Raw genomic sequence first — 113,569 nt, forward strand, 5'->3', positions numbered from 1 at the left:
GGCCCTCGCCAGTGAACCCGGCTGGCTCCGCCGCCCCCTCCGCTCTCGCGACACCCTCCTGATGCTCGGCGCCCTGCGCGCCATGGGCATCGAGATCGAGGAGGGCGTCGGCCCGGACGGCTCCGGCGAGGCCTGGCGCATCCTCCCCACGGGCCTGCGGGGACCCGCCACCGTGGACGTCGGCAACGCCGGCACCGTGATGCGCTTCCTGCCCCCGGTGGCCGCCCTCGCCGACGGCCCCATCCGCTTCGACGGCGACCCGAGGTCGTACGAGCGCCCCCTCGACGGCGTCATCGACGCCCTGCGCGTCCTCGGCGCCCGGATCGACGACGACGGGCGTGGCGCGCTGCCGCTGACCGTGCACGGCGGCGGCGCCCTGGACGGCGGCCCGGTCGAGATCGACGCCTCCTCCTCGTCGCAGTTCGTCTCGGCGCTGCTGCTCTCGGGCCCGCGCTTCAACCAGGGCGTCGAGGTCCGCCACACCGGCTCCACGCTGCCCTCGATGCCGCACATCCGGATGACGGTGGACATGCTGCGCGCGGTCGGCGCCCAGGTGGACACCCCCGAGTCGGGCGGCGAGCCGAACGTCTGGCGGGTCACCCCGGGCGCCCTGCTCGGCCGGGACCTGACCATCGAGCCGGACCTCTCCAACGCCCAGCCGTTCCTGGCGGCCGCCCTGGTCACCGGCGGCAAGGTGCTGATCCCCGACTGGCCGTCCCGCACCACCCAGCCCGGCGACCGGCTGCGCGAGATCTTCACCGAGATGGGTGGTTCCTGCGAACTGACCGAGTACGGCCTGGAGTTCACCGGATCGGGTGCCGTGCACGGCATCGACGTGGACCTGAGCGACGTCGGCGAGCTGACCCCCGGCATCGCGGCGGTCGCCGCCCTCGCGGACTCCCCCTCGACCCTGCGCGGGGTCGCGCATCTGCGGCTGCACGAGACGGACCGGCTGGCCGCGCTCACCAAGGAGATCAACGAACTCGGCGGTGACGTCACCGAGACCGCCGACGGACTGCACATCCGCCCGCGCCGGCTGCACGGCGGCATCTTCCACACCTACGAGGACCACCGCATGGCCACCGCCGGCACGATCATCGGCCTGGCCGTGGAGGGCGTGCAGATCGAGAACGTGGCGACGACGGCCAAGACGCTGCCGGACTTCCCCGAACTGTGGGCCGGAATGCTCGGGAACTGACGGGCGGACCGGGATCATGCGCCGCTACGGCAAGCACACCGACGAGGACGACATCCGCAGCCGCCCCAATCGCAAGGGCAACCGGCCGCGTACGAACATCCGGCCCAAGCACGAGGACGCGGCCGAGGGGCTGGTGCTCACCGTGGACCGGGGCCGGCTGACCTGCCTGGTCGAGGACCGGGTGGTGCTGGCGATGAAGGCCCGCGAACTGGGCCGCAAAGCCGCGGTGGTCGGCGACCGGGTGGCCCTCGTCGGTGACATGTCCGGCAAGAAGGACACCCTCGCGCGGATCGTCCGCATCGAGGAGCGCACCTCGGTGCTGCGGCGCACGGCGGACGACGATGACCCGTACGAGCGGGTGGTCGTCGCCAACGCCGACCAACTGGCCATCGTCACGGCCCTCGCCGACCCCGAACCGCGCCCCCGGCTGATCGACCGCTGCCTGGTGGCGGCGTACGACGGCGGTCTCGAACCGCTGCTGGTGCTGACCAAGTCGGACCTCGCCCCGCCCGACAAGATCCTGGAGCTGTACGGCGATCTGGACATCCCGTACGTCGTCACGAGCCGCGCGGAACTGGAGACCGGAAACGCGGCGGAGCGGGTGCGGGCCGAACTGGACGGCCGGGTAACGGCGTTCGTCGGCCACTCGGGAGTCGGCAAGACGACCTTGGTGAACGCGCTGGTGCCCGTGGAGCGCCGGCGGCTGACCGGCCATGTGAACGCGGTGACGGGCCGCGGCCGGCACACCACCACCTCCGCCCTGGCCCTTCCGCTCGACGGAGCCGGGGGCTGGGTCGTGGACACCCCGGGCGTACGGTCCTTCGGCCTCGCCCACATCGATCCGTCCCGGGTGATCCACGCTTTCCCGGACCTGGAAGCGGGAACCGAGGGCTGCCCGCGCGCGTGCAGTCATGATGAGCCGGACTGCGCTCTCGACGAGTGGGTGGCCGAGGGTCACGCGGACCCGGCGCGGCTGTACTCACTGCGACGGTTGCTGGCCACGCGGGAGCGCAAGGAAGGCGACTGACCTCCGCGTTGTTTGTCTCCGCCCGAGTCCGGTAAGGGCATAATCGCACCGAGCCGGAACCAAGCCTGACCAAAGCCTGACGAAGCGGTCACAGTACGTGGGGATACGGGAGGACAGCACATGGCGTGGCTGCTGGTCATCGTGGCGGGGTTCCTGGAAACCGGCTTCGCGGTGTGCCTGAAACTGTCGCACGGCTTCACCAGACTCTGGCCGACGGTCGCGTTCTGCATCTTCGCGCTCGGCAGCTTCGGACTGCTGACCCTGTCGCTGAAGAAGCTCGACGTCGGCCCGGCGTACGCGGTGTGGACCGGCATCGGCGCCGCGGGCACCGCGATCTACGGAATGATCTTCCTGGGCGACATCGTCTCGACGCTGAAGATCGTGTCGATCAGCCTGGTGATCGTGGGGGTCGTCGGACTTCAGCTGTCGGGGTCGGCGCACTAGACCGACCGGGCCTGACGGTCAGCCGACCGGTAACTGCCGGTACAGCGCCCCGCGTACGAGATCGGCGACGCCTCCCTCGCCGGGCGGGGCGGCCACGCAGGACAGGGCGATGCGGACGACCAACTCGCAGGACCGGGCCAGTTCTCCGCCGTCCTTGCCGGCGCCCGGTCCCGTCAGCGCGGCCACGGCACGGTCGCGGACGATGGCCACGAAGTCGCCGGGCGAGGGCAGCGGGCCGTCCGCGCGGCGCTGGGCCGGTACGGCGGAGGAGGACGGGACGGCCGACAGCGTGGGTGAGGGCAGCCGCTCGCTCCAGCAGCCGGTGAGCAGGGCGCGGACGAGGGCGTTGTCGCGCGCGGCTGCGGTGGTCCACTCTGCGGTGGCGGTGAGCCGGTCCCGGGCGTCGGACTGGGTGTTCAACGCCCGCTCCACTCCGGCGAGATAGGAATCGGCCTCCCGCCGCACCAGCGCCCTGGCGAGTCCTTCCTTGCTCCCGAACTCGTTGTAGAGGGTCTGCCGCGAGACCCCGGCCGCCGCGGCCACGTCCACCATCCGCACGGCAGACCAAGACCGACGCGCGAGCGCCGTATAAGCGGCGTCCAGCAGAGATTCCCGTGCTGCAGGCATCCTCGCCTCCCAGGGCCCCGGCTCTGCGCCCAGATTTGACGCGCATGACGGCACTGTCAAGGGTCCGCGAGCGCACTGCCGGCGCCCGGCCCGCTCCGGAGCGCCCCCCTTCCCGCCCGCAGTCCACACTCCGGCCCCGGTAGCCCCGCGCGACCACCGGCGGATACCGTTCGTCACATGCCGGACTACCTTGACGACCTCCGCCTCGCCCACGTCCTCGCGGACGCCGCCGACGCGGCCACCATGGACCGCTTCAAGGCGCTCGACCTCAAGGTCGAGACCAAGCCGGACATGACGCCGGTCAGCGAAGCGGACAAGGCGGCCGAGGAACTCATCCGCGGCCAGCTCCAGCGCGCCCGCCCCCGTGACGCGATCCTGGGCGAGGAGTACGGCGTCGAGGGCACCGGACCCCGCCGCTGGGTCGTCGATCCCATCGACGGCACCAAGAACTACGTGCGGGGCGTCCCCGTCTGGGCCACCCTCATCGCGCTGATGGAGGCGGCCGAGGGCGGCTACCAGCCGGTCGTCGGCGTGGTCTCCGCCCCCGCCCTCGGCCGGCGCTGGTGGGCCGCCAAGGGCCACGGCGCCTTCACCGGCCGCAGCCTGTCCTCCGCCACCCGGCTGAAGGTCTCCGGCGTCTCGAAGCTGAGCGACGCCTCCTTCGCGTACTCCTCGCTGAGCGGCTGGGAGGAGCAGGGGCGCCTGAACGGCTTCCTCGATCTCACCCGCGAGGTCTGGCGCACGCGCGCGTACGGCGATTTCTGGCCGTACATGATGGTCGCCGAGGGCTCCGTGGACCTCTGCGCCGAACCGGAACTCTCCCTGTGGGACATGGCCGCCACCGCCATCGTCGTCACCGAGGCCGGCGGCACCTTCACCGGCCTCGACGGCCGCCCGGGCCCGCACAGCGGCAACGCGGCCGCCTCGAACGGAATCCTCCACGACGAGCTCCTGGGCTACCTGAACGCGCGCTACTGAGCCTCACGCGCCCTCTTGTTGACCCTCTCTTTGCCTGCCACTCTGAGAGTCCCCACCCCTTGTGAATTTGTGAAACGGTGAACAAGGGGCCCGGGAACCCCCCTCAGGAGGTGGCTGCATCCATGCTCGTCCGCGACGCCATGAGCACCGTGGTCCTCACCATCGGCCCCACCCACACCCTTCGCCAGGCCGCCGCGCTGATGTCCACCCGCAGGGTGGGCGCGGCCGTCGTCCTCGACCCCGACGCCGGCGGTATCGGCATCATCACCGAACGCGACATCCTCGTCTCCGTCGGCCTGGGCCAGAGCCCGGACACGGAGTGCGCCCATGCCCACACGACCACCGACGTGGTGTTCGCGGCCCCGTCCTGGACGCTGGAGGAGGCGGCCCACGCGATGGCGCACGGCGGCTTCCGCCATCTGATCGTCCTCGACCGCGACGAACCCGCCGGTATCGTCTCGGTCCGCGACATCATCCGCTGCTGGGCACCACTGCGGCAGCAGGTTCCGGCGTAACGCGAACGGGCCGGACCCCCGTGTTCCGGGGTCCGGCCCGCTTCGACAAGCGATCCAGTGCTGGTGGGATTCTCAGCCGCGCAGGGCCTGGACCGCGGCCTCCAGCCGCTTGCCGAAGTCCTCGTCCGCGTTGCGGAAGTTGCCGATCGCCCGCTCGACGATGTCCTCGCGGGAGACCTTGGCGATAAAGCCCGACAGGTTCTCGATCAGACGCCCCTTCTCGTCCTCGGACATCAGCCGGTACAGGTTGCCGGCCTGCACGAAGTCGTTGTCCTCGGCGTGCACCGGCGCCGGGTGGTTGCCCGTGCCGCCGCCGAAGCCGTCGTACGACTGCCACAGCGGACGGCCGGTCTGCGCCGGGCCGCCGAAGCTGTTCGGCTCGTAGTTCTTGGCCCCGCCGTGGCGGCCGTCGTAGAGGAAGCCGTCGCGGGAGTGGGTGCGCGCCTCGGTGGCGTGCGGGCGGTTCACCGGGAGGTGGTCGGCGTTGATGCCGACGCGGTAGCGGTGGGCGTCGCCGTAGGCGAAGAGGCGGCCCTGGAGCATCTTGTCCGGGGAGGGGCCGATGCCGGGGACGAAGTGCGCCGGGCTGAAGATCGCCTGCTCGACCTCGGCGAAGACGTTCTGCGGGTTGCGGTTGAGCTCCAGCTTGCCGATCTCGATGCGCGGGTAGTCCGCGTGCGGCCACACCTTGGTGAGGTCGAAGGGGTTGAAGCGGTAGTTCGCCGCCTCGGCCGCCGGCATGATCTGGACGTACACGGTCCAGGACGGGAACTCGCCGCGCTCGATGGCCTCGCGCAGGTCGCGCTGGTGCGAGTCGGGGTCCTCACCGGCGAGGCGGTTGGCCTCCTCCTGGGTGAGGTTCTTGATGCCCTGGTCGGTCTTGAAGTGGTACTTGACCCAGAAGACCTCGCCGGCCTCGTTGTTCCACTGGAACGTGTGCGAGCCGAAGCCGTCCATGTGGCGGTAGGACGCCGGGATGCCGCGGTCACCGAACAGCCAGGTCACCTGGTGCGTGGACTCGGGGCTCAGGCTCCAGAAGTCCCAGACGTTGTCCGCCTCGGTCGAGCCCGTGTACGGGTCGCGCTTCTGGGTGTGGATGAAGTCCGGGAACTTGATGGCGTCCTTGATGAAGAACACCGGGGTGTTGTTGCCGACGAGGTCGTAGTTGCCCTCCTCGGTGTAGAACTTCAGCGCCCAGCCGCGCGGGTCGCGCACCGCGTCGGCCGCACCGAGGTTGCCCGCGACCGTGGAGAAGCGCAGAAAGGTCTCGGTCTGCTTGCCCACCTCGGAGAGGAAGGCGGCACGCGTGTACGGCGTGACATCGGCGGTCACCGTGAAGGTGCCGTAGGCACCGGCACCGCGGGCGTGCACGACACGCTCCGGGATGCGCTCACGGTTGAAGTGGGCCAGCTTCTCCAGAAGGAGCTGGTCCTGCACGAGCACGGGGCCATCGACGCCCGCGGTCTCGCTGTTCTGGTTGTCGGCCACCGGTGCACCGGCTTCCGTAGTGAGCGGTCCCTGCGTCACGTACGCCTCCTGCGCTTGCTGTTCCACGGCTGAAGCCGTTCCTGTCCCTTGGCTAAAGCCGTTCCCGATCCTACAATGGACAATGTCTAAGTCAAATAAAGTTCCAAAGTCACACCCATTCGGGACCTGGTCCCCCTGCTGTTAGGCTGTAGCGCATGAGTGACCTTCTGGAACGGCTGCGCGGACGTGGATGGCGGATGACCGCGCAGCGGCGCGTCGTGGCCGAGGTCCTCGACGGCGAACACGTCCACCTGACGGCCGACGAGGTCCACGCCAGGGCTGTCGCCAAGCTGCCCGAGATCTCCCGGGCGACCGTCTACAACACGCTGGGCGAGCTGGTCTCCCTCGGCGAGGTGCTCGAGGTCGCCACCGACAAGCGCGCCAAGCGGTACGACCCGAACGCGCACCGGCCGCACCACCACCTGGTCTGCGCCCAGTGCGGCGCGATCCGGGACGTCCACCCGACCGGGAACCCGCTCGCCGACCTGCCCTCCTCCGAGCGCTTCGGCTTCACGGTCTCGGACGTCGAGGTGACCTACCGGGGCATCTGCCCGAACTGCTCGGCGGCCGCGTAACGGCCCCCACGGACGCCCGCGAGGAACCCCGGCACCGATTCGATCGGTGCCGGGGTTTTTAGCTGCGCGCGCGGAAGCGCCACGGCAGACAGGAGGGGGAAACACCAAGGGCCGGAACCCTTTCGGATTCCGGCCCTCGGCCTTCAGTAGCGGGGACAGGATTTGAACCTGCGACCTCTGGGTTATGAGCCCAGCGAGCTACCGAGCTGCTCCACCCCGCGTCGGTGAATGCAACGTTACGTCAAGGACGCGCACGGAGGCAAATCGCTTTACGACGGCCCCCTCACCGCTAGGCCGACAGCTCCTCCCGCAGCGCGTCCCGCAGGCGTGCCGCGCGCTCGGTGACCTCCCCGGGTCCCAGGGCCACCGCACGGTCCGCCCATCTCTGGCCCTCCGCCAGCTCGCCGCGACGCGCGTAGACCAGGGCCAGCCGCAACGCCGCCCGACCGTGACCGGCGTCGGCGGCCCGGGTCCACCACACGGCCGCCTCCGGCTCGCTGCCCTCCCGGGCGAGCAGCAGCCCCAGGTTGAAGGCGCCGTTGCGGGAGCCGGCCTCCGCCGCCTCCCGGTACCACCGGGCCGCCTCCACGACATCGCCCCGCGCGGCGGCGAGCATCCCCACCCGCACCTGCGCCCGACGGTGGCCCTGCCCGGCCGCCCGCTCGTACCACTCCTCGCACTCGCTCTTCGGGGAGTGCACCGGCTCTCCCAGCTCGTGCGCGGGCTCCGCGGGGCGCCGGGCGTCGAGCACGGTGGCCAGCCGGTACGCCGCCTCCGCGCTGCCGCCTCCCGCCGCGCACCGCAGATGCCGCTCGGCCTCGGCGTCGTCGCCGTCCCGCAGCCGGGCGATACCGACCTGGAGCGCGGCCTCGGTGTGCCCGGCCGCCGCCGCCCGCTCGTACCAGCGCAGCGCGACCGCGCCCTCGCCCCGCCCGGCGAACAGGATCCCGAGGTTGAAGGCGGCGTCCACGCTCCCCGCCTCCGCGGCCTTGGAGAACCAGGGCTCCGCGCCGCCCGCGTCGCCTCCCTGCAGCAGCAGGATCGCCAGCGCGTTCGCCGCCTCCCGGTGCCCGGCGTACGCGGCCCGGCGGTACCACTGCTCCGCCTGCGCGGTCCGCCCCTGCTCGGCGCAGAGCAGCCCGAGGTTGTACGCGCCGTTCACGTCACCGGCGTCCATCGCGGCCCGGTACCACCGCTCGGCGGTCTGGGTCTGGCCCCGCTCGGCGTGCAGCGCGCCCAGCGCGTTCGCGGCGTTCCCGTCGCCCTCCTGCGCGGCCCGCAGCCACCACACGGCGGCGCTCTCCTCGTCCCCGGCGTCCCGCAGCAGGAACCCCAGGGCGCAGGCCGCTCGCGCCTCGCCGTCCTTGGCCGACGTCAGGTACCAGCGGCCGGCCTCCTTGAGCTCCCCGCGCCGCTCCAGGATCGCGCCGAGATGCAGCGCGGCCCGCCGGTGTCCGCGCGCGGCGGCCTGCCGGTACCACTGCTCGGCCTCCGCCACGGACTCGTCCGTGTCCTCGACACCGTTGTCACCGTCGGCCTCCCCCGCGGCCCGCCGGTCCAGCGCTCGCGCCAGCCGGTACGCGGCCTCCCGGTGCCCCCGCTCGGCCGCCGCCCGCATCCACTGCTCGGCTCCGGCGTCGCCGCGGTGCTCCAGCAGATCGGCGAGGGCGTACGCGCCGAGCGCGTGTCCCTGCTCGGCGGACTGGCGCAGCCAGTACTCGGCGGCCGGCTCGTCGCCGCGCTCACGGTGATGCCGGCCCAGCGCGTGCGCGGCCGCGGCCGATCCCGCGACGGCGGCGATCCGCCACCAGCCGGCGGCCTCGTCGGCGTAGCCACGCTGATGGAGGAGGACTCCCAGGTTGTTGGCGGCGGCCCGGTCGCCCGCGGCGGTGGCGGCACGCAGCTGGGGCTCGGCTCCGTCGAGATCACCGCGGCGCAGCAGCATCGCGCCGAGGACGCTCATCGCCTCGACGTCGCCGGCCTCGGCGGCGAGTCGCAGGCGCAGCTCCTCGGCGGCCTCACCGGCCTCGTCCCGGTCGGAAGACTGCACAAAACGCCCTGTCTCCAACAGAGTTGCCTTGTCCCCCATAACGTCCATCGTCGCACCACCTGCAACCTGGGTACACCTGGTATACCGCAGCCAGTGAGGTCACTTCAGCGTTTTGTCGACATGCCCACAGAGAGACAAGTCAAACACAGTTCCCCCAACTCCCCACAGGGGCGCGGCGGTCTCACCCCCCGGCACATGCGTTCGCACATCACGAAGGCCCGGATCCTTGGACAGGATCCGGGCCTTCGCGTTCAGTAGCGGGGACAGGATTTGAACCTGCGACCTCTGGGTTATGAGCCCAGCGAGCTACCGAGCTGCTCCACCCCGCGCCGTTGTTCGGCAACCGTATCACGGCACGGGGTGGGCTTGATCAGCCGCTGTCCGGGCTGGAGGTGGGGCTGGGACTCGCGCCGCCGTCCCCGCCGCCGTCCCCGCCGTCACCGGACTGCGCGTCCTCGGCCCGGCGCAGGGCCTCCTCCAGTTCCTCCTGGGCCTTGCCGTACGCCTCCCAGTCGCCGTCCTGCAGCGCCTGCTGACCGTCCTCGAAGGCCTTCTGGGCGTCGTTCAACGCCTCCTGGACCGTCGGGTCGTCGGTCGTGGGCGGTGGCGTGGGCTCGTCGGTGCCGTCGTCGCCTTCGTCCGGTGGCTCGGGAGTCGTTCCCTCGACCCCGAACACCTTGTTGAGGGCCTGGTCGAGGGTGTCCTCGAAGGCGGTACTGCCGCCGTACGTCACCAACACCTTGCGCAGCAGCGGGTACTTGAGCCCGCCACCGCGGACGTAGACGGGTTCGACGTAGAGGAGCCCGCCGTCCAGTGGCACCGCGAGCAGGTTGCCGTACTCGACATTCGAGTCGCCTCTGCTGAGGAGGCTGATCGTCTCGGCGATGTCCTGTTCGGAGTTGAACTGGCTCTGGACCTGTTTGGGTCCGTTGACCGTGGTGTTCGTCGGCAGTTTCAGGATTCTGATCTTGCCGTAGTCATCGGTGCCCGCTTCCGCGTCCACGGCCATGAACGCGCTCAGGTTGTCCCGGCCGTTCGGCGTGAACGTCGTCGTCAGCGAGAACACCTGGGACTGCTGGTCGGGCATCTTCATGCTCAGGTAGTACGGAGGCACCGCGTCGCCCGCCTTGTTGGTCGGGTCGTCCGGCACCTGCCACACCTCGCTGCCGCTGAGGAAGGTGTTCGCGTCGTCCACGTGGTAGCGGGTGAGCAGCTCGCGCTGGACCTTGAACAGGTCCTGCGGGTACCGCAGATGGGCCATCAGCGACTCGGAGATGTCGCTCTTGGGCTCCACCGTGTTCGGGAAGGCCTTCATCCAGGTCTTCAGGACCGGGTCCTGGGTGTCCCACTGGTAGAGCTTGACCTCGCCGCTGTACGCGTCGACGGTCGCCTTCACCGAGTTGCGGATGTAGTTGACCTGGTTCTGCTGGGCCACCACCGCGCGGGAGTCGTTCGTCGCGGTCAGCGAGTCGGCCGTCGTGTCCCCGAGGGTGGTCCGCGAGGCGTACGGATAGCCGTTGGTGGTCGTGTAGGCGTCGACGATCCACTGGATCTTGCCGTCCACGACCGCCGGGTAGGCGTCGCCGTCGATGGTCAGCCACGGCGCGACCGCCTCGACCCGCTCCTTGGGCGTGCGGTTGTAGAGGATCCGCGAACCCTCCCCGATCGCCCCGGAGTAGAGGATCTGCGGCTCGCTGAACGACACCGCGTAGGCGGCGCGGTTCACCGGGTTGGAGAGGTTGACCCCGCTCTTGCCCTCGTAGCTGTAGGTCTTCTCACCGCTGTCGTCGGAGTAGTCGATCTCCTTCTGGGGACCGCCGACGATCGAGTACTCGGTGGTCTTCTCGCCGTAGTAGACCCGCTGCTGGTACTTGCCGAGGTCGCCCTTGGAGGGCAGGTCGGACTCGGTGAAGACCGGGCGGCCCTGGGAGTCGGCGCTGGTTCCCTCGGCGGCGACCACGCCGTAGCCGTGCGTGTAGCGGAAGTGGTCGTTGATCCAGTTGTTCTTCGGGATGCCGTTGAGGTTCAGCTCACGCAGACCGATGACGGTGTCCTGGTCCTTGCCGTCCTTGCTGTACCGGTCGACGTCCAGGTTGGTCGGGAAGCCGTAGTAGTTCCGGATCTGCTGGAGCTGCTGGAAGGTCGGCGAGACGACGTTCGGGTCCATGATGCGGATGGACGCCGCCTTGTCGACGTCGTCGCGCAGCTTGGTCTTGTCGTCGGTGTTGCTCTGCCCCGAGTACTCGGTGACCTTGGCGTCGTCGATGCCGTACGCCTTGCGGGTCGCCTCGAGGTTCTTCTTGACGTACGGCGCTTCCTTGGCCTGCTCGTTCGGCTGGACCTGGAACTTCTGGACGATCGCCGGGTACAGACCGCCGATGAGGATCGCCGAGAGCACCATCAGGCCGAAGCCGATGACGGGCAGCTGCCAGGTCCGCCGCCACAGGGTGGCGAAGAACAGCAGGGCGCAGATGACCGCGATGCAGAACAGGATCGTCTTGGCCGGCAGATAGGCGTTGGCGTCGACGTACCTCAGGCCCGTCCAGTTGTCCGTCGCCTTGAAGTCGCTCGACTTCACGGCCAGGCCGTACCGGTCGAGCCAGTAGGCGACCGCCTTCAGCGCGACGAAGATGCCGAGCAGCACCGACAGATGCCCGGTGGCCGCCGCGGTGGCGCGGGCTCCGGGGCTGGTGATGCGCAGCCCGCCGTACAGGTAGTGGGTGAGCGCGGCGGCGATCAGGGACAGGATCGCGGCGGCGAAGCCGAACCCGAGCAGGAAGCGGTACCACGGCAGGTCGAAGGCGTAGAAGGAGACGTCCAGATGGAACTGGGGGTCCTTCTGCCCGAACGAGACGCCGTTGACCCACATCAGCCAGGTCCGCCACTGCCCCGACGCGGAGGCACCGGCGATCAGCCCGACCAGCGCGGTGATCCCGAGCAGCAGCCACTTCTTGTACGGCGCGATGCCCATGCGGTACCGGTCGAGGCTCTGCTGCTCCATCGACATGGCGCTCAGCGGCGGGCGCAGCCGGTGGGCCAGCCAGATGTTGAAGCCGACCGAGAGGGCCATCAGCAGGCCGAAGACGAAGAAGAGACCGATCTTCGTCCACAGGGTCGTGGTGAAGACGGACGAGTAGTTCACCGACCGGTACCAGAGCCAGTCCGTCCAGAAGCCCGCGAACATGGTGAACGCCATGCCGAGTACGGCAAGGACGCCCAGCGTCATGAGCAGGGTCCGGACACGCCGGGACGGGCGGCCCACTCTGATCCGTGGCCCCGTCGGGCCTCCGCCGCGGTCCGGCATCTGGAAAGCCAAGGTGAGCACCTCGAAGTTCGCTGTCGATCCGTCAGGCCCTTGCCTTTTCGGGCCCTCCGGGGGGCCTCGTGATCGTAGGCCCACACCTATGCAACTTACTCACGCTTTACTCGGTTCCCGATTCCGGGTGGGAACGAGGCAGGATTGTGACCATGTCCAACACTCCCATGGCGGCGAGCCCGCTCACCCGGGCCGTGCTCGAGATCGACGAGTACGCCTCCGGCCTCGGCTGGGACCAGCCCGCCCGTCTGTTCGCCCTCGTAGACACCGCACGGCTGCGGGCCCAGGAACCCGGCCTCGCCGCCCAGCTCGGCCTGGAGGGCGAGCAGGAGAACCCCGGCCTGACCCCCATCGAGCAGGATGAGATTCCAACGGGCAAGCCGCTCGACGAGTTCCTCGGCACCATCGCCTGGCCCGACGCGGTCGTCGGCTGCGCGCTCACGGTGGAGCGCCTGATGCTGCCGCCGTCGGCGGAGGCCCAGGTGCCGAAGGACCTGGACGAGGCCGCGCTGACGAAGTGGGTGGCGCGGCACCCGGAGCGTCAGGAGGTCCGGATGACCGTCGCCGTCCTGCGGGACGGCACCCGCGAGTCGGCCCTGCGGCTGCGTGAGAAGGACTCGCCGACGGAGGTCCTCACCGGCAAGGACCTGGTGCCGGGGCTGGCCGAGGCGCTGGCCGCGACGTTCGAGGAGTAGCCGGGCGCCGGCCGCTTCCGTGGATCAGCCGGCCGAGCACTTCGGCAGGTCGGCGGTGTCGCCGGAGCGGATGTCCTCCAGGGCGCCGAGCGCGTCGTCGATGGTGCCGACCTTGACGAGGGTGAGCCCGTCGGGGGTGTCCTTGGCGGCGGCCGCGCAGTTGTCGGCCGGCGTGAGGAAGTACTGGGCGCCCTTGTCCCGGGCGCCGACGGTCTTCATCTCGACGCCGCCGATGGGACCGACCTTGCCGTCGTCGTCGATGGTGCCGGTGCCGGCCACGAAGGAGCCGCCGGTCAGGCTACCCGGGGTGAGCTTGTCGTAGATGCCGAGCGCGAACATCAGACCCGCGCTCGGCCCGCCCACGTCGGCGAGCTTGATGTCGATGGTGAACGGGAAGGTGTGGTCGGTCCCGGCGGAGATCCCGACGATGGCCCGCTTCTCGCCGGCGTCGTCGGAGGCCGCGGTGGTGATCGTGACCTTCTCCGTCTTCGTCGGGGCGCGCTGCTCCTTCTCGGCCGCGGCCTGCTCCTTGGCGGGCACGATCGTGAACCGCACGTCCTCGCCCGGCTTGTGCTTCGTGACCAGTTCGGCCACGTCCGCGGGCTCCTTCACGGCGGTGCCGTCGACCGCCTTGATCACATCGCCGGCGTGCAGCTTGCCGTCGGCCGGGGAGTCCTTGACGACGGTGGAGACGATCACCCAGGACTGCACGGGGATGTCCAGCGCCTCCAGGGCCGCCACCTTCGCGCTCTCCTGGGACTGGCTGAACTCCTCGGCGTTCTCCTGGGTGGACTGCTCCTCGGTCTTGCCGTCCGGGTAGAGCGTCTCGTGCGGGACGACCTTGTTGTCGTGCGCGAGCCAGCCGTAGACGGCCTCGACGAGGTTCATCTTGTAGTCGGCGCTGGTCACCCGCACTGTGGTCATGTTCAGGTGCCCGCTGGTGGCGTACGTCTTGCGGCCCGAGATCTGCAGCACCGGCTCGCCGTCGTGGTCCCCGAGCGTGTTCACCGTCGGCCCCGGGGACATCTCCGAATACGGCACGGGGATGAACACTCCCGCGCACAGAAGCGCGATCAGCATCAGGGTGGAGGCGAGCATCGTCGCGGTGCGGCGTGGCATGCCACGACAGTACGGGACGGTCCTGTCAGCGTCCCGTCAGGGCCGCGTCTTCTCCATGGCAGCGCGGAAGCGGGCGTATCCGTCCAGCTCGGGACCGTCACCGCGGACCTTTCGGGTCCGGTTGGCCCAACTGCCCCACAGACCGGCGCCGACCGCAGCGACAAGCGGAATCAGCAACCAGGCGAGCGCCGCCATGCCGTCCTCCCAACCCCATTGAGCGACCGCAACTGACTGATCAGCAGATTAACCATCCGCACTGACAACGCTCGGGCCAGGGGTGCGGTTACGCAACCGGAGGGGGGTGGGGGTACCCGGTGGGGTCCGGTCAGCAGGCGCCGACCCACTCCTCGGTGCCGTCGGAGAACTTCTGGTGCTTCCAGATCGGCACCTCGTGCTTGAGATCGTCGATCAGCTTCCGGCAGGCCTCGAAGGCCTCGCCCCGGTGCGGACACGACACGGCGACGACGACGGCGAGGTCCCCCACGCGGAGGTCCCCGACGCGGTGCACGGCGGCGAGGGCACGCACCGGGAACTCCGCGACGACCTTCTCGGCGATTCGCCGCATCTCGCTCTCGGCACTGGGGTGGCACGAATACCCGAGCTCGTCGACATCGGCACCCCCGTCGTGGTTCCGCACGGTCCCGACGAACAGGGCGGTCCCCCCGGCGGCATCGTCCCCCACGGCACGGAAGACCTCGTCGAGCGAGAGCGCGGTCTCCCTGATGGAGAGCAGCTTGATGGGATCCTGCGCGGCCTGCTCACCGGGGTGATCGTTCATGGGTGCCATGCCTCCATCGTGCCGCACGCGCGCGACACCGGGGAATACCGAAATCACCCGGCACACGCGCGTGCGGCTTGGAGCCTTGTACGAGGAAGCTCGTCGGCCGATCCCAGCCCGCCCGGAGTTCGCGCCGGGGCGCCGGGTGACCTCAGATCCGCCGCCGTGCCTTCCGCGCCCGCCGCACCACCGCGGCCGCGCCGAGCAGCGCCACCGTCGCCCCCGCGGCCCCCGCCGCCGTCGCGTCCTTCCGGCCCAGCCGCCGCCCGGCCACCGTGTGCCGCCCGGCCACCTCCTCCAGCAGCTCGGCCAGCACCTCCTCGTTCGTCCACTGCGGCCGCCACCCCGCGTCGTGCAGCCGGCTCCCGCTCACCACCCAGGGGTACATCGTGTACGCGAGATCCCCGGCCGGAGACGGAGTGAGCCCGATCCGGTGCAGCCGGGCCGCCGCCCCCAGCGCGACCGCGGACGGCAGTTCCATCCGCCGGATCCCGCTCAGCTCCTCGACCTCCTCCTGCTCCAGCCACCCGTCGCACCCGACGGCGAGTTCCCCCTCGACCTTCTCCAGGACGGCGAACTCCAGAGCGCTCACCAGGTCCTCGACATGGCAGAACTGCCAGGCGGGCCGCGAACCGGCCACGACCAGCAGCCGGGGAGACTCGAAGTACCTGGTCAGCGCGGTGTCCGTGCCGCCCACCAGCACCGCGGGCCGGACCACGGTCACATTCAGCCCGGGATGCGCCCGCGGAGCCCGCCGGGCGAGCCGCTCGACCTCCAGCAGGTCACCCACCCCGGTCGCCTCGGCCGTCGCCCGCAGCTCCGCGTCCTCCGACAGCGGCAGCTCGTTGTCGGGCAGGGCGCCATAGACCATCGAGGACGTGCACAGCACCACCCGGTGCACGCCGGCGGCCGCCGCGGCCGTCAGCACGGTCTGCGTCCCCCGGACGTTGTAGGCCGTCCGGGCGGCACCGTCGGTCTCCAGATCGAGGTCGAGCGCCAGATGGACCACCACATCGGCCCCCCGCAGCTTCTCCGCGATGGCCGGATCCCGAACGTCCAGGATGTGCCACTGCGCACCCGCGCACTCGCCCCGGCGCTCGTCGATGGCGATGACCTGCTTGATCTCCTCCGACGCGGCCAGCCGCTCGGTGAGCAGGGCTCCTACGCCGGACGCGGCACCGGTGACCGCCACGACGGGCCCGCGGGGGGCGGGACTGGTTGACTGGTTTCGCGCTGCGCGAACCTGCGGATCAGGGGAACTCACCGGGCGTCTCCAGCGGTTGTCTTCAGTACGGACGCGAGTGACGCGTACGTACCAGGTGGCATCCATCCTGCCGCAGGCCGAGAGTCGGCGAAGCACCGAGGCCCCGAGCGCCCTTGGTGTCTACGCTGGGTGGTGTTATCGGGCAGTCGCGCCGCCGGAGTGAAACCGGCGGCCTTACCAGCCGAGGAATCCCGTGAGTGACACCCCATTCGGATTCGGCCTTCCGCCGGAGGAGCCGGACGACGGCGACGAGGGCAAGAAGAAGGACCAGCAGAGCGGTGGTGGTCAGGGCCCGGCCAACCCGTTCGGTTTCGGCGGGCTGCCCGGAGCCGGTGGCTTCGGCGGCCCGGGCGGTCCGGGCGCGGACAACCCGTTCGCCGCCATGTTCGGTTCCCTGAACCCCACCGACCTGGGCGCCGCGTTCCAGCAGCTGGGCCAGATGCTCTCCTACGAGGGCGGCCCGGTGAACTGGGACATGGCCAAGCAGATCGCCCGCCAGACGGTCTCCCAGGGCACGTCGGACGGCACCAAGGACGCGAGCGTCGGCCCCGCCGAGCGCACCGCCGTCGAGGAGGCCGTCCGCCTGGCCGACCTGTGGCTCGACGACGCCACGTCGCTGCCGTCCGGCGCAGGCTCCGCGGTGGCCTGGTCCCGCGCGGAGTGGGTCGAGGCGACCCTGCCGGCCTGGAAGGAGCTCGTGGACCCGGTCGCCGAGCGCGTGGGCACCGCCATGGGTGACGTCCTGCCGGAGGAGATGCAGGCCATGGCCGGCCCGCTGATCGGCATGATGCGCTCCATGGGCGGCGCCATGTTCGGCACGCAGATCGGGCAGGCCGTCGGCGTGCTCGCGGGCGAGGTCGTCGGCTCCACCGACATCGGCCTGCCGCTCGGCCCGGCCGGGAAGGCCGCGCTGCTGCCGGTCAACGTCGAGGCGTTCGGCAAGGACCTGGGCGTGCCGAAGGAGGAGGTGCGGCTGTATCTCGCCCTGCGCGAGGCCGCCCACCAGCGCCTGTTCGCGCACGTGCCGTGGCTGCGCTCGCACCTGTTCGGCGCGGTCGACGGCTACGCGCGCGGGATCAAGGTCGACACCGCCAAGCTGGAGGACGTGGTCGGCCAGTTCGACCCGCAGAACCCCGAGCAGCTGCAGGACGCCCTTCAGCAGGGCATGTTCCAGCCGGAGGACACGCCCGAGCAGAAGGCCGCCCTGGCCCGTCTGGAGACGGCGCTGGCGCTGGTCGAGGGCTGGGTCGACGCGGTGGTGCACGCGGCCGCGAAGCCGCGTCTGTCGTCCGCCGACGCGCTGCGCGAGACCCTGCGCCGCCGTCGTGCCTCGGGCGGTCCGGCCGAGCAGACGTTCGCCACGCTGATCGGTCTGGAGCTGCGCCCGCGCCGCCTGCGCGACGCCTCGCGCCTGTGGGCCTCGCTCACGGACGCGCGCGGGGTCGACGGCCGGGACGCCCTGTGGGCCCACCCCGACATGCTGCCTACGGCGACTGACCTGGACGACCCGGACGGCTTCGTCCACCGCGAGCAGCTGGACTTCTCCGAGCTGGACAAGATGCTCGGCGAGGCGGCGGGCAAGCCCGACCTGAAGAAGCCCGGCCTGAAGAAGAAAGACGACTCCGAGGACGACGAGACCGAGTGAGCCTGCACGACGACGCGGTCCTCGTGCTGAAGGGCTACGAGGACCAGGCCGACCTGCGTCAGGCCTACCTGGACCATCTCTCCGCCCATCCGGACGGCATGTGGAAGGCCTGCGGGGCCGGGCACATCACGGCGAGCGCCCTGGTGATCGACCCGTCGCGCGGGCGGGTGCTGCTGACCCTCCACAAGAAGCTGCGGATGTGGCTGCAGATGGGCGGTCACTGCGAGCCCGTCGACGAGACGCTGGCGGCGGCCGCCCTGCGCGAGGGCACCGAGGAGTCGGGCATCGCGGGCCTGACCCTGCTGGCCGGCGGCCCGGTGCGCCTGGACCGCCATCTGACGCCGTGCGCCTGGCACCTGGACGTGCAGTACGCCGCCGTGGCCCGTCCCGACGCGCTGGAAGCGATCAGCGACGAGTCCCTGGACCTGCGCTGGTTCGCCTACGACGAGGTGGCGGAGGTCGCCGACGAGTCCGTCGTACGACTGCTCGACGCGACCCGCGCGCGGCTGTGAACGCGTAAGGGGCGATCACCCATGGTGGTCGCCCCTTACCGGTCCGGTCCGTCAGCTCCAGACGTTGCCCTGGTTCTGGGCACGCGCGCCCTGCTGGCCCATGCCGTACTGGGCGGCGAGGCCCGAGCCGATCTGGGCGTTCTGCGGCGGCAGCAGCTCGCTGGGCTGCACGAGCGCGTAGCCGCTGCCCATGAAGCTGAGCTCCCAGCCCTCGCCGGTGTTGCCCCGGCGGCGCCACACCCCGGAGGAGTGCGTCTGGGCCTGCATCTGCACGCGCAGGCTGGTGGACCAGGCGACGATCGCGTCGGCGTCGCAGTTGACGTACTTGTCGGGCGTGACCTGCATCATCAGCGGCATGCCAGAGGTCATCAGGGCGACCTTGCCGCGGCCGGTGATGTTGAGCTGGTACTTCCCGGAGCCGGAGATGCCGTACAGGCTGTCCACGGCGATGACTTCGTGGTGCAGCGAGGAGTCCATCGCCAGCACATAGCTGCTGTCGACGGTCAGCCCGTCCTGGTCGACGTCCATCAAGTGGATGTGCTGCTTGAGGTTGGCGAGGTAGACCGTGCCCTGCCCGTGGCAGCGCATGAGGTCCAGGCCCTCACCGGTGTGGGCACGCGAGCGTCCCTGGCTGTTGCTCTGGTACTCGGCGTCGAACTCGACCAGGCCCTGGTAGGCGACCATCGTGCCCTTGCGGGCGAGGATGTCGTCGTGGCCCTCCAGGGTGAGCCGGAGCATCTGCTTGTTCTGCAGGCTCCAGCGGTCCTGGGTCTGCTGGTCGTTGTAGGCGAAAAGCGGACTCTGCATGGCGTTCTGGCTCCCCCTCAGCCCCGGACCCGGAGGCGGTCAGTGCTGTCCTCGCTGGGCTGGACGACGACGATGCCCTGTCCGGAGAAGGCCATCTGGTAGGCCTCCCCGCTGCCCCGGCCGATGAGCGACTGCGCCTTGAAGCTGCGCTTGCCCTTCACCTTGAGGTTCGGGGACCAGGCGACGAGCGCGTCGGGGTCGACGTACGTCTCGTTCTCGCCGCCGCCGCAGTCGACGACGATCGGCTTGCCCCGGGAGGTCAGCGCGACCCAGCCCTGCCCGGAGATCTTGGTGTTCCACAGCCCCTGTCCGGCGAACTTCGCCAGGCCCTTCACCCGCTCGACGCCCCACGTGAGGTGGGCGTCGAAGGCGAGCAGGTTGGTGGCGTTGACGGAGATGCCGTCGCCGTTGAGGTTGATCACCACGACGTTGGCGCCGTAGTCGGCGAGGTAGAGCAGTCCGTCCCCCGAGCACTTCATCAGGGGCGCGCCCTCGCCGGTCATCCAGTCCTTGGCGATCTGGCGGACGGCCGGCGGGTTGGGCTCGTACTGCACGAACCCCTCGTAGGCGACCATCGACCCCACGCGCGCGAGGAGGTCGTTCCCGGTCTGCATGGCGACCTTCAGCATGTGGTTGCCGTGGTTCTCCATGCGGGCCGTGACGGGAGCGGGAGCGTAGCCCGCGAGCGGCTGGTTCATGACGGGCTCTCCCTCAGATCTCGTACGGCTGGACGACGATGAAGTTGCCGGGAGCGCCACGGAACTGGAGGTTGACGCTCTCTCCGGTGTCGCCGGGGTAGGCGTTGCGGCGCATCCGGACCTGGCTGGAGACGACCACCTGGGAGGCGGCCGACCAGGCGACGACGGCGTTGCAGTCGGCGAACGTGGTCGGCGTGACCGGCAGGACGACGGGCGTGCCGTGCGTCTTGACGACGATCGTGCCGGTGCCGGTGAACTGCATCGTGAACAGCGCGCCGCCGGGGATGCCGTGGCCCTCGATGCGGCGGACCTCGTGCTGGAGGCCCTCGTCGAAGGCGAGGACGTTCTCGGCGGAGACGCACACCCCGTCGCCCTGGAGCTCGATGGGGTGCAGCATCGTGGAGTTCTCGGCGAGGAACACCTGGCCCTGGCCGGTGCAGCGCATCAGCTGCATCTCCTGGCCGGTGGCGTTGCCCACGACCCGTCCGGCGAACCCGGCGCCCTTGTAGCTGAAGTCGACCTTGCCCTGGTAGAGCACCATGCTGCCCTGCCGGGCGAGCACGGGCTGACCGCCGATGCCGAGGTCGACACGGACCATCTTCTTGTTCTGCTGCGTCCAGCGCTGACCGGTCGGCGTCTCCCGGAACTGCTCCAGCGCGGCCGCCACACCGGGGGCCTGGGACGCGCCCTGGGGTGCGCCGTAGGGCGCCGGCTGGCCCGGGACCTGCCCGTACGCGGGCTGCTGGCCGTAGCCGGGGGGCGGCGTCTGACCGTAGCCGGGGGGCGGGGTCGGCTGGCCGTATCCCGGTGGCGCGGTGGGCGCCTGCGGGGCGTGCGGTGCCTGGCCGTAGCCCGGGGGCATCGGCGCGCCGGGGGCGGGGGGCTGGCCGTAGGGCTGCTGCGGCTGGGGCGGCTGGCCGTAGGGCGCGGGGGCCGGGGCCGGCGGGGGCACCGAGGTGCCGCCCGGCGGTGTCATCGGGGCGATGATCGTCGGCTGGGCGTGCACCGAGGGCGCCGGAGCCGGGGCCGGCGGGGGCGTGGACCCCGGCGGGGGCGCGAAGCCCTGGGCGGGCTGCGGGGCGGGGGCCGGTGCGGGCGCGGGGGCCGGAGCGGGCGCCGGGGCTGCCGGGGCGCCGAAGGCGGGCGGCGCGGCGGCCTGCGCCGGGGGCGCGAAACCGGGGCCGGCGGCCTGGGGCTGCTGCGGAGCCGCGGCGGGCGCTTCTTCCTCGGCGACCTCGCCGCCGAAGTTCTTCAGCAGCGCCTCGAGGCCGCCGTCGAAACCCTGTCCGACCGCGGCGAACCGCCAGACGTCCTTCAGATAGAAGTCGCCCAGCATGACGGCCCGTTCGGTGGTGAACTCCGAGCCGTTGAACGCGTAGCGGGCGACTTCCTCGCCACCGGCGACGATACGGATGTATCCGGGGCTGACCTGCGACATCTGCCCGGCGCCGTCGATCGTCGCGGTGAACGACAGCTTCTGGATCTGCGGCGGGATCCGGTCCAGCGTGATCCGGAAGGACTCCGTGTCTCCGGCCTGGGCGCCCAGGAGCTGGATGGACTCCTCAGGGGACTTCGGCTGGTTGAAGAAGACGAAGTAGCGGTCGTCCGAGAGCCGTTCGTCGGCGTCGAGGCCGAAGCAGCTGATGTCGAACGTCAGTCCGGGGGCGGCGATCTGCACACCTACGTACAGATCCGTGCCCGCGGTGAGGTCACTGATCTTGGCCTTGTGGCCGCGTTGGAATTCCCTGGCCATGCGTAACGACCGTCCCCCATCCCGAATACGAGTGCGTCGCGCCAGGCTAACGGCAAACCCTGACAGCGAACGAAGTCGGTACAGAGCCGGTACAGAACCAGTGCTCCGCGGTACCGCAAGGTCGGGAGGCGGTCACTCTCCGCGTGCGCCGGGCAGATGCGGCAGCCGGTCGGCGGCGACCACTCCTTCGAGGTAGCCCCGGGCCCGCTCGGTGCGCGGGAACGCCTCCAGCAGCCGCCAGAAGCGGGGACCGTGGCCGGGCACGAGCAGATGCGCGAGCTCGTGCAGCAGGACGTAGTCGACGACGTACTCCGGCATGCCCTGGAGGCGGTGCGACAGACGGATGCTGCCCTCGGAAGGGGTGCACGAGCCCCAGCGGGTGTTCTGGTTGGTGACCCAGCGGACCGAGCTGGGCCGGGCACGGCCCTGGAAATACTGGGCCGAGAGGCGTTCGGCGCGCTCCGCCAGCTCGGTGTCGCCGAGGACCCGCTTGCTCTCCTGGGCGGCCAGCTTGTCCAGCATGACGCTCACCCAGCGCCGCTCCTCCGCCTCGGACATCCGAGCGGGGATGAGGACGACGGTCCGGTCCCCCTCGCGGTAGGCGGAGACCGTCCTGCGGCGACGGGCACTTCGGCGCACCTCGATCGCGCTCGCCCCCGAACCGCTCGGCGGCGGGCTCGTCGTACTGCGCTGTGGCATTCCGGCGCGGTGCAGTGGGTCGACGGACACGCCCCGACGTTACCCGCTGCACACGGGGGAAGTCCCGACTCCGGTACGGTTCGGCGCCCAGACCCCACCATGCGTTTGATTTGTACGAATAATTCGTGGGCCTGTGGACAACTTTCGGCGCCGGACCGCGCATCCGGGCATGCTGACTCTCGCCGGGGCGGCCGCGACCGACGCCACGAGGTCACGACCGACCACTCCGGCGAACGGGGACGAACCATGACTTATTCACGGGGGTCTGTCATGCATCTTCACGGGGGTCTGTCATGCATCCGATGGTGAAGCCGGCGCTCAGGCGCGGCTGGCGCGACCTCAACACCGTGCAGTTCGGGATGACTCCCGCGCACGCGATGACGCTCGGCCCGATGGACACGGCGACGGGCAGCTTCCTCGACGCGCTCAACGGCACCCGGGGCCTTGATCTGTTGCGCGCCGAGGGGCGCCGGATGCGGCTGCCCGACGGCCATGTCGACGCGCTGTTGACCCGGCTGTCCCGGGCGGGACTGCTCGACGACGCGCGCGGGGGCGGCCCGCGCGGTGCCGAACTGCGGGGCCGGAAAGAGGCCCTGGACCGGCTTCGCCCGGACCTGGCCTCGCTCTCCCTGACCACGTCCGAGCCGGGCGAGGCCATGCACCGGCTGTCCGCTCGCAGCTCCCTGCGGGTGCAGGTGCGCGGGGCGGGCCGGGTGGGCGCCGTGCTTGCCTCGCTGCTGGCGGGCGCGGGCGTCGGCGAGATCGACGTGCGCGACGGCGGCCGGGTCGAGCCGTGGGACGTGGCGCCCGGCGGACTGCCCGCGGAGGCGGTCGGCGAGCGCCGCGACGAGGCCGCCCGCAAGGCCGCACGGCGTGCCGCCCCGGCCCGCCCGCCCCGCCGCGGCCACCGGTCAGCGTCCGACGACGCCGACCCGGGTCACTCCCTGGTGATCCTCGCTCCACGGGACGACGTGTCGGTCCACGCACCTGTCCCGTCCGCCGCCGATGACCTCATCGCCTCCGGCACCCCCCATCTTTACGCCGGGGTGGTCGAGGGAACCGGGGTCGTGGGCCCACTCGTCCTGCCGGGCGAGACGAGCTGCGCCGGCTGTCTTCAGGAGGGCCGGGCCGACCGGGATCCGGTCTGGCCGCGCCTGGTCGCCCAGTGGCGTTCGGGCGCGGGCAGGGCGCGGCCGGTGCCGGCCTGCGATCTGGCGCTGGCCACGACGGTCGCCGGACTGACGGCGGCCCACGCGCTGGCCTTCCTCGACGGCCGGACCCCGTCCAGCGCGGGCGCCCGCTGGGAGGTGTCGCTGCCCGGTCTGACCTGGCACGCGCGCCCGGTCTGGGCGCATCCCGCATGTCCGTGCGGGGCCGCGGAGAAAGGTAAGGAAGGACACACCTCCAAGGACGGGGAGGGGCACGAGACAATGGCGGAACAACGGCCGTCGAGAACGTCACGCCGTCAGGCGGACGCTCGTCCCGTTGGGACCTGGAGGGCGCATGTCTGATCTTCCCCGGAAGGCGGTCACCCGGACCGCCAAGCTCGCCGCGCTCCCGCTCGGCTTCGCCGGACGGGCCACCTGGGGACTGGGCAAGCGAATCGTGGGCGAGTCCGCTGAGCTCGTCGGCAGAGAGCTGCAGCAGCGCACCGCCGAGCAGATGTTCAAGGTGCTCGGTGAGCTCAAGGGCGGCGCGATGAAGTTCGGGCAGGCCCTGTCCGTCTTCGAGTCGGCGCTGCCCGAGGAGGTCGCGGGCCCCTACCGCGCGGCACTGACCAAGCTCCAGGAGGCGGCGCCGCCGATGCCGACCCGCACGGTGCACGCCGTGCTGGCCGAGCGGCTGGGGGAGGACTGGCGCGAGCTGTTCGTCGAGTTCGACGACAAGCCCTCCGCGGCGGCCTCCATCGGCCAGGTGCACCGGGCGGTGTGGCAGGACGGCCGTGCGGTGGCGGTCAAGGTCCAGTACCCGGGCGCCGGCGAGGCCCTGCTCTCCGACCTCAACCAACTGAGCAGGTTCGCCCGGCTCTTGGGCCCGCTGGTCCCCGGCATGGACATCAAGCCGCTGATCACGGAGCTGAAGGACCGGGTCTCCGAGGAGCTCGACTACGCCCTGGAGGCGCAGGCCCAGCAGGTCCACGCGGAGGAGTTCGCGGACGACCCGGACTTCGTGGTGCCCGACGTCGTCCACCAGTGCGACCAGGTCCTGGTGACCGAGTGGATCGACGGCATCCCCCTGTCGGAGATCATCGCCGACGGCACCGAGGAGCAGCGCGACCGCGCCGGCCAGCTGCTGGCCCGGTTCCTCTTCTCGGGCCCGGCCCGCACCGGCCTGCTGCACGCCGACCCGCACCCCGGCAACTTCCGGCTGCTGCCCGGCGGCCCGGACGACCAGGAGGAATGGCGCCTCGGCGTCCTGGACTTCGGCACGGTCGACCGCCTCCCCGGCGGTCTGCCCACCCCGATCGGCGAGTCGCTGCGCATGACCCTCGACGGCGACGCCGAGGCGGTCTACGAACTGCTGTGCCGGGAGGGGTTCGTCAAGGAGTCCATCGAGCTGGACCCGGACGCCGTTCTGGACTACCTCCTGCCGATCATCGAACCGGCCCAGGTCGACGCGTTCACCTTCACCCGGGGCTGGATGCGCAGTCAGGCGGCCCGCGTCGCCGACCCCCGCTCCCCCGCCTATCAGCTCGGCAAGCAGCTCAACCTGCCGCCCGCCTATCTGCTGATACACCGGGTGACGCTGAGCACCATCGGTGTCCTGTGCCAGCTGGGAGCGACGGTCGGGCTGCGGGAGGAGCTGGAGGAGTGGTTGCCCGGGTTCGTCCCGGAGGAGGAGGGCCCGGAGGAGTCCGTCGCGGAGGCCTGAGAAGCGGAGGTCTGAGAGGCGGAGGTCTGGGAGACGGTGGGGTGACGGTGGGGTGACGGGCGCCGGGGCTACCACCAGGACGAGTCGAGCCGGCCCTCGATCGCCCTGAGGTTCTCCCGGGAGCAGGTGTCGCAGAAGTAGCGGCGCTCGCCGTTCTCCACGGAACAGGCCCAGGTGGGCCGCGGGCCCTCGGCCTTGGCGCCGCAGCCGGCGCACACCAGGACCTGCGGCTCCGTGGCGGAGTCGGCGTCGTCACTGCCTCCGGGAAGACTCGTCACATCGTGACGATAACGCCGTCGTCCGCGTCCTCGCGCGCACAACGCACCGCGGGGGCCGGTCCGTTCGGCCGGACCGGCCCCCGCGGGAAGCTGTTTCCTCCCTCGGCGGGAGGCCCTCGCTTCAGTCGGGTGGATTACTGCATGACCGCCATGGCGATGGCGCGGCGGGCGCGGAGCGAGGCGCGCTCGGCGCGGCGCTGCATCCGGCGCGCGGTCACCAGGCGCAGCGCCCGGCGTTCCCGCTCGGCCTCATGCAGGCGCTCGTGCATATGCGCACGGGCCAGGGCTTCTGGGATGAGTTGCATTTCGCGGGTCCTGTTCTGGCGCGAGTCGATCACGCCGGTGGTGGTGAAGTCTTCAGGCGTGGTGCCTGCGAGCTCGTGGGTGGACGGCTTCATCGGGGCCTGCTTCTTGGGGTCGTGCGTGAGGGGGCGGTCGATCGTTCCTGGGGTGTTCATGCCGTGACCGGGTTCTTGCGCGGGCGGCCACGCGGCCGCTTCCGGGCGACGACAACGCCCTGGACGAACAGCTCGCCACCCCAGACGCCCCAGGGCTCACGCCGCTCCTTGGCGCCGGCGAGGCAGGCCTCGATCAGCGGGCAGGTACGGCAGAGGGACTTGGCGTACTCGACGTCGGCCGGCGACTCGGCGAAGAAGACCTCCGGGTCGTAGGAACGGCAGGGGACGGGTACGCCGAGGTTCTCGATGGCGTCGTCGAGCGCGGTGAGCGCGGTGAGCGGGGTCAAGGTGGAGTCCTCCGTGAGGCCGGGCGGGGGGATCGTTTCGGAAGGCGGTACGGACGGGGCGTGCGCTTCGAGTTGCACGGTTGGTCTTCCTCGTCTGGTCGTTCCGGTCCGGTTGGACCGGGTGGCGGTGGTACCGGGTTCTTTTCTTGTCCCGAGGCCCCTTCGCCCGTCCGTCCCCGGTTCAGGGACAAACAGAAGGGCCGCGGATCCCGGATGGGGTTCCGCGGCCCTGAAGGCGCCGGCCTGATCGAATCAGGCTGGATCACTCCAGGGTTCTGGCCCACGGAAGGCCCACATCTGGTGGTGCTGCGTCGTCTGCTTCCGGAATCCGGCACCGGTCGCCGTAAAGGCATAGGCCTTCGCCTGTGCCACTACTGCCGCTTCCAGTGCCTTGGTCGGTCGCTCATTGCGCTCGTCGCGCTCACGGATGGGAAGACCCGCGAGGGACAGGGAGGCAGCCGGACGGACGGCACGGATGCCGGACAGACCGGTGCCCTGGTCAGAGGCGCCGAGCATGCACAGGGAGGCGACGACCGAGGGATCGGTCATTTTCACGGTGCTGACGATGGAGCTGGTGTAGATGCTGATCACTGGACTCGCCTCCTCTCGGCGTCTAAGGGGACTGGGGTGAGCCAGTCCGACGGGTATGCAAGTACAACACGGAATCGGGGCCTCAGGAAGGCCTCCGTTTCCGTGCTTAAGAACCTATGGGGATTGCTGGGGCATGCGCAAACTATTTTTTCGACGAGTTCGTATCAGTCCCCGTCTTCTTCTCCCCCGGGCTCCCGGCCTGCGCAGATGGCCAGGACGTCGGCTCCGTAGCGGTTGAGCTTGCGCACGCCGACCCCGGGGATCCGCGCGAGGTCGCCCTCCTTGTCGGGGCTCGATTCGGCGATCGCCATCAGCGTCTTGTCGGTGAAGACGCAGAAGGCGGGCTGCCCGCTGCGCCGCGCCTGCTCCGCGCGCCAGTCCCGGAGCCGCTCGTACAGTCCCTCGTCCATGTCGGAGGGGCAGTCGTCGCAGCGCATCAGCTTCATCTCACCGGCGTCGGTGAGGGTGCGTCCGCAGACCCGGCAGCGCGCGACGGTGCGCTGGGTGCGGCGGGGGGCGGCGTCGGGTCTGCTGGTGAAGCCGCGCTCGACGCCTCCGGAGCGCCCGGCGGCGGCTCGGCCCGCGGTGGCGGCGGAGCCGGGGCGCAGCCCGTCGAGGAAGCGGCTGGGGCGCCGGTTCGCGCGGCCGCCGGGCGAACGGGAGAGGGACCAGGAGATATGGAGGTGCTCCCGGGCGCGCGTGACGCCCACGTAGAGGAGGCGGCGCTCCTCCTCGATCTGCTCGTCGGTCTTTGCGTAGGTGATCGGCATCATGCCCTCGGCGACTCCGACGAGGAAGACGACGTCCCACTCCAGGCCCTTGGCCGAGTGCAGGGAGGCGAGGGTGACGCCCTGGACGGTCGGGGCGTGCTGGGCGCCGGCCCGCTCGTCGAGTTCGGCGACCAGGTCGCCGAGCGTGGCGCCGGGCCGGGCGGCGGCGAAGTCCTGGGCGAGGTTGACCAGGGCGGCCAGTGACTCCCAGCGCTCGCGGACCGCGCCGGAGCCGGCCGGCGGCTCGGACGTCCAGCCCTCTCCGGAGAGCACGGCACGGACCTGGGAGGGCAGGTCGACGGCGTCGTCGAGGAGGGAGTCGTTGCCCCCGAACCTGGCCGCTCCGCGCAGGGCGATACCGGCCTTGCGCACCTCGGGCCGGTCGAAGAAGCGCTCCGCTCCGCGCAGCTGATAGGGGATCCCGGCGTCGGCGAGGGCCTGCTCGTAGGTCTCGGACTGGGAGTTCGTGCGGAACAGGACGGCGATCTCGCTGGCCGGCACGCCGGAGTCGAGGAGCTCGCGGATGCGCCGGGCTGCGCCCTCGGCCTCGGCCGGCTCGTCGGTGTATTCGGTGTAGACGGGATCGGGGCCCGCCTCCCGCTGGGAGATCAGCTCGAGGCGGTGGTCGGCGGCGCGGCCCCGGGCGTGGGCGAGCAGACCGTTGGCGAGGTGGACGACCTGGGGGGTGGAGCGGTAGTCGCGGACCAGTTTGACGACGGTGGCACCGGGGTGGCGGGTGCGGAAATCGAGCAGATGGTCGGGGGTTGCTCCCGTGAACGAGTAGATCGTCTGGCTGGCGTCGCCGACCACGCACAGGTTGTCGCGCTCGCCGAGCCACAGTTCCAGCAGCCGCTGCTGGAGGGGGCTGACGTCCTGGTACTCGTCGACCACGAAGTGCTGGTACTGGGCGCGGACCTGCTCGGCGATGTCGTGGCGGTCCTGGAGGATCGCCACGGTCAGCAGCAGGACGTCCTCGAAGTCGATGACGCCGCGCTGCCGCTTGAGGTCTTCGTAGGCGGAGTAGAGCTGGGCGATCTCGGCGGGGTCGCGGGAGGCCTCACGGCCTGCCTTGACGGCGGCGAGGGCGTAGTCGGCGGGGACGGTCTGGGTGACCTTGGACCATTCGATCTCTGCGGTGGTGTCCCGCAGCTCGCCCCGGTCCAGGCGGATCCGGCAGGCGGCGGCCGCGTCCGCGACGAGCTGGATCTTGCGGTCGACGAGCCGGGGCATGGAGCCACCGACGGCTTTCGGCCAGAAGTACTGGAGCTGGCGCAGGGCCGCCGAGTGGAAGGTCCGGGCCTGGACGCCCGCGGCGCCGAGCTGGCGCAGCCGGCCGCGCATCTCGCCGGCCGCGCGGTTGGTGAAGGTGACGGCCAGCACGCTGGAGGGCTGGAGGATGCCGGCGCGCACTCCGTAGGCGATGCGGTGGGTGATCGCCCGCGTCTTGCCCGTACCGGCTCCGGCCAGCACGCACACCGGGCCGTGCAGGGCGGTGGCCACCTCGCGCTGCTCGGGGTCGAGCCCGTCGAGCACCGCGTCGGCCGAGTCCGGTGCCTGCGGGAAGAGCGGGGAGTGCGTTGCTGCTGTCACACCGCCATGCTGCCAGGTCGCCGGAGACGGGTGAGCCGGTTGTCCACAGGCAGGGCCTCGCAGTCGTACTAATGCGGCAGGCGTCACGTTGCGATGCGGCAGGCATCACGTCCCGATGCGGCAGGCGTCACGTCTCCCGGCATACCCCCGGCGGGAATGGCCGCCCGCTCGCGTACGTTCCCCCTCTGGACGACGCGCAAGACCCCCGTCCCCGAGCCATCGAAGGAGCGCGCGAGACATGCAGGGCACTGTGACGATGTACAGCACCACCTGGTGCGGCTACTGCCAGCGGCTGAAGAAGCAGCTGGACCGCGAGGGCATCGCGTACACCGAGATCAACATCGAGCAGGACCCGCAGTCCGCGGCGTTCGTCGAGAAGGCCAATGGCGGAAACCAGACGGTCCCGACCGTGCTGTTCGCGGACGGCTCGACCCTCACCAACCCGTCGCTGGCTCAGGTCAAGCAGAAGATCGCTGTCTGACCCCTGAGCGTTCGAAGGCCCCCGGCCGATCGGTCGGGGGCCTTCGTATGTCTGACGGTCACAGTGTTCCGCGGATCGCCGCCTCGAAGTGCTCGTCCGTCAGCGCCTCGTACCCGTGCTCGGCGACGAAGGCCCGAATGCGGCCGAGCGGGGTGTCGGGGGCCGGTGGTTCGGTGGCCAGCTCGAAGCCGGTGACCTGGAGGGCGAACTCGAGGTCGTAGTCGCGCGCCGTGTCGTCGTCCGCCATGTCAGACGAACGTCCTCGTGGGCAGCGGCTTGCCGTACCAGAGCTCGATCAGGCGCGCCGCGATCGAGATGCCGTAGGGCGGCAGCACCTCGCCCGACTCGAAGGCGGCGCCCAGCTCGTCGCGGGAGAACCAGCGGGCCTCGTGGATCTCGTCGCCGTCGACATTCACCTCGGTGGAGGTGGCGCGGGCCATGAAGCCCAGCATCAGGCTGGACGGGAAGGGCCACGGCTGGCTGGCGACGTACTCGACCTGGCCGACGGTGATGCCGGCCTCCTCGAAGACCTCGCGGCGCACCGTCTGCTCGATGGACTCACCGGGCTCGACGAATCCGGCGAGCGTGGAGAAGCGGCCCTCCGGCCAGTGGACCTGGCGGCCCAGCAGGATGCGGTCGTCCTCGTCGGTGACGGCCATGATCACGGCCGGGTCGGTGCGCGGGTAGTGCTCGGCCCCGCACGCCGGGCAGCGGCGGATGTGACCGGCCGCGGCGATCACGGTCCGCTCGCCGCACCGGGAGCAGAAGCGGTGGGTGCGCTGCCAGTTCTCCAGGCCGACCGCGTGCACCATCAGCCCGATGTCGCGCGCGGAGAGCAGCAGGCCGGCCTCGCGCAGCCCGGCCGGGCGCGCCGACTGGTCGATACGGCCGGGCAGGGCGTCCTTCTGGAGGGCGAAGTAGCTGACGCCGTCCTCGTCGTTGCCGAGGAAGTAGCGGTGCGCCTCGGTGAGCGGGGCCTCGAAGGAAGGGGTCATGACGAGTTCGGTACGGCCGTCCGCCGTCTCGTCGATCAGGACCTGGCCGCCGGAGACCACGAAACAGCGGGTCGTGGGGTGGCTCCATGCCGCCGCCAGCCAGGCCTCGTCGAGGCGGTGGTGGGCGGCGCGGTCGATGCCGCTCGGGGCGGTGAGCGAGATGGGGCGATCGGCGGTGTGGTCGGTCCAGGTGGTCACGGGTGCTTCCAACTCCCCCGGTGGAACGGTTGGTTTCGGCGGGCGGTTCAGCGGGACGTGGGACGGGAGGGGACCGGGTCCGGTGGGGCGGCGCGGTGCGGGGCGGCCCTACCAGTGTGCCCCGCGCGGGGTACCGCTCCGGACGGTACGCGGTGCTCAGGGCGCATGGCGCCAGTTCTCCGCCAGGTCACCCCAGAGGTACGCGGTGGCCTCGACTCCCTTGAGCAGGAGATCGAGCTCGACCTTCTCGTTCGGCGCGTGCCAGCCGTCGGAGGGCACCGAGATGCCCAGGAAGAGCACGGGGGCGCCGAGGACTTCCTGGAGGGTGGCGGCAGGCCCCGAGCCGCCCTCGCGGGTGAAGCCGACCGGCTGCTCGAAGGCACGGCCCATCGCGCGGGCCACGGACTGGAGGGCCGGGTGGTCCAGCGGCGTCAGGCAGGGGCGCGTGGCCGGGCCGAAGACGACCTCGCAGCGGATTCCGGCGGGCACCTGCTCGGCGGCCCACGCGCGGACGACCTTCTCGATGTGCTCGGGCTCCTGGCCCGCCACCATGCGGAAGGACAGCTTCATCATGGCGCTCGACGGGATGATCGTCTTGCTCCCGGGGCCCTGGTAGCCGCCGCCGATGCCGTTGACCTCGGAGGTGGGGCGGGCCCAGATGCGCTCCAGGGTGGTGTAACCGGCCTCCCCGCTCGCGGCCTGCGACTTCGCGGTGCGCAGCCATCGCTGCTCGTCGAAGGGCAGCGCGGCGAAGAGCTCCCGCTCCCGGTCGGTCAGCTCGACCACGCCGTCGTAGAAGCCGGGGATCGCCACGCGCCCGTGCTCGTCGTGCAGGGCCGCGGCCAGGCGGGCGGCGGCGGTGGCCGGGTTGGGCACGGCGCCGCCGAAGGAGCCGGAGTGGATATCCTGGGCGGGGCCGTACAGCCGGATCTCGCACTCGGTGAGGCCACGCATGCCGGTGCACACGGTGGGGGTGTCCTCGGACCACATACCGGTGTCGGAGACGATCACGGCGTCGGCGGCGAGCCGGTCCGCGCGCTCGACGACGAGGGCGTCGAAGTGCGGCGAGCCGGACTCCTCCTCGCCCTCGACGAGCAGCTTCAGGTTGACGGCCGGAGTGGTGCGGCCGGTCGCGGCGAGGTGGGCGCGGACGCCGAGTGTGTGGAAGAACACCTGGCCCTTGTCGTCGGCCGCCCCGCGCGCGTAGAGGCGATTGTCCCGGACGACGGGCTCGAAGGGGTCGCTGTCCCAGCCGTCCTCGCGGGCGGCGGGCTGCACGTCGTGGTGGCCGTAGACCAGGACCGTCGGGGCCTCGGGGTCCTCGGAGGGCCACTCGGCGAAGACGGCCGGGGCGCCGGGCGTGGGCCAGACCTCGACGGTCGGGAAGCCGGTCCCGGTGAGCTTGGCGGCGAGCCAGTCGGCGCTGCGCCGTACGTCCGGCGCGTGGTCGGGCTGGGCCGACACGGACGGGATGCGCAGCCACTCGGCGAGGTCGTCGAGGAAGGCGACGCGGTGCTGCTGGACGTACGTACGGACGTCGCTGACGACGCTGTCAACGGGATGGCTCATGGTCACGAGCCTATCGGCCCGCACCGACATCCTTGTTGGGCGGTTCGTCACACGACGGCTCCCCGGCCAGCAGTCGCTCCAGCGCGGCCCGGTCCGGGAGATCCTCGGGGCGGACGACCTCGCCGCCCCGGACGTACAGGAACGCGGCCGACACCGACTCCAACGGCACCCGCTGCTGCTCCGCCCAGGCGAGCCGGTACACCGCGAGCTGGAGCGGGTCGGCGTCGTGGGCGCGGTTGGTCTTCCAGTCGACGATCTCGTACGTCGTCCGCTCGCCGTCGTCCTCCTTGTAGACGGCGTCGATCCGGCCCCTGACGACGCGGCCCGCCAGCGTGAGCTGGAAGGGCGCCTCGACGCGGTACGGCGTGCGGCGGGCGTACTCGGTGCGTTCGAAGGCCTCCTTGAGCCCTTCCAGGTCGCGTTCGTCGGCGATCTCGGCCTCGCTGCCGGGCAGCTCGTCCGGCTCCAGCATGGGCAGGGTCAGCGGCTCGAACCGGGCCTCCACCCACGCGTGGAAGCGGGTGCCACGGCGGGCCGCGGGCTGCGGCGGGCGGGGCATGGGGCGGGCCAGCTCCTGTGCCAGGCCGTCCGGGTCGGCGGCCAGGCGCAGCACCTGGGAGGCGGTCAGGGAGGCCGGCAGCGGGACCTCGGTGACGCTGTCCCGCGCGCGGAGGAGCTCTCCGGTGAGGGCGTCGAGGTCCCGGTCCCAGGAGGCGACGGTGCGGGCCTCCTCCGGGGTGAGGCGGGTGTGCGCGGGCTCCGGGCCGACGCGGGTGTGCGCCGGTTCCGGCTCGGTCGGCGGCGCCTGGTGGGGGACGGTGGGGCGGTCTTCGGTCCAGGAGTCCCAGTCGGAGTCCCAGTCGGCCGGGTCGTCCTCGAACAGGTCCCCGTCACCTTCGTGCGCGAAATCAACTTCGTCCGCGAAGGGGTCCTCGTCGGGGATGTCGTACGGCGCTTCCAGATCCTCGTCGTCCGGCGGTGCGGGATAGTCCGGGTCCTGCGCGGCGGCGGGGTGGGCGTCCGCGTGCGAGGAGAGGTTCTCCAGGTGGGCGAGGACCGTCTCGGCGGCCGCCCTGCGGCGGGCCAGCGCCGCGTCGTCCAGGGGAAGCGGCCACACCTGGTCGGCGGCGGTCGCGTGGAGCGCGGGGTTCTCCTCGTCCTCCGCCGGCTCGTCCGCCCAGGCCTCGATCTCGCCGTACCCGGCCGCGCAGTGCTCGTAGAGGGCCTGGAGGAAGTCGGAGGGGCCGCGGGGCTTCTTCTGGCTGGGACCCCACCAGTGGCCGGAGCCGAGCAGCAGGGAGCGGGGGCGGGTGAAGGTGACGTAGCCGAGGCGGAGTTCCTCGGTGTGCTGGTGCTCCTTCATGGCCTCGTGGAAGGCCTTCAGACCGCGCGAGTCCCAGCTCGCGACGTCGGGCAGGGTGTCGGCGTCACCGCGCAGGGCGTGCGGCAGCACCTTGCCCTGGGAGGTCCACTTCTCGCGCCCCTGAGCGCTCGGGAAGGTGCCGGTGACCAGGCCCGGGACGGCGACGACGTCCCATTCGAGGCCCTTGGACTTGTGCGCGGTGAGCACCTTGACGGTGTTCTCGCCGCCCGGGAGGGCGTTGTCGAGGCCCTTCTCGTACTGCGCGGCGGTGCGCAGGAAGCCGAGGAAGGCCAGCAGGCTCGCCTCGCCGTCGCCGGCGGCGAAGGAGGCCGCGATGTCCAGGAAGTTCGACAGGGTCTCGCGGCGGCGGGCGGCCAGGGCGTGCGGGGACGCCGACAGCTCGACCTCCAGGCCGGTGACGGCGAGGACGCGGTGCAGGACGTCCATCAGCGGGTCTGCCAGCGAGCGGCGCAGCTCGCGCAGTTCGGTGGCCAGCCGGGCGAAGCGCACGCGCGCGTCCGGCGAGAAGGGCAGCCCGTCGTCGTCCCCCGCGCCGTCGAAGGGGGTCTCCAGGAACGTGTCGAGGGCGTCCGCGAGGGAGATCACCTCGGCGGGGTCGACACCCTCGACGGCCTCGGCGAGCCGGCGGTCCGGGTCGTCGTCGCCGTCCACGCGTGCGTGGAACACCAGACGCCGGGCGCGGCGGCCCAGGAGGGCGAGGTCGCGCGGGCCGATGCGCCAGCGCGGGCCGGTCAGCAGGCGCACCAGGGAGGCGTTGGCGCCGGGGTCCTGGAGGACCTCGCAGACGGCGACCAGGTCGGCGATCTCGGGCAGGTGCAGCAGCCCGGACAGGCCCACCACCTCGACGGGGACGTCCCGGGCGACCAGCGCGGCCTGGATCTCGGAGAAGTCGGTGGCCGTACGGCACAGGACGGCGATCTCGCCGGGCGCCTTGCCGGTGTTCACGAGGTGGGCCACGGAGTCGGCGATCCAGTCGATCTCCTCGGCGTGGGTGCGCAGCAGCGCGCAGCGGACCGTGCCGTCGCGTTCGGCGCCCGGGGCCGGGCGGAGGGCCTCCACGCCCGCGTGGAGGGCGCGCAGGGGCTCGGCCAGGCCGTTGGCGAGGTCGAGGAGGCGGCCGCCGCTGCGCCGGTTCTCGCTGAGGGCCTGGCGGGTGGCGGGGCGGCCGTCGGCGCGGGCGAAGTGCTCGGGGAAGTCGTCCAGGTTGGCGACGGACGCGCCGCGCCAGCCGTAGATCGCCTGGCAAGGGTCGCCGACAGCGGTCACCGGGTGGCCGGTACCGGCACCGAACAGCCCCGCGAGCAGCACTCGTTGGGCGACCGAGGTGTCCTGGTACTCGTCGAGGAGGACCACCCGGAACTCCTCGCGCAGGACGCGCCCCACCTCGGGGATCCCCGCGAGCCGGGCCGACAGGGCGATCTGGTCGCCGAAGTCGAGCAGGTCGCGCTCGCGCTTGGCGGCGCGGTATCGGACCACGAGGTCGGCCAGTTCGCGGCGCGCGGCGGCCGTCTCGGGGATCTTGCGCAGATCGGCGTTGCTGAGCTTGACGCCGTGCAGCGTCAGCAACAGCTCGGCGTCGTGGGCGCGCAGGGCCTCGGGGCGCACGAGGTGTTCGGCGAGTTCGGCGTCGAGCGCGAGCAGATCGCTGACCAGGTCGGCGAAGGAGCGGGTGAGCGACGGGTACGGGCCCGGGGCCTCGCGCAGCACCCGCGCGGCGAGTTGGTAGCGGCTGGCGTCGGCGAGCAGCCGGGAGGTCGGTTCGAGGCCGATGCGCAGGCCGTGGTCGGTCAGCAGGCGGCCCGCGAAGGCGTGGTACGTGGAGATCACGGGCTCGCCCGGCGGGTTGTCCGGGTCGATGACGTCGGGGTCGGTGACGCCCGCCTTGATCAGCGCCTTGCGGACCCGCTCGGCGAGCTCTCCCGCGGCCTTGTTGGTGAAGGTCAGGCCGAGGACCTGTTCGGGGGCGACCTGGCCGGTGCCGACCAGCCACACCACGCGTGCGGCCATCACCGTGGTCTTGCCCGAACCGGCTCCGGCCACGATCACCTGCGGGGCGGGCGGCGCGATGATGCAGGCCGTCTGCTCCGGGGTGAACGGGATGCCGAGGAGCTCCTTGAGCTGCTCGGGATCGGTGATACGTGGTGGCACCTCAGAGAGGCTAGCGGCGGCCACTGACAGTGGTGGCCGAATCGGCTGCCGGGACAGCGGAAGCGCAGGTCAGCACCTGTGGTGCCGTCCGTCACTCCACCACGTGCCGCCCCTCGGGACGTGCGCTGCACGAGGCGCGGAACGCGCAGTGGGCGCAGTGCTGCCCCGCCGTCGGCGTGAACCGTTCGTCGAGCACCTTGCCGGCGGCGGTGGCCAGCAGATCGCCGACCCACTCGCCTTCGAGCGGCTCCTGGGCCTGCACCTTCGGCAGGGTCTCCCCGCCGTCCCGCCGGGCCGCGCCCTGGCGCAGGTGGACGAGTTCGGCGCCGCCCGGCTCGGGCCGCTCGCCGTCGAAGGCCTCGTCGACGGCGCCCTCGCGGACGGCGAGCTGGTAGACGGCGAGCTGCGGATGGCGGGCCACCTCGGCGGCCGTCGGTGCCTGCTTGCCGGTCTTGAAGTCGACGACGTAGGCGCGGCCTTCGCCGTCGGCCTCGACGCGGTCCATCTGACCGCGGATGCGGACCTCGTAGTCGCCCGCTTCGAGGGTGACGTCGAAGTCGTGCTCGCTCGTGACGGGGGTACGGCCGGTGCGATCCGTGACATGCCACGTCAGGAAGCGTTCGAGCGCCACGCGCGCGTGCTCCTTCTCCTGCGCCGACTTCCACGGCGCGTCGAAGGCGAGCGCGTTCCACACCGAGTCCAGGCGCTCCATGAGGACGGCGAGATCGGCCGGGGTGTGCCCGGAGGCGACCTCGTCGGCGAGGACGTGCACGACGTTGCCGAAGCCCTGGGCGACGGTCGCGGGCGCGTCGGCCTTCACCTCGCGGCCCAGGAACCACTGCAGGGCGCAGGTGTTGGCGAGCTGGTCGAGGGCGCTGCCGGAGAGGACGACGGGCTGGTCGCGGTCGCGCAGCGGCACCTTGCTCTCGGTCGGTTCGAACATGCCCCACCAGCGGTAGGGGTGGGCCGAGGGGACCAGAGGGCGGCCGTCGTCGTCGGTGAGCGCGGCGAGCCGGGCCAGGCGGCGGGCGGCGGCCTCCCTGAGGGCGTCGGACACCCGCGGGTCGACGGTAGTGGCCCGCAGTTCGGCGACCAGCGCCGCGACCGACAGGGGGCGCCGGGGCCGGCCCGTGACGTCCTTGGGTTCGACGCCGAGTTCGGTCAGGAAGCGGGAGGGCTGGTCGCCGTCGTCCGCGGGGGCCTTCACCGCGGTGACGACGAGGCGTTCCCGCGCGCGGGTGGCGGCCACGTAGAACAGCCGGCGCTCCTCGGCGAGCAGCGCTCCGGGGGTGAGGGGTTCGGCCAGTCCGTCGCGGCCGATCCGGTCGGCCTCCAGCAGGGAGCCGCGGCGGCGCAGGTCCGGCCACAGGCCCTCCTGGACCCCGGCGACGACGACCAGACGCCATTCCAGGCCCTTGGAGCGGTGCGCGGTCATCAGGCGGACGGCGTCGGGGCGCAGGGCGCGCCGGGTGAGGGTGTCGGCGGCGATGTCCTCGGCCTCGATCTCCGCCAGGAAGTTCAGGGCGCCCGTGCCGCCGGTGCGCTCCTCGGAGCGGGCCGCGGTCGCGAACAGCGCGCACACGGCGTCCAGGTCTCGGTCGGCGTTGCGTCCCGCCGCGCCGCCGCGCCGGGCGGCACGCTCCAGGCGCGCGGGCCACGGCGTGCCCTCCCACAGGTCCCAGAGCGCCTCCTCGGCCGTACCGCCGCCGGCGAGGCGCTCGCGGGCCTTGCGCAGCAGCGCGCCGAGCCGCTGCGCGCCACGCGCGTACGCCGGGTCGTGCGCGACCAGCCGCTCCGGTTCGGCCAGCGCCCGCGCGAGCAGGTCGTCCGAGGGCGGCGGCAGGGCGACTCCGGCGGCCCGCTCCTCATCACGCAGGGCACGTCCGAGACGGCGCAGGTCGGCCGCGTCCATGCCGGCGAGGGGGGAGGAAAGGAGGGTCAGGGCGGTCTCGGTGTCGAGCCAACAGCCGGCCGCGTCCTCACCGCCGTCGGCCTCCTGCGCGTCCAGGGGCTCCGGGGGGTCCTGAGCATCCAGGAGGGACTCCTGGGACTCCTGGGACTCCTGGGCTTCCAGAGTCTCCGGAGACTCCTGGGCAGCCAGGGCATCCTGTACGGCCGTACGCCCGCCCTCGCTCCCCCGCGCCTCCGCCTCCGCGACCGCCCGCAGGGCCGTCAGCAGGGGTGCCACCGCCGGTTCGTGGCGCAGGGCCAGGTCGTCGCCGTCGATGTCCAGGGGGACGCCGGCGGCCGTGAGCGCGCGGCGGACCGTCGGGATGGTGCGCGAGCCCGCGCGGACCAGGACGGCCATCTCGCGCCAGGGGACGCCGTCCTCCAGGTGGGCCCGGCGCAGGATGTCGGCGATGTTGTCCATCTCGGTGCCGGGCGTCGGGTACGTGTACACCTCGACCCGGCCGCCGTCCCGGACCGGAGCGAGTTCACGGTGGGCGCGGACCTTGTCGGCCGGGAGCCGGGTCAGCGGCATCCGCTGGGTCAGCAGCCGGGTTGCGGCCAGCAGCGCGCCGCCGGAGCGGCGGGAGGTGCGCAGGACCGCGACGGGCGCCGGGCGGCCGTCCGCGCGCGGGAAGTCCCGCGGGAACTCCAGGATGCCGCCCACGTCGGCGCCCCGGAACGCGTAGATCGACTGGTCCGGGTCGCCGAAGGCGACCAGGGTGCGACCGCCGCCCGCGAGCGCGTGCAGGAGCCGCACCTGGGCGGGGTCGGTGTCCTGGTACTCGTCGACGAAGACGGCGTCGTACCGGTCGGCGAGCTGCCGGGCGACCTCGGGGCGGTGGGCGAGGAGCACCGCGCGGTGGACGAGTTCGGCGTAGTCGAGCACGCCCTGGAGGTCGAGGACGTCGAGGTACTCCGCGAGGAAGGCGGCCGCGGCCCGCCAGTCGGGGCGGCCGATGCGGCGGGCGAAGGCGTCCAGGGCCTCGGGGCCGAGGCCCAGTTCACGGCTGCGCGCGAGGACCGCGCGGACCTCGTCGGCGAAGCCCCGCGTGGTCAGACAGGCGCGCAGTTCGTCGGGCCAGCGCACATGGGCGAGGCCGAGCCGCTCCAGGTCCGGCTGGCCCGCCAGCAGTTCGCGTACGGCGACGTCCTGCTCGGGGCCCGACAGCAGCCGCAGCGGCTCGACGAACAGCTCGCTGTCCTGGTGGGCGCGGACGAGGGCATAGCAGAACGAGTGGAAGGTGGTCGCCTGCGGAGCGCGCGCGGCGCCCGTGCGCAGGGCCATGCGATCGCGCAGCTCGACGGCCGCCTTCCGGCTGAACGTCAGCACCAGGATGCGCGCGGGGTCCCCGCCACGGGCGATCCGGCGGGCCACGGACTCCACCAGCGTGGTGGTCTTCCCGGTTCCCGGACCTGCGAGAACGAGCAGGGGGCCGGTGCCGTGGTCAACCACGGAGCGCTGAGCGGCGTCCAGACGAGGGGGGGCCACCCTGGCCGGCGGGGTACGGACCAGTCGGTAAGCGCCACGACTCCCCTGCCGCACCTGGGGGTGCGGCAGGCGCCTGGTGGAGGAAGAGGAGCTCACGTGGTTCGCCGGTCCTGGTGGGTGTGCTGGTTGACTGGCCACCGCGTGTGGAAGGCGGTGGCGGCGGGATGAAGGGGACGCGTTCAGCCGACGCTACGCCGACGGATCCGGCGGAAGCAGGGCTTCCGATTCATCCCTCGGGGCGCTCACGTCACCTGCGTCCCTCGACTCACGAACGTACGTCATGCCACGGACGTGCCCTTCTTCCCCCGTACGGATCACAGGTCACACAGCGGTCCGTCGGATGGCGGAAGCTGTCAGGTGTGACCTTCCGCGCGTTCGTCGCCGTCCCATCGCGCCCGTTTCATGTCGAGGCGAGGCAGGTGCCCCTCGGTGGTCCGGCCGGCCTGCTTCAGGGGCGTGCCCTCCGTGCGGTAGTGCCCGAGCGCCCGCAGCTCGTGGCCCGGGAGCAGCGCACCGTCCGCTCGGACGACCCGCCACCACGGCACGGCCCCGCCGTACAGGGCCATCACGCGGCCGACCTGTCTGGGGCCGCCCTCCTGAAGCCACTCGGCGACGTCGCCGTAGGTCATGACGCGTCCGGGCGGGATCAGTTCGGCGACCTCGAGGACCCGCTCGGCGTATTCGGGCAGCGCGTCCGCGTACTCCGCGCGGGCATCCGCGTACTCCGGGCGGGCGTCCTCCGGAAGGCTCTCCTCGCTCATCCGCCCCATCCTGCCCCACCCCACCGACAATGTGACGGGCCCGCGACGGTGCGTGGCCCTCGCCCCCGGGCGGCGCTTCCGGCAGACTGTGCGCCCCCGCATCTGCACCCTGACGCCCCCGCGTGTCGGTGGGGCATGCCACCATCATGCGGGCGGTGACCGTTGATACGAGATCAAGAAGAGACGATGAAGCAGCAGGGTGTGCACCCCGAGGATGCGGAGAGCACCTCTGAGGCTTCGTCGCGCCCGAACACCGCCGGCGCCGCCGACACCGCCAACACCGCGCCGGCCGCCTCGAAGGGCGCGCCAGGTGCCTCCGAGGCCGCGCAGGGCGCTTCCGAGGCCGCCGCGCAGGGCGCCGCCACCGACCGGGAGGGCGGGGACACGAACGACGCGGACAAGCCCGTCGGGTCCGTTCCCGAACCGGACCCCGACGAGGTGTACACCGAGGAGGTGGAGGGCGACGAACCGCTGCTGCCCGCGCGCGTGCACCGCCCCTCCGACCTCATGCGCCTGCTGGTGGGCGTCCTCGCGGTGGCCGTGCTGCTCGCCGTCGCCGCGTTCGCGCACGGCACCACCTCGGGCCTCGAACAGGACATCAACAAGGGCACCGGACAGGCGCCCGATCTGCTCATCAAGATCGCGGGGCTGGCCTCCAGCATCGCGATCCTGCTCGTCCCGGTCGCGTTCGCGATCGAACGGCTGATCAAGCGCGACGGGCTGCGCATCGCCGACGGCGTGCTCGCGGCGGTCCTCGCGCACGGTGTGACTCTCGCCACCGACCTCTGGGTCGCCGAGGCCGCGCCCGACTCCATCCAGGAGGCGCTCACCCAGCCCTCCCCCGGCGACATCGCCGCGCTCACCGACCCGGTGCACGGCTATCTGGCCCCGGTGATCGCGTACATGACCGCCGTCGGCATGTCCCGCCGGCCGAGATGGCGCGCGGTGCTGTGGATCGTGCTGCTGCTCGACGCCTTCTCGATGCTCGTCACCGGGTACACCACCCCGTTCTCGATCATCCTGACGGTGCTGATCGGCTGGACGGTGGCCTACGGCACCCTCTACGCGGTCGGCTCGCCCAACGTCCGGCCCACCGGCCGGACGCTGATGGCGGGCCTGCGGACCGTCGGATTCCGCCCGGTGAGCGCGGCCCGGGACGAGACCGGGGACCACGGCGACAGCGGCGACCGCGGCCGGCGCTACTTCGTCACCCTGGAGGACGGCCCACCGCTGGACGTCACGGTGGTCGACCGCGAGCAACAGGCGCAGGGATTCTTCTACCGCGTCTGGCGCAATCTGACCCTGCGCGGCATCGCCACCCGCCGCAGCCTGCAGTCGCTGCGCCAGGCCCTGGAGCAGGAGGCACTGCTCGCCTACGCGGCCATCGCGGCCGGCGCCAACGCCCCCAAGCTGATCGCGACCTCCGAGCTCGGCCCCGACGCGGTGATGCTGGTCTACGAGCACACCGGCGGACGCACGCTGGACTCACTCGCGGACGAGGAGATCACCGACGAACTGCTGCACCACACGTGGCACCAGGTGCGGGCGCTGCAGTCCCGCCGGATCGCGCACCGCAGGCTCGCGGGTGACGCGATTCTGGTGGATCGTTCCGGCACGGTGATCCTCACCGATCTGCGCGGCGGCGAGATCGCGGCCGGCGAACTGCTGCTGCGCATGGACATCGCCCAGCTCGTGACGACGCTCGGGCTCCGGGTCGGCGCCGAGCGCGCCGTCGCCTCGGCGGTCGCCGTCCTCGGCCCCGACACGGTGGCCGACTGCCTGCCGATGCTCCAGCCCATCGCGCTGACGCGCTCCACGCGCGCGACGCTGCGCCGGCTGGCCCGGGAGCGGGCGGAACGCGAGCGCGAGGCGGTCCTGGAGGCCTCCCGGCAGGCCAAGCACGCGCGCGCGGAGGCCGCTTCCGAGAAGGCGGAGGAGGCTTCCGGGAAGCCCGTCCTGGAGAAGGCCGCCAAGAAGGCCGTACGCGCGCAGGCACGGGCCGAGAAGCGGGCCATCGACGAAGCCATCGAGGAATCACGCGAAGAGGATCTGCTCACCCAGATCCGGCACGAAGTGCTGCTGATCAGGCCGCAGGCGCCGGTCGAGCCGGCCCGCCTGGAGCGGGTGCGGCCGCGCACACTGATCAGCTTCATCGCCGGCGCGATCGGCGCCTACTTCCTGCTGACCCAGCTCACCCACATCGAGTTCGGCCCGCTCGTCGCCAACGCCGAGTGGGGCTGGGTCGCCGCGGCCGTGCTGTTCTCCGCGGCCAGCTACTTCGCGGCGGCGATGGCACTGCTCGGGTTCGTGCCGGAGCGGGTGCCGTTCATGCGGACCGTGGGGGCGCAGGTCGCCGGATCCTTCGTGAAGATCGTCGCGCCGGCCGCGGTGGGCGGCGTGGCCCTCAACACGCGCTTCCTGCAGCGCTCGGGCGTACGGCCGGGGCTCGCGGTGGCGAGTGTGGGCGCGTCCCAGTTGTTCGGGCTCGGCTGCCACATCCTGATGCTGCTGTCCTTCGGTTACCTGACCGGTACGGAGAAGACTCCGTCGCTGTCGCCGTCCCGTACGGTCATCGCGGGTCTGCTGACGGTCGCGGTGCTGGTGCTCGTGGTGACCTCGGTGCCGTTCCTGCGGAAATTCGTCGTCACGCGCGTGCGGTCACTTTTCGCGGGCGTGGTGCCGCGCATGCTCGACGTGCTCCAGCGGCCCCAGAAGCTGATCACGGGCATCGGCGGCATGCTGCTGCTGACGGCGTGCTTCGTGATGTGCCTGGACGCGTCGATCCGCGCGTTCGGCGACGAGCAGACGTCGATCAGCATCGCCAGCGTCGCCGTCGTCTTCCTCGCGGGCAACGCGCTCGGCTCGGCCGCCCCGACACCGGGCGGTGTGGGCGCCGTCGAGGCCACGCTGACGGTCGGTCTGATCGCCGTCGGCCTGCCCAGCGAGGTCGCCGCTCCCTCGGTCCTGCTGTTCCGCCTGCTGACCCTGTGGCTGCCCGTCCTGCCGGGCTGGCTGGCCTTCAACCAGCTCACCCGCAAGGGCGCCCTGTAGCGACGGGCACGGCCCGTACCTCGTACGGCCCGTGCCCCGAGCGTCCCGTCGTGCGCGACCCCAGGATGGGATCATGCCGAACCCCTCCCGCCTGCGCACCGCTGTCCTCGCCGCCACCGCCCTGCTGCTGTCCTCGCTGCTGGCGGGGTGCTCCGACGACTCCCAGGACGAGGATCTGACGGCCCAGAAGCTGAGCTGGAAGGACTGCCCGGCCCCCTCCCAGGCGGAGGGCGGCGGCCCCGCGCCCTCCCCGCTGCCGAACGGCGACGAGTGGCAGTGCGCCACCATGAAGGCGCCCTTGGACTGGGACGAGCCCAAAGGGGACACGATCGGCCTCGCGCTGATCCGCGCGGAGGCCAGCGGCGACGACAGCCGGCGCATCGGCTCGCTCCTGTTCAACTTCGGCGGCCCCGGCGGCTCGGGCGTCACCACGCTGCCCGCCTTCGGCGAGGACTACGCCAAACTGCGCACCCGCTACGACCTGGTCAGCTTCGACCCGCGCGGGGTCGGCCGCAGCGCGCCCGTCGAGTGCGAGAACGACCAGCAGCTCGACGCCTACTTCCAGCAGGACTCGACCCCCGACGACGCCGCCGAGCGCACCGAGCTGCTGGACAACACCAAGGAGTTCAACGCGGCCTGCGAGAAGAACTCCGAGAAAATGCTGCCGCGGGTGCGGACCACCGACGCCGCCCGCGACATGGACCTGATGCGCCAGGTCCTCGGCGACGACAAGCTGCACTACTTCGGCATCTCCTACGGCACCGAACTCGGCGGCGTGTACGCGCACCTGTTCCCCCAGCGCGTCGGCCGAGCCGTCTTCGACGCGGTCGTCGACCCGACGCAGAACCCCGAACAGGGCTCGCTCGGTCAGGCCAAGGGCTTCCAGCTGGCGCTCGACAACTTCGCCGAGGACTGCACCTCGCAGGTCGAGGACTGTCCGATCGGCGACAGCGCGCAGGACGTGAAGGACCGTATCGCCGCGCTGCTGACGGAGCTCGACCGCACACCGCTGCCGGGCATCTTCCCGCGCGACCTCACCCAGACCGCGGCCACCAACGGCATCGCCCAGGCCCTGTACTCCCAGGACTTCTGGCCGTATCTCACCGAGGGCCTGCAGCAGGCGTACGACGGCGACGGCAGGATCCTGATGCTGCTGTCCGACTCGATGAACGGCCGCAGCGAGAACGGCGAGTACAGCAACATCACCGCGGCCAACGTGTCCATCAACTGCGCCGACGACAAACCGCGCTACACCCCCGAGTTCGTCGAGTCGAGGCTGCCGGAGTTCCGGCGGGCCTCGCCCCTCTTCGGCGACTTCCTCGCCTGGGGAATGATCAGCTGCACCGACTGGGCCGTGACCGGCGCCGCCGACCACCCCGACGTGAGCGCCCCAGGTGCGGCGCCGATCCTGGTCGTGGGCAACACCGGCGACCCGGCCACGCCGTACGAGGGCGCCCGGAAGATGGTGCAGGCGCTGGGCGAGGGGGTGGGTGTCGAGCTGACGTACAAGGGGCAGGGGCACGGGGCCTACGACAGCAAGAACAAGTGCGTGCAGAACGCGGTGGACGGCTATCTACTGGACGGGAAGGTGCCGGCGGCCGGGACCGTCTGCTCCTGAGGCCTGCGCAAGCCCCACATAATCGCAGGTCAGAAGGTTATCCACAGGCCGGAGCAAGGCTCGTGGACTCCGCCTACTATGGCCTGACCGCCATCCGCTGCACGGCGTGGACGGCATACGAGGGGGTAGGCACATGGCGCGTTTCGTACGGTGGGCGGCTCTGACGGCCGCCACCGCTCTCCTGGTGACGGGGTGCAGTTCGGGAGACGGTGAGGGCGGTGACGGCAAGGGCGGTGAGAAGAGCGGCAGCAAGAGCCCGTCGGCCGCTTCCTCCGACGCGGCGCCCCTGCCCGCCCACCTGACCTCACAGAAGCTCGACTGGGGTGAGTGCGAGGCCACCGAGGACTCCGCGGCCCCCGGCGGTGACTGGCGGTGCGCGACGCTCGAAGTGCCGCTGGACTGGTCGCGACCGGCGGGCGAGACGCTCGGGATCGCCCTGATCCGCGCCGAGGCGACCGGCGACGACCGCATCGGCTCGCTGCTGTTCAACTTCGGCGGTCCGGGCGGCTCGGGGGTGTCGATGATGCCGTACTACTCCTCCGTCGCCTCCGCCCTGCACGAGCGATACGACCTGGTGAGCTTCGACCCGCGCGGGGTCGCCGCCAGCGAGGGGGTGCGCTGCCGCAGCGACAAGGAGATCCAGGCCGCCGAGGCCGTGGACGCCACTCCGGACACCGCGGCCGAGGAGAAGGCGTACCTCGCGGACGCCGCCGCGTTCGGCAAGGGCTGCGAGGAGATGGCGGGGCCGCTGATGGCCCACGTCTCGACCACCGACACGGCCCGCGACATGGACCTGATGCGCCAGGTCCTCGGCGACGACAGGCTGCACTACTTCGGCATCTCCTACGGCACCGAACTCGGCGGCGTGTACGCCCACTTGTTCCCCGAGAAGGTGGGCCGGCTGGTCCTCGACGCGGTCGTCGACCCGAGCGCCGACACCGTGGACCACGCCAAAAACCAGGCCCGGGGATTCCAGCGCGCGCTGAACAACTACCTGAAGTCCACCGGGCAGGACCCGCGGGAGGGCACACGGAAGATCGCGGACCTGCTGAAGCGGATCGACGCGAACCCGCTGCCGACGTCCTCGGAGCGCGAGCTCACGCAGACGCTGGCCGTCACCGGCATCGTGCTGCCGCTGTACAGCGAGTCCAGCTGGCCGACGCTGACCAGCGCGCTGGAGGCGGCGGAGTCGGGGGACGGATCGGAGCTGCTGACGCTGGCCGACGGCTACAACGAGCGTGACGCGTCCGGGCGTTACGGCACGACGACCCACTCGCAGCGGGTCATATCGTGCCTGGACGCCAAGCAGCGGCCGACCGCCGAGGAGACGAAGAAGCTGCTGCCCGAGTTCGAGAAGATCTCGCCGGTGTTCGGCACCTTCCTGGGCTGGGACACGGCCGGCTGGTGCCACGACTGGCCGGTGCCCGGTCAGCACGACACCGCGGAGGTGAGCGCGCCGGGAGCGGCGCCGGTCCTGGTGGTCGGCAACACCGGCGACCCGGCGACCCCCTACGAGGGCGCCCGGAAGATGGCGGACGAGCTGGGCAAGGACGTCGGTGTGGTCCTGACCTGGAAGGGCGAGGGCCACGGCGCCTACGGCAGCGGCAGCGACTGCGTCGACTCCACGGTGGACGACTACCTGCTGTCGGGCACGGTCCCGAAGGACGGCAAGGTCTGCTCCTGACGCCGTCGGGGGCCGCGCGCACCCCTGGTGCACACGGCCCCCGACGGGGAGACCTGAGGTCAGTAGACCGGCTTGTGCGGTTCGATCTGGTTGACCCAGCCGATCACGCCGCCGCCGACGTGGACGGCGTCGGAGAAGCCCGCGGACTTCAGGACCGCGAGGACCTCGGCGCTGCGGACACCCGTCTTGCAGTGCAGGACGATCTTCTTGTCCTGCGGGAGGCCCTCCAGGGCGGTGCCCATGAGGAACTCGTTCTTGGGGATCAGCTTGGCGCCGGGGATCGAGACGATCTCGTACTCGTTGATCTCACGGACGTCGATGATCTCGAGGTTCTCGCCGTCGTCGATCCACTCCTTGAGCTGCTTGGGAGTGATCGTCGAGCCGGCCGCCGCCTCCTGGGCCTCCTCGGAGACGACGCCGCAGAAGGCCTCGTAGTCGATGAGCTCGGTGACGGTCGGGTTCTCGCCGCAGACCGCGCAGTTCGGGTCCTTGCGGACCTTGACCTGGCGGTACTGCATCTCCAGGGCGTCGTAGATCATCAGGCGGCCGACCAGGGGCTCACCCGTGCCGGTGAGGACCTTGATGGCCTCGGTGACCTGGATGGAACCGATCGAGGCGCACAGGACGCCGAGGACACCGCCCTCGGCGCAGGAGGGGACCATGCCCGGCGGCGGGGGCTCCGGGTAGAGGCAGCGGTAGCAGGGACCGTGCTCGGACCAGAAGACCGAGGCCTGACCGTCGAAGCGGTAGATCGAACCCCAGACGTACGGCTTGTTCAGCAGCACACAGGCGTCGTTCACCAGGTAGCGCGTGGCGAAGTTGTCCGTGCCGTCGACGATCAGGTCGTACTGGCTGAAGATGTCCATCACGTTGTCGGCCTCGAGCCGCTCCTCGTGAAGGATCACGTTCACATACGGGTTGATGCCGAGGACGGAGTCACGGGCGGACTCGGCCTTGGACCGGCCGATGTCGGCCTGGCTGTGGATGATCTGGCGCTGCAGGTTCGACTCGTCGACCTCGTCGAACTCCACGATGCCGAGGGTGCCGACGCCCGCGGCGGCCAGGTACATCAGCGCGGGCGAGCCGAGGCCGCCGGCGCCGACACAGAGCACCTTGGCGTTCTTCAGCCGCTTCTGCCCGTCCATCCCCACGTCGGGGATGATCAGGTGGCGGGAGTACCTGCGGACCTCGTCTACGGTGAGCTCAGAGGCTGGCTCGACCAGGGGTGGCAGCGACACGGGGGCTCCGTTGGTCGGTTCATCACTACGGTTGTTCTCTCCGTAACAGTGCCATGGCCTTTTTCATTCCGAGACACCTGTTCCGATCCGCGAGACGATTTCGTCCCAGTAGCCGGGCATGGTCTCCCAGGGATCGGTCCGGCCGCCGTTGTCCGTACGGTCCGTGAACCAGATCGTGGCGGCACCCTGCCAGCGGGCGACCCGCAGCGCCTCCTCCAGGTGGCCGCGGGGCACGCCGTGGACGAGGTGGCAGAAGCGGTCGGGCGGGTAGTCGGCCGTCCACTCCGCCACCTGCGACCAGCGGTAGTCGCTCCACGGGCCGGAGAAGGTGACCAACTGGTCGGCGTGCTCGGCATAACCCGGGTAGGGGTGGGTGCCGTGGCCGAGGACGATGTGGGCGTCGTCACGCAGCGCGCGCAGCGTGGTGATCGTGCGCCGCACCTCGGCGAGCGCTGTCCGCTCCGTGGGACAGCGGTCCACCAGGAAGCCGTCGATCTGGTACCAGTCGAGATAGCGGTGGGCCTCGGAGATCACCTCCCCGAAGGCGCAGGCGCCGTAGGTGGTGTCCAGCCGGCCGAGGACCCGGACCCCGGCGGTGCGCAACCGGGCCGCCGCCTGGAGGCAGTGCGGGTCGGGGCGGCTGCCGGGACCGTCGGCGACGTCGAGGGCGGCCCAGTGGACCGGGGTGCCGGGGCGGGTGAGTTCGGCCCACTCGGCCGGGGCGACGAGCGGGTGCGCGAAACCGGGCACACCGAGACCGGTCCGCACGTCGGTGTGGGCGGTGCCGGGTTTGACGCTGGTCAGGCGCGACATGCCGCCTCCGTCCTCGTGTCGATATGAGTGCTGGTCAGATGCGGCATGCCGCCTCCATCCAGATGTCGGCGAGGGATTCCTCGAGGTTGATCCGGGGGCGCCAGCCGAGCCGGTCGCGTGCGGTGCGCACGTCGGCCTGCTGCCAGCTGCCGCAGCCGTCCGGGTACGGGTACGCGACGGGGGCCGCGTGGTCGGATTCGGAGCGGGGGTGGCCGATGGATGCCCGCAGCGGTCCTGGAGGGCCGTCGAGTTCGTGGAGGGCACCGCCGTACCCGGCCACGCGGGCGAGGATCGCGGCGGCGTCGCGCAGCCGGACGGCGCGGCCCGAGCCGATGTTGATGACGCCCTGCGCCGCGGAGAGGGAGGCCGCGTGGACGGCGCGGGCGACATCGCGCACGTCGACGAAGTCGCGCTGGGCGCCGAGCCCGCCGAGCTTGAGCTCACCGTCGCCGGACTGCATGGCGCGGCGCATCGCCTCGGCGAGCCGGCCGAGCGGCGATCCGGCGGGGGTGCCGGGGCCCGCCGGGGAGAAGACGCGCAGCACCACGGCGTCCAGGCCGGAGCCGAGGACGAGTTCGGTGGCGGCGAGTTTGCTGACGCCGTACGGGCCGCCGGGGCGCGGGACGGCGTCCTCGGCCGTGGAGGAGCCGGGCTGGCTGGGACCGTACTCGGCGCCGCAGCCGATCTGCACCAGCCGCGCTCCGCAGCCGCTGCGGCGCAGGGCCTCGCACACGGTGGCGACGGCGACGGTGTTGTGGCGGGTGAGCTCGCGGGCGCCGCCGCGGGTGGCACCGGCGCAGTTGACGACCACGCCCGGGTGGACCGCGTCGAGGAAGCGGGTGAGGGCGCCGGGGCTGCCGGACGCGAGGTCGAAGCGGACGTCGGCGTCGTCCCCGCGGCCGAGGGCGGTGAGCTGGACGGCGGGGTCGGCGAGCAGGCGGTCGGCGACGAAGCGGCCGAGGTAGCCGTTGGCTCCGATCAGCAGGACTCTCATCGCGCGGCTCCCGGGGCCGAGGTCTCGGGTCGGGAGGTGATCATGTGCGGTTCTCCTTCGAAGGGGTGGTCGGGAAGCTCGGCGCGGGGAGGAAGCCCGCGCTCGCGCGCCGGGTCAGCACGTCGCGTCCGGCGTGGCGTGGGCCGAGGCCCGGGTGAGGGTGCGGGAGGAATGGACGATCAGGGTCAGTGCGCCCGTCCCGCAGACGAGCGCGGGGACGGCGCCCGGGCCCCACGCGGTGACGAGGGACTCCACGGGGACGGCCAGGAAGCCGCACCCGGGCAGGCGGGCGGCGAACACCGAGGCGAGGGCGCCGGCCTCGGCGGCGGCGGCGACGGCGAGCACGGCCGCCGGGGCGTGGGTGAAGCCGTGGGCGGCCAGGAGGCGGGCGAGCAGCAGGAGTGCGCCCAGCGAGAGGACCTGGGCGGGGGCGGCGGGTTCGTCCAGGGCGACGGCCGACAGGGTCAGCAGGGCCGTGAGGGAGCCCAGGAACAGGGCGAACACGCCGAGCAGCAGGGGCTGTACGGAGGTGGCGTACTCCTCCAGACCCCGGCTGGCCGCGAGTCTGCGGCGGGCGCGGACGGCGAAGAGGTGGGCACACCAGGCCGCGGGGGCGCAGGCAAGAGCGAGGGCCAGGACGCCGGCGGCGGCCAGGGGCCAGGCGTCGTCCGGGGACCCGGTGGGCAGGGTGTCGGGGCCGCCGGACAGGACCGAACGGAGCAGTCCGTCGCCGAGGGCCGCGTAGGCGATCAGCCAGCAGACCCAGACGGCGGTGGGGCGCCGGGCGCGGTCCGCGCCGCGCAGGGGGCCGCGCGACAGGGCCGCGCGCACCGCCACCGCCACGGCCACGGCGCCCACGACGGCGACGGCGAGCCGCGCCCGCCCGTCGGTGAGCCGCAGCACGGTGACGGCGGCGGCGCACAAGACGCCGGGGAGCAGGGTGAGTACGGCCCAGTCGGCCCGCGCGCGGGGAGGCGCCGGGGTCGTGGCGGGCGCCGCGGTGTCGCCGTCGCGGGGCACGCGCGCGTACATCTCCTCCGCGAGGGAGAAGACGTCCCGGTGCCGGAAACGGGCCGCGGTCCGGTCAGTGACACCGTGCGCCTCCAGTCCGGCGGCGATCTCCAGGGGGTCCACGGCCCGTTCGCACAGCTCGCGATGACGGTGCATCAGCGCCTTCACGGGGTCTACGGCGGTTCGGCGCGCGGGCGCGGAGGCCTGGCGCGTCCGCTCCACCGGGGGCGCACAACCCGGCGCGCCCGCCCCGGGCACGGGCTCGTCCGAATCCAGTGCATCCGAATCCAGTGCATCCGAATCCAGTGCATCCGAATCCGGTACGACGGAATCCGGTACGAGGGAATCCGGTACGACGGAGTCCGGTACGGCCGACTCCGGCACCGTCTCCGCCCCCAGCCACCCTTGCGACCGCGCGTCCCAGCCCCCTGGGCTGGTCGGTGTCCCGGGGTGGTCCAGTTCGCCGAGTCCGCTCATCGCGCTCCCTCCGCGGCCACGTGGGGCGTGGCCCGTACAGGCGGACCCGCCGCCCAGCCGGATCCGCCCAATCCGCCAGGTCCGCCCCATCCGCCGCGTCCGCCCAATCCGCCCAGCCCGCCAGGTCCACCGCCGCCGATCAGCCGCGCCGCAGGGCCCGTCCAGCGGCCGGGGACATGGGCCTCGGCGGGGACGGCGAACGGCAGGGGCTCGCCGGCCTCGTCGAGGACGACCCGGCGCACCGGGCAGCGCGCGACGATCTCCAGGTAAATGCCGTGAAATGCCGTGATGTTCTGCTCGACGGTGAACAGTTCGAGGGCACGCGCGCGTGCCGCCGCGCCCAGGCGCGCACGGCGCTCGGGGTCGCGCAGTAACGCCACGCACGCCTCCGCGAGCGCCCGCGGATTGCGCGGGGGCACGACGAGCCCGGTGCCGCCGATGACCTCGACCACCGCCCCGACGTCGGTGGACACCGTGGCACGGCCGCAGAACATGGCCTCGACGAGGCTGATCGGGAACCCCTCGACGACGCTGGACAGGACGGTCACGGCGCCCGCGGCGTACGCCTCGGCGAGCGTCGGCAGCTCCGGGCCGCCGATCTCCTCGAAGGAGACCGGGTTGTCGCCGACGGTGTGCAGCCCGTCCGCCTCGTCGGGGAAGAGCTGCGCGGCCAGCGCCTTGCAGTGGCCGAGATAGGCCTCGCCCTCGGCACCGGCGGGGGCGCCGACGACGCGCAGCCGTGTCTTCGGCTCCTCCTTGCGGATCTCGGCGAAGGCGTGGAGCAGGGACACCAGGTCCTTGGCCGGTTCCACCCGGCCGACCCAGACAACGGTGTCGGGGTCCGTGCCCTGTGGCGCCTCGCCGACCTCCGCGAACCGGGAGGCGTCCATCCCGGGGTAGACGGTGCGCAGTTTGGCGCGGTCGGCGCCGCAATGCTCCTGCCAGCGGCGGGCGTGGGCGTTGCCGGGGGTGACGATCTCGGCGCGGCCGTAGATCTCGGCGGCGAGCCGGCCGTGGAAGGCGGCGAGCAGCGCCCGTACGGCGGGCGGCGCGTCGGAGGCCGCCAGGTAGTGCGAACGCAGCCGCACGCCGTACTCCGTCACCAGCAGGGGTACGCCGGAGAAGTGGCGGGCGAGCAGCCCGGGCAGGGCCGCCGTGCCGCCGGAGGCGGCGTGACAGAGGTCGACGGCACCCAGGCTGTCGTCCTCGTACCAGTCGAGCGAGAGGGGGCGCAGCGCGCGCTCCAGGTGCGCGGCGACGGTGAGCAGATCCGGAACGCGCGCCTCGCGCGCCGTACGAAGGGCGCCCGGCGCACGACAGGCGCGCTCCAGCGCCCGTACTGCGGTCTCGGAGCGGAGTGCGTCCCCCAGGCCGCCCTCGTCGCGGGCGAGTTCGGCGAGCCCGTACAGCGCACTGCCGAAACGGTCCGCCACATCATCGGACGCGCCCTCGGACGACGTGCCCGCGGACGACGCACCCCCGGACGACGCCCCCGCGTGAGCCGCCACAGCATCCGTACGCCCGTCATCGGCTCCGGCGCACAACACCCCCACCAGCGCGCCGTAGTGCTCCAGGAAGCGCCGGCGCGCACGCCGTCCGAACACCACCCCGTCGTCGGGGGCACTCCACAGCGGAGCCGTCCGCACCCGTCTGACCTGCGACGGCAACGGAACCCAGCCCTCGTCCTCCTGGCGCTCGCTGAGGCTGAGCGCGTAGACGTCGAACTCGTGCTGCCCGAGCCCGCGCACGAGCCGGTCGCACCAGAGCCTGGCGTCACCGCTCACATACGGATAGCCACCCTCCGTAAGCAGTCCGATCCGCACGAGTGCACCCCCGATCTCCCGTAAGGGGAGCCGCCGTTGGGCCGGCGGCTCGCAGCGGGACGAACGTATGCGGACAAGGCGGTGGCGCGACGGACGGTTGTCCATCGCGCCACCAAAAGGGGTGAACGGTCGTAACTTTCCCGCACGGGTAGCGTTCGGTCGCGCTACGGGATCAAGCGATTACGCGTCGTCAGGACGCGCCTGGCTCCCCGGGTACGCCCAGGGATTGGGGCGGCAGCTGATCCCGTCGTGGTCCAGGAACTTGGTCTGCTGCTGCATGACCGGCGCGAGGTCGCCGTCCTTGTCGCAGGTGACGTGGCTGAAGCCGAGCCGGTGGCCGACCTCGTGGTTGATCAGCATCTGCCGGTAGGCGTGGATCTCGTCGCCGTACGTCTCCGCGCCCTGCGCCCACCGATAGGCGTTGATCATCACGCGCTCGGTGGCGGCCGAGTCGCAGGACACGTTGTCCACGGTGGTGTCCAGGCCCGATTTGGCGCACCAGTCGGCGGTCGTCCCCGGACTGGCCAGAGTGATCACGAAATCGGGCTTGCCGGAGTAGACGCGCTCGAAGGTACGGGCGCCGTTGTGCGCCCAGCTCCGGTCGTCGTTCAGGGTCTTCTGCACGGCCTGCGCGAACAGCTCACCGTCCAGGCCGAGCCCCCGCTCCACGTCCACGCGGTAGGTGAACTTCTGCCCCTTGCCGGGCGCCTTGTCGACGCCCTTCACCGCGTCGAACTCCCCCGACCCGTCGAGCGTGGCGCTGAGCTCGTACCTCTGGCTGATCTTCTGCTCGTACGTCAGCGGCACCACCGCCGGCTCGGACGGCGTCGGCCGCCCGTCGCTCCGCGAGGCGGGGTCCCGCGCGTCCCGCGCCTGGTCGGTGGCGGTCTGCGACTGTACGGCGGCGGCGTCGCCCCGGGACGTGACCTGCCCGGCGACCACGACCGCCAGCACGGTGGTGACGGCGGCGGCCGCGATTCCGGCGAAGGCGCGCCCCTTGGAGCCCTTGCCGGAAGCGGGTTCACCCGTGGGCGGCTCACCGCCGTCCTCCGTCCGACCGGGAACACCGGCACCATCGGCGGACCAGTCGGTGACGGAGGTGTACGGATCGGCGGAGGTACGGGGCGTGAAGACGTCGGCGTCCTCACCGAAGGCGTCGAGATACTCCTGCCGGGGTCCGCCCCGGAGCCCCGCGGGCCGCGGTCGCGGTATCCCGACCCCCGCCGGCCCGGCACCCGCCGGCCCGGCACCCGTCGGCCCGCCACCCGGCACCAAACGCCCGCGCCTCAACTCCCCCCAGCCACCACCGTGTTCACGCTGCTCGGGATGCCCCCCACGCACCTGCGGAAAGCCGTGCGCGGGAGTCCCGTCGGGAAAGCGGGGACTGCCATGAGCGGGGGTCCCGTCCGGCAGCCGGGGAAACCCGTGCGCCGGAGTCCCGTCCGGCAACCGAGGAACCCCGCCCGCGGGCGTCCCGTCGGAAAGCCGGGGAAAACCATGTGCCGGAGTGCCGTCCGGCAACCGGGGAAACCCGTGCGCCGGAGTCCCGTCCGGCAGCCGAGGAACCCCGCCCGCGGGCGTCCCCTCCGGAAGCGTGGGAAACCCGTGCGCGGGTGTTCCGTCCGGCGGTCGCGGTACCGGCTGCGCAGCCGAAGCGCCGCGTCGGGCGGCGGCGTCGCCCTTGGGGGCCTTGGGGGCCTTGGGCGCGGGCCCGCGCCGGCTGTGGCGTCCCACGCGCGCCTCAGCTCCCCGAGGTCTCGGTCAGGGTCCCTCTGTCCTCGGGAGCGGCATCGGCACCGCCCTCGCTCTCCGCGAGCAGTTCGCGGAAGGCCCGGGCCACCACGTCCGGGTACTCCATCATCGCCACGTGCCCCGCGTCCGGCAGGCTCAGCAGCCGGGAGTCGCGGAACGCGCGGGCCGCCCGCCGGGCCATGCGATAGCCGACGAGCTGGTCCCGGCCGCCGTAGACGAGGAGCGTCGGGGCGAGGACGCGCTCGGCCTGGCGCCAGAGCGCGTGCTGGCCGCCGAGCGTGTAGGCGTTGACGATCCCGCGCGCGGAGCGCGCCATCGCGTCCCAGAAGTACGGCAGTTGCAGCCGCCGCTCCATCTCCTCGACGGCGTTGCGGAACCCCTCGTCGGTCACCCGCCCGGGATCGCCGTAACACAGCGCCATCACCCCGCGGACCCGCTGCTCCGCCGACCACTCCTTGGTGATCCGGGTGAAGAGCGAGGCCACTCCGGGCAGCGCCAGCAGCGCGGTCGGCATGGCGGTGCGCTGGACGAGAATCTCCGGAAGGGCGGGGGACACGAGCGTGAGCGTACGGACGAGATCGGGTCGTACGGCGGCGACGCGCGTGGCGACCGCGCCACCGAGCGAGTTGCCGAAGAGATGGACGGAGCCGCGCCCGGAGGCGTCGAGATAGCGGATCACCGCCCGCGCGTGGGCGGTGATCGAGTAGTCGCCGTCGTCCGGCGGCGGGGAGTCGCCGAAGCCGGGCAGGTCCACCGCCTCGCCGTCGACGACGGCCTCCAGCTGGAGCATCAGCTCCGACCAGTTCTGCGAGGAACCGCCGAGTCCATGGACGTACAGCGCGGGCGGCAGCCCTTCGCGGGCCGGCGGCCTGGACCGTACCGTCAGGGTGATCCCCGGCAGCCCGACCGAGCGCAGCCGCTCGCCCTCCGCGACCCTGACGGTCGTTACCTTCGGCAGGACGTTGGCCGCCGGTGCGGCGGACGGCAGCTCGGTCGAAGACATGCGGCAATGTTACGAGACGATCACGCAGTGGTTCATGTGTTCGCCGTCACAAGAGGGCCGTGTGTCCCCCTGGTTGCCGCTACGGCGGCGGATGCGCGGGGAGTGACGCCACGGACGCGGATCGCATAGCGTCCGGATCGGGTGTCTCCTAGGCTCGTACAGAGGGCACCCGGATGTGGCCCCTGCTTTCCCCAGGGACGTTCGAAGGAAGGGAGCCCATCATGGCCGTAGACCCCACCGACCCCGAGACGTTCGAGGCCGAGGAGACCGAGGAAGCCGAGGAGTTCGACGTCGAGGCGCCCCCGGCGGACGCCGCCGAGCAGCACGCCGACATCGCGCCGAACCACGACGACCCGCTGACCGACCTCGACCAGGACCGCGCCAACGTCGCCGACCTGGCGGAACAGGCCCGGGTCGTCTCGCACGACGAGGACGACTATCGGTGACCGGTGATGCCGAAGGGCACCACTGAGCAGGAGGGAGGCGGGTTTTTGCCCGGCTCACCCGGCTTTGAAACCTTCCGCACGGCTTTCGTCACCGTCCGGTCCGTGAAATTCTGCGCTCGCACCGCGCACACCAGGGTTACCGAAAAGTACGATGGCGGCGCGGCGCACACCGCATGTGGACGACTTTGGGAGGCGGCGTGACAGCCATCGAGCAGACAGAGGCGGCACGCCCGCGAGGGACGCGCCTGCCGCGCCGTGCCCGACGCAATCAGCTGCTGGGCGCCGCGCAGGAGGTCTTCGTGGCGCAGGGCTACCACGCGGCCGCGATGGACGACATCGCCGAGCGGGCCGGCGTCAGCAAGCCCGTGCTCTACCAGCACTTCCCGGGCAAGCTCGACCTCTATCTCGCCCTGTTGGACCAGCACTGCGAGTCCCTGATCCAGTCGGTGCGCAACGCCCTCGCGTCGACGACCGACAACAAGCAGCGCGTCCGCGCGACCATGGACGCCTACTTCGCCTACGTCGAGGACGACGGCGGCGCCTTCCGGCTGGTCTTCGAGTCGGACCTGACCAACGAGCCCGCCGTGCGCGAGCGCGTGGACAAGGTCACGAACGAGTGCGCCGAGGCGATCTGCGACGTCATCGCCGAGGACACGGGCCTGTCCCGCGCGGAGTCGATGCTGCTGGCCTCCGGGCTCGGCGGCCTCGCCCAGGTCGTGGCCCGTTCGTGGCTGCACAGCGACCGCAGCGTCCCGCGCGACCAGGCGGTGCAGCTGCTGACCTCGCTCGCCTGGCGGGGCATCGCGGGCTTCCCGCTGCACGGGACCGACCAGCACCACTGAGAAGCGGCTCTCCGATGCTCTGTTCCCGTCCGGTGTTCGCTCCTGGCGTTCCCGGGCGGAGCGTGTACGTCCCCTCACCGGGCTAATGTGTGCTGGGTACGGCGCGGACTGTCGCGCACTTCACTGACCGTCGGAGGGACATAGCCGTGGAGGTCAAGATCGGCGTGCAGCACGCGCCCCGCGAGATCGTTCTGGAGAGCGGTCAGAGCGCCGAGGAGGTCGAGCGGGCCGTGTCGGAGGCGCTGGCCGGCAAGTCGGCGCTGCTGAGCCTCGTGGACGAGCACGGCCGCAAGGTCCTCGTCCCGGCCGACCGTCTCGCGTACGTCGAGCTCGGCGAGGCGGCCCCGCGCAAGGTGGGCTTCGGCGCGCTGTAAGCGGCAGCTGCACTGAAGGGCCCGGCGGTTTCCGAACCGCCGGGCCCTTCGTCGTCGCTCGACCCCGCCCCGACCCGCTCTCCTTCACGGATGGAGCACAACTCCGACACAGGGGAGGATTGGATTCCGCAGGTCAGGGGTATGACGGACGACGACCGTACCGAGCTGGCCGGCCATGTGGGAGGGACCCCAACATGCTCTTGGAAGCGCTGAGTGCCGCGATCCTCGGCCTGGCCCTGTCATGGGCGGCGGCGGCCCGGCTGCCGCACCGTCTGCCCGCCCGCTCCCTCGTCTTCGCGACGGGAGTCGCCGGGGCCCTCTTCGGCGCCTTCGTCACCCACACGGCGCTGGATCTGGGCAACCTGTTGCTGATCCTCGCGGGCGCCGCGGCGGTCTCGGCGGCGTCCCTCTCGCTCCTGCTCCGCCCTTCGGGGGGCAGACTGGGCCGCAGGGCGACGGCGTGAGACGGAACTGACCAACAGGCGGCGCAGTTCCGGCGGAAGGGGCGCGGGGCCGCGTGGACATGCGGCTCCACCGCGTGGGCGCGACCAGCCCCCGCACACCCGCGGCCGCGCCGCCACAGAAGCAGCAACAGAAGCAGCGACAGAAGCAGCAAGACCCCGCCCCCGCAGAGGGCTACGCGGCCAAGCCCAGCGCAGCCATCCGCTTCGTGTGTGCCTCGGTGATCCGGGAGAACATCCGCCCGACCTCGGCGAGATCGAACCCGTCGGCGACCCCGCCGACCAGCATCGTCGACAGCGCGTCCCGGTCGGCGACCACCCGCTGGGACTGCGACAGCGCCTCGCCCATCAGCCGCCGGGCCCACAGCGCGAGCCGTCCGCCCACCCGCGGATCGGCGTCGATCGCGGCCCGTACCTTCTCGACCGCGAACCCGGCGTGACCGGTGTCGTCCAGCACCGCCAGAACCAGCTCGCGCGTGTCCGAGTCGAGGCGGGCCGCGACCTCCCGGTAGAAGTCGCTGGCGATCGAGTCGCCGACGTACGCCTTGACGAGGCCCTCGAGCCAGTCCGACGGCGCCGTCTGCTTGTGGAAGCCGTCCAGCGCGGCCACGAACGGCTCCATCGCGGTCGTCGGCTCCTCGCCGATCGAGGTCAGCCGGTCGCGCAGCTGCTCGAAGTGGTGGAACTCGGCCGACGCCATCTTCGCCAGCTCCGCCTTGTCCGCGAGCGTCGGCGCCAGCTTCGCGTCCTCCGCGAGCCGCTCGAACGCCGCGAGCTCGCCGTACGCGAGCGCGCCGAGGAGATCGACGACCGCGGCCCGGTACTGCGGGTCGGCGGAGGCCTGGGCCCAGTCCTGGGCGGCCACTCCGGTGTGCTCGGCGGGTGCGTCAGAGGTGTTGTCAGGCGTCGTCATGAAGCGCACAATAGTCCGCTTGCCGTGCCACGGAAGTCCCTGGTCAATCAGTGTGACGACGACTACGTGACCAAATCGGCCATCACGTGTGCGTGATTCCGGGGTATGGTGGTAATGCGCCTGCCGAGTATTCGACGGGCCGCACGTATGAGGATGCCCGGTCGGTGGCCCGATCGGCTCCGACCCGACAGCCCCTCGTCCGTACGGCACAGTGCGTGCGGATTCCCGGGGGGACACCCTCAGCGGTACGAGCGCTAGAGCGTCGACAGTGGTCCCGTGCCCTACGGCTTCGCCCGTAAGGCAGCCGACGTCCCCGGCACGGTCCGTCAAGACCCCCGCGCTCGCCTCGCACCGCGCACACAGAAGAGGCAGCACCCTGACTACGACTTTCCGAGAGCTCGGAATCCTTCCCGAGACCGCCGAGGCGCTTGAGGCCGTCGGCATCATCAACCCCTTCCCCATCCAGGAGATGACGCTCCCCGTCGCCCTCTCGGGCACCGACGTCATCGGCCAGGCCAAGACCGGTACCGGCAAGACGCTGGGCTTCGGTCTCCCGCTCCTGGAGCGCGTCACCGTCCCTGCCGACGTCGAGGCCGGCCGCGCCGCGCCCGAGGCGCTCACCGACGCCCCGCAGGCGCTCGTCGTCGTCCCCACGCGCGAGCTGTGCACGCAGGTCACCAACGACCTGCTGACCGCCGGCAAGGTGCGCAACGTCCGCGTTCTCGCGATCTACGGCGGCCGTGCCTACGAGCCCCAGGTCGAGGCCCTCAAGAAGGGCGTCGACGTGATCGTCGGCACCCCGGGCCGACTGCTGGACCTCGCGGGCCAGAAGAAGCTCAACCTCAAGCACGTCAAGGCGCTCGTCCTCGACGAGGCCGACGAGATGCTCGACCTGGGCTTCCTGCCCGACGTCGAGAAGATCATCAACATGCTGCCGGCCCGCCGCCAGACCATGCTGTTCTCGGCGACCATGCCGGGCGCGGTCATCGGTCTCGCGCGCCGCTACATGTCGCAGCCCACCCACATCCGCGCCACCGCGCCGGACGACGAGGGCGTGACGGTCGCGAACATCGCGCAGCACGTCTACCGCGCGCACAACATGGACAAGCCGGAGATGGTCGCGCGCATACTGCAGGCCGACGGCCGGGGACTGGCCATGGTCTTCTGCCGTACGAAGCGCACCGCGGCCGATCTCGCCGACCAGCTCAAGCAGCGTGGTTTCGCCTCCGGCGCGGTCCACGGCGACCTGGGCCAGGGCGCCCGTGAGCAGGCGCTGCGCGCCTTCCGCAACGGCAAGGTGGACGTCCTCGTCTGCACCGACGTCGCCGCGCGCGGTATCGACGTCGAGGGCGTGACGCACGTCATCAACTACCAGTCTCCGGAAGAGGAGAAGACGTACCTGCACCGCATCGGCCGTACCGGCCGCGCGGGCAACACGGGTACGGCGATCACGCTCGTCGACTGGGACGACATCCCGCGCTGGCAGCTGATCAACAAGGCGCTGGAGCTGAACTTCAACGACCCGCCGGAGACGTACTCCACGTCCCCGCACCTCTTCGAGGAGCTGAGCATCCCCGCGGGCACCAAGGGTGTCCTGCCGCGCTCGGAGCGTACGCGCGCCGGTCTGGACGCGGAGGAGCTCGAGGACCTCGGCGAGACCGGTGGCCGCGGTGCGCGCGGTCGCGGTGGCCGGGGCGGTCGTGGCGACGTCCGCGACGAGTCCCGTACGGCCGAGCGCGAGCGCCCGGCGCGCACGCCGCGCCGTCGCCGCCGTACCCGTGGCGGTGCCGCGCTGGACGCGACCGCGGCGCCGACCGCCGCGCCGACGGCGGAGACCACCGAGTCGGCCACGGACGAGTCCACCGCGACCCGCACCCCGCGCCGCCGCCGTCGCACCCGCTCCGGTGCGGCGCCCGAGTCGGTCACGACGACCGCGACGGCGTCGGCGGAAGCCGCCGTCGACACGGCCGAGGGCACGGCTCCTACGGCGGAGGCGACCCCGCAGGCCCCGCAGTCCCTGGAGACCCCGGCCAAGCCGCGCCGCCGCCGCACCCGCAGGTCCGCGGAGCCGACGGAGGTCGCGGCCGAGCAGGTTGTCGCGGAGACGCCCGCGCCGCTCGCTGAGCCCACGGAGGCCGAGACCAAGCCCCGCCGCCGTACGCGCAAGGTGGCCGAGCCGACGGAGATCGCGGCCGAGCAGGCCGTAGCGACGCCGACCGAGCCCACCGAGGCCGAGACCAAGCCGCGCCGCCGTACCCGCAAGGTGGCCGAGCCGACGGAGATCGCGGCCGAGCAGGCCGTAGCGACGCCGACCGAGCCCACCGAGGCCGAGACCAAGCCGCGCCGCCGTACCCGCAAGGTGGCCGAGCCGACGGAGATCGCGGCCGCGGTGGACACCGCGGAGGCGACCGAGGCCAAGCCCCGGCGCACCCGCAAGGCCACGGCAGCCGCCGAGACGGCGGTCGACACGGCCGAGGCCGTCGAGGCCAAGCCGAAGACGCGCCGCACCCGCAAGGCCGCCGAGGCGACGCCGGAGTCGACGGAGGTGGCCCCCGAGGCCGCGCCGCGTCGCCGGACCCGCAAGACGGCCGAGCCGGCCGCCGAGGCCGCGCTCGACACCGCGGAGGCGACCGAGGCCAAGCCCCGGCGCACCCGCAAGGCGACGACGGCAGCGGAGGCCGCCGTCGACACCGCCGAGGCCGAGCCGCGCCGTACCCGCAAGGCCACGGCCACCGCCGCGACCGCCGAGATCCCGGCCCAGGCGGCCCAGGAGCCGGAGACCGCCGAGGCCAAGCCCCGGCGCACCCGTAAGGCGACGACGGCTGCCGAGGCCGCGGTCGACACGGCCGAGGCCGTCGAGGCCAAGCCGAAGGTCCGCCGGACGCGCAAGGCGACGGCAGCCACCGAGGAAGCGGCGGAGCCCAAGCCGCGCCGCACCCGTAAGGCGACGGCAGCGGCCGAGACCGCGGTCGACACGGCCGAGGCCACCGAGGCCAAGCCGAAGACGCGCCGCACCCGCAAGACGGCCGAGGCGACGCCGGAAGCGACGCCGGAGTCGGCGGAGACCGCCGCCGTGGCCAAGCCGCGCCGGACCCGCAAGGCCACGGCCACCGCCGCGACCGCCGAGATCCCGGCCCAGGCCGCGGACGAGCCGACGGCCCCGCGCCGCCGGACCCGCAAGGCGACGGCAGCCACCGAGGAGGCGGCGGAGCCCAAGCCCCGCCGCACCCGCAAGGCCACGGTCGCCGCAGAGCCCACGGAGAGCTGATCTCCCCACCGAACGGCCCGGTACCCCGCACGTGGGACCGGGCCGTTCGCCATTTCAGGGCCCGCCCAACCCCAGCCCGGCCCCGAAACCCCCCGCCCCCGACGCCCCGGAGCACCACCGCCCGTCAGCCCTCCCCGGCCCCCTGCCCGCGCCCACTTCCGCCCCCGACGCCTTGAACACAACAGCCCCGCCCAACCCCCTGCCCGGCCCCGGAACCTCCCGCCCCCGCGGGCCAAACCACCCTTCAGGCCCGCCCGGCAACCCGCACAACCCGCCCACCCCCGGACCGCTCACCCTCCGCCAACCGTCCGTTCCCCGTCCCCCGCTACCCTCACCCCCGTGACCACCCCCGCCCCCGCCCCGCTCACCCCGCCCCCGGGCGCCCGCGCCTACCCTCTGCGCACCGCGCGCGGGGAGTTCGCCGTCGTCGACTGTCCCGTGCCGGACGGCGTCGCTCAGCGGGGTGTCGCCCTGCTGCTTCCCGGGTTCACCGGCAGCAAGGAGGACTTCGGCCTCCTGCATGTGCCGCTCGCCGCGCGCGGGTACCGCACGGTCGCCGTGGACGGGCGGGGGCAGTACGAGTCGGACGGGCCCGCCGACGACGAATCGGCCTACGCTCAGAGCGAGTTGGCGAAGGATGTGCTCGCGCAGACGGAAGCCCTCGGCGCCCCGGTCCACCTCGTCGGGCACTCCCTCGGCGGCCAGATCGCCCGCGCCGCCGTCCTGCTCGACCACTCCCCCTTCCGGTCCCTCACCCTCATCGCGTCCGGCCCCGCCGAGATCTCCGTCCCCCAGCAGCAGCGCGTCAAGCTGCTGAGCGACGCGCTCGCCGTGATGACGATGCCGGAGGTGTGGGACGCGATCCTGGCCATGGGCCCGCCCGAGGAGGTCGGCGGCCCGGCACGCGGACTTGGCGGGCTCGACCACCTGCGCCGCCGTTGGCTGGGCAACAAACCCGCCCAACTCAGGTCGACCGGACGCCAGTTGTGCACCGAGCCGGACCGCGTGGCCGAACTGGCCACCGTACCCCTGCCGTTCCATGTCCTGTCGGGCGAGAGGGACGACACCTGGCCGGTGCGCATCCTGGACGATATGGCCGTACGGCTGCACGCGCGCCGCACGGTCGTCCCCGGCGCCGAGCACTCCCCCAACACCGACCGCCCCGGCCCCACAGCCGAAGCCCTCGCCGACTTCTGGGATCAGGGCTAGTACGAATCAGGGCCAGTACGGACCACGGTCAGTACGGACCACGGTCAGTACGGATCACGGTCAGTACTGCGCCTGCAAGTGCTCCCAAAACCCGTCCCGCAGCGCCCGCCGCAGATCCGCCTGGCCGCGCAGCGAGTACTGCAGCAGACCCTCCGCCTCCACCAGCAGGTCCTGGTCGACGGAGCCCGGCAGATAAGGATGCCCGGGCAGCAGTTCCACCAGTGACTCCCGGCCCCGCGCCGCGAGCCACTTCGCCGCGATCTGGGCGCCGACGAACCGCACGTCCTCGCGGGTGGGCCGGGCCCCCGGCACCTCGTAGGCGGCGGCGGTGCGCCGGGAGACGTACGGCTTGAAGAAGTCGAGGTCGAGGGTGCGCTGGCTGTCGACCTCCCAGAGCAGCGGCTCGGCCTGGTTGCGCCCCTCCGGTGCCTCGATGCCCCACAGATGGACCCGGGCGCCGTACCCCTGGGCCGCCTCCACCGCGGAGACCAGGTCCTCGTCGCCGCCGAGGAGTGCCGCGTCGCTGATGGCGCGGTGCCGGGCGAGCGACTCGAGGTCGGTGCGGATCAGCGAGTCGACGCCCTTCTGCTGGTTGTTGGAGTTGAGGTTGCCGAGCCGCACCTTCACGTCCGGCAGCTCGGCGATCGACTGCTGCTCGGCGGTGTGGATACGGCGCCGGGCGCCGTCGTACCAGTAGACGCGCAGCAGCCTGCTGTCCGCGAAGATCGTGCGGGCGCGGTCGATCAGCGCCTCGATCAGCCCCTCGGCGTCCAGGTCGAAGGCGCGCCGGTCCTCGGTTCCGGCGACGAGCCGGCCCGCGGCCGCGTACAGATACCCCGCGTCGACGAAGATCGCATGGGTCGAGGGTGTCTTCGCCACCTCGGCGAGCATGCGCTGGAGCAACTCGTTGGTGCGGTCGATACGGGCGCCGAGCGCCGCGAGGTCGTCGTTCATCACCTCTATTGTCCCGGCGGTCACGCAGCGAACACAACCGGTCCCGCTCGGTCTCACGGCCACCGCTTACCGGTCAGTATTTAGCCGTTCGAAAAATTTCTTTAGCGTAGGGAATGTTTGTAACGCGCAAGCCGTTGACTCGTACGTACCAAGGAACCAGACGAAGGGAGAAGCATGCGCTTCGAGATCATGCGACTGGACGAGGTCAACGGCACGACCGTGGACAGCACCGTCGTGGACGCCGCCTCCGTCAACCGGATCGTTCAGCAGGCCGCGGCGATCGGACAGCGGCTGTGGATCCGCCCGGCCGAGGTTTCCGCCTCGTAACCCGGATCCCACCCACCAAGCTTCAGGGCCCCGTACGGAAACGCCGTACGGGGCCCTGCGCATGTCCGCGGCGACGGGTCAGCTCGCCTGGATCACCTGTGTGACGCCGTTGATGATCTGCTGCACGGCGATCGCGGAGAGCATCATGCCCGCGAGCCGGGTCACCAGCACCACGCCGCCGTCCTTGATGACCCGGATGATCAGCAGCGAGTACCGCATGACCAGCCACAGCACGACATGGATCGCGAGGATCGCCGTCCACACCGAGACCTGCGTGGTCACACTGTCGGCCTTCTGCACGGCCAGGATGACGGACACGATCGCACCCGGTCCGGCGAGCAGCGGCATGCCCAGCGGTACGAGGGCGACGTTGACGTCCTTGGTCTGCTTCGGCTCGTCCGTCTTGCCGGTGAGCAGATCGAGCGCGATGAGCAGGAGCAGCAGTCCGCCCGCGATCATCAGCGCGGGCACGGACACGTGCAGGTAGTTCAGGATCTGGTGCCCGAGCAGCCCGAAGACGGTGATCACACCGCCGGCCACGCAGACGGCCTGGAACGCCATCCGCTTCTGCACCTTGGCGGGCCTGCCGGAGGTCAGCGCCAGGAAGATCGGGGTGATCCCAGGGGGATCCATGATGACAAAAAGGGTCAGAAAGAGAGAGCCGAAGACGGCGACGTCGAACATCAGTGAAGGGCCTTGCTGAGAAACGTACGGGTGAGCGCGAGGGTGGGGCCTCAGGCTCCGCCGGTCCCCGGGACGGGGAAGGCGCCGGTCGCGCGGCGCGTGATCTCGCCGTACACCTCGGGGTCGGTGGTGTACTCGCCGAGGACGCAGGTCTTGCGGCTGCCGTGGTAGTCGCTGGAGCCGGTGGTCAGCAGCCCGAGTTCCTTGCCGAGGCCGCGCAGCCGGGCCCGGGTGTCCGGGTCGTGGTCCATGTGGTCGACCTCGATGCCGTCGAGGCCGGCCGCGGCCAGCTCGGCGATGGCCGACTCGGGCACGGTACGGCCCCGCTTGGCGGCCGCCGGATGCGCGAAGACGGCGACTCCGCCGGCGCCCTTGATCAGCCGGATCGCCTCGAAGGGATCCGTCTCGTGCTTCTCCATGAAGGCCCGGCCGCCGTCGGCCAGCCAGTCCTGCGTGAAGGCGTCACCCACGGTCGGCGCGACCCCGAGCTCGACCAGCGCGGAGGCGACGTGCGGGCGCCCGACGGAGCCGTCACCGGCGATCCGCGCGACCTGCTCCCAGGTCACCGGCACGCCCAGCGCGTTCAGCTTGGCGATCATGCCCTTGGCCCGCGGCACCCGGTCGTCCCGCACCAGCTCGCGCTCGGCGAGCAGCGCCGGCTCCTCGGGGTCGAAGAGGTAGGCCAGCATGTGCATGCTGATCCCGTCGATACGACAGGACAGCTCCGCCCCGGTGACCAGCGTCAGCCCCTCGGGCAGCGCGGCGACGGCCTCGGCGTACCCACGGGTGGTGTCGTGATCGGTGAGCGCCACGACGTCCAGCCCGGCAGCGGCGGCATTGCGCACCAGCTCGGCGGGCGTGTCCGTGCCGTCGGACGCGGTGGAGTGGGTGTGCAGATCGATACGCACGCGCGGACTCCAACGGGACGGACGGCAAGGGGACACGCCAAGGATAGCGGCAAAAAGAAGCGGTCCTGTCACACCCGAAACGGGGGTTCACTTCTTACGAACGAGCTGTGAACCGCCCGTGCTCACGGCTCCAGCAACCGGGGTGACAAGGCGCCGCAAGGGACCAGGTCCACTTCCGCCCCCGCGTCCCGCAGATCCGTCAGCACCAGTTCGTCGTACATCAGCAGGCCCGTCTGCTCGGGCCACACCACGGCCCACAGCCACAGCCCCCGCGCCTCGCCCGCGAACACGGCCCGGTCGTCGGGCGAGCCCGTGACGTGCCAGAGCGGAGTCGGCCGGCCCGCAGCCAGCACCTTGGCCTGGGGCGGCTTCTCGACGTTCATGTACGGCCCCGGATCCGGCCCGTCGATCCCCGCGTACCGCGCGCCGAGCCCGACGCCCAGCTCCTCGGCCACCAGGATCAGCTCGCCCATCCCGCCGAGCGGACCGGGACCGGTGCAGGCGACCGCCGTCGCGCGGCCTCCGCTGCGGTCGTCCCCCGCACACGCCACCCCCGTGAACAGCCAGCCGACCGGCAGCGGCCACGGCATCCACACCGGAACCTGCGTGCGATGCACGACGACGCTGAGGGCCTCGACGCTGGGCGGGATCACGGGCTGCAGCGGATGCACCGTGCCGTGCACATCGCACTGCCAGGAATCGGCGAAGAGTCCGGGAGCCCTGACCCGGCCACCACACTTCGGGCAACTGGGTTCGCCCCTCATAGGGCTCCACGGTCCTACCCCTTCTGCGCCACGTCAAGGACGATCACCCGTCCGGACGGAACCGCTCGACCCCGCGCACCCGCCTCCGAAACTAGATGTAGCTTGCATTAATTAGTCGAGCTAACTTATCATGTGTAAATACCAACGATCTCGACCGGGAACCTCTCCGGGAATGGAGCTCACCATGGACCCCTTCGACGCGGGAGCCGGCGGTCTCCTCCGACAGCCCAGGGCCGTGTGGGCGACGGCCGGGGCGTCCGTCGTCGCCTTCATGGGCATCGGCCTCGTCGACCCGATCCTGCCGTCGATCGCCCAGGGCCTGGACGCCTCGGCGAGCCAGGTCTCCCTGCTGTTCACCTCGTACTTCCTGATCACGGCCGTGGCGATGCTGGTCACCGGCTTCGTCTCCAGCCGGATCGGCGGCCGCAGGACCCTGCTGCTCGGCCTCGCCCTCGTCGTGGTCTTCGCGGGCCTGGCGGGCACGTCGGGCTCGGTCGCCGAGCTGGTCGGCTTCCGTGCGGGCTGGGGCCTCGGCAACGCCCTCTTCGTCTCGACCGCCCTCGCCGTCATCGTCGGCGCGGCGGCCGGCGGCAGCGCGGCGGCGATCCTGCTCTACGAGTCCGCGCTCGGCCTCGGCATGGCCTGCGGCCCGCTGCTGGGCGCCCTGCTCGGCGACGCCAGCTGGCGCTACCCGTTCTTCGGCACGGCCTTCCTGATGGCGGTCGGTTTCCTGTGCATCACGGCGTTCCTGAAGGAGCAGCCCAAGCCGGCCCGGAAGACCTCGCTGCTCGACCCGGTCAAGGCGCTCGGCCACGGCGGCCTGGCCTCCGCCGCGGTCTCGTCGTTCTTCTACAACTACACGTTCTTCACCGTGCTGGCCTTCACCCCGTTCGTGCTGAACATGACCCCGTACAAGTCGGGCGCGGTGTTCTTCGCCTGGGGTGTGCTGCTCGCCGTCTTCTCGGTGCTCGTGGCACCACGGCTGCAGAAGCGGTTCGGTTTGCTGAAGGTGCTCGGCGGCTCGCTGGTGCTGCTCGCGGCCGACGTCCTCGTCCTGGGCTACGGCGACCACACCACCGCCGTCGTCTGCACGATCCTGTCTGGTGCCTTCATCGGGGTGAACAACACCGTCTACACCGAGCTGGCGCTCGGCGTCTCGGACGCCCCCCGCCCGGTGGCGAGCGCGGGCTACAACTTCGTGCGCTGGTTCGCGGCCGCCGCGGCGCCCTACTTCGCGCCGAAGATCGAGGAGTGGACCGACGTCCACATGCCGTTCGTGGTGGCGGCGGTCACCGCCGTCCTGGGCGCGGCCGTGGTCGTCGTACGGCGGAAGGCGCTCACGGCCGAGGCGGAGGAGCTGGAGCCGAAGCACGCCACGGAGGACAGTGTCACCGTCTTTGCCAACTGACCTGTGGCAGTGGCTGATTGGTGACCTTGCTCACGCCAGTGAGACCGACGCGCGGGACGGATCCCTGAGGTCCGTCCCGCTGGTCAGCCAGCGCTCCTGGAGCGCCTGGGCGCCGTGCACACGCTTCCAGGCGGCCTCGTTCGGCGTCATGGGGAGCAGCGGCAGGAAGTGGACGGGGTCCATGGGGTCGTCCAGTTCCAGATCCTCGACCAGACCGCCGGGCTCGGCGACCAGGACCGAGGTGAACGGCGCCCCGGGCCACAGGGGTTCACCCACGTCGAGCGAGGCGCCGGGGGCCACGACCACGCCCTCGACCTGCGGGGACGCGGCCAGTACGGCCAGGGCGCGGAGCACCTTGTCGGTGTCGGCGAGGCCCGCCCGGACCGAGAGGACCAGCTCGGCGCGGGGGCCCTTGACGGGATCGGCGACCATGGCGGTGGGGTCGGTCATGGGGTGCGCGGACATGCCGAGGGTGGCGTAGCGGACGATGTCGTCCTCGTGGAAACGCAGTACCTCGACCTGGTCCGTGCCGAGGAAGGTGACCGCGGCGCGGGCGTCCGGTTCGCCCAGCGCGGAGCGCAACCGAGCCTCGACCAGAGGAAGAACATCAGCCATGCGGCGAGCATAGAACTCGTCAGTACCGGGCAAAGCAGCGCCTTGACACTTCAGTCGGCTGATACTCTTGCCCGGTGGTTCGGGGCAGCACGCAGAAGCGTCGCGGTCAGGCCCCGACGCCGACGACACTCCCCTACGGGGGACCGGCCGGAGGAGGTGGGGCTGCAATGGATCGAAGTCGCCCGTGCAGTAGCACCCGCTCTTCCCGCCGCTGACGTAGCTGCTCTGCTTCTAGCCGGCTGCCACCTCTCGCCTGCCTTTCACCGCGGAAGAGCCTTCGTTTCGTTTCGCCTGATCTGTCAGTCAGCAGCAGTAGCTGAACCAGCAGCGAAGCTCGCCACCGCGACGGTGCGGTGCTCCCCGCTTTGTGGACGTGCCAAACATCAGAGGCCAGGACGTCCCCATTCCGGGTAGTTCCACCCGTCGCAGCGGCCTTTCGTTGCCTGCACGCGAAGGAGCCTGCCATGTCGATGATCCGTGACCTGCGTGACGCGGTCCGTCCGACCCGCCCCTCCCTGCGCAAGGGAATTCACCTGGACAGCAGCGGTCCGTACGACACCACCCGTGACCCCGCGACGCCCTCCGCCGTCGTCGACTGCGCCGTCTACCGCGACGGCGCGCGCGTCGAGAGCGGACGGCAGCTCAGCCCGCACGAGGCGATGCGCCATGTGCGGCGCGACGGAGGGTTCGTGTGGATCGGTCTGCACGAGCCGACCGAGGCCGAATTCGCCGGTATCGCCGCCGAGTTCGGGCTTCACCCGCTGGCCGTGGAGGACGCCGTCCAGGCCCATCAGCGGCCCAAGCTGGAGCGCTACGACGACTCGCTGTTCACCGTGTTCAAGACGGTCCACTACGTCGAGCACGACGAACTCACCGCCACCAGCGAGGTGGTGGAGACCGGCGAGGTCATGTGCTTCACCGGCCGGGACTTCTTCATCACCGTCCGGCACGGTGGGCAGGGGTCGTTGCGGGCGCTCAGGCACCGGCTGCAGGACGACCCGGAGTTGCTCGCCAAGGGCCCCTCGGCGGTGCTGCACGCCATCGCCGACCATGTCGTGGACGGCTACATCGCCGTCGCCGACGCGCTCCAGGACGACATCGACGACGTGGAGACGGACGTCTTCTCGCCGGGCCGCAAGGGCAGCCCGCGCGGTACGGACGCCGGCCGGATCTACCAACTCAAGCGCGAGATCCTGGAGTTCAAGCGGGCGGTGTCGCCGCTGCTGCGGCCGATGCAGCTGCTGAGCGAGCGGCCGATGCGGCTGATCGACCCGGACATCCAGAAGTACTTCCGGGACGTCGCCGACCACCTCGCCCGCGTCCAGGAGCAGGTCGTCGGCTTCGACGAGCTCCTCAACTCGATCCTCCAGGCCAACCTCGCGCAGGCGTCCGTGGCGCAGAACGAGGACATGCGGAAGATCACCTCGTGGGCCGCGATCATCGCCGTACCGACGATGGTCTGTGGTGTGTACGGCATGAACTTCGACCACATGCCCGAGACGCACTGGAAGTACGGCTACCCGCTGGTGCTCGGGGTGACGGTGGCCATCTGTCTCGGCATCCACCGCACGCTCAAGCGCAACGGCTGGCTCTAGGGGCGGCTCTAGCGGCGCTGGCTAGGCTTGGCTCATGACAAGTGAGCTGCTCGATCAGGCCCTCGTCGAGGAGGCCACGAAGAAGTCCGGGCTGATCTGGGTCAAGGGGCCGTCGGTCCCGGCCCGGGCGCTGTGGCACGTGTGGCACGACGGCGCGGCCTGTGTCGTCGGCGACGGGCCCGGCGAACAGCCGCTGCCGGGGCTCTCCGACGGCGGCGCGGCCGAGGTCACCGTCCGCAGCAAGGACAAGGGGGGCCGACTGGTCTCCTGGTCGGCGAAGGTCGTGGAGCTGACGTCGGGATCCGAGCAGTGGGAGGCGACGGTCGCCGAGCTCAAGGGCAAGCGGCTCAACGCGCCCGACGGCGAGGCCATGCCGGAGCGCTGGGGCCGGGAGTGCCGGGTGCTGCGCCTGGAGCCCACGGGGTCCACCGCGCCGCTGCCGGACGCCGACCTCTCCGCGGCGCCGCTGCCGTCCCCGGCGACCACCCGCCGCCCGATCCCCGCGGGGCTGCCGAAGCTGCTGTTCAAGGGGCGCAGGCGGAAGAAGGACGCCTAGGACTCGTCTAGGACCGCCTAGGACGTCGGCAGCTGCTGGCCGTAGTCCACCGTCTCGTCCTCCTTCGGCTCCTCCAGGCTGAAGTTCTCGCCCCAGGAGGAGAAGGTCAGCGTGCCCGCGCCGCCGCCGCGGACCAGGCGCAGGGGGTACGGCGTGCCCTCCAGGGAGACGTCGAGCGAGCCGCCGGAGCCCTGGTCGCCGGTGATGCGGACCGTGCGGACACCGGACTGCTCATGACGGCCGTCGGTCTCGACCTTGCCGTGCAGGGTCAGCAGCCCGTCGAGCAGCACGTCCATGTCCGTGAAGCCGCTGAACTTCTTGTACGAGGGGTCCCCCTCGGGCACCTTGACGTACTTGCCGTTGAGTTTGGCGGCCGCCGCCGCGTCCGCGTCCCCGCCGCTCCAGAAGTCCGCGTCCGCCATCAGGAACAGCTGCTCGTCGATCCGCAGCAGCCGGAAGGTCGCCCCCTCGGCGGTGACCGAGCCCATGCCGCCGTCGGCCTTCAGCCGCATGTCGAGTTTGTAGGTGCGGCCGCTGGTGACCACGTTCCCCGAGAGGTGCACCGCGTCGGCGGACCCGGCGGCGGTGAGCGTCTTGCGCTGGATCTGGGCGGCGGACAGCTTGCCGACCCCGTTCGTCCCCGCGTCGGGGTCCTCGCTGCTGCATCCCGTCAGGCCCGTCACGACCAGGGCGCACAGCGCGCTCATCAGCACAGCCCTGCGGGTGCTCGCAGTCACAGGTGGCGCTGCCTTTCTGACGGGGTCCTGACCGGCGTACGGCAGCGTACCGGGGTCGGGAGAGCGCGGCGGAGCCAGTCCGTCCGGACCGCTCACCAGGGCGTACCGGATCCGGACGGGCTAGCCTGAAGCCCATCCGAGCTGGACAGATCAGGTGAAGGCGGACAGGGAGGTGCGGTCATGGCAGGGGGCACTCCCCGGGTTTTCGTCTCGCACCTGTCCGGCGTCGCCGCCTTCGACCCGAACGGCGACCAGGTGGGGCGGGTCCGCGACCTGGTCGTGATGCTGCGGGTGGGCCGCCGTCCCCCACGGCTGCTCGGTCTGGTCGTCGAACTGTCCACCCGGCGCCGCATCTTCCTGCCCATGACCCGGGTGACCAGCATCGAGTCGGGCCAGGTCATCACCACCGGCGTGCTCAACGTCCGCCGCTTCGAGCAACGGCCCACCGAGCGGCTGGTCTTCGGTGAGCTGCTGGACCGCCGGGTCACGCTCGTCGAGAGCGGCGAGGAGGTCACCGTCCTGGATCTGTCGGTGCAGCAGCTGCCGGCCCGGCGGGACTGGGAGATCGACCGGGTGTTCGTCCGCAAGGGCGGCAAGAGCGGGCCGCTCCGGCGCGCCCGGGGTGAGTCGCTGACCGTCGAGTGGTCCGCCGTCACCGGGTTCTCGCTGGAGGAGAAGGGCCAGGGCGCCGAGAGCCTGCTCGCCACCTTCGAGCAGTTGCGCCCCGCCGACCTCGCCAACGTGCTGCACCACCTCTCCCCCAAGCGGCGCGCCGAGGTCGCCGCCGCCCTCGACGACGACCGCCTGGCCGACGTGCTCGAGGAACTGCCCGAGGACGACCAGATCGAGATCCTCGGCAAGCTGAAGGAGGAACGGGCCGCCGACGTCCTGGAGGCCATGGACCCCGACGACGCGGCCGACCTGCTCTCCGAGCTGCCCGAGGACGACCAGGAGCGGCTGCTGAGCCTGATGGAGCCCGACGACGCGGCCGACATGCGGCGGCTGATGGCGTACGAGGAGCACACGGCCGGCGGTCTGATGACGACCGAGCCGATCGTGCTGCGGCCCGACGCCACCGTCGCCGACGCCCTGGCCCGGGTCCGCAACCCCGACCTCTCCCCCGCGCTCGCCGCCCAGGTCTACGTCTGCCGCCCGCCCGACGAGACACCCACCGGCAAGTACCTCGGCACGGTCCACTTCCAGCGCCTGCTGCGCGATCCGCCGTACACGCTGGTCAGCGCGATCATCGACGACGACCTCCAGGCGCTCGACCCGGACGCCGCGCTGCCGGTGGTCGCCGGGTTCTTCGCCACCTACGACATGGTCGCGGCGCCCGTCGTCGACGAGTCCGGCTCGCTGCTGGGCGCGGTCACCGTGGACGACGTACTCGACCACATGCTGCCCGAGGACTGGCGGGAGACGGAGTTCCACCTCGACGAGGACGAGACCGCGGGCGAGGGGGCGGCGGCGCATGGCACCTGAGCGCGAGGGCGGCCGCGAGCGCGCGGTGTCCGGGGCGACGGCCGCGACCCGGCCGCGCGCCCGGCTGGACCAGCCGCGGCCGCCGCGCCGGCGGATCCTGCCCGAGTGGGACCCGGAGGCCTTCGGACGGCTCTCGGAGCGCATCGCGCGCTTCCTCGGCACCGGGCGGTTCATCGTCTGGATGACGGTCGCCATCATCGTCTGGGTGCTGTGGAACGTGTTCGCGCCGAAGGACCTGAAGTTCGACGAGTACCCGTTCATCTTCCTGACCCTGATGCTCTCGCTCCAGGCCTCCTACGCGGCCCCGCTGATCCTGCTCGCGCAGAACCGGCAGGACGACCGCGACCGCGTCAACCTGGAGCAGGACCGCAAGCAGAACGAGCGGTCGATCGCGGACACCGAGTACCTGACCCGGGAGATCGCCGCGCTGCGGATCGGCCTCGGCGAGGTCGCCACCCGCGACTGGATCCGCTCCGAACTCCAGGACGTGCTCAAGGAGCTCGACGGCCACCGCGCGGACGGCCATGTCGTATTCCCGGCAGAACGGTCCACCGGACGTGACGCAGACGACCGCTGAAGAGCATCCCGAAGGCCCCCGGGGTCGCCGTACCATCGTCTTTATGGCTACGGAAGACGCGGTGCGCGAAGCACTGTCGACGGTGAACGACCCCGAGATCAACCGCCCCATCACCGAACTCGGGATGGTCAAGTCGGTGGAGATCGGCGCGGACGGAACGGTCGCGGTCACCGTGTACCTGACCGTGTCCGGCTGCCCGATGCGGGACACGATCACGCAGCGCGTCACGGAGGCGGTCTCCCGCGTGGAGGGCGTCACCGGCGTCGACGTCACGCTGGACGTCATGAGCGACGAGCAGCGCAAGGAGCTGGCGACCGCGCTGCGCGGCGGCCAGACCGAGCGCGAGGTCCCCTTCGCCAAGCCGGGCTCGCTGACCCGTGTGTACGCGGTCGCCTCCGGCAAGGGCGGCGTCGGCAAGTCCTCGGTGACGGTGAACCTGGCGGCGGCGATGGCCGCGGACGGTCTGAAGGTCGGTGTCGTGGACGCCGACATCTACGGCCACTCCGTGCCCCGCATGCTGGGCGCAGACGGCCGCCCGACCCAGGTCGAGAACATGATCATGCCGCCGTCCGCGAACGGCGTGAAGGTGATCTCCATCGGCATGTTCACGCCGGGCAACGCGCCCGTGGTGTGGCGCGGCCCGATGCTGCACCGCGCGCTCCAGCAGTTCCTGGCGGACGTGTACTGGGGCGACCTGGACGTCCTGCTGCTGGACCTGCCGCCCGGCACCGGTGACATCGCGATCTCGGTCGCCCAGCTGGTGCCGAACGCCGAGATCCTGGTCGTGACGACCCCGCAGCAGGCGGCCGCCGAGGTGGCCGAGCGGGCCGGATCCATCGCCGTGCAGACCCATCAGAAGATCGTCGGCGTGGTCGAGAACATGTCCGGGCTGCCCTGCCCGCACTGCGGCGAGATGGTCGACGTCTTCGGCACGGGCGGCGGCCAGACGGTCGCCGACGGCCTGACCCGCACCACCGGCGCGACGGTCCCGGTCCTCGGCAACATCCCGATCGACGTCCGCCTCCGCGAGGGCGGCGACGAGGGCAAGCCGGTGGTCCTGACGGACCCGGACAGCCCGGCGGGCAGCGCGCTGCGCGCGATCGCCGGCAAGCTGGGCGGTCGGCAGCGGGGCCTTTCGGGACTGTCCCTGGGGATCACGCCGAAGAACAAGTTCTAGGCCTACGCCGAAGAACGGGACCAAGGCCTGGGGCGCCGCTTCCGTGCGGCGCCCTTCGTCATGCGTACTCGGCGATCACGCGTACTCGGCGATGTCCTTGATCATGGCGAAACCGAGCCCGTAGGCGCTCATCCCTCTGCCGTACGCCCCCACGTGGACGCCTTCCTGCGTGGACCCGGCGAGCACCCAGCCGAACTCGGACTCCCGGTAGTGGAAGGGCGTGGGCACCCCGTCGACGGGCAGGGAAAGCGTCGACCACTCGGACCCTTCCAGGTCGTCGGCCAGCGCCCACGCGGTCTCCGTCTGCTGCTCCAGCCAGTCGTCCCGCAGCGAGTGGTCCATCTGCCCGGGCCAGGTGAAGGACAGCAGCCCCACCCCCGCCAGCCAGGCCGCCGAGGAGACGGACGTGGCCTCCAACAGCCCCGTGCCGTCGGCGCTGCGGCGGGACGGATGGGCCGCGACGGTCACCACGACCGCGAACTTCTCCCGGTCCTCCGTGGCTTCGTTGCGCACCGAAGGCTCGTCGCCGTGTCCGATCGACCCGTGCTCGACGGCCCCGTCGGCCGCCGTTCCGACCTGCATCAGCCAGCGCGGTCCCGTGAACGCCTCGTCGAGGCCGTACCAAGGGAAGGGCGCCAGCAGGTAGCCGTCGACCGTACGCCGGGCGGAGGGGACCTGTTGTCCGCCCTCCGCGGCCGGCGCCTGCGCGACCGCCTGACTCGTCGTCTCCATGTGCCCGGACGCCTCCTCGCTCTCGGCGGACCGGGGCGGCCCGCCCCCCTTCGGGCGGCCTCGCTTTTTGGCGTACGGCCCGCACAACAACTCGGCAGCATATCCACACCGCTGAGAGCAGCCGGGAAACCGCCCGGCGCGCGAGGCGCCCGAGCGGCGTGTTCAGGCCGCTCGGGCGCCTCGGAAAGCTATGAAACGCGTCACGTACGCACGCGTGCGTCGCGTGTATCGCGTACGGCTCAGGTGGCGTCCGCGTCGTAGGGCGGGCGCTCGTCGGGCTTCTTCGTCATGTCGAGGCGGTCGCCCGAGGAAGAGGCGGAGGACGAGGAGGAGTCGGAGTCGCGGCTGTGGACCGCGTCCGTGACCTCGGCCATCTCCTTCTTCAGGTCGAAGCCGTTGCGGATCTCCTTGAGCCCCAGTTCGTCGTTGTCCAGCTGCTTGCGGATGAACGTCTTGGGGTTGAGGTCCTCGAACTCGAAGTCCTTGAACTCCGGGCCGAGTTCCTGCCGGATGTCCTGCTTGGCGCTGTCCGAGAACTCGCGGATCTTGCGGATCGTCCGCGTCACGTCCTGGATGACCTTCGGGAGCTTGTCCGGACCGAAGACGAGCACGGCGAGGACGATGAGCGTCACCAGCTCGAGCGGTCCTATGTCATTGAACACCTGAAGCTCCTTGCGATCCGGGCCGGGTCCACGGTACCTGCCGTTCCCGTACGACCGGTACTGTCCCGCCGGTTCCGAGTGTGCGCGGATCGAGGGTTTTCCGGTTGTTTGCCTTGTGAGAGGGGGTGCTCGCCCCCACCTGTGAGGTTTCTGTCAATCGCCGTCCGAGGAACCGAGGACCAGCGAGAGGGTGAGCTCCTCGCCGTCCCGCCGGAGGGTCAGCTCCAGCCGGTCGCCGGGGCGGTGGGCGCGGGTCTTCACGATCAGCTCCTCGCCGGAGTGGACCCGCTGGCCGTCGATCGCGGTGATGACGTCCCCGGGCTCGATACCGGCCTTGTCGCCGGGACCGCCCGAGGTGACCGCCGCGCCGCCCTCGCTGCCCTTCGTGCCGACCCGGGCGCCGTCGCCCGAGTAGTCCATGTCGAGGGTGACGCCGATGACCGGGTGGGTCGCCTTGCCGGTGTTGATCAGCTCCTCGGCCACCCGCTTGCCCTGGTTGATCGGGATGGCGAACCCGAGCCCTATGGAACCGGCCTGTCCGCCGTCCAGTTCGGAGCCGCTGTCGGCGGAGCGGATCGCGGAGTTGATGCCGATGACCCGGGCCTTGGCGTCCAGCAGGGGCCCGCCGGAGTTGCCGGGGTTGATGGGCGCGTCGGTCTGGAGGGCGTCGACGTAGGACACATCGCTGGCGTTCCCGCTCTCGCCGCCGGCCGTGATGGGCCGTTCCTTGGCGCTGATGATGCCGGAGGTGACGGTGCCGGCCAGGTCGAAGGGGGCGCCGATGGCGACGACCGGGTCGCCGACCTGGACGTTGTCGGAGTTGCCGAGCGTCATCGGGGTCAGCCCGCTGACGCCGGTCACCTTCACCACGGCGAGGTCGTAGCCGCTGTCCCGTCCGACGACGGTGGCCTCGGCGGTGTCGCCGCTGTGGAAGGTCACGGAGATCTCGCCACCGGAACCGGCGGGCTCCACGACGTGGTTGTTGGTCAGGATGTGGCCCCGGTCGTCCAGCACGAAGCCGGTTCCGGTGCCCTGCTCCTCGCCGCCGGACACATGCAGGGTCACCACACTGGGCAGCGCCCGCGCGGCGATCCCGGCGACACTGTCCGGAGCCCGCCCGGAGGGCTCGGCGGCGGCCTGCGGCAGCTCCACGTCCCCCACACCGCCGTTCCGCTCCAGATACGCCCCTACGACGCCTCCGACGCCCCCGGAGGCGAGCGCGAGCAGCAACGCCCCCACGAGCAGCGCCTTCCTGGCCCGCTTGCGCCGCTGCCCCTCGCTGGGCACGACGGCCCCGTTCTGCTGGAGGGGACCGGTGAGGGGGCCCGGGGCCCAGGGGTCGTAGTTCTGCCAGGGGGCGGGGGCCGCGGCTTGCAGGGGGGCCGGGGGCGGGAGCGGGGAGGCGTGGGCGGGCGCGCCGGGCGCCGGAGGGCCGGGGGTGGGGGCTGTTCCCGGGGCCGGGGCGGGCATGGGTGCCGAGGTGGGCGCGGGCGCCGGGGCGGGCATCGGTGCCGGGGCGGGCGCGGAGGCCGGGGTGGGCGCCGGTACGGCTGTGCCGTGGGCCGGGGTCGTCGCCGGGTGCTGTACCGGAGGGGCGGGGGCCCAGGGGCCGGGCTCGCCGTAGGGCGGGGTGCTGTAGGGGTCGGGGTCGTGCAGCGGGCGCGGGCGCTCGTCGGCGGGCGCCGGGGCGTCCGGGGCGGGCGAGGGCGTATCGGTGCCCCCGGCGTGCGCGGCACCGGCCTCGGCGGCCGGGTCCGGCTGTCCCGTCGGCCGGCTCAGCTCGTAGTCGCCCTCGGTGGAGGCGCCGTCCGCGAGGGGCCGCTCCAGTTCGAAGTCACCGTCGGCGTTCGGGGCCGGGGCCGGTCCGGGCGGCGGCGCCTCCGTCGTCGCCCCCTCCGTCTGGGCCGAAGGCCCCTGGAGCCGAGGACGGCTCCACCATTTCGCCTTCGTGGGCTTCCCCTCGTCCATGCTCTCCCCACAGCCGGCCGCGGCACGAATCATCGGCGGTGGCCACGGCTCCTCGAACTCCGCCGCCGCGCCCGGCTCTTGCCGTGGGCGCGGCCCACCCTGGATTCAACCAGGTTCGTGGGCCGCCGCGCAGAGGCCTGGTCAGCGGCCGGTGGTGAACGAGGTGGCGGAGGCGGACGGGGACGCGGTCGCGTCGGGGACGGGAGCGGCGAGCAGCCCTGGAGTCGCGACCTCCGGGGCGGTGTGCCAGGAGGTCAGGGTGAGCGGCGGGGTCGCGCTGAGCGGGCGTATGAGCGGTGACGTGACGGTCGCGCCCGCCACCACCGGCGTGGCCGACCCCTGGAGCTGACCGGCACCCGGCGCGGGCACTCCGGGCAGCAGCGGCGCGGACACCGAGGTCGCGGCGGCCGGGGTGTCACCGAGCGCCCGCTGGCCCTGGCCCTGGACGAGCAGCGGCCCGACGCCACGGCGGCGCTGGTTCTCGGGGACCGTGGCGGCTCCACTGCCCTGACTGCGCGCCGGCGTCACATTGCTGCCCGCGCCCGAGCCGCGCGCGTCGGTCTCGGCCGGGACACCGGTGGTGACGCCGCCGAGCGCGATGGCCGCCAACGACACCGCACCGGCGGCGGCGAAGGCGAACCGCAGCCCGCGCGAGGAGGGCCGGTCGGCGTCGGGGCGGCCCACGGGGTGCACACGGAAGCCGCCGCCGGCCGGGGAGCCGGCGAGCGCGGGGGTGTGCGGGCGGGCCGGGACGTAACCGAACTCGAAGCGCTCGCCCCGCTTCACCCCGAAGGCGCCGGTGCCGGGCCGATCGGAGAGTCCGCCGAACGTGCCCCCGCCCAGCGCCGAGCCACTGCCCGGGTCGCCTCCCGGCAGTCCCTGGAGGCGGGCCAGGAAGCTCTCGGAGGGAGGCGGCGGGGCCGCTTCCGCGAAGACGTTCTTCAGCCTGCGCTGGGCGTCGGCCTCCGCCTTGCACTTGGCGCAGGTGGCCAGGTGGGCGAGGACCCGCTCGCGCGTGTCATGACCGAGCTCTCCGTCCACCAGGGCGGCGAGTCGGTCCCCAAGATGATGCTCCGCGAGGCGTCGCTCGGCGGGTTCGGGTCGGGATCCAGTCACGCGGTCGCGCCCCCTCCCCCCAGGGCGGGCACCCGTGGCACGAAGGACCTGCGCTCGGCCCGGGCCTCCGGGGAGCGGTGCGCCAGGGCCTTGCGCAGCTGCGAGCGGCCACGGTGGATCCGGGACCGGACGGTGCCGAGCTTGACGCCGAGGGTCGCGGCGATCTCCTCGTAGGAGAGCCCTTCGATGTCGCACAGGACGACCGCGGCCCGGAACTCGGGCGCGAGGGTGTCGAGAGCCTGCTGGACGTCGGCGTCGAAGTGCGCGTCGTTGAAGACCTGCTGCGGGGACGGCTCGCGGCTGGGCAGCCGCTCGGCCGCGTCCTCGCCGAGGGCGTCGAAGCGGATGCGCTGCTTGCGCCGGACCATGTCCAGGAAGAGGTTGGTGGTGATGCGGTGCAGCCAGCCCTCGAAGGTGCCCGGGGTGTAGGTGGACAGCGAGCGGAAGACGCGGACGAAGACCTCCTGGGTGAGGTCCTCGGCGTCGTGCTGGTTGCCGGTGAGGCGATACGCGAGGCGGTAGACGCGGCCGCTGTGCGTGCTGACGATCTCCTCCCACGTGGGCGGAGTCCACGCCTGCCCGTCCGCGTCGGTGGAGAAGGTCGCGGTCTGGGCGTAGTCGTCGGCGTGGTGGTCAGCAGCGGTGTCGTTCACGGATTTCGGCCTGCCCGCCGATCCGAGAAAGCGCCTCAGCACTCCTCCCCGATCCACAGGCGCAGCCGCACCTCCCCTGTCGGCTCTGGTGGTGTCCAGTGGAGCCCCTACCATAGCCACCTCGCCCGTTAGCTCCGGATAAGCGGTTTTACGAGAAATTGATCTGGGCTGATACGGCTCATGCGACTGCGTCAGCATGTGCTCGTCCTCCGGCCCGCCGTCGTGATCCAACCGTGTCCCCCCTCGCGTCTCCCACCCTTCTAAACGCCTGGTCCCATCTGCGGGTTCCCGGGCGCAACGGATACAGTCACGCCCAGGCAACCACGGGGACAGGAGAGGGTCATTACCGGCAACCGGCAGACGAGCTGGGCGTTCGCCGACGCCTACGTCGCCGAGGACGACGTCCTGCGCTGGGCCCGCGACCGGGCCCGTGATGCGGGCCTGCGCTCGGTGTCCCCCGGCACGGGCGCCGCGCTGCGGATGCTCGCCGCCACCGTGGACGCGAAGGCGGTCGCGGAGATCGGTACCGGCACCGGCGTCTCCGGCATCCACCTCCTGCACGGCATGCGCCCGGACGGCGTCCTGACCACCGTGGACCCCGAGCCGGAGCACCAGCAGTTCGCCCGGCAGGCCTTCCGCGCCTCGGGCTTCGCCAGCAACCGGGCCCGGTTCATCCCCGGCCGGGCGCTGGAGGTCCTGCCCCGGCTCGCGGACGCCGGCTACGACCTCGTCTTCTGCGACGGCGACCGGCTCGAGTTCCTCGACTACCTCGCTGAATCGTTGCGCCTGCTGCGTCCGGGTGGCCTGGTGGTCTTCGAGGGCGTCTTCGCGAACGGCCGCACGGTCGACTCGGGCCCGCAGCCGACCGAGGTGCTGCGGCTGCGCGAGCTGCTGCGCGCGGTGCGCGAGAGCCAGGACCTGGTGCCGTCGCTGCTGCCGGTCGGCGACGGGCTGCTGTGCGCTGTCAAGCGCTGAGTCGGCAGAACCCGGCAGAACGCGGCCGGGACAGCTGAGCCATCAGGGCGTACACCCGGGAAAACAGCCGCCCCGGCACCTCATGGGATGCCGGGGCAGCTGAAAGGGTATGGTCGCTTGCGCGTCAGCCGACGACCTTCTTGAGGGCGTCGCCGAGCGCGTCGGCCTCGTCAGGGGTCAGCTCGACGACGAGCCGACCGCCGCCTTCGAGCGGAACGCGCATGACGATGCCCCGCCCCTCCTTGGTCACCTCGAGCGGGCCGTCGCCCGTCCGCGGCTTCATGGCCGCCATGCTCGTTCCCCTTCCTGAAACCAGCTCATAGTCAAAGCCGACGGCCCCATGGAGGGCATGCGCGGTCCCGGAGGGACACGCGACACCGGCATCGAACACATTGCTTCCAAGCCATTATCCCGCATCGCAGGACCCGATGACCAACATCGGTCGGCATCGCTTGGGCAACGCGCGCGAGCAAAACCACTCAATTCGGCGATGTGACTGCGATACTGCGCCGCCGCACGCGTGTCCGCCGAACGAAAACGGCCTCGATTTCTTTGACGCAGGTCACACGTGCGCTCCCGGCGATCTCCGCCATGCTGTCCTCAAGGCGGCGGCCGGACAGCGGCCGCGGACTTCAGCCGCGACACCGGAGGGGATACGCCATGGCCGACACCGTGCTCTACGAGGTGAGCGACGGGCTCGCGACGATCACGCTCAACCGTCCCGAGGCGATGAACGCGCTGAACATCGAGACGAAGGTCGCGCTGCGGGAGGCCGTGACGGCGGCGGGCGCGGACTCCTCGGTGCGGGCGGTGCTGCTCACCGCGGCCGGTGACCGGGCGTTCTGTGTGGGGCAGGACCTGAAGGAGCACATCGGGCTGCTGGCCGAGGGGTCCGGACAGGTGATGAGCACGGTGCGTGAGCACTACAACCCGATCGCCCGGGCGCTGACGGAGATGGCGAAGCCGGTCGTGGCCGGGGTGAACGGGGTCGCGGCGGGCGCGGGGTTCGGCTTCGCCCTCGCCGCGGACTACCGGGTCGTGGCCGACTCGGCCGCCTTCAACACGTCCTTCGCCGGGGTGGCGCTGACCGCGGACTCGGGCATCTCCTGGACGCTGCCTCGCGTCGTCGGACCCGGGCGCGCCGCTGACCTGCTGCTCTTCCCTCGCAGCATCAAGGCTCAGGAGGCGTACGAGCTGGGCATCGCCAACCGGGTCGTGCCGAGTGCCGAGCTGCGGGACGAGGCCGAGAAGGTGGCCCGGGCCCTGGCCGAGGGGCCGACGGTGGCGTACGCGGCGATCAAGGAGGCGGTGGCCTTCGGCTCCTCCCACTCACTGGCCGAGACGCTGGAGAAGGAGGACGAGCTCCAGACCCGGGCGGGGGCGTCCGAGGACCACGCCATCGCCGTACAGGCCTTCGTGAACAAGGAGAAGCCGAAGTACCTGGGGCGGTAGGGGCGGTAGGGGCTTCGAGAAGCCGCTAAGGGCGGGTTCTGGCGCCGCAGGCCGCCAGGTGGTCGTCCACCAGGCCGCAGGCCTGCATCAGCGCGTACGCCGTCGTCGGGCCCACGAATCGGAGGCCCTTCTTCTTCAGGGCCTTCGACAGGGCCGTCGACTCCGCGGTGACCGCCGGGACGTCCGCGATGGTCTTCGGGGCCGGGCCCGGCTCGGGGGCGTGGGACCAGATCAGCTCGTCCAGGTCGCCCGGGGCCCAGTCCGCCAGCACGCGTGCGTTGGCCAGGGTGGCGTCGATCTTGGCCCTGTTGCGGATGATGCCCGGATCGGCCAGCAGGCGCTCGCGGTCCTCGTCCGTGAAGGCGGCGACCTTCTCGATCCTGAACTCGGCGAAGGCGGCGCGGAAGCCGGGGCGGCGGCGCAGGATCGTGATCCAGGAGAGGCCGGACTGGAAGGCCTCCAGGGAGAGGCGCTCGAACAGGGCGTCGTCGCCGTGGACCGCGCGGCCCCACTCCTCGTCGTGGTACGTCACGTAGTCCGGTGTGGACAGGGCCCAGGGGCAGCGCAGGACGCCGTCCGGACCCGCGAGGGCCGTGCCGTCGCTCACTGGTCCTCCTCGGCGCGCTTCTCCATGGACACCTGGGCTCCCGCGCGGGCGCCGGCGAGGGCGGACTCCAGGTCGGCGATACGGGCGTCGCGCTCGGCGAGCTCCGCGCCGAGGCGGGTGAGGGCGTCGTCGACGTCCGCCATGCGGTAGCCGCGGGCGGCGAGGGGGAAGCGGAGGCCGTCGACGTCGGCGCGGCTCACCGGACGGTCGAGCGGGAGCGGGTCCTGGAGGCGCTCGGGCGCGGCCTCCGGCAGCGGGCCACCGCCCTCGCCGCCGCCCACCACCGCGAGGGTCACCGCGGCGACCACGACGGCGAGCGCGACGACCAGGAACAAGAACATAACCATCGCTGAGGTCCCCACGGTCGGTGCGATTGTGCGGTCGAGTGTGTCAGGGTCCGATCGTGCCATGCGACTCTGACGGTTAGGGTCGCAGGCGGCCGATGATCAGGACGTACGGGAGAGGTTCACAGGGGATGCTCAGGCTGGGCAGGCGTGAGTTCGACACGCATGAGCCGGTGATCATGGCGATCGTGAACCGGACCCCGGACTCCTTCTACGACCAGGGGGCCACGTTCCGGGACGAGCCGGCCCTCGCGCGCGTGGAGCAGGCCGTGGCGGAGGGGGCGGCCATCATCGACATCGGCGGGGTCAAGGCCGGGCCCGGTGAAGAGGTGTCCGCGGCCGAGGAGGCGCGGCGGACTGTGGGGTTCGTGGCGGAGGTGCGGCGGCGGTTTCCCGAGGTCGTCATCTCGGTGGACACCTGGCGGGCCGAGGTCGGGGAGGCGGTCTGCGAGGCCGGCGCGGATGTGCTGAACGACGCGTGGGGCGGAGTGGATCCCCGGCTCGCGGAGGTGGCGGCCCGGTACCGGGTGGGTCTGGTGTGCACGCACGCGGGTGGCGCGGAGCCTCGTACCCGGCCGCACCGGGTGACCTACGACGACGTCATGGCGGACATCCTCCGGGTGACCGTGGGGCTGGCCGAGCGGGCCGTGGCGCTCGGGGTTCCCCGGGAGTCGGTGATGATCGATCCCGGGCACGACTTCGGGAAGAACACGCGGCACAGTCTGGAGGCGACGCGGCGGCTGTCGGAGATGGTCGCGACGGGGTGGCCGGTGCTGGTGTCCCTGTCCAACAAGGACTTCGTGGGAGAGACGCTGGACCGGCCGGTGAAGGAGCGGGTGGTCGGGACCCTCGCCACGACGGCGGTGTCGGCATGGCTGGGGGCGCAGGTGTACCGGGTCCACGAGGTCGCGGAGACGCGGCAGGTGGTGGACATGGTGGCGTCCATCGCCGGGCATCGCCCTCCGGCGGTCGCCCGGCGGGGGCTGGCGTAGGCCTTCCCCCGCCGGGGCCCCGCGCTAGCGGCCCGCCTCCTTCGAGACCAGGGCCACGGCTTCGTCCACGTCGTCCGTGACGTGGAAGAGGAGCAGGTCCTTTTCCGAGGCCTTGCCCTGGGCCACCAGGGTGTTGCGGAGCCAGTCGATCAGGCCGCCCCAGTACTCCGTGCCGAAGAGGACGATGGGGAAGCGGGTGACCTTCTGGGTCTGGACCAGGGTCAGGGCCTCGAAGAGTTCGTCCAGGGTGCCGAGGCCGCCGGGCAGGACCACGAAGCCCTGCGCGTACTTCACGAACATCATCTTGCGAACGAAGAAGTAGCGGAAGTTCAGGCCGATGTCGACGTAGGGGTTGAGGCCCTGCTCGAAGGGGAGCTCGATGCCGAGCCCGACCGAGATGCCCTTCGCCTCGCAGGCGCCCTTGTTCGCCGCCTCCATCGCCCCCGGGCCACCGCCCGTGATCACCGCGAAGCCGGCCTCCACCAGGCCGCGGCCGAGCCGCACCCCCGCCTCGTACTCGGCGGAGTCCACCGGCGTCCGCGCCGAGCCGAACACGCTGATCGCGGGCGGCAGCTCGGCCAGCGTGCCGAAGCCCTCGATGAATTCCGACTGGATGCGCAGGACGCGCCAGGGGTCCGTGTGGACCCAGTCCGACGGACCGCCCGCGTCCAGCAGCCGCTGGTCCGTGGTGCTCGCCGTGACCTGGTCCCGCCGTCGGAGGACCGGTCCCAGGCGCTGTTCCTCCGGCGGCTGCTTCTTGCCCTCGGGGTTCCCGGTAGCCATGTGCGCTCCCTCCGCTTGCGGTTGTTCCACCTCAGCGTAGATCTACGCGGGTTACGGACGGGGGACATCGGCGTGACCGGCGTCCCCCCGGCCCCGACAGCGCCTACGCCGTCAGCCAGGCCCGCAGGCGCTCCTCGCCGTCGAGGATCTTCGCCGTCTCCACCCGTTCGTCCCGCTTGTGGGCCAGGTGCGGGTTGCCGGGGCCGTAGTTCACCGCCGGAACCCCGAGGGCCGAGAACCGGGACACGTCGGTCCAGCCGTACTTCGGCATCGGCGTCCCGCCCACCGCCTCGATGAAGGCCGCCGCCGCGGGGTGGGAGAGGCCGGGCAGCGCACCGGGGCTGTGGTCGTCCACCACGAACTCCTCCACCCCGCAGTCCGCGAACACCTCGTGGACGTGGGCCAGCGCCTCCTCCTCGGTGCGGTCGGGGGCGTACCGGAAGTTGACGGTCACCACGCACTCGTCGGGGATCACGTTGCCCGCCACCCCGCCCGAGACGCCGACCGCGTTCAGCCCCTCCCGGTACTCGAGACCGTCGATCACCGGCCACCGCGGCTCGTACGAGGCGAGGCGGGCCAGGATCGGGGCCGCCGCGTGGATCGCGTTGGAGCCCATCCAGCCGCGCGCCGAGTGGGCCCGCTCGCCCTTCGTCTTCAGCAGCACCCGCAGCGTGCCCTGGCAGCCGCCCTCGACCTGGCCGTCGGAGGGCTCCAGCAGCACCGCGAAGTCGCCCGCGAGCCAGTCGGGGTGGGTCTCGGCCACATGCCGCAGCCCGTTGAGGTGTGCGGCGACCTCTTCGTTGTCGTAGAAGACGAAGGTCAGGTCCCGGTTGGGGGCGGGGACGGTCGCGGCGATCCGCAGCTGTACCGCCACCCCGGACTTCATGTCGCAGGTGCCGCAGCCCCACAGGACGCCGTCGTCGTCGAGCCGGGAGGGCACGTTGTCCGCGATCGGGACGGTGTCGATGTGGCCGGCGAGGATCACGCGCTCCGCGCGGCCGAGGTTCGTGCGCGCCACGACGTTGTTGCCGTACCGGTCGACCGTCAGGTGCGGCAGGGCCCGCAGGGCGGTCTCGATCGCGTCCGCGAGCGGCTTCTCGGTTCCGCTCTCGGAGGGGAAGTCGACGAGCCGCGCGGTCAGGCGCGCGGCGTCCAGCGTGAGGTCAAGCGCGGTATCGGGCATGCCCTCGACCCTAGCGCCCCTGGAACTCCGGGCCCTCGGACCAGTTTCCCCACCGGTCTCGGAGGGCGCTCTACTCTCCAGTACCTTGTACGCGTGCCAGAGCCGTCCCCCACCTCCCGACGCCGTGGCCGCCTCTTCCGTTTCGGGGCGGCCTTCGTGGTCCTGCTCGCCGTCGCGGGCTATCTCGTCGTGCAGTACGTCACCGGAGGCGCGGGGGCGCCGGGCTGCGAGGTCGTCTCGGCCGACGAGGACGGGGCGACGTACGAGTTCACGCCGGAGCAGGCCGTGAACGCGGCGACGATCACCGCCGTGGGCACCGGCCGCGGCCTGCCCGAGCGGGCCGTGACCATAGCGCTGGCCACCGCGCTCCAGGAGTCGGCGCTGCGCAACATCGACCACGGCGACCGGGACTCGCTCGGCCTGTTCCAGCAGCGGCCCTCGATGGGCTGGGGCACCGAGAAGGAGATCATGGACCCCACCTACTCGGCGGGGATCTTCTACGACCACCTGGTCAAGGTGGACGGCTACACCGAGCTGCCGCTCACCGTCGCCGCGCAGCGCGTGCAGCGCAGCGGTTTCCCGGACGCGTACGCCAAGCACGAGCAGGACGCCTCTCTGCTCGCCGCCGCCCTGACCGGCCGTGCGGCCGCCACGCTGACCTGCGAGGGCCGCCCGGGCACGACCGCGGTGGCGGGGACGGACGCGGTGCGGACCGCGCTCGCGCGGGACTTCGGACAGGACGTGCTGAAGTCGGCGGGTGCGGTCGTCGGTGAGCGTGACGCGGCTGCTACCGCCTCCCCGAGCACCGAGAGCGGCGGGCGCGGTCTCACGCTGCCCGTGACCGAGGGCTCCGGCAAGGGCAGCGTCACCCAGCGCGGCTGGCAGCTCGCGCACTGGGCCGTGGCCAACGCCTCCGCCCTGCGCATCGAACGCGTGTCGTACGCAGGGCGCGAGTGGACCGCCGGGAACACGGACAGTCAGTGGCGGGCGAGCGAGTCCGAGGGCGCGCCGGGGGCGGAGAAGAACACCGGGTCCGTCCGGATCGTGACCGCGCAGTAGTGCGGGAGGTCATCCGCGCGGGTTACCGGGGTCCGCGGCGCCTGACGATGTACAAGGGTTTTGCGGCGCACATCCCGTCATCGCACAAAACCCTTGAGAACAAAGGGCTGTAAGGATTCGGCAGGCTTTCGGGGCCCGGACTCTTTGCCCGTTTTTATCCACAGCAGATAATGCGACGCATTACCAACTCTTTACGTTACTCCGCCGCAACCTTCGCGGACTTCGAGCGGTAGTCACTGCGTCCGAGGCCGGAGATCACCTCCGGTCGGGACAGAAACACCGTTCTCACCAACAGACCCGTCGAAGGAGCATCATGACCCTCCCCCTGACCCGCCGGATCGCCCGTGCCGCGCTGCTCGTCGCTGCGGGAGCGGCCGCCGGGGTCGGTGCGGCCGGCTCCGCCAGCGCGGCCCCCGAACTGCCCGCCGCCAAGAACCTCGGCGGTCTGACCGCCCTGGACGCGGCGAACATGGGCAACACGGTCGACGGAGCGGCGCAGAACGTCAGCGAGCTCGCCGGCGAGACCGGCGGCAAGGCGGTCGAGAAGTCGGTGCCGGCCGCGGGCAAGACCGGCGGCAAGGCCGTCAAGAAGGCGGCTCCGGCGGCGCAGCGGACCGCGGGTGACGCGGCCGGCTCGGCCGGGGACATCGTGGGTGACACGGCGTCCACCGCGACGAAGGGTGGGCTGCCGACGGAGTCCCTGACCAAGGGTGGGCTGCCGGCGGCGGAGTCCCTGCCGGTCGGGAGCCTGCCGCTGGGTGGCTGACGCCTGCATGAACGGCGACGGGACCTGGGGGGCCGCTTGGCTCCCTGGGTCCCGTCGCCGTTTGTCGGTCCGTGCCCGGAGTTCGGGGCTGTGCCCACCCGTTCCGCCCTGCGGAACGACTGCCCACAGCCGGGCCGGGGGGCACGTCAGGTCAGGTCAGGCGTGCTACCGCTGCCTGGACCCTATCGTCCGTCGCCGTGAACGCCACGCGTACGTGCTGTTCGCCCGCCTCGCCGTAGAAGTCGCCCGGGGCCACCAGGATGCCGAGGTCGGCCAGGTGGGCGACCGTGGTCCAGCAGGACTCGCCGCGGGTGGCCCAGAGGTAGAGGCTGGCCTCGCTGTGCTCGATCGAGAAGCCGTGGCGGACGAGCGCCGTGCGCAGGGCGTCCCGACGGGCCGCGTACCGCTCGCGCTGGATCCTGACGTGCTCGTCGTCGCCCAGGGCCGCGATCGCCGCGGCCTGGGTCGGGGCGGAGGTCATCATGCCGCCGTGCTTGCGGATCTCCAGGAGGGGCGACAGCACCTCCGGGTCGCCGGCCAGGAAGGCCGCGCGGTAGCCGGCCAGGTTCGACCGCTTCGAGAGCGAGTGCACCGCGACGAGGCCGTCGTAGGAGCCGCCGTTCACGTCCGGGTGGAGCACGGAGACCGGGTCGGCGTCCCAGCCCAGCTCGAGGTAGCACTCGTCGGAGAAGACCAGGACGCCGTGGGACCGGGCCCAGGCGACGATCCTCGTCAGCTCCTCCTTCGACAGCACCTTGCCCGTCGGGTTCGACGGGGAGTTCAGCCAGAGGAGCTTCAGGCCGTTCGGGTCCAGCTCGGTCGGGTCGTCGTAGACCTCGTACCCGGCGCGGGCCAGGCGGGCGCCGACCTCGTAGGTCGGGTAGGCCAGGCGGGGGTACGCGACGCGGTCGCCGGGGCCGAGGCCCAGCTGGGTGGGGAGCCAGGCGACGAGTTCCTTGGAGCCGACGACCGGGAGGATGTGCCGGTGGGTGACCTCGCGGGCGCCCAGCCGGCGTTCCACCCAGCCCGTGATCGCGTCACGCAGTTCCGGCGTGCCCCAGACCGTCGGATAGCCCGGTGAGTCGGCCGCCGCGATCAGCGCTTTCTGGATCAGCTCGGGTACCGGGTCGACCGGCGTGCCGACGGACAGGTCGACGATGCCGCCGGGGTGCGCTGCGGCCGTCGCCTTGTACGGCGCCAGCTTGTCCCAGGGAAAGGTGGGGAGACGGTCGGAGACTGCGGACACGGGGATCTGGCTCTCTTTCTCGTCCGTACGGCGAACGCCTCGGTCCCGCAGGCGATCGAGGGCGATCAGGCCGTACGGGACCGAGGCGGCGCGGTGATGCGGGCCGCTCTCAGCCGTTCTGCGGCGGCAGCGCGGCGATGAAGGGGTGGTCCCGCTCGATCAGGCCGAGCTTGCTGGCGCCGCCGGGAGAGCCGAGCTCGTCGAAGAACTCGACGTTCGCCTTGTAGTAGTCCTTCCACTCCTCCGGAGTGTCGTCCTCGTAGAAGATCGCCTCGACCGGGCAGACCGGCTCACAGGCACCGCAGTCGACGCATTCGTCCGGGTGGATGTACAAGGACCGGGAGCCCTCGTAGATGCAGTCGACCGGGCACTCCTCGATGCACGCCTTGTCCTTGACGTCGACACAAGGCTGCGCGATGACGTAGGTCACGCTGTCGTTCCTCCTCGATAGGGCGCTGGCGGGCCTCCACAGGCTCCGCCGCCTGGCGCGCGGGAGCGCGGCGTCGTCGATGCCCGCCCCTAGTATCTCCGTTCTTGGGCATGATCCGAACAGGAGGGGTGAACTGACCTGTGGAAATCTCTGCGACGGGGCGCCTTGAGGTCCGTATCACCGCTGCTGACGTGGGCAAACGGGTATCGGTGCGACGTCTGGACGATCCGGCGCGCGAGGGTGAGAAGTTCACCGACACGGTGGGTGTTCTCGCATCATGGGACGACGGTGTGCTGCTGATCACACGGAAGAGCGGCGAGACCGTCCGCATTCCGGAATCAACGCTGGTCGCGGGCAAGGTGGTGCCGAGCGCCCCGGCCCGCCGACGGGGACCCGCGGCCTCGTACGAGGAACTGGCGCGGGTGGCCGCGCGCGCGTGGCGGCCGGTGGAGAGCGAGCGGCTCGGCGAATGGGAGCTGCGGGCCGCCGCGGGGTTCACCCGGCGCGCCAACTCCGTGCTCCCGCTGGGCGACCCGGGCACACCGCTCGACGAGGCCCTGTCCGCCGTACGCCATTGGTACGACACGCGCGAGCTGCCCGCGTACATCCAGACCGCCACCGGCGCCGAGGGCACACAGGAGCTGCTGTGCGCGGAGCTGGAGCGGCGGGGCTGGATGCGTGAGGTGTCGGCCGAGCTGTGGATCGGTGCGCTCGCGCCGCTCGCCGACCGGGAGGAGCCGGCCGAGGTCGTGCTGTCCCGGACGGCGGACGAGGCATGGCTGGCGCGCTACCAGCGCAAGGGCGTGGGCGAGGTGGCCCTGAAGGTGCTGGGCAGCGGGGCCTCGGTGTGGTTCGCGACCGTCCCCGGTGAGGGCGGTGTTCCCGCGGCCATCGGGCGGTGTGTCGTCGACGGACGCTGGGCGGGCTTCGCCGCGGTCGAGGTCGATCCGGCGCTGCGGCGCCAGGGGCTCGCCTCCGCCGTGATGGCCGCGCTGGCCGGGCGGGCCCTGGAGGAGGGCGCGTCGGCGGCCTGGCTCCAGGTCGAGACGGACAACGCGGGGGCGCGGGCGCTGTACGCCGGGGCGGGCTTCGCGGCGCACCACGCGTACCACCACTACCGCGCGCCGGAGAACTCCGGCTCCGGCCGGTAACCGATCGCCGTGAGAGGGCACGAGCCTGCTATGCCTCCCCCCAATCCCCCGTCTCCCGAACGCTCGACCGAACTGCGTCTGCGGTTCGCCGAGGAGGCCCGCTCCGAACGGCCCGACCTGTCGACGCTGTGCCTGCTGGTGGGCGCCGAGGCGGACGGCTCGCTGGACGAGGCGGGCATGGACGCGGCACAGATCGAACTGGACCGGCTGGCGGGACAGCTGCCGTTCCGGCCGGGCGGTCCGCGCTCGTGGGCCGTGTCGCTGCGGGAGCTGCTCGGCGAGCGCCTCGGGTTCCGGGGGGCGCCCGGCGACTACCAGCGGCTGGAGTCCTCTCTGCTGCACGAGGTGCTGCGGCGGCGACGCGGGCTGCCGATCCTGCTGTCGGTGGTGTGGGTGGAGGTGGCGCGCAGGGCCGGGGCGCCGGTGTACGGCGTGGCTCTGCCGGGGCACTTCGTGGTCGGGTTCGGGGAGCCTGAGGAGCAGGTGCTCGCGGATCCGTTCAACGGAGGGCGGGCGTTGACCGGGGCGGACGCGGAGCTGTTGGTGGCGGGGGCGACGGGGGCTTCGCTGCAGCCGTCGATGCTGGTGCCCGCGGAACCGCTGGAGGTGGTGTCGCGGATCCTCAACAACATCCGGGCCTGGGCCGCGACCCGGCCGGAGCGGTCGGACGTGTCTCTGTGGGCGGTCGAGCTGGCGTTGCTGCTGCCCTCGCATCCGGCTCGGTTGCGGTACGAGCGGGCTCAGTTGCTGGTGCAGCGGGGGGATTTCCTGCGGGGCGCGGTGGAGTTGGAGGCGTACGCGGAGGTGGTCGGCGCGGTGGACGAGGCGGCCTCGGCGAGCGTCCGGCAGCAGGCCCAGGCGGCGCGGGCGATGCTGAACTGAGGGAGCCGCGGCCGGCCCTTCCGTGTCGGGCGTCCGCTGTGCCGCACGACGTACGTCGTGCGGCACAGCGGGCCGGGTCAGCTCGGGTCGGTGTCGATGACTCCGACGCGCTCCTCCGCCGTCTTGCCGCGCAGCGCCTGCTTCAGGGCTCCGGCGACGTCCTGGGGCGTGACGGGCGTCTTCTCACCGGTGCCGCGGGTGATCAGCACGCCGTCGAAGGTGCTGCCGTACGCCTTCTGCAGGGCGTCGAGGTCGTAGGTGTCGACGAGTTTTCCGTCGACCGCCTTGACGCCGAGGATCTTCGGCAGGGACAGGGAGCCGAACGGGATGCTGTGCGCGGCGTCCGTCTGCACGGTGACGTTCTGCGACATCGCCGGTTCGGCGAACTCCTTCATGAACCGGTCGACCTCGGCGTCGGAGACCGTCGGCTGCTGGGCGGTCGTCGCGACCTTCACCGGGGCGGCCGTGCCCGTCTCCACCTGGGTGCGGTACGCCTGCTCGACCGCGTCGGTCGACTTGGCGACGTCGATGCCCTGGCCGGGCTTGCCGTAGACGGCGACCGCCTTGCCGGACTTGAAGGAGACCGTGCCCTCGGTGACCGAGCCGGAGCCGCCCGCCGCGTTCTTCAGCGCGGCCTGCAGCTTCTCCTCGTCGACCGGCATGACGGGCTCGACGACGCGTTCCTGGCCGAAGAGCGAGCCGACCACGGAGACGGGGTTGTAGTCGCTCTGCGCGGCCTCGCTGACGGTGGCCGTGGCGTCGAACTGGAGTCCGGCCTGGTCCGGCTTGAGCGCGACGGTCTCGCCGCCGACCGAGAGCTTCAGTTCCTGGTTGATCCGCTTCTCGAAGGCGTCGTCGAGCGTCTTGACCGCGTCGTCGCGGGTGCCGCCGCCGATGTCGACGCCGAGCACCGTGGTGCCCTTGGGCACGTCGGAGTGGTTCATCAGCAGCCCGGCGCCGTAGAGACCGCCGGCCAGCACGATGACTCCGCCGGTGAGCAGGCCGAGCTTGCCGCGGCCCTTCTTTTTCTTCGGCGCGGGAGCCGTGGGCTGGGCGACCGGCTCGGGGAGCTTCGGGGCCGTGTGCGGCAGAGGGCCCTCGGTGTGCGCGCCCGGCCCGAACGGGGCGTTCTGGGCGGTGGGCGGAACGACCGGGATACCGCTGGTGACGGTGTGCCCGGAGACGTTGTCCGCGGGATTGCCGTAGCCGGGGCTGCCGGGTTCGGGGGCCGGCTTCTGCGGGGTGAGGATGGCGGTGTCGTCGCTCAGGCCGCCGCCGGGGGCGTGCATCCCGGGCGCGCCCGGAACCGCGGGACCGCCCATCGGGCCGGGACCGCCCACTGAGCCGGGACCGCCCATCGGGCCGGGGCCGCTCATCGGCCCGGGGCCGCCGCCGGCCGGGGGCACCAGCGGGCCGTCTCCGGTCACCGGACCGGTCGTCGGGCCCGCGGGCCCGTGCTGGCCGCCCCGGCCGCCGGGACCGCCGGGTCCGCCCGGGCCGTTGAAGCCGGTGGGACCGCCCGGGCCGCCGGGTCCGCCGTTCGGGCCGCCGGGTCCGCCGTAGCCGTTCGGGGAGCCGCCGTTGTCGGAGAAGTTCTCGGAGAAGTACGGCAGGTCGTCGCGGCGCGGTTCGTCGCCGGGGCGGGAGCCGCCGCCCAGCGGGCCCGCGGCCAGCGCCTCGGTGACGTCGAAGGAGCCGGTGCCGCCGCCGTGGCCGGGCGCCACGGGTCCGCCGGTCGCGCCCGCGACCCCCGGGCCGTTCGTGCCACCGGGGCGGGAGCCGCCCTGCACGTTCATGGAGCCGACGGCTCCGCCGGGCCGCGGACCCGGGGCCGCCGCGCCCGGACGCGCGCCGGACGGCGCCGGCCCCGAAGGAGCAGCGCCCCCCGGTGCCGGGGCCGAACCACCGGGCATCCCGGCGCCGTTGCTCTGGCCGCCGCCCGGACCGGCCTTGGGGGCCGAGGACTTGCGCGGTGCGAACCACTCGCTGGCCTTCTCCTCGGCGGGAGCGGCCGGTGCCGCCGCCTCGGGGGCCGGCTCGGGGGCGCGCGGGGAGGTGGCGCCGCCCGGCGCGGGCGGCTCCGTGCCGGTGGTGGCCTCGGAACTGTCGGCATCCGCGACGGGCTTGCGCACGACGACCGGCGGAATGGGCCGCGACCCGGGGATGTTGATCCGGATCCGGGTCGTCAGCGTGGTCTCGGTCTTGCGCTCCTCCGGCCGCGCGGCCGAACGGGCCGCGTCCGTACCGCCGTCGGGAACCGCGGGCGTCCCGTACGGCGGCGTGCCCGAGGGGTATGCGGCTCCGCCGCGCCCGTTGGGCCCGGAGGACGGACTCTCAGTTTCACGACTCAAGGCAGGTTCTCCCGGTTGGCTCCGCCGCCCGTTTCGACCTCACTGCTTCGGGCGGCGGCGGCGCGCACCACCATACTGGCCACTTCTGGCCCGTATCCCACGACCGCCGGGGAAACCCACACGGGACTCGCACGTGCGCGGCGCGGAGAAGTGGTACGTCACTTGCCAAGTCGGACGCCGTCGCCGTCCGGTTGCCGCGTCGGCGCCAGGGTGGCGCACATCACAGCCGCGGCCATCCCGCCGAGCAGGAAGAGGTAGGACCCGCCGTCCGAGGCGAAGACGAAGTCGCCCTCGGGGCGGCTGGCGGTGAGCAGGATGACGGCGACCATCCAGCCGCCGGCCGGAGCGACGGCCCCGGCCCGGCCGCGGACGAGGAGGGCGCCGCCGAGGCAGAGCCCGATCTCGCCGGCGAGCGCGAGCAGCAGTCCGCCGGGGAACCAGGCGCTCTGGATCAGCGCGCCCGCGGCGCCGACGACCGCGCCGAGCACGAGGAGCCCGAACAGCAGGGCGACCCGGGCGGCGGAGGGCAGGGCCAGGGGCTGGGCGAGGTCGGTCTTCATCGCATGTCCTCGATCCCCGCGAACAGATCGGTCTCGGGCGCCGCGGCCCTCCCCCGGTCTTCGGCCGGGGGGACCCCCGTCTCGCTTCGCTCGCCGCGCGCCAACTCGTAGTACTCGGTAGTGAAGACGGGCTGTGCCAGCTCGTTGGAGAGGACGAAGTACTCGCCGGACACCGTGATCTGGGTGGCGTGGGCGGCCATCGCCGCGGTCTTGGCGGCGGTGTGCGCGGTGCCGTCGACGAGGGTGGTGATCCGCTCGTCGTCGACCACTCCGGGGACGTCGTCGAGGGCGGCCGTCCTGGTGAACGGCAGGTCGGGCAGCGCGTCCTTCAGACGGGCGAAGGCCTGCTCGCCGACGGTGCGCGGGAGGCGGTTCCAGTAGACCTTGGCGATCGGCAGGCCCGCGTCGGCGGCCAGCTCGGCGGCGCGCATGGCGACCCGGTGGGCCTGGATGTGGTCGGGGTGGCCGTAGCCGCCGTTGTCGTCGTAGGTGATCAGGACCTGGGGGCGGACCTCGCGGATCACCTCCAGGAGGTGACCGGCGGCCTCGTCGACATCGGCCTGCCAGAAGCAGTCGGGGTCGTCGTTGTCGGGCAGTCCCATCATTCCGGAGTCGCTGTAGCGGCCCGGGCCGCCGAGCAGACGGAAGTCGTCGACGCCGAGGGCGCGCATGGCGGCGGTGAGCTCGCGCAGGCGGTGCTGGCCGAGGGCCGCTCCGGACAGATGGGCCAGGTCGGGCGGGATGACCTCGCCGCGCTCGCCGAGCGTGCACGTGACCAGGGTCACGTGGGCACCGTCGGCGGCGTACGCGGCCATCGTCGCGCCGTTGTTGATCGACTCGTCGTCCGGGTGCGCGTGCACGAGCAGCAGACGCCGGGCGGGCAGTTCCGTCATGGGCCCCACCCTAAACGTGAGGCCCAGGGGTGATCAGAACTTGATGCTGCCGATCATGCTGGCCACGCTCGTGGTCAGGTCGCTGATCGTGGGCGCCATCGTGGACGAGGCGAGATAGAAGCCGAGCAGGATGCAGACGACCGCGTGCCCGCCCTTCAGTCCTGACTTCTTGATGAGCAGGAAGACGATGATCGCCAGCAGCACCACCGCCGAAATCGAGAGTGCCACGGCGGCTCACCTCCAAAGAACCCAGGGACGTGGGGGTCGGACAGGACGGAACTAAGGGGGCAGATAAATCCATACAACGACCAGCAGGTTCATACCCACTATGCGCTAACGATCATAACTATCCGTACGCGCGCATCGATCGGCGCACGGCCGCACAAGGGGGCGCATGGCCAATATGGTCGGGGCATGACGACGAGGTCTGACTCCTTCCCCCGACGGCACGCCCGCACCCAGCGTTTCACGCTCGGCGCGCCGCGGTCCTTCACCGTGGCGCCCGACGGTTCGCGAGTCGCGTTCCTGCGCTCCTCCTCCGGCACCGACCGGGCGGGCGCGCTCTGGGTGCTCGACCCCGAGAGCGGCCGGGAGCGCGTCGCGGCAGACCCGCGCACCCTCCTGGGGAGCACGGCGGAGCGCCTCTCCCCGCAGGAGCGCGCCCGGCGCGAACGCAGCCGCGAGGGTGGCGCCGGCATCGTCGGCTACGCCACCGACGCAGCCCTGGAGTTGGCGTCTTTCGCGTTGTCAGGGCGGCTTTTCGTGGCCGAGCTGCGGGCCGGGACGGCGCGTGAACTCCCCGTACAGGGACCGGTGATCGACCCGCGCCCCTCCCCCGACGGACGTCATGTCGCCTACGTCACCCAGGGCGCGCTGCATGTGGTCGGTGCCGAGGGCGAGGGTGACCGCACGCTCGCCGAGGAGGAGCCGGAGCAGGTCACCTACGGGCTCGCCGAGTTCATCGCGGCCGAGGAGATGGGGCGTTCGCGGGGCTTCTGGTGGGGCCCGGAGTCGGACCGGCTGCTGGTGGCGCGGGTGGACGACACACCGGTGAGCCGCTGGTGGATCTCCGACCCGGCCCATCCGGAACGTGACCCACAGCACGTGCCGTACCCGGCGGCGGGCACCCCCAACGCGGACGTGCGGCTGTTCGTGATCGGCCTCGACGGGGGGCGCACGGAGGTGGCGTGGGACCGCGCCCGCTATCCGTATCTGGCGCATGTGCACTGGTCAGCGGCGGGTGCCCCGCTTCTGCTGGTCCAGGCGCGCGACCAGCGCAGCCAGTTGTTCCTGGCCGTGGACCCGGAGTCGGGGGCGACCCGGATGGTGCACGCGGACGAAGATCCAGTTTGGCTGGAACTTTTCGCCGGGGTGCCGTGCTGGACCCCCTCGGGACAGCTGGTGCGGATCGCCGACGAGGGCGGGGCGCGGGTACTCGCGGTGGGTGAACGCCCGCTGACCGGGGCGCAGTTGCACGTCCGTGCGGTACTGGACGTGTCCGACGACGACGTGCTGGTCGCGGCCTCGGCCGGGGAGACGGCGGCGGAGCCGGAGATCGGCGAGGTGCACGTGTACCGGGTGAACGAACTCGGGGTGGAGCGCGTGTCGCAGGAGCCCGGCGTGCACTCGGCGGTACGCGCCGGAGGCGTGACCGTGTTGGTCTCCGCTTCACTGGACCGGCCAGGGGCGCGGGTACGGGTGTTCCGGGACGGCAAGCAGCTCGCGACCGCCCCCTCGTACGCCGAAGATCCCGGTCTGTCCCCGCGCGTGACGCTCACCGAGGGGGGCGCACGGCGTGTCCCGTGCGCCGTGCTTATGCCGACGGACTACCGCGGTGACACCTCCCTGCCGGTTCTGCTGGACCCCTACGGGGGTCCGCACGGTCCGCGGGTGGTCGCCGCGCACAACGCGCTCCTGACCTCCCAGTGGTTCGCCGACCAGGGGTTCGCCGTGATCGTGGCGGACGGCCGGGGCACGCCGGGACGCTCGCCCGCCTGGGAGAAGGCGATCCACCACGATCTGACGGTCACGCTCGACGACCAGATCGACGCCCTTCAGGACCTCGCGAAGACGTACCCGCTCGATCTGTCCCGCGTCGCGATCCGCGGCTGGTCCTTCGGCGGCTGGCTGGCGGGCCTCGCCGTGCTGCGCCGCCCGGACGTCTTCCACGCCGGCATCGCGGGCGCCCCGGTCACCGACTGGCGGCTGTACGACACCCACTACACGGAGCGGTACCTGGGCGACCCGGCCACGCATCCGCGGTCGTACGCGAAGAGCTCCCTGGTCACCGACGAGGGGCTCGCGGAACCGGCCGAGCAGCACCGCCCGTTGATGATCGTGCACGGCCTCGCCGACGACAACGTGGTGGTCGCGCACGCCCTGCGCCTGTCCTCGGCCCTGCTGTCGGCGGGCCGCCCGCACGAGGTGCTCCCGCTGACCGGGGTGACGCACATGACGCCCCAGGAGCAGGTCGCGGAGAACCTGCTGCTGCTCCAAGTGGACTTTCTGAAGCGGTCGTTGGGGATGTAGGCACGGCAACGGGCCGGGAGACATGGCGCTCCCGGCCCGTTTACGGCACCCGCACGGCCGTACGTTGTTCAGACTGACGCGTCCGTATATCGGAATCGCGTCGGGCGAGTTGCCTCCGTGTTACTCCGGCTCCTCCGGCGGGACCACCTGTTTCTCCTCCGCGAAGTGGCAGGCCGAGTCATGGGCCGCCGGGCCCTTCTGGGAGCGGAGGTGGGGCGGGACCGCGAGGAGGGGGACCTCCACCGCGCAGCGCTCCTGCGCCTTCCAGCACCGGGTGCGGAAGCGGCAGCCCGAGGGGATGTTCGTCGGGGACGGCACGTCTCCGGCGAGGATGATCCGCTCCCGGTGTTCCCGGGCCTCGGGGTCGGGGACGGGGACCGCGGAGAGGAGCGCCTGGGTGTAGGGGTGCGTGGGATGGTCGTAGATCTCGGCGTCCCTGCCGATCTCCACGATCCGGCCCAGGTACATCACGCCGACCCGGTCGGAGATGTGCCGGACGATCGACAGGTCATGGGCGATGAAGATGTAGGAGAGGTCGAAGTCGTTCTGGAGCCGGTCCATCAGGTTGATCACCTGGGCCTGCACCGAGACGTCCAGCGCGGAGACCGGCTCGTCCGCGACGATGACCTCCGGGCGCAGCGCCAGTCCCCGGGCGATGCCGATGCGCTGGCGCTGGCCGCCGGAGAACTGGTGCGGATAGCGGTTGATGTACTCGGGGTTGAGGCCGACCACGTCCAGCAGGTCCTGCACCTTGCGCCGCCGGTCGCCCTTCGGCGCCACCTCGGGATGGATGTCGTAGGGCTCTCCGATGATGTCGCCCACGGTCATCCGGGGGTTGAGCGAGGTGTAGGGGTCCTGGAAGACCATCTGGATGTTGCGGCGCACCGACTTCAGGGCCTTGCCGGAGAGCGTGGTGATGTCCTCGCCCTTGTACTGGATCGAACCCGCCGTCGGGCGCTCCAGGTTGACCAGCATCTTCGCCACCGTCGACTTGCCGCAGCCGGACTCGCCGACGATGCCGAGCGTCTCGCCCCGCTCCAGCTCGAAGTCCACGCCGTCCACGGCCTTCACCGCGCCGACCTGCTTCTTGAAGAGGATGCCCGTGGTCAGCGGATAGTGCTTGACCAGACCGTTGATCCGGAGGATCGGCTCAGCCATGCAGGCACTCCCTCCAGAAGTGGCAGGCGCTGCCCCGCTCCTCGTCGACCTCGTACAGGGGAGGTTCGTCGGTGCGGCACACGTCCTGGGCCATGGGACAGCGCGGGTGGAAGGCACAGCCCGGCGGGATGCGCATCAGGTTCGGCGGCAGGCCCTTGATGGCGTAGAGCTCCTGGCCCTTCTGGTCCAGGCGCGGGATGGAGTCGAGCAGGCCCCGGGTGTACGGGTGGGCGGGTGACTTGTAGATGTCGTGCACGGGGGCCGTCTCCACGATCCGGCCCGCGTACATCACGGCGATCCGGTCCGCGACGTCCGCGACCACGCCGAGGTCGTGGGTGATGAGGATCAGCCCCATGTTGTACTCGCGCTGCAACTCCGCGAGCAGTTCCATCACCTGGGCCTGGACCGTGACGTCCAGGGCGGTGGTGGGCTCGTCGGCGATGATCAGGGCGGGTTCCAGGGCCAGCGCCATCGCGATCATGATGCGCTGGCGCATGCCGCCGGAGAACTGGTGCGGGTACTGCTTGACCCGCTCCTTGGCGGCGGGGATGCGGACGTGGTCCATCAGCTCCACGGCCTTGGCGCGGGCGTCCTTCTTCGACATCCCCCGGTGCACGGTGAACATCTCGCCGAGCTGGTCGCCGACCGAGAGCACCGGGTTCAGGGAGGACAGCGCGTCCTGGAAGATCATCGCCATCTCGGCGCCGCGGATCTTCCGCCGCTCCTCCTCCTTCAGCTTCAGCAGGTCCTTGCCCTGGAAGAGGATCTCGCCGCCGGTGACCCGGCCCGGCGGCATGTCGAGGATGCCCATCACGGTCTGCGCGGTGACCGACTTCCCGGAGCCGGACTCACCGAGCACGGCGAGGGTCTCGCCCGCGTCGACCGAGTAGTCGACGCCGTTGACCGCCTTGGCGACGCCGTCCCGGGTCCGGAACTCCACGTGCAGATCGCGCACTTCGAGGAGCACGACTCACCTCAGCTTCGGGTCGAGGGCGTCGCGTACGGCGTCGCCGAGCATGATGAAGGCCAGCACCGTGATCGCCAGGGCGCCGGAGGGCCAGAGCAGGGCGTGCGGGGCGTTGCGGATGTAGGGGGAGGCGGCGGAGATGTCGATGCCCCAGGAGACGCTCGGCGGCTTCAGGCCCACGCCGAGGTAGGAGAGGGTCGCCTCCAGGGAGATGTAGGTGCCGAGCGCGATGGTCGCCACGACGATCACCGGGGCGACCGCGTTGGGCGTGATGTGCCTCAGCAGCATGCGGGAGTTGGAAGCGCCGAGGGCGCGGGCGGCCTGGACGTAGTCGTTCTGTTTGACGGTGATGACCGAGCCGCGGGCGATCCGGGAGATCTGCGGCCAGCCCAGCAGCACCATGAACCCGATGACCGGCCAGATGCTGTTGCTGGTGACCACCGACAGCAGCACGAGTCCGCCAAGGACGACGGGGATCGCGAAGAAGATGTCGGTGATCCGGGACAGCACCGAGTCCCACCCTCCGCCGAAGAACCCGGCGAACCCGCCGAGCACACCGCCGAGGATCGCCACCCCCAGCGTGGCGCAGACGCCGACGGCGACGGACGTACGGGCGCCGTAGACGGTCCGGGTGTAGACGTCGCAGCCCTGCCCGTTGAAGCCGAACGGGTGACCGGGCTGGGAACCTTGCTGGGCCTTGGCCAGGTCGCACTTGAGGGGGCTCATCCAGGTGATGGAGCCCGGCCACAGGGAGATGAAGACCAGGAACAGGATGACCAGGCCGGCGATGATGAAGACCGGGTTGCGGCGCAGGTCGCGCCAGGCGTCGGACCACAGGGAGCGGGGCTTCTCCCCCGGGCCGGTGCCCAGCGGCCCGCCGGGCGTCTTCTCCAGGCTCTCCCCCTCCGACGTCGCCAGATCCATGGCGCCTCCCATACCGGTCGAGGCGATGGCGCCCTCGGGTTCGCGAGGTGGTTCAGGCATAGCGGATCCTCGGATCGAGTACGGCGTAGAGAAGGTCGACGAGCAGATTGGCGACCAGGAAGACCAGGACCAGGACGGTGACGAAGCCGACCACCGTCTGGGTGTTCTGCCGCAGGATGCCCTGGTAGAGCTGGTAGCCCACGCCGTGGATGTTGAAGATCCGCTCGGTGACGATGGCCCCGCCCATCAGCGCGCCGATGTCGGTGCCGATGAAGGTGACCACGGGGATGAGCGAGTTGCGCAGCAGATGCCTGGTGACCACCCGGTGCCGGGGCAGGCCCTTGGCGACCGCCGTACGGACGTAGTCGGAGCGCTTGTTCTCCGCGATCGACGTACGGGTCAGCCGGGTCACGTAGGCGAGCGACACGGACGCGAGAACCAGGCCCGGCACGATCAGCTCGCCGAACGTGGCGTCGGTGGAGACGGACGGTTTGATCCAGCCCCACTCGACGCCGAGCAGCAGCTGGAGCAGCAGACCGGTGACGAAGGTGGGCACCGAGATCACCACGAGGGTGATCAGCAGGACACCGGTGTCGACGGGCCGGCCGCGCTTGAGGCCCGTGATGACGCCCAGGGTGATGCCGATCACGATCTCGAAGAGGATCGCCACGATCGTCAGCCGGATGGTCACCGGGAACGCCGAGGCCATCAGCTCGGTGACCTCCTGCCCGTTGAAGGCGGTGCCGAAGTCGCCGGTGAAGACGTTCCCCATGTACGTCAGGTATTGCTGCCACACCGGCTTGTCGAGGCCGAACTCCTTCTCCAGCTGGGCGGCCGTCGCCGGGTCGCACTGCCGGTCACCGCAGAGCCCCGCGATGGGGTCGCCCATCACGTTCACCATGAGGAAGATCAGCAGGGTCGCCCCGATGAAGACCGGGATCATCTGGAGCAGCCGCCGGACGACGTACCGTCCCATGGCGCCGCCTCAGCCGACCTTGATCTCGTTGTACACCGGCACGCTGAACGGATTGAGCTTGACGTTGGACAGCCGCTCCGAGTAGCCGGCGCTGCCGTTCTGGTACCAGAGCGGGATGGCGGCCATGTTGTCCCGGACGACCTCCTCGGCCTGCTGGAAGATCTCGACGGCCTTGGTGGTGTCCGTCTCGGCGTTCGCCTGGTCGACCAGGTCGTCGAACTCCTTGTTCGACCACTTGCCGTCGTTGGAGGAGGCGTTGGTGTAGTAGAGCGGCTGGAGGAAGTTCTGGATGAGCGGGTAGTCCATCTGCCAGCCGGCCCGGAAGGGGCCGCTCATCTTCAGGTCGGTGATCTGGCTGCGGAAGTCGGCGAAGGTGCCGACCGGGTTGCCGACGCAGGCCCGCTCGTTGTCGAGGGCGTTGTTGATGGAGTTGCAGACGGCGTCCACCCAGTCCTTGTGCGAGCCGGTGTCCGCGTTGTACGTGATCTTGACCTGGCCGCCGGGGAGTCCGCCGCCCTCCTCGATGAGCTGCTTGGCGGCCGCGGGGTCGTACTCGCAGGCGTCGCCGCACAGGCCGTCCTGGAAGCCGCCGTCCTCGCCGAGCACCGGGGAGGTCCAGTCGGTCGCCGGGGTACGGGTCTTCTGGAAGATGGTCTCGGTGATCTGCTTGCGGTCGATCGCCCGGGACAGGCCGGTGCGGACCTTCTCCGAACCGGGCTTGTTCCAGTTGTCGTCGTAGAAGGGGAAGGCGAGCGTCTGGATGATGCCGGCGGGGGTGTTGAGGTAGCGGTCGCCGAGGTCGGCCGGGGCGTTCTTGAGCTGGGAGGCGGGGACGTCGTCGACCAGGTCGAGGTTGCCGGCCAGCAGGTCGGTGTAAGCGGTGTTGTTGTCGGTGTAGACCTTGAGGTCGACCCCGCCGTTCTGCGCCTTGTCGTCGCCCGGGTAGCCGTCCCAGGCGCGCAGGGACATCTGCGAGCCCTTGGCGTAGGAGTCGATGGTGTACGGGCCGTTGCCGACGGGCTTGCTCAGCCAGGCGTCGTGGTCGTCGAAGAAGGACTGCGGCAGCGGGGCGAAGGCCGGGTAGCCGAGCGTCTCGGGGAAGGTCGAGAACTTCTGGTTGAGCTTGACGGTGAACGTCTTGTCGCCGGTGACCTTCAGACCGGAGAGCGTGTCGGCGCTCTGCTTGGAGCCGTCCTCGGGGTGGACCTTGTCGTAGCCGTCGATGTAGCTGAAGAAGTACGCGTTCTTCTGGTTGTTCTTCAGGCTCGCGCCGTAGTTCCAGGCGTCGACGAAGGACTGGGCGGTGACCTTCTCGCCGTTGCTGAAGGTCCAGTCCTTGATGGTGACGGTGAAGTTCTGCGAGTCGGTCGTCTCGATGCTCTCGGCGAGCATGTCCATCGCCTCGCCGGTCTCCGGGTCGTAGCGCTTCAGCCCCCGGAAGATCATGTCGAGCACCTTGCCGCCCTGCACCTCATTGGTGTTGGCCGGCTCCAACGGGTTCTGCGGGTCCCCCCAGGAGGAGCTCAGCACGGCGCTGGTGTCGCCTCCGCTGTCGCCGTCCCCGCCTCCGCAGGCCGTCGCGGCGAGTGCTACCGCCACCGCGCAAGCGGCCCATCTGGCGTGCGTGGCTCCACGCATGGAGTGCCTCCTCATGACTGCGCTGTGCCTCCAGCGCCGCGGCGCTGATCCGTTACCGGCAAATATCGAGGCAAAAGCGGCACTCCGCACACGCAGGGCCCCTTTCGGGGGGTTCCGGTTACCCATTCGGACCCGTGCGAATGGATCTTCACGATGGAGCGCAATGGATCTTTGGGATCCGATGCCGAACCGTTGGATTGGGACGCGCCGATGTACGCATTTCGACACTGCGGCGTCCGCATAACGAACTCCTTGCCCGATTAGTCCAGTTGGTCCGAGTCAAGGCACAACTCGATCACATTGAGCTACCCGCGTAGCTACGAGACAGTCAAGGCAGAGTAAAGAAGGTAAAGAGACAACCAAGCCGACCCAGAATTTATTGACCTTGAATGAATTGCGTTGAAAAAGTCCGGCGTAGCCCGTAGGGGAGTGCCCTGCGGAGTCATTCAGACCCTCCCGGGCCAGGAGCACCATGACCCCCCCAACTCCATCAGCGGCTGCCCCGCTTGAGGCGACCGACGAGAGCGTCGAGAAGTCGATCACTTCTCCCGCACCGGCGGCCAACGAGAGCAGGTCCCCGGGACAGCTCGCCTGGCGTCGCTTCAAGCGGGACCGCGCGGGCGTCACCTCCGCGTGCATCGTGATCTTCTTCTTCGTGGTCGCGCTGTGCGCCCCGCTGATCGCCAAGCTGTACGGGAAGAATCCGTACGAGACGTACGGCATCAACACGCCCGGCCTGCTGGGGGACAACGGCTTCCCCGTCGGTCCCAACGGCGGCATGAGCGGCGAGTTCTGGTTCGGCATCGACCCCCAGCTCGGCCGTGACGTCTTCACCTTCCTGCTCTACGCGATCCGCAACTCGCTGCTGATCTCCACCGCCATCACGCTCCTGGTGGTGATCGTCGGTGTGGTGATCGGTGTGACCGCGGGCTACGTGGGCGGCAAGACGGACTGGTTCCTGGGCCGGGTCATCGACATCCTGCTGGCGTTCCCGTCCCAGCTGTTCTTCGTCGCCTTCACCCCCGTGGTGATCGCCCTGTTCGTCGGGGCCGACGAGAACACGCCGGTCTGGCTGACCGTCACCTGTCTGATCGGCCTGCTCACGCTCTTCGGCTGGTCCTCCATCGCCCGTCTGCTGCGCGGCCAGGTGCTGGCCCTGCGTGAGCGGGAGTTCGTCGAGGCCGCCAAGGTCACCGGCGCCTCGCCGGCCCGCATCATCTTCAAGGAGCTGCTGCCGAACCTGTGGACGCCGATCCTCATCCAGGCGACCCTCACGCTCCCGGCGATGGTGACCACGGAGGCGGGACTCGCCTTCCTCGGCGTCGGCCTTCAGGACCCGACCCCCGACTGGGGCGTCATGATCGGCTACGCCGCCAAGTTCTACCAGGACGACATCACCTTCCTGCTCTTCCCGGGCGTGGCCATGGTGATCTTCGTACTGGCGTTCAACCTGCTCGGTGACTCGGTACGCGACGCGCTCGACCCGAAGACCAAGCGCTGACTCCGGCCCTTTTCAGGACCACGGCGAAGGTGCCGGGGTGCCGGATCCTCTCTCTCATCCACTCACTTACCTAGGCAGGATTGCGATGTCCTTCTCGCGTAGAAACTTCCTGATAGCCACCGGTGTGGCCGCCGCTTCCGGCTCCGTGCTGACCGCGTGCAGCAGCGGTGACTCCACCAGCAACTCCGGCGGCGGGAAGGCCGAGGCCGCCAAGGCCAACGCGACCACGGTCAAGATCGGCACCGCGGAGGACTCCAAGGGCCCGGCCCCCGAGGTCTCCGGCGCGAAGAAGGGCGGCAAGGTCTACCTTCTGAACGACGACGACTTCTCGCACCTCGACCCGCAGCGCATCTACTACGCCTGGAACTCGCTCGCGGCGATGGTCCTCTCCCGCACGCTGACCGGCTACAAGATCGCTGACGACGGCTCGCAGACTCTCGTCGGCGACCTCGCCACCGACACCGGCAAGATGGAGGACGAGGGCAAGAAGTGGACCTTCACCCTCAAGGACGGCATCAAGTGGGAGGACGGCTCCGACGTCACCGTCGATGACGTCCGCCACGGCATCGAGCGCGCCTTCGACACCTTCATCACCGAGGGTGCCTTCTACGTCCAGACCTGGCTGACCGGCTCCACGGACTACCGCAAGTCGTACACGGGTCCGTACAAGGGCAAGCACCTGAAGTCGATCGAGACCAGCGGCAAGTCCATCACCTTCCACCTCTCCGAGGCTCGTCCGGACTTCAACTACGTCCTCGCGATGCACTCCTACGCGCCGACCCCGGAGAAGAAGGACACCAAGCAGGACTACGACAAGAAGCCGGTCTCCAACGGCCCGTACAAGATCAAGAGCCACACGACCGACAAGTCGATGGTCCTGGTCCGCAACGAGCACTGGGACCCGGCGACGGACCCGATCCGCAACGCCTACCCGGACGAGTTCGACTTCACCTTCGGCATCGAGCAGCTCACCGCCGCCGACCGTCTGCTCGCCGACGCGGGCAAGGACCAGTACGCCACCTCCTGGCGCACCGTCCCGGTGGAGCGCGTCGCCAAGGCCACCACCGAGGCCAAGGACCGCGTCATCTCCGGCCTGTCCAACGGCACCAGCGTCTACTGGATCAACACCACCCGGGTGAAGGACCTGCCCGTCCGCGAGGCCATCATCCGCGCCTGGCCGACGGCCCAGATCCGTCAGCTCCAGGGCGGTGCCAACCGCGGTGACTACGCGACCGGCATCATGAGCCCGCTCGTCGCCGGCTACGAGTCGCAGGACGTCTGGGGCAAGCTGAAGAACCCGGCGGGCGACCCGGCCGCGGCGAAGAAGGTCCTGGAGAAGGCCGGCAAGACCGGCTACAAGGTCGTCTACGCCTACCAGAACGACCCGACCAACGCGAAGGTCAAGGTCGTCGTCGAGCAGGCCCTGAAGAAGGCCGGCTTCGACGTCGTCACCAAGGCCGTCGACTCCACCACGTGGTACGACCAGGTCGGCAAGCTCGACAACGGCTTCGACATCTACTGGGGCGGCTGGTCCTCCGACTGGCCGACCGGTTACTCGGTCTTCCAGCCGCTGTTCGAGTCCACCCAGGTCAAGGACCAGGGCCAGAACTACTCCCACCTGAAGGACCCGGCCGTGGACGCCGCCATCAAGGCCGCCACCTCCGAGGTCGACCAGGACAAGGCCAACAAGATGTGGGCCGCCCTGGACAAGCAGGTCACGGAGACCGGTGCCTTCATCCCCGACGTCTACATGAAGCGCATCTACCTGCACGGCTCGAAGCTCGGCAACGTGAAGATGGACCCGAACTTCGACGGCAGCATGCTCTACAAGATGTACGTCAAGGCCTGATCCAGCACCTGAGCGGTGGGGGGCGGTTCACCCCGCCCCCCACCCTCGGCACGTGTCCCCCGGGCCACCGGTCACCCCCGGCCCGGCCCGATCCGCACGACGGCCCTCCCAGGAAAGCCACTCCCCATGCTTCGCTTCCTCACGCGCCGGCTCCTCGGCGCCGTGATCACGCTGCTGATCATCAGCGCGGTCACGTTCATGCTGTTCTACTCGGTGCCGCGCGACCCGGCACGGATGGCCTGCGGCAAGCTGTGCACGCCGGAGACGCTTGAGCTGATCCGCCACAACATGGGGATCTCCGACCCGCTTCCGCAGCAGTACTGGGACTGGCTGGCCGGCATCTTCATGGGCCGCAACTACCCCGGCTTCGGCAACTGCGAAGCGCCGTGCCTGGGTTACTCCTTCGTCAACCGCGAGCCGGTGCTCGCGACCGTGCTGGACCGCTTCCCCACGACGTTCTCCCTGGGCATGGGGGCCGCCGTGGTCTTCGTCGTGTTCGGTGTCGGAATGGGCATGCTGGCCGCGCGCCACCAGGGCAAGGCCATCGACAAGTTCGCCTCCGGCGCCTCGCTGGTCGCCTCCTCGATGCAGATCTACTTCGTCGGCACCCTGGCCCTGTACTTCTTCGTGTACCAGTGGCAGATCCTGGACCAGCCCGGCTACACGCCGTTCTCCGAGAACCCGGGCGCCTGGTTCAGCGGGCTGCTGCTCCCCTGGCTGGTGCTCGCGCTGATCTTCACCGCCAACTACACCCGTATGACGCGCTCCCAGATGGTCGAGACGCTCAACGAGGACTTCGTCCGCACCGCCCGCGCCAAGGGCCTGTCCCGGCGCACCGTGTTCTTCCGCTTCGCCTGGCGCGGCGCCATGGGCCCGATCGTCACCATCTTCGGCATCGACATGGGCGTCCTGCTCGGCGGCGCGATGATCACCGAGCAGACCTTCAGCCTCCAGGGCATCGGCATGCTCGCGGTGAAGTCCGTGTTCACCAACGACCTTCCGATGCTGCTCGGTGTCATGGTCCTCACCGCGTCCTTCGTGGTGATCGCCAACATCCTGGTTGACGCCTGCTACGCCCTCATCGACCCGCGCATCAGGCTCGCCTGACCCGCCGCCCCCACCAGCTACCCCGCATCACCCCTCACTGGAGCGTCCCCGTGACGAGCACCGAACAGCAGCCCTTCCTGTCCATCAAGGACCTGAAGGTGCACTTCTCGACCGAGGACGGCACCGTCAAGGCCGTCGACGGTCTCTCCTTCGACCTCGCACGCGGCAAGACGCTCGGCATCGTGGGTGAGTCGGGATCCGGCAAGTCGGTCACCAACCTGACCATCCTGGGTCTGCACAACCCGGACAGCACCAAGGTCGAGGGCTCGATCGTCCTCGACGGCGAGGAGCTGAACGGGGCGCCGGAGAAGACCCTGGAGAAGCTGCGCGGCAACAAGATGTCGATGATCTTCCAGGACGCGCTGACCTCGCTGTCGCCGTACCACACCATCGGCCAGCAGATCGGTGAGACGTACCGCAAGCACACGGGCTGCTCCAAGAAGGAAGCGCGCAAGCGGGCGATCGAGATGCTGACCCGCGTCGGCATCCCGCAGCCGGACGTGCGCGTGGACGACTACCCGCACCAGTTCTCCGGCGGTATGCGCCAGCGCGCGATGATCGCCATGGCCCTGGTCTGCGACCCCGAGCTGCTGATCGCCGACGAGCCGACCACCGCGCTGGACGTCACCGTGCAGGCCCAGATCATGGACCTGCTCAAAGACCTCCAGAAGGAGTTCGGCACCGCGATCATCTTCATCACGCACGACCTGGGCGTGATCGCCGACGTCGCCGACGACGTGCTGGTGATGTACGGCGGCCGGTGCGTGGAGCGCGGTACGAAGGAGGAGGTGCTGCGCAACCCGCAGCACCCCTACACCTGGGGTCTGCTGGGCTCGATGCCGAGCCTGGACGGTCCAGTGGACGTACCGCTGAACCCGATCCCGGGTTCGCCGCCCTCGCTGCTGAACCCGCCGTCGGGCTGCCGCTTCCACCCGCGGTGCGCCTTCACCGAGAAGGTCGAGGGCGGGCTGTGCTCGTCCGAGCGACCCGCGCTGGAGATCGTCGACGGACGCGGCTCCGCCTGCCACCTGACCGCCGAACAGCGCCGTGAGTTCTTCACCGACCTCGCCGGCAGCCGCGCCAACTGACGTACTCAAGACGGGATTTCACCACCATGAGCAGCACCACTCCCCTCCTGGACGTCTCCGGGCTGACCAAACACTTCCCGATCAAGGGCGGTTTCCCGATCCGTCGGACCGTCGGCCATGTGCAGGCCGTCGACGGCCTGGACTTCCAGGTCCACGAGGGCGAGAGCCTCGGTCTGGTCGGCGAGTCGGGCTGCGGCAAGTCGACGACCGGCCGGCTCATCACCCGCCTGCTGGAACCGACCGCTGGCACGATCTCCTACCAGGGCCAGGACATCACCCACGCCAACCGCAAGCAGTTGGCGCCGGTCCGCTCCGAGATCCAGATGATCTTCCAGGACCCGTACGCCTCGCTGAACCCGCGGCACACGGTCGGCAAGATCATCTCCGGTCCGATGGAGATCAACGGCATCAACCCCGAGGGCGGCCGGGAGAAGCGCGTGCGCGAACTCCTGGAGATCGTCGGTCTCAACCCCGAGCACTACAACCGCTTCCCGCACGAGTTCTCCGGCGGCCAGCGCCAGCGCATCGGTGTCGCCCGCGCGCTCGCCCTGGAGCCGAAGCTGATCGTGGCGGACGAGCCGGTCTCCGCGCTCGACGTCTCGATCCAGGCCCAGGTCGTCAACCTGCTCCAGAAGGTGCAGCGCGAGCTCGGCATCGCGTTCGTCTTCATCGCCCACGACCTGGCCGTCGTACGGCACTTCTCGCAGCGCGTCGCGGTCATGTACCTGGGTAAGATCGTCGAGATCGCCGACCGCGATGACCTGTACGGCAACCCGCGCCACCCCTACACGCGGGCCCTGCTGTCCGCCGTACCGGAGGCGACGGCGGACGACCAGCCCGCCCGCGAGCGCATCCGCCTGACCGGCGACGTGCCCTCCCCGATCAACCCGCCCACCGGCTGCCGATTCCGCACCCGCTGCTGGAAGGCGACCGAGAAGTGCGCCACGGAGGCGCCGCCGCTGGTCCAGGTCGAGGGCAACAAGCCCGGCCACCTGACCGCGTGCCACTACCCGGAGACGGAGGGAACCGTTCCTGCCCCCCGTCTGTCCAAGGACCCCGAGGCGGCGGTCTGACACACCCCTTTCGTCAGCCGTCGCCCCCGGAACGGACTTTGCACGGCCCATTGACCCGAGCCCGCGAACGTCCGCTCCAAGGGGACGGGGCCCGTGCCTCCCCGGCACGGGCCCCGTTGTCGTCTGCGGTCGGGGTCAGTCCTCCTCCAACTGCTCCTCCAACGCCGCCAGCGCCGGATCCAGGACGATGTCCTCCGACCTCGCCTCGGTCGTCGGGTCCTCCGGGAAGTGGCAGGCCGTCAGGTGGCCCTCGTGGTTGCCGGAGAGGCGGACCAGCGGGGGTTCCTCCGCCGCGCACTTGTCCTGCGCCTTCCAGCACCGGGTGCGGAACCGGCAGCCGGAGGGCGGGGAGATGGGGGACGGGACGTCGCCGGCGAGGCGGATCCGCTCCCGGGGAGCCGCCTCCTCCTCCGCGAGGTTCACCTCGGGCACCGCGGAGAGCAGGGCGTGGGTGTACGGGTGACGGGGACGGGCGTAGATCGAATCGCGGTCGCCGACCTCGATCACCTTGCCGAGGTACATGACCGCGACGCGCTGCGAGAAGTGCCGAACGACGGCCAGGTCGTGGGCGATGAACAGGAACGCGATGCCGAGTTCCTGCTGCACCTTCTGGAGCAGGTTGACAACCTGGGCCTGGATCGAGACGTCCAGGGCGGAGACCGGCTCGTCCGCCACGATCAGCTTCGGCTCCAGGGCCAGGGCCCTCGCCACGCCGATGCGCTGGCGCTGGCCGCCGGAGAACTCGTGCGGGAAGCGGTTGTAGTGCTCGGGGTTGAGACCGACGATCTCCAGGAGTTCGCGCACGCGCTTCTCCCGGCCGCCCTCGGGGTTGATGCCGTTGATCTCCATCGGGCCGGAGATGATCTTGCCGACCGTCTGGCGGGGGTTCAACGACGAGTACGGGTCCTGGAAGATCATCTGGATCTCGGACCTGATCGGGGCGAGCTGCTTGCGGTTGGCGTGCGTGATGTCCTGGCCGCGGTACGCGATCGAGCCCGCGGTCGGTTCCAGCAGGCGCGTGATCAGCCGGCCGGTCGTCGACTTGCCGCAGCCCGACTCCCCCACCAGGCCGAAGCTCTCACCGACGTTCACGGTCAGGTCGATGCCGTCGACGGCCTGCACATGGCCGACCGTACGGCGGATCGGGAACCCGCCCTTGACCGGGAAGTGCTTGGTCAGCCCCTCCACCTTCAGCAGGGGCTCCCCGGCCGTCACGGCCTGCCGGGGAGCTGGGAGGACGAGGTCCTCTGTCATGACGTGTCCTCCTGGCCCTAGCCCAGCCGGGGCTTGATCTCTTCGATGAAGATGGTCCGCTTCTGGTCCGCCGTCAGATGACAGGCGGAGGCCCGGTCCGGGCCCAGCAGCGGGCGTTCGGTGACGCAGCGGTTGCCGCCCACCCGGCCCTGGAAGGTGCAGCGCGGATGGAACCGGCAGCCCGTGGGCGGCTTGAGCAGCGAGGGCGGCGAGCCGGGGATGGGCGCGAGGGGCGCGCCGACGTCCGAGCTGATCCGCGGCATCGAGTTCAGCAGACCCCAGGTGTACGGGTGTTGCGGCGCCCGGAGCACCTCCCGGGCCGAGCCGCGCTCGATCGCGCCGCCCGCGTACATCACCATGATGTCGTCGGCCATGTCGGCGATGACCCCGAGGTCGTGCGTGATGAAGATGATCGCCGAGCCGAACTCCTGCTGGAGATCCTTGAGCAGGTCGAGGATCTGCGCCTGGACCGTCACGTCCAGGGCGGTGGTCGGTTCGTCGGCGATCAGCAGGTCCGGGTCGCAGACCAGGGCCATGGCGATCATCGCGCGCTGGCGCATACCGCCGGAGAACTGGTGCGGGTAGTCCTTCGCCCGCTCCTTGGGGTTGGGGATGCCGACCTTGCCGAGCATCTCCACGGTCCGGTCCCAGGCCTCCCGCTTGGAGGCGCCCCGGTGCTTCATGAACGGCTCGGCGATCTGGCGGCCCACCGTGTAGTACGGGGAGAGCGCGGTCAGCGGGTCCTGGAAGATCATCGCGATCTTGTTGCCGCGCAGCTTCTCCAGCTCCGACTCGCGGGCCGTCGTCAGCTCCTGCCCCTCCAGCAGGATCTCGCCCTCGACGGTGGTGAACATGGGGTTGTGCAGGCCGAGGACTGTCAGGTTGGTGACGGACTTGCCGGAGCCCGACTCCCCGACGATGCCGAGGGTGCGGCCGCGTTCGAGGTCGAAGGAGAGCCCGTCGACGGCCCGGACGATGCCGTCCTCGGTCTTGAAGCTGACGTGCAGGTCCCGCACCGAGAGGAACGCGCCCGCGCCGGCCGGAACGGGCGCCCCGGCCTCCTTGGTCAAAGTGGTCACGAAGTGCTCCTAAGGGCGGCTAGGAAAGCCGCACGCGCGGGTCGATCACGGCGTACACGGCATCGACGATGATGTTGCACAGCAGGATCATGGTGGCGGCGAACAGCATCACGCCCAGCAGCAGCGGGAGATCGCTGAACTGCACCGACTCCACCGCCAGATGTCCCAGTCCGGGCAGTCCGAAGGTGTACTCGGTGATGATCGCGCCGCCCAGCATCGAGGAGAGGTCGATGCCGAGGATGGTGACGATCGGGATGAGCGAGCCACGCCAGGCGTAGCGGAAGAAGACGTACCGTCTGCTCATGCCCTTGGCGCGGGCGGTGCGGACGTGTTCCTCCTGGAGCTGTTCGATCATCGAGGAGCGCGCCATACGGGTGTACTGCGCCGCGAAGATCGTGGACAGCACGACCCACGGGATGATCAGCCCGGTGAACCAGGCGATCGGATCCTTGGTGAGTTCGGTGTAGCGGGGCTCGTCGAAGATATGGGTCTGGTACACCAGCACGGCCATGGCCAGCGGGCCCAGGAAGTAGATCTGCATCGAGCTGAGCACCATGGAGCCCGCCGTGAACGACTTGTCCACCAGCGTTCCGCGCCGCCAGGCGGCGATCATGCCGGTGCCGAGTCCGACGAAGAGGAACACCACGGTGGCGCCGAGCGCGAGCGAGGCGGTGAGCGGCAGCCGGTCCAGCAGGGTCGCCCAGACCTCCTCGTTGGTGTGGTACGAGTAGCCGAAACAGGGGGCGTCGCAGGGGCCTTGGGAGAAGTCGTCGCGACCCATGACGACCCCCGAGATGAAGATCCAGAACTGCT

The 113,569-nt window shown here is 71.2% G+C and carries 102 protein-coding genes and 2 tRNA genes (2 of these 104 cut by a window edge); 41 read left to right on the top strand and 63 right to left on the bottom strand.

Annotated elements, in window-relative coordinates; all coding sequences use genetic code 11:
• From aroA to AC068Z_RS01060, 3 genes are all read left to right on the top strand, one after another.
• Positions 1–1,198 carry the 3' portion of a 3-phosphoshikimate 1-carboxyvinyltransferase gene (gene aroA / locus AC068Z_RS01050; RefSeq protein ID WP_478551078.1) on the top strand. The gene continues 119 nt to the left of window position 1, outside the view, so 1,198 of the gene's 1,317 nt are visible here — the last part of the coding sequence; the start codon falls outside the window, past its left edge; its stop codon occupies positions 1,196–1,198.
• A gap of 16 nt (positions 1,199–1,214) precedes the next feature.
• Positions 1,215–2,225, top strand: a complete 1,011-nt coding sequence (rsgA, locus tag AC068Z_RS01055) for a ribosome small subunit-dependent GTPase A (protein WP_478551080.1) — start codon at positions 1,215–1,217, stop codon at positions 2,223–2,225.
• A 120-nt stretch (positions 2,226–2,345) separates the two neighbouring features.
• The gene (locus tag AC068Z_RS01060; protein ID WP_478551082.1) at positions 2,346–2,669 is read left to right on the top strand and encodes a DMT family transporter; all 324 of its coding nucleotides are present in this window, start codon (positions 2,346–2,348) and stop codon (positions 2,667–2,669) included.
• An 18-nt stretch (positions 2,670–2,687) separates the two neighbouring features.
• Here AC068Z_RS01060 and AC068Z_RS01065 read toward each other — a convergent pair whose 3' ends face one another.
• Positions 2,688–3,296, bottom strand: a complete 609-nt coding sequence (locus tag AC068Z_RS01065) for a TetR/AcrR family transcriptional regulator (RefSeq protein ID WP_478551084.1) — start codon at positions 3,294–3,296, stop codon at positions 2,688–2,690.
• A gap of 177 nt (positions 3,297–3,473) precedes the next feature.
• Here AC068Z_RS01065 and hisN point away from each other — a divergent pair, with 177 nt between their 5' ends.
• Both hisN and AC068Z_RS01075 read left to right on the top strand, forming a co-directional pair.
• A complete protein-coding gene (gene hisN / locus AC068Z_RS01070) occupies positions 3,474–4,274 on the top strand; it encodes a histidinol-phosphatase (protein ID WP_478551085.1) in 801 nt (266 codons plus the stop codon).
• A 122-nt stretch (positions 4,275–4,396) separates the two neighbouring features.
• Positions 4,397–4,789, top strand: a complete 393-nt coding sequence (locus AC068Z_RS01075) for a CBS domain-containing protein (protein ID WP_478551087.1) — start codon at positions 4,397–4,399, stop codon at positions 4,787–4,789.
• 72 nt (positions 4,790–4,861) lie between these two features.
• On the opposite strand, the gene AC068Z_RS01080 is transcribed toward AC068Z_RS01075, so the two are convergent.
• Positions 4,862–6,316: a catalase gene (locus AC068Z_RS01080; protein ID WP_478552247.1), complete on the bottom strand. Its 1,455-nt coding sequence runs from the start codon at positions 6,314–6,316 to the stop codon at positions 4,862–4,864.
• 155 nt (positions 6,317–6,471) lie between these two features.
• On the opposite strand from AC068Z_RS01080, the gene AC068Z_RS01085 reads away from it, so the two are divergent.
• Positions 6,472–6,891, top strand: coding sequence for a Fur family transcriptional regulator (locus AC068Z_RS01085; RefSeq protein ID WP_478551088.1), 420 nt, complete (start codon positions 6,472–6,474; stop codon positions 6,889–6,891).
• A gap of 147 nt (positions 6,892–7,038) precedes the next feature.
• Here AC068Z_RS01085 and AC068Z_RS01090 read toward each other — a convergent pair.
• From AC068Z_RS01090 to AC068Z_RS01105, 4 genes are all read right to left on the bottom strand, one after another.
• Positions 7,039–7,112: transfer RNA gene (locus AC068Z_RS01090), tRNA-Met, on the bottom strand.
• 68 nt (positions 7,113–7,180) lie between these two features.
• The gene (locus AC068Z_RS01095; RefSeq protein WP_478551090.1) at positions 7,181–8,989 is read right to left on the bottom strand and encodes a tetratricopeptide repeat protein; all 1,809 of its coding nucleotides are present in this window, start codon (positions 8,987–8,989) and stop codon (positions 7,181–7,183) included.
• 207 nt (positions 8,990–9,196) lie between these two features.
• A tRNA-Met gene (locus AC068Z_RS01100) sits at positions 9,197–9,270 on the bottom strand.
• Between the two features lie 41 nt (positions 9,271–9,311).
• Positions 9,312–12,245 carry a UPF0182 family membrane protein gene (locus tag AC068Z_RS01105; RefSeq protein ID WP_478552248.1) on the bottom strand — a complete coding sequence of 978 codons (2,934 nt, stop codon included), beginning with the start codon at positions 12,243–12,245 and terminating at the stop codon, positions 9,312–9,314.
• Between the two features lie 164 nt (positions 12,246–12,409).
• On the opposite strand from AC068Z_RS01105, the gene AC068Z_RS01110 reads away from it, so the two are divergent.
• Positions 12,410–12,952, top strand: a complete 543-nt coding sequence (locus AC068Z_RS01110) for a PPA1309 family protein (protein ID WP_478551092.1) — start codon at positions 12,410–12,412, stop codon at positions 12,950–12,952.
• A 24-nt stretch (positions 12,953–12,976) separates the two neighbouring features.
• On the opposite strand, the gene AC068Z_RS01115 is transcribed toward AC068Z_RS01110, so the two are convergent.
• The 4 genes from AC068Z_RS01115 to AC068Z_RS01130 form a co-directional block, all read right to left on the bottom strand.
• On the bottom strand, positions 12,977–14,071 hold the full coding sequence (locus tag AC068Z_RS01115; protein WP_478551094.1) for a YlbL family protein: 1,095 nt from the start codon (positions 14,069–14,071) through the stop codon (positions 12,977–12,979).
• A 36-nt stretch (positions 14,072–14,107) separates the two neighbouring features.
• Complete coding sequence (locus AC068Z_RS01120) at positions 14,108–14,266, bottom strand: hypothetical protein (protein ID WP_478551096.1); 159 nt, start codon at positions 14,264–14,266, stop codon at positions 14,108–14,110.
• A gap of 130 nt (positions 14,267–14,396) precedes the next feature.
• The gene (locus AC068Z_RS01125) at positions 14,397–14,858 is read right to left on the bottom strand and encodes a molybdenum cofactor biosynthesis protein MoaE (protein ID WP_478551098.1); all 462 of its coding nucleotides are present in this window, start codon (positions 14,856–14,858) and stop codon (positions 14,397–14,399) included.
• A 142-nt stretch (positions 14,859–15,000) separates the two neighbouring features.
• Positions 15,001–16,113 (bottom strand): SDR family oxidoreductase, encoded by a 1,113-nt coding sequence (locus AC068Z_RS01130; protein ID WP_478551099.1) that lies wholly within the window; start codon positions 16,111–16,113, stop codon positions 15,001–15,003.
• Positions 16,114–16,306: 193 nt separating this feature from the next.
• On the opposite strand from AC068Z_RS01130, the gene AC068Z_RS01135 reads away from it, so the two are divergent.
• Both AC068Z_RS01135 and AC068Z_RS01140 read left to right on the top strand, forming a co-directional pair.
• Positions 16,307–17,758 (top strand): zinc-dependent metalloprotease, encoded by a 1,452-nt coding sequence (locus AC068Z_RS01135; RefSeq protein WP_478551101.1) that lies wholly within the window; start codon positions 16,307–16,309, stop codon positions 17,756–17,758.
• Complete coding sequence (locus AC068Z_RS01140; RefSeq protein ID WP_478551103.1) at positions 17,755–18,270, top strand: NUDIX hydrolase; 516 nt, start codon at positions 17,755–17,757, stop codon at positions 18,268–18,270. The genes AC068Z_RS01135 and AC068Z_RS01140 overlap by 4 nt, the downstream gene beginning before the upstream one ends.
• Positions 18,271–18,321: 51 nt before the next feature.
• On the opposite strand, the gene AC068Z_RS01145 is transcribed toward AC068Z_RS01140, so the two are convergent.
• The 4 genes from AC068Z_RS01145 to AC068Z_RS01160 form a co-directional block, all read right to left on the bottom strand.
• Entirely contained in the window at positions 18,322–19,077 is a 756-nt protein-coding gene (locus AC068Z_RS01145; protein ID WP_478551105.1) for an AIM24 family protein, read from the bottom strand.
• A gap of 17 nt (positions 19,078–19,094) precedes the next feature.
• On the bottom strand, positions 19,095–19,775 hold the full coding sequence (locus AC068Z_RS01150; RefSeq protein ID WP_015657951.1) for an AIM24 family protein: 681 nt from the start codon (positions 19,773–19,775) through the stop codon (positions 19,095–19,097).
• Positions 19,776–19,788: 13 nt separating this feature from the next.
• Positions 19,789–21,528 carry a TerD family protein gene (locus AC068Z_RS01155; RefSeq protein ID WP_478551107.1) on the bottom strand — a complete coding sequence of 580 codons (1,740 nt, stop codon included), beginning with the start codon at positions 21,526–21,528 and terminating at the stop codon, positions 19,789–19,791.
• A gap of 132 nt (positions 21,529–21,660) precedes the next feature.
• On the bottom strand, positions 21,661–22,257 hold the full coding sequence (locus AC068Z_RS01160) for a M48 metallopeptidase family protein (RefSeq protein ID WP_478551109.1): 597 nt from the start codon (positions 22,255–22,257) through the stop codon (positions 21,661–21,663).
• 263 nt (positions 22,258–22,520) lie between these two features.
• On the opposite strand from AC068Z_RS01160, the gene AC068Z_RS01165 reads away from it, so the two are divergent.
• Both AC068Z_RS01165 and AC068Z_RS01170 read left to right on the top strand, forming a co-directional pair.
• Complete coding sequence (locus AC068Z_RS01165) at positions 22,521–23,738, top strand: TOMM precursor leader peptide-binding protein (RefSeq protein WP_478551111.1); 1,218 nt, start codon at positions 22,521–22,523, stop codon at positions 23,736–23,738.
• The gene (locus tag AC068Z_RS01170; RefSeq protein ID WP_478551113.1) at positions 23,731–25,098 is read left to right on the top strand and encodes an ABC1 kinase family protein; all 1,368 of its coding nucleotides are present in this window, start codon (positions 23,731–23,733) and stop codon (positions 25,096–25,098) included. Before AC068Z_RS01165 ends, AC068Z_RS01170 begins: the two co-directional genes overlap by 8 nt.
• 68 nt (positions 25,099–25,166) lie before the next feature.
• On the opposite strand, the gene AC068Z_RS01175 is transcribed toward AC068Z_RS01170, so the two are convergent.
• From AC068Z_RS01175 to AC068Z_RS01195, 5 genes are all read right to left on the bottom strand, one after another.
• Complete coding sequence (locus tag AC068Z_RS01175) at positions 25,167–25,376, bottom strand: hypothetical protein (RefSeq protein WP_478551114.1); 210 nt, start codon at positions 25,374–25,376, stop codon at positions 25,167–25,169.
• Positions 25,377–25,510: 134 nt separating this feature from the next.
• Complete coding sequence (locus AC068Z_RS01180; RefSeq protein WP_478551116.1) at positions 25,511–25,834, bottom strand: hypothetical protein; 324 nt, start codon at positions 25,832–25,834, stop codon at positions 25,511–25,513.
• The gene (locus AC068Z_RS01185; RefSeq protein WP_019072119.1) at positions 25,831–26,199 is read right to left on the bottom strand and encodes a WhiB family transcriptional regulator; all 369 of its coding nucleotides are present in this window, start codon (positions 26,197–26,199) and stop codon (positions 25,831–25,833) included. Before AC068Z_RS01185 ends, AC068Z_RS01180 begins: the two co-directional genes overlap by 4 nt.
• 174 nt (positions 26,200–26,373) lie before the next feature.
• The gene (locus AC068Z_RS01190) at positions 26,374–26,712 is read right to left on the bottom strand and encodes a hypothetical protein (RefSeq protein ID WP_478551118.1); all 339 of its coding nucleotides are present in this window, start codon (positions 26,710–26,712) and stop codon (positions 26,374–26,376) included.
• A 164-nt stretch (positions 26,713–26,876) separates the two neighbouring features.
• Positions 26,877–29,072, bottom strand: a complete 2,196-nt coding sequence (locus AC068Z_RS01195; protein ID WP_478551119.1) for an ATP-dependent DNA helicase UvrD2 — start codon at positions 29,070–29,072, stop codon at positions 26,877–26,879.
• Positions 29,073–29,310: 238 nt separating this feature from the next.
• Between AC068Z_RS01195 and AC068Z_RS01200 the strand changes: the two genes are divergently transcribed.
• Positions 29,311–29,553: a mycoredoxin gene (locus tag AC068Z_RS01200; RefSeq protein ID WP_451720140.1), complete on the top strand. Its 243-nt coding sequence runs from the start codon at positions 29,311–29,313 to the stop codon at positions 29,551–29,553.
• A 58-nt stretch (positions 29,554–29,611) separates the two neighbouring features.
• Here the strand turns inward: AC068Z_RS01200 and AC068Z_RS01205 are convergent, their stop codons facing one another.
• The 6 genes from AC068Z_RS01205 to AC068Z_RS01230 all read right to left on the bottom strand — a co-directional run bounded on the left by AC068Z_RS01205 (position 29,612) and on the right by AC068Z_RS01230 (position 40,047).
• Positions 29,612–29,800 (bottom strand): hypothetical protein, encoded by a 189-nt coding sequence (locus tag AC068Z_RS01205; RefSeq protein ID WP_451720142.1) that lies wholly within the window; start codon positions 29,798–29,800, stop codon positions 29,612–29,614.
• A gap of 1 nt (position 29,801) precedes the next feature.
• Positions 29,802–30,746, bottom strand: coding sequence for an NAD(+) diphosphatase (gene nudC / locus AC068Z_RS01210; RefSeq protein WP_478551121.1), 945 nt, complete (start codon positions 30,744–30,746; stop codon positions 29,802–29,804).
• Positions 30,747–30,902: 156 nt separating this feature from the next.
• Positions 30,903–32,315, bottom strand: a complete 1,413-nt coding sequence (locus AC068Z_RS01215; protein WP_478551122.1) for a dipeptidase — start codon at positions 32,313–32,315, stop codon at positions 30,903–30,905.
• 10 nt (positions 32,316–32,325) lie between these two features.
• Positions 32,326–35,847, bottom strand: a complete 3,522-nt coding sequence (locus AC068Z_RS01220) for a UvrD-helicase domain-containing protein (RefSeq protein WP_478551123.1) — start codon at positions 35,845–35,847, stop codon at positions 32,326–32,328.
• Positions 35,848–35,938: 91 nt separating this feature from the next.
• A complete protein-coding gene (locus tag AC068Z_RS01225; RefSeq protein ID WP_478551125.1) occupies positions 35,939–39,382 on the bottom strand; it encodes an ATP-dependent helicase in 3,444 nt (1,147 codons plus the stop codon).
• Between the two features lie 257 nt (positions 39,383–39,639).
• Positions 39,640–40,047: an MGMT family protein gene (locus tag AC068Z_RS01230; protein ID WP_478551127.1), complete on the bottom strand. Its 408-nt coding sequence runs from the start codon at positions 40,045–40,047 to the stop codon at positions 39,640–39,642.
• Positions 40,048–40,233: 186 nt separating this feature from the next.
• Between AC068Z_RS01230 and AC068Z_RS01235 the strand changes: the two genes are divergently transcribed.
• The 3 genes from AC068Z_RS01235 (at position 40,234) to AC068Z_RS01245 (ending at position 46,400) form a co-directional block, all read left to right on the top strand.
• Positions 40,234–43,098: a lysylphosphatidylglycerol synthase transmembrane domain-containing protein gene (locus tag AC068Z_RS01235; RefSeq protein WP_478551129.1), complete on the top strand. Its 2,865-nt coding sequence runs from the start codon at positions 40,234–40,236 to the stop codon at positions 43,096–43,098.
• 73 nt (positions 43,099–43,171) lie between these two features.
• A complete protein-coding gene (locus AC068Z_RS01240; RefSeq protein ID WP_478551130.1) occupies positions 43,172–44,716 on the top strand; it encodes an alpha/beta fold hydrolase in 1,545 nt (514 codons plus the stop codon).
• Positions 44,717–44,849: 133 nt separating this feature from the next.
• Positions 44,850–46,400: an alpha/beta hydrolase gene (locus AC068Z_RS01245; RefSeq protein ID WP_478551132.1), complete on the top strand. Its 1,551-nt coding sequence runs from the start codon at positions 44,850–44,852 to the stop codon at positions 46,398–46,400.
• Between the two features lie 59 nt (positions 46,401–46,459).
• Here AC068Z_RS01245 and moeZ read toward each other — a convergent pair whose 3' ends face one another.
• From moeZ to AC068Z_RS01280, 7 genes are all read right to left on the bottom strand, one after another.
• A complete protein-coding gene (moeZ, locus tag AC068Z_RS01250) occupies positions 46,460–47,638 on the bottom strand; it encodes an adenylyltransferase/sulfurtransferase MoeZ (RefSeq protein ID WP_451720167.1) in 1,179 nt (392 codons plus the stop codon).
• Positions 47,639–47,701: 63 nt separating this feature from the next.
• Positions 47,702–48,451, bottom strand: a complete 750-nt coding sequence (locus AC068Z_RS01255) for a spherulation-specific family 4 protein (protein ID WP_478551135.1) — start codon at positions 48,449–48,451, stop codon at positions 47,702–47,704.
• A 34-nt stretch (positions 48,452–48,485) separates the two neighbouring features.
• Positions 48,486–49,445, bottom strand: a complete 960-nt coding sequence (locus AC068Z_RS01260; RefSeq protein ID WP_478551137.1) for an NAD-dependent epimerase/dehydratase family protein — start codon at positions 49,443–49,445, stop codon at positions 48,486–48,488.
• A gap of 114 nt (positions 49,446–49,559) precedes the next feature.
• On the bottom strand, positions 49,560–50,933 hold the full coding sequence (locus AC068Z_RS01265; protein WP_478551139.1) for a hypothetical protein: 1,374 nt from the start codon (positions 50,931–50,933) through the stop codon (positions 49,560–49,562).
• Positions 50,930–52,756: a DUF3492 domain-containing protein gene (locus AC068Z_RS01270; RefSeq protein ID WP_478551141.1), complete on the bottom strand. Its 1,827-nt coding sequence runs from the start codon at positions 52,754–52,756 to the stop codon at positions 50,930–50,932. The genes AC068Z_RS01265 and AC068Z_RS01270 overlap by 4 nt, the downstream gene beginning before the upstream one ends.
• Positions 52,757–52,936: 180 nt before the next feature.
• Entirely contained in the window at positions 52,937–54,490 is a 1,554-nt protein-coding gene (locus tag AC068Z_RS01275) for a DUF3152 domain-containing protein (RefSeq protein ID WP_478551143.1), read from the bottom strand.
• A gap of 7 nt (positions 54,491–54,497) precedes the next feature.
• Positions 54,498–55,511, bottom strand: a complete 1,014-nt coding sequence (locus AC068Z_RS01280) for an alpha/beta fold hydrolase (protein ID WP_478551145.1) — start codon at positions 55,509–55,511, stop codon at positions 54,498–54,500.
• Positions 55,512–55,732: 221 nt separating this feature from the next.
• On the opposite strand from AC068Z_RS01280, the gene AC068Z_RS01285 reads away from it, so the two are divergent.
• The 4 genes from AC068Z_RS01285 to AC068Z_RS01300 all read left to right on the top strand — a co-directional run bounded on the left by AC068Z_RS01285 (position 55,733) and on the right by AC068Z_RS01300 (position 57,637).
• On the top strand, positions 55,733–55,957 hold the full coding sequence (locus AC068Z_RS01285) for a hypothetical protein (RefSeq protein ID WP_478551147.1): 225 nt from the start codon (positions 55,733–55,735) through the stop codon (positions 55,955–55,957).
• Between the two features lie 197 nt (positions 55,958–56,154).
• Entirely contained in the window at positions 56,155–56,799 is a 645-nt protein-coding gene (locus AC068Z_RS01290) for a TetR/AcrR family transcriptional regulator (protein ID WP_451720191.1), read from the top strand.
• Positions 56,800–56,945: 146 nt separating this feature from the next.
• Positions 56,946–57,173, top strand: coding sequence for a DUF3107 domain-containing protein (locus tag AC068Z_RS01295; RefSeq protein ID WP_361527432.1), 228 nt, complete (start codon positions 56,946–56,948; stop codon positions 57,171–57,173).
• Positions 57,174–57,367: 194 nt separating this feature from the next.
• Positions 57,368–57,637, top strand: coding sequence for a hypothetical protein (locus tag AC068Z_RS01300; protein ID WP_478551150.1), 270 nt, complete (start codon positions 57,368–57,370; stop codon positions 57,635–57,637).
• A 172-nt stretch (positions 57,638–57,809) separates the two neighbouring features.
• Here the strand turns inward: AC068Z_RS01300 and AC068Z_RS01305 are convergent, their stop codons facing one another.
• Positions 57,810–58,547 (bottom strand): ferritin-like fold-containing protein, encoded by a 738-nt coding sequence (locus tag AC068Z_RS01305; protein ID WP_478551152.1) that lies wholly within the window; start codon positions 58,545–58,547, stop codon positions 57,810–57,812.
• Positions 58,548–59,016: 469 nt separating this feature from the next.
• On the opposite strand from AC068Z_RS01305, the gene AC068Z_RS01310 reads away from it, so the two are divergent.
• Entirely contained in the window at positions 59,017–61,815 is a 2,799-nt protein-coding gene (locus tag AC068Z_RS01310; RefSeq protein ID WP_478551154.1) for a DEAD/DEAH box helicase, read from the top strand.
• A 339-nt stretch (positions 61,816–62,154) separates the two neighbouring features.
• Positions 62,155–63,024, top strand: a complete 870-nt coding sequence (locus AC068Z_RS01315; RefSeq protein WP_478551156.1) for an alpha/beta fold hydrolase — start codon at positions 62,155–62,157, stop codon at positions 63,022–63,024.
• A gap of 60 nt (positions 63,025–63,084) precedes the next feature.
• Here the strand turns inward: AC068Z_RS01315 and AC068Z_RS01320 are convergent, their stop codons facing one another.
• Entirely contained in the window at positions 63,085–63,978 is an 894-nt protein-coding gene (locus tag AC068Z_RS01320) for an NYN domain-containing protein (protein ID WP_478551158.1), read from the bottom strand.
• Between the two features lie 174 nt (positions 63,979–64,152).
• On the opposite strand from AC068Z_RS01320, the gene AC068Z_RS01325 reads away from it, so the two are divergent.
• The gene (locus AC068Z_RS01325; protein ID WP_015658004.1) at positions 64,153–64,305 is read left to right on the top strand and encodes a hypothetical protein; all 153 of its coding nucleotides are present in this window, start codon (positions 64,153–64,155) and stop codon (positions 64,303–64,305) included.
• Between the two features lie 78 nt (positions 64,306–64,383).
• On the opposite strand, the gene AC068Z_RS01330 is transcribed toward AC068Z_RS01325, so the two are convergent.
• The 3 genes from AC068Z_RS01330 to AC068Z_RS01340 all read right to left on the bottom strand — a co-directional run bounded on the left by AC068Z_RS01330 (position 64,384) and on the right by AC068Z_RS01340 (position 66,661).
• A complete protein-coding gene (locus AC068Z_RS01330) occupies positions 64,384–64,989 on the bottom strand; it encodes a MarC family protein (protein ID WP_478551161.1) in 606 nt (201 codons plus the stop codon).
• Between the two features lie 50 nt (positions 64,990–65,039).
• Positions 65,040–65,897: a PHP domain-containing protein gene (locus AC068Z_RS01335; RefSeq protein WP_478551163.1), complete on the bottom strand. Its 858-nt coding sequence runs from the start codon at positions 65,895–65,897 to the stop codon at positions 65,040–65,042.
• A gap of 122 nt (positions 65,898–66,019) precedes the next feature.
• On the bottom strand, positions 66,020–66,661 hold the full coding sequence (locus AC068Z_RS01340; protein ID WP_451720215.1) for a DUF6758 family protein: 642 nt from the start codon (positions 66,659–66,661) through the stop codon (positions 66,020–66,022).
• Between the two features lie 184 nt (positions 66,662–66,845).
• On the opposite strand from AC068Z_RS01340, the gene AC068Z_RS01345 reads away from it, so the two are divergent.
• Positions 66,846–68,069 (top strand): MFS transporter, encoded by a 1,224-nt coding sequence (locus AC068Z_RS01345; RefSeq protein WP_478551165.1) that lies wholly within the window; start codon positions 66,846–66,848, stop codon positions 68,067–68,069.
• A gap of 30 nt (positions 68,070–68,099) precedes the next feature.
• Here AC068Z_RS01345 and AC068Z_RS01350 read toward each other — a convergent pair whose 3' ends face one another.
• Positions 68,100–68,684, bottom strand: a complete 585-nt coding sequence (locus AC068Z_RS01350) for a suppressor of fused domain protein (protein ID WP_478551166.1) — start codon at positions 68,682–68,684, stop codon at positions 68,100–68,102.
• 464 nt (positions 68,685–69,148) lie between these two features.
• On the opposite strand from AC068Z_RS01350, the gene AC068Z_RS01355 reads away from it, so the two are divergent.
• Positions 69,149–70,279, top strand: coding sequence for a magnesium and cobalt transport protein CorA (locus AC068Z_RS01355; RefSeq protein WP_478551167.1), 1,131 nt, complete (start codon positions 69,149–69,151; stop codon positions 70,277–70,279).
• A 34-nt stretch (positions 70,280–70,313) separates the two neighbouring features.
• Positions 70,314–70,835 carry a hypothetical protein gene (locus tag AC068Z_RS01360; protein WP_478551169.1) on the top strand — a complete coding sequence of 174 codons (522 nt, stop codon included), beginning with the start codon at positions 70,314–70,316 and terminating at the stop codon, positions 70,833–70,835.
• 17 nt (positions 70,836–70,852) lie between these two features.
• Here the strand turns inward: AC068Z_RS01360 and AC068Z_RS01365 are convergent, their stop codons facing one another.
• Positions 70,853–71,542: a LolA-like protein gene (locus AC068Z_RS01365; RefSeq protein WP_478552250.1), complete on the bottom strand. Its 690-nt coding sequence runs from the start codon at positions 71,540–71,542 to the stop codon at positions 70,853–70,855.
• 210 nt (positions 71,543–71,752) lie between these two features.
• On the opposite strand from AC068Z_RS01365, the gene AC068Z_RS01370 reads away from it, so the two are divergent.
• The 3 genes from AC068Z_RS01370 to AC068Z_RS01380 are packed head-to-tail and all read left to right on the top strand — an operon-like array spanning position 71,753 to position 74,808.
• The gene (locus AC068Z_RS01370) at positions 71,753–73,054 is read left to right on the top strand and encodes a magnesium transporter MgtE N-terminal domain-containing protein (protein WP_478551171.1); all 1,302 of its coding nucleotides are present in this window, start codon (positions 71,753–71,755) and stop codon (positions 73,052–73,054) included.
• On the top strand, positions 73,044–73,631 hold the full coding sequence (locus AC068Z_RS01375; RefSeq protein WP_478551173.1) for a DUF1003 domain-containing protein: 588 nt from the start codon (positions 73,044–73,046) through the stop codon (positions 73,629–73,631). Before AC068Z_RS01370 ends, AC068Z_RS01375 begins: the two co-directional genes overlap by 11 nt.
• 43 nt (positions 73,632–73,674) lie before the next feature.
• Positions 73,675–74,808 carry an Mrp/NBP35 family ATP-binding protein gene (locus AC068Z_RS01380; protein ID WP_478551175.1) on the top strand — a complete coding sequence of 378 codons (1,134 nt, stop codon included), beginning with the start codon at positions 73,675–73,677 and terminating at the stop codon, positions 74,806–74,808.
• A gap of 75 nt (positions 74,809–74,883) precedes the next feature.
• On the opposite strand, the gene AC068Z_RS01385 is transcribed toward AC068Z_RS01380, so the two are convergent.
• From AC068Z_RS01385 to sigE, 5 genes are all read right to left on the bottom strand, one after another.
• Positions 74,884–75,540, bottom strand: coding sequence for a hypothetical protein (locus tag AC068Z_RS01385; RefSeq protein WP_478551177.1), 657 nt, complete (start codon positions 75,538–75,540; stop codon positions 74,884–74,886).
• A gap of 239 nt (positions 75,541–75,779) precedes the next feature.
• Positions 75,780–76,202, bottom strand: a complete 423-nt coding sequence (locus AC068Z_RS01390) for a sec-independent translocase (protein ID WP_478551179.1) — start codon at positions 76,200–76,202, stop codon at positions 75,780–75,782.
• Between the two features lie 153 nt (positions 76,203–76,355).
• Complete coding sequence (locus AC068Z_RS01395; protein WP_478551181.1) at positions 76,356–78,170, bottom strand: S1C family serine protease; 1,815 nt, start codon at positions 78,168–78,170, stop codon at positions 76,356–76,358.
• Between the two features lie 141 nt (positions 78,171–78,311).
• On the bottom strand, positions 78,312–79,286 hold the full coding sequence (locus tag AC068Z_RS01400) for an anti-sigma factor family protein (protein ID WP_478551183.1): 975 nt from the start codon (positions 79,284–79,286) through the stop codon (positions 78,312–78,314).
• Positions 79,283–80,053, bottom strand: coding sequence for an RNA polymerase sigma factor SigE (sigE, locus tag AC068Z_RS01405; RefSeq protein WP_451720247.1), 771 nt, complete (start codon positions 80,051–80,053; stop codon positions 79,283–79,285). Before sigE ends, AC068Z_RS01400 begins: the two co-directional genes overlap by 4 nt.
• A gap of 162 nt (positions 80,054–80,215) precedes the next feature.
• Between sigE and AC068Z_RS01410 the strand changes: the two genes are divergently transcribed.
• On the top strand, positions 80,216–80,914 hold the full coding sequence (locus AC068Z_RS01410) for an O-methyltransferase (RefSeq protein ID WP_478552252.1): 699 nt from the start codon (positions 80,216–80,218) through the stop codon (positions 80,912–80,914).
• Positions 80,915–81,038: 124 nt separating this feature from the next.
• Here the strand turns inward: AC068Z_RS01410 and AC068Z_RS01415 are convergent, their stop codons facing one another.
• A complete protein-coding gene (locus AC068Z_RS01415) occupies positions 81,039–81,206 on the bottom strand; it encodes a DUF3117 domain-containing protein (RefSeq protein WP_003966491.1) in 168 nt (55 codons plus the stop codon).
• A gap of 368 nt (positions 81,207–81,574) precedes the next feature.
• On the opposite strand from AC068Z_RS01415, the gene chcB reads away from it, so the two are divergent.
• Positions 81,575–82,366, top strand: coding sequence for a 2-cyclohexenylcarbonyl CoA isomerase (gene chcB / locus AC068Z_RS01420; protein WP_478551186.1), 792 nt, complete (start codon positions 81,575–81,577; stop codon positions 82,364–82,366).
• Between the two features lie 25 nt (positions 82,367–82,391).
• Here the strand turns inward: chcB and AC068Z_RS01425 are convergent, their stop codons facing one another.
• Positions 82,392–82,973 (bottom strand): DNA-3-methyladenine glycosylase I, encoded by a 582-nt coding sequence (locus AC068Z_RS01425; RefSeq protein WP_478551187.1) that lies wholly within the window; start codon positions 82,971–82,973, stop codon positions 82,392–82,394.
• On the bottom strand, positions 82,970–83,314 hold the full coding sequence (locus AC068Z_RS01430; protein ID WP_478552253.1) for a DivIVA domain-containing protein: 345 nt from the start codon (positions 83,312–83,314) through the stop codon (positions 82,970–82,972). The genes AC068Z_RS01425 and AC068Z_RS01430 overlap by 4 nt, the downstream gene beginning before the upstream one ends.
• A gap of 134 nt (positions 83,315–83,448) precedes the next feature.
• On the opposite strand from AC068Z_RS01430, the gene folP reads away from it, so the two are divergent.
• A complete protein-coding gene (gene folP, locus AC068Z_RS01435; RefSeq protein ID WP_478551189.1) occupies positions 83,449–84,309 on the top strand; it encodes a dihydropteroate synthase in 861 nt (286 codons plus the stop codon).
• 24 nt (positions 84,310–84,333) lie between these two features.
• On the opposite strand, the gene AC068Z_RS01440 is transcribed toward folP, so the two are convergent.
• Entirely contained in the window at positions 84,334–85,092 is a 759-nt protein-coding gene (locus AC068Z_RS01440) for an LOG family protein (protein WP_478551191.1), read from the bottom strand.
• A gap of 103 nt (positions 85,093–85,195) precedes the next feature.
• Complete coding sequence (gene dapE / locus AC068Z_RS01445) at positions 85,196–86,275, bottom strand: succinyl-diaminopimelate desuccinylase (protein ID WP_478551193.1); 1,080 nt, start codon at positions 86,273–86,275, stop codon at positions 85,196–85,198.
• A gap of 93 nt (positions 86,276–86,368) precedes the next feature.
• On the opposite strand from dapE, the gene AC068Z_RS01450 reads away from it, so the two are divergent.
• Positions 86,369–87,334: a VldE C-terminal domain-containing protein gene (locus tag AC068Z_RS01450; RefSeq protein ID WP_478551195.1), complete on the top strand. Its 966-nt coding sequence runs from the start codon at positions 86,369–86,371 to the stop codon at positions 87,332–87,334.
• A gap of 313 nt (positions 87,335–87,647) precedes the next feature.
• Complete coding sequence (locus tag AC068Z_RS01455; protein WP_478551196.1) at positions 87,648–88,100, top strand: ATP-binding protein; 453 nt, start codon at positions 87,648–87,650, stop codon at positions 88,098–88,100.
• A 151-nt stretch (positions 88,101–88,251) separates the two neighbouring features.
• On the opposite strand, the gene AC068Z_RS01460 is transcribed toward AC068Z_RS01455, so the two are convergent.
• A complete protein-coding gene (locus AC068Z_RS01460; RefSeq protein ID WP_478551197.1) occupies positions 88,252–89,346 on the bottom strand; it encodes a bifunctional succinyldiaminopimelate transaminase/glutamate-prephenate aminotransferase in 1,095 nt (364 codons plus the stop codon).
• 109 nt (positions 89,347–89,455) lie between these two features.
• Complete coding sequence (fdxA, locus tag AC068Z_RS01465; protein ID WP_003985062.1) at positions 89,456–89,776, bottom strand: ferredoxin; 321 nt, start codon at positions 89,774–89,776, stop codon at positions 89,456–89,458.
• A 140-nt stretch (positions 89,777–89,916) separates the two neighbouring features.
• On the opposite strand from fdxA, the gene AC068Z_RS01470 reads away from it, so the two are divergent.
• Positions 89,917–90,927: a GNAT family N-acetyltransferase gene (locus tag AC068Z_RS01470; protein ID WP_478551201.1), complete on the top strand. Its 1,011-nt coding sequence runs from the start codon at positions 89,917–89,919 to the stop codon at positions 90,925–90,927.
• A gap of 30 nt (positions 90,928–90,957) precedes the next feature.
• Positions 90,958–91,809: a transglutaminase family protein gene (locus tag AC068Z_RS01475; protein ID WP_478551203.1), complete on the top strand. Its 852-nt coding sequence runs from the start codon at positions 90,958–90,960 to the stop codon at positions 91,807–91,809.
• 77 nt (positions 91,810–91,886) lie between these two features.
• Here AC068Z_RS01475 and AC068Z_RS01480 read toward each other — a convergent pair whose 3' ends face one another.
• The 4 genes from AC068Z_RS01480 to AC068Z_RS01495 form a co-directional block, all read right to left on the bottom strand.
• Positions 91,887–94,160 carry a hypothetical protein gene (locus AC068Z_RS01480; RefSeq protein WP_478551205.1) on the bottom strand — a complete coding sequence of 758 codons (2,274 nt, stop codon included), beginning with the start codon at positions 94,158–94,160 and terminating at the stop codon, positions 91,887–91,889.
• Between the two features lie 158 nt (positions 94,161–94,318).
• Positions 94,319–94,720, bottom strand: a complete 402-nt coding sequence (locus tag AC068Z_RS01485; RefSeq protein ID WP_478551207.1) for a DUF6113 family protein — start codon at positions 94,718–94,720, stop codon at positions 94,319–94,321.
• Complete coding sequence (gene mshB / locus AC068Z_RS01490; protein ID WP_478551209.1) at positions 94,717–95,613, bottom strand: N-acetyl-1-D-myo-inositol-2-amino-2-deoxy-alpha-D-glucopyranoside deacetylase; 897 nt, start codon at positions 95,611–95,613, stop codon at positions 94,717–94,719. The genes AC068Z_RS01485 and mshB overlap by 4 nt, the downstream gene beginning before the upstream one ends.
• Positions 95,614–95,646: 33 nt before the next feature.
• On the bottom strand, positions 95,647–95,841 hold the full coding sequence (locus AC068Z_RS01495; protein WP_186280602.1) for a hypothetical protein: 195 nt from the start codon (positions 95,839–95,841) through the stop codon (positions 95,647–95,649).
• A gap of 186 nt (positions 95,842–96,027) precedes the next feature.
• On the opposite strand from AC068Z_RS01495, the gene AC068Z_RS01500 reads away from it, so the two are divergent.
• Positions 96,028–98,142 (top strand): S9 family peptidase, encoded by a 2,115-nt coding sequence (locus tag AC068Z_RS01500; RefSeq protein WP_478551212.1) that lies wholly within the window; start codon positions 96,028–96,030, stop codon positions 98,140–98,142.
• Between the two features lie 120 nt (positions 98,143–98,262).
• Here AC068Z_RS01500 and AC068Z_RS01505 read toward each other — a convergent pair whose 3' ends face one another.
• From AC068Z_RS01505 to AC068Z_RS01525, 5 genes are read right to left on the bottom strand one after another with little or no spacing between them, the layout of a single operon-like run.
• A complete protein-coding gene (locus AC068Z_RS01505) occupies positions 98,263–99,300 on the bottom strand; it encodes an ABC transporter ATP-binding protein (RefSeq protein ID WP_478551214.1) in 1,038 nt (345 codons plus the stop codon).
• Positions 99,293–100,267 (bottom strand): ABC transporter ATP-binding protein, encoded by a 975-nt coding sequence (locus tag AC068Z_RS01510; RefSeq protein WP_478551216.1) that lies wholly within the window; start codon positions 100,265–100,267, stop codon positions 99,293–99,295. The genes AC068Z_RS01505 and AC068Z_RS01510 overlap by 8 nt, the downstream gene beginning before the upstream one ends.
• A 3-nt stretch (positions 100,268–100,270) precedes the next feature.
• A complete protein-coding gene (locus AC068Z_RS01515; protein WP_478551218.1) occupies positions 100,271–101,251 on the bottom strand; it encodes an ABC transporter permease in 981 nt (326 codons plus the stop codon).
• Positions 101,244–102,167: an ABC transporter permease gene (locus AC068Z_RS01520; protein ID WP_478551220.1), complete on the bottom strand. Its 924-nt coding sequence runs from the start codon at positions 102,165–102,167 to the stop codon at positions 101,244–101,246. The genes AC068Z_RS01515 and AC068Z_RS01520 overlap by 8 nt, the downstream gene beginning before the upstream one ends.
• Positions 102,168–102,176: 9 nt before the next feature.
• Positions 102,177–103,805, bottom strand: a complete 1,629-nt coding sequence (locus tag AC068Z_RS01525; RefSeq protein WP_478551222.1) for a peptide ABC transporter substrate-binding protein — start codon at positions 103,803–103,805, stop codon at positions 102,177–102,179.
• A 472-nt stretch (positions 103,806–104,277) separates the two neighbouring features.
• Between AC068Z_RS01525 and AC068Z_RS01530 the strand changes: the two genes are divergently transcribed.
• From AC068Z_RS01530 to AC068Z_RS01550, 5 genes are all read left to right on the top strand, one after another.
• Positions 104,278–105,306, top strand: coding sequence for an ABC transporter permease (locus AC068Z_RS01530; RefSeq protein WP_478551224.1), 1,029 nt, complete (start codon positions 104,278–104,280; stop codon positions 105,304–105,306).
• A gap of 85 nt (positions 105,307–105,391) precedes the next feature.
• A complete protein-coding gene (locus AC068Z_RS01535) occupies positions 105,392–107,155 on the top strand; it encodes an ABC transporter substrate-binding protein (protein ID WP_478551225.1) in 1,764 nt (587 codons plus the stop codon).
• Positions 107,156–107,281: 126 nt separating this feature from the next.
• On the top strand, positions 107,282–108,262 hold the full coding sequence (locus tag AC068Z_RS01540; RefSeq protein WP_451720303.1) for an ABC transporter permease: 981 nt from the start codon (positions 107,282–107,284) through the stop codon (positions 108,260–108,262).
• A 50-nt stretch (positions 108,263–108,312) separates the two neighbouring features.
• Positions 108,313–109,350 (top strand): ABC transporter ATP-binding protein, encoded by a 1,038-nt coding sequence (locus tag AC068Z_RS01545; protein WP_478551228.1) that lies wholly within the window; start codon positions 108,313–108,315, stop codon positions 109,348–109,350.
• A gap of 26 nt (positions 109,351–109,376) precedes the next feature.
• The gene (locus AC068Z_RS01550) at positions 109,377–110,423 is read left to right on the top strand and encodes an ABC transporter ATP-binding protein (protein WP_478551230.1); all 1,047 of its coding nucleotides are present in this window, start codon (positions 109,377–109,379) and stop codon (positions 110,421–110,423) included.
• A gap of 135 nt (positions 110,424–110,558) precedes the next feature.
• Here AC068Z_RS01550 and AC068Z_RS01555 read toward each other — a convergent pair whose 3' ends face one another.
• The 3 genes in view from AC068Z_RS01555 to AC068Z_RS01565 are tightly spaced (at most 19 nt apart) and all read right to left on the bottom strand, a layout consistent with a single transcriptional unit that may run on beyond the window.
• A complete protein-coding gene (locus tag AC068Z_RS01555) occupies positions 110,559–111,677 on the bottom strand; it encodes an ABC transporter ATP-binding protein (RefSeq protein WP_478551231.1) in 1,119 nt (372 codons plus the stop codon).
• A gap of 17 nt (positions 111,678–111,694) precedes the next feature.
• Positions 111,695–112,756, bottom strand: a complete 1,062-nt coding sequence (locus AC068Z_RS01560) for an ABC transporter ATP-binding protein (protein WP_478551233.1) — start codon at positions 112,754–112,756, stop codon at positions 111,695–111,697.
• Between the two features lie 19 nt (positions 112,757–112,775).
• Positions 112,776–113,569: the 3' portion of an ABC transporter permease gene (locus AC068Z_RS01565; RefSeq protein WP_478551235.1), read on the bottom strand. It continues 187 nt past the right edge of the window; 794 of the gene's 981 nt are visible here — the last part of the coding sequence; its start codon lies off the right edge, out of view; the stop codon is at positions 112,776–112,778.

Source organism: Streptomyces sp. NPDC043726 (genome assembly GCF_056436565.1).

Coding starts and splice junctions, on each gene's coding strand:
- AC068Z_RS01340 (WP_451720215.1), bottom strand. CDS start 66,661: ATGAGGGGCGAACCCAGTTGCCCGAAGTGTGGTGGCCGGGTCAGGGCT.
- AC068Z_RS01330 (WP_478551161.1), bottom strand. CDS start 64,989: ATGTTCGACGTCGCCGTCTTCGGCTCTCTCTTTCTGACCCTTTTTGTC.
- AC068Z_RS01105 (WP_478552248.1), bottom strand. CDS start 12,245: ATGCCGGACCGCGGCGGAGGCCCGACGGGGCCACGGATCAGAGTGGGC.
- AC068Z_RS01415 (WP_003966491.1), bottom strand. CDS start 81,206: ATGGCGGCCATGAAGCCGCGGACGGGCGACGGCCCGCTCGAGGTGACC.
- AC068Z_RS01245 (WP_478551132.1), top strand. CDS start 44,850: ATGGCGCGTTTCGTACGGTGGGCGGCTCTGACGGCCGCCACCGCTCTC.
- AC068Z_RS01360 (WP_478551169.1), top strand. CDS start 70,314: ATGACAAGTGAGCTGCTCGATCAGGCCCTCGTCGAGGAGGCCACGAAG.
- AC068Z_RS01370 (WP_478551171.1), top strand. CDS start 71,753: ATGGCAGGGGGCACTCCCCGGGTTTTCGTCTCGCACCTGTCCGGCGTC.
- AC068Z_RS01240 (WP_478551130.1), top strand. CDS start 43,172: ATGCCGAACCCCTCCCGCCTGCGCACCGCTGTCCTCGCCGCCACCGCC.
- AC068Z_RS01300 (WP_478551150.1), top strand. CDS start 57,368: ATGCTCTTGGAAGCGCTGAGTGCCGCGATCCTCGGCCTGGCCCTGTCA.
- AC068Z_RS01230 (WP_478551127.1), bottom strand. CDS start 40,047: ATGAGCGAGGAGAGCCTTCCGGAGGACGCCCGCCCGGAGTACGCGGAT.
- AC068Z_RS01375 (WP_478551173.1), top strand. CDS start 73,044: ATGGCACCTGAGCGCGAGGGCGGCCGCGAGCGCGCGGTGTCCGGGGCG.
- sigE (WP_451720247.1), bottom strand. CDS start 80,053: ATGGTAGGGGCTCCACTGGACACCACCAGAGCCGACAGGGGAGGTGCG.
- mshB (WP_478551209.1), bottom strand. CDS start 95,613: ATGACGGAACTGCCCGCCCGGCGTCTGCTGCTCGTGCACGCGCACCCG.
- folP (WP_478551189.1), top strand. CDS start 83,449: ATGCTCAGGCTGGGCAGGCGTGAGTTCGACACGCATGAGCCGGTGATC.
- AC068Z_RS01065 (WP_478551084.1), bottom strand. CDS start 3,296: ATGCCTGCAGCACGGGAATCTCTGCTGGACGCCGCTTATACGGCGCTC.
- AC068Z_RS01515 (WP_478551218.1), bottom strand. CDS start 101,251: ATGCCTGAACCACCTCGCGAACCCGAGGGCGCCATCGCCTCGACCGGT.
- AC068Z_RS01430 (WP_478552253.1), bottom strand. CDS start 83,314: ATGTTCTTGTTCCTGGTCGTCGCGCTCGCCGTCGTGGTCGCCGCGGTG.
- AC068Z_RS01350 (WP_478551166.1), bottom strand. CDS start 68,684: ATGGCTGATGTTCTTCCTCTGGTCGAGGCTCGGTTGCGCTCCGCGCTG.
- AC068Z_RS01280 (WP_478551145.1), bottom strand. CDS start 55,511: ATGTCTTCGACCGAGCTGCCGTCCGCCGCACCGGCGGCCAACGTCCTG.
- rsgA (WP_478551080.1), top strand. CDS start 1,215: ATGCGCCGCTACGGCAAGCACACCGACGAGGACGACATCCGCAGCCGC.
- AC068Z_RS01260 (WP_478551137.1), bottom strand. CDS start 49,445: ATGAGAGTCCTGCTGATCGGAGCCAACGGCTACCTCGGCCGCTTCGTC.
- hisN (WP_478551085.1), top strand. CDS start 3,474: ATGCCGGACTACCTTGACGACCTCCGCCTCGCCCACGTCCTCGCGGAC.
- AC068Z_RS01535 (WP_478551225.1), top strand. CDS start 105,392: ATGTCCTTCTCGCGTAGAAACTTCCTGATAGCCACCGGTGTGGCCGCC.
- AC068Z_RS01485 (WP_478551207.1), bottom strand. CDS start 94,720: ATGAAGACCGACCTCGCCCAGCCCCTGGCCCTGCCCTCCGCCGCCCGG.
- AC068Z_RS01095 (WP_478551090.1), bottom strand. CDS start 8,989: ATGGACGTTATGGGGGACAAGGCAACTCTGTTGGAGACAGGGCGTTTT.
- AC068Z_RS01180 (WP_478551116.1), bottom strand. CDS start 25,834: ATGAACACCCCAGGAACGATCGACCGCCCCCTCACGCACGACCCCAAG.
- dapE (WP_478551193.1), bottom strand. CDS start 86,275: ATGCCCGATACCGCGCTTGACCTCACGCTGGACGCCGCGCGCCTGACC.
- AC068Z_RS01165 (WP_478551111.1), top strand. CDS start 22,521: ATGCATCCGATGGTGAAGCCGGCGCTCAGGCGCGGCTGGCGCGACCTC.
- AC068Z_RS01305 (WP_478551152.1), bottom strand. CDS start 58,547: ATGACGACGCCTGACAACACCTCTGACGCACCCGCCGAGCACACCGGA.
- AC068Z_RS01310 (WP_478551154.1), top strand. CDS start 59,017: ATGACGCTCCCCGTCGCCCTCTCGGGCACCGACGTCATCGGCCAGGCC.
- AC068Z_RS01550 (WP_478551230.1), top strand. CDS start 109,377: ATGAGCAGCACCACTCCCCTCCTGGACGTCTCCGGGCTGACCAAACAC.
- AC068Z_RS01345 (WP_478551165.1), top strand. CDS start 66,846: ATGGACCCCTTCGACGCGGGAGCCGGCGGTCTCCTCCGACAGCCCAGG.
- AC068Z_RS01060 (WP_478551082.1), top strand. CDS start 2,346: ATGGCGTGGCTGCTGGTCATCGTGGCGGGGTTCCTGGAAACCGGCTTC.
- AC068Z_RS01115 (WP_478551094.1), bottom strand. CDS start 14,071: ATGCCACGCCGCACCGCGACGATGCTCGCCTCCACCCTGATGCTGATC.
- AC068Z_RS01085 (WP_478551088.1), top strand. CDS start 6,472: ATGAGTGACCTTCTGGAACGGCTGCGCGGACGTGGATGGCGGATGACC.
- AC068Z_RS01235 (WP_478551129.1), top strand. CDS start 40,234: ATGAAGCAGCAGGGTGTGCACCCCGAGGATGCGGAGAGCACCTCTGAG.
- AC068Z_RS01145 (WP_478551105.1), bottom strand. CDS start 19,077: ATGCAGAGTCCGCTTTTCGCCTACAACGACCAGCAGACCCAGGACCGC.
- AC068Z_RS01365 (WP_478552250.1), bottom strand. CDS start 71,542: ATGAGCGCGCTGTGCGCCCTGGTCGTGACGGGCCTGACGGGATGCAGC.
- AC068Z_RS01395 (WP_478551181.1), bottom strand. CDS start 78,170: ATGGACGAGGGGAAGCCCACGAAGGCGAAATGGTGGAGCCGTCCTCGG.
- AC068Z_RS01525 (WP_478551222.1), bottom strand. CDS start 103,805: ATGCGTGGAGCCACGCACGCCAGATGGGCCGCTTGCGCGGTGGCGGTA.
- AC068Z_RS01155 (WP_478551107.1), bottom strand. CDS start 21,528: ATGGCCAGGGAATTCCAACGCGGCCACAAGGCCAAGATCAGTGACCTC.
- AC068Z_RS01075 (WP_478551087.1), top strand. CDS start 4,397: ATGCTCGTCCGCGACGCCATGAGCACCGTGGTCCTCACCATCGGCCCC.
- AC068Z_RS01385 (WP_478551177.1), bottom strand. CDS start 75,540: ATGGAGACGACGAGTCAGGCGGTCGCGCAGGCGCCGGCCGCGGAGGGC.
- AC068Z_RS01255 (WP_478551135.1), bottom strand. CDS start 48,451: ATGTCGCGCCTGACCAGCGTCAAACCCGGCACCGCCCACACCGACGTG.
- AC068Z_RS01455 (WP_478551196.1), top strand. CDS start 87,648: ATGACCCTCCCCCTGACCCGCCGGATCGCCCGTGCCGCGCTGCTCGTC.
- AC068Z_RS01150 (WP_015657951.1), bottom strand. CDS start 19,775: ATGAACCAGCCGCTCGCGGGCTACGCTCCCGCTCCCGTCACGGCCCGC.
- AC068Z_RS01120 (WP_478551096.1), bottom strand. CDS start 14,266: ATGGCGGCGCTCGCCTGGTTGCTGATTCCGCTTGTCGCTGCGGTCGGC.
- AC068Z_RS01170 (WP_478551113.1), top strand. CDS start 23,731: ATGTCTGATCTTCCCCGGAAGGCGGTCACCCGGACCGCCAAGCTCGCC.
- AC068Z_RS01380 (WP_478551175.1), top strand. CDS start 73,675: ATGGCTACGGAAGACGCGGTGCGCGAAGCACTGTCGACGGTGAACGAC.
- AC068Z_RS01555 (WP_478551231.1), bottom strand. CDS start 111,677: ATGACAGAGGACCTCGTCCTCCCAGCTCCCCGGCAGGCCGTGACGGCC.
- AC068Z_RS01520 (WP_478551220.1), bottom strand. CDS start 102,167: ATGGGACGGTACGTCGTCCGGCGGCTGCTCCAGATGATCCCGGTCTTC.
- AC068Z_RS01205 (WP_451720142.1), bottom strand. CDS start 29,800: ATGGCGGACGACGACACGGCGCGCGACTACGACCTCGAGTTCGCCCTC.
- AC068Z_RS01320 (WP_478551158.1), bottom strand. CDS start 63,978: ATGAACGACGACCTCGCGGCGCTCGGCGCCCGTATCGACCGCACCAAC.
- AC068Z_RS01505 (WP_478551214.1), bottom strand. CDS start 99,300: ATGGCTGAGCCGATCCTCCGGATCAACGGTCTGGTCAAGCACTATCCG.
- chcB (WP_478551186.1), top strand. CDS start 81,575: ATGGCCGACACCGTGCTCTACGAGGTGAGCGACGGGCTCGCGACGATC.
- AC068Z_RS01110 (WP_478551092.1), top strand. CDS start 12,410: ATGTCCAACACTCCCATGGCGGCGAGCCCGCTCACCCGGGCCGTGCTC.
- AC068Z_RS01325 (WP_015658004.1), top strand. CDS start 64,153: ATGCGCTTCGAGATCATGCGACTGGACGAGGTCAACGGCACGACCGTG.
- AC068Z_RS01355 (WP_478551167.1), top strand. CDS start 69,149: ATGTCGATGATCCGTGACCTGCGTGACGCGGTCCGTCCGACCCGCCCC.
- AC068Z_RS01500 (WP_478551212.1), top strand. CDS start 96,028: ATGACGACGAGGTCTGACTCCTTCCCCCGACGGCACGCCCGCACCCAG.
- AC068Z_RS01475 (WP_478551203.1), top strand. CDS start 90,958: ATGCCTCCCCCCAATCCCCCGTCTCCCGAACGCTCGACCGAACTGCGT.
- AC068Z_RS01125 (WP_478551098.1), bottom strand. CDS start 14,858: ATGGCACCCATGAACGATCACCCCGGTGAGCAGGCCGCGCAGGATCCC.
- AC068Z_RS01265 (WP_478551139.1), bottom strand. CDS start 50,933: ATGAGCGGACTCGGCGAACTGGACCACCCCGGGACACCGACCAGCCCA.
- AC068Z_RS01285 (WP_478551147.1), top strand. CDS start 55,733: ATGGCCGTAGACCCCACCGACCCCGAGACGTTCGAGGCCGAGGAGACC.
- AC068Z_RS01215 (WP_478551122.1), bottom strand. CDS start 32,315: ATGAGCCATCCCGTTGACAGCGTCGTCAGCGACGTCCGTACGTACGTC.
- AC068Z_RS01530 (WP_478551224.1), top strand. CDS start 104,278: ATGACCCCCCCAACTCCATCAGCGGCTGCCCCGCTTGAGGCGACCGAC.
- AC068Z_RS01200 (WP_451720140.1), top strand. CDS start 29,311: ATGCAGGGCACTGTGACGATGTACAGCACCACCTGGTGCGGCTACTGC.
- AC068Z_RS01440 (WP_478551191.1), bottom strand. CDS start 85,092: ATGGCTACCGGGAACCCCGAGGGCAAGAAGCAGCCGCCGGAGGAACAG.
- AC068Z_RS01540 (WP_451720303.1), top strand. CDS start 107,282: ATGCTTCGCTTCCTCACGCGCCGGCTCCTCGGCGCCGTGATCACGCTG.